The 115,343-nt window shown below is 66.2% G+C and carries 95 protein-coding genes, 3 tRNA genes, 1 pseudogene and 1 riboswitch (2 of these 100 running past the window's edge); of the genes and pseudogenes, 47 read left to right on the plus strand and 52 right to left on the minus strand.

What is annotated here, in order from left to right; genetic code table 11:
• From G8346_RS10445 to prsK, 5 genes are all read right to left on the minus strand, one after another.
• Window positions 1-275 carry the beginning of an XrtA system polysaccharide chain length determinant gene (locus G8346_RS10445; RefSeq protein WP_166050967.1) on the minus strand. Its footprint begins 1,276 nt before the window's first position, so the window shows 275 of its 1,551 coding nt (coding positions 1-275); its start codon is at window positions 273-275; its stop codon lies off the left edge, out of view.
• Window positions 275-793 (minus strand): XrtA/PEP-CTERM system exopolysaccharide export protein, encoded by a 519-nt coding sequence (locus G8346_RS10450; RefSeq protein WP_240901432.1) that lies wholly within the window; start codon window positions 791-793, stop codon window positions 275-277. Before G8346_RS10450 ends, G8346_RS10445 begins: the two co-directional genes overlap by 1 nt.
• 119 nt (window positions 794-912) lie before the next feature.
• Entirely contained in the window at window positions 913-3,711 is a 2,799-nt protein-coding gene (gene prsT, locus G8346_RS10455) for an XrtA/PEP-CTERM system TPR-repeat protein PrsT (protein WP_166050970.1), read from the minus strand.
• A gap of 120 nt (window positions 3,712-3,831) precedes the next feature.
• Window positions 3,832-5,184: a PEP-CTERM-box response regulator transcription factor gene (gene prsR / locus G8346_RS10460; RefSeq protein WP_166050972.1), complete on the minus strand. Its 1,353-nt coding sequence runs from the start codon at window positions 5,182-5,184 to the stop codon at window positions 3,832-3,834.
• On the minus strand, window positions 5,184-7,337 hold the full coding sequence (gene prsK, locus G8346_RS10465; RefSeq protein WP_166050975.1) for an XrtA/PEP-CTERM system histidine kinase PrsK: 2,154 nt from the start codon (window positions 7,335-7,337) through the stop codon (window positions 5,184-5,186). Before prsK ends, prsR begins: the two co-directional genes overlap by 1 nt.
• Before the next feature lie 238 nt (window positions 7,338-7,575).
• On the opposite strand from prsK, the gene G8346_RS10470 reads away from it, so the two are divergent.
• From G8346_RS10470 to G8346_RS10480, 3 genes are read left to right on the plus strand one after another with little or no spacing between them, the layout of a single operon-like run.
• Window positions 7,576-7,770 (plus strand): hypothetical protein, encoded by a 195-nt coding sequence (locus G8346_RS10470; protein WP_166050977.1) that lies wholly within the window; start codon window positions 7,576-7,578, stop codon window positions 7,768-7,770.
• Window positions 7,771-7,827: 57 nt separating this feature from the next.
• Complete coding sequence (locus tag G8346_RS10475; protein ID WP_166050979.1) at window positions 7,828-8,835, plus strand: DnaJ C-terminal domain-containing protein; 1,008 nt, start codon at window positions 7,828-7,830, stop codon at window positions 8,833-8,835.
• A 13-nt stretch (window positions 8,836-8,848) separates the two neighbouring features.
• Window positions 8,849-9,139, plus strand: a complete 291-nt coding sequence (locus G8346_RS10480; RefSeq protein WP_166050981.1) for a chaperone modulator CbpM — start codon at window positions 8,849-8,851, stop codon at window positions 9,137-9,139.
• Window positions 9,140-9,202: 63 nt separating this feature from the next.
• Here the strand turns inward: G8346_RS10480 and G8346_RS10485 are convergent, their stop codons facing one another.
• The 4 genes from G8346_RS10485 to G8346_RS10500 form a co-directional block, all read right to left on the minus strand.
• Complete coding sequence (locus G8346_RS10485) at window positions 9,203-10,027, minus strand: hypothetical protein (RefSeq protein ID WP_166050983.1); 825 nt, start codon at window positions 10,025-10,027, stop codon at window positions 9,203-9,205.
• A 192-nt stretch (window positions 10,028-10,219) separates the two neighbouring features.
• On the minus strand, window positions 10,220-10,972 hold the full coding sequence (locus tag G8346_RS10490; protein ID WP_166050984.1) for an RES family NAD+ phosphorylase: 753 nt from the start codon (window positions 10,970-10,972) through the stop codon (window positions 10,220-10,222).
• Window positions 10,969-11,328: an MbcA/ParS/Xre antitoxin family protein gene (locus tag G8346_RS10495; RefSeq protein ID WP_166050986.1), complete on the minus strand. Its 360-nt coding sequence runs from the start codon at window positions 11,326-11,328 to the stop codon at window positions 10,969-10,971. Before G8346_RS10495 ends, G8346_RS10490 begins: the two co-directional genes overlap by 4 nt.
• A gap of 136 nt (window positions 11,329-11,464) precedes the next feature.
• On the minus strand, window positions 11,465-12,820 hold the full coding sequence (locus G8346_RS10500) for an MATE family efflux transporter (protein ID WP_166050988.1): 1,356 nt from the start codon (window positions 12,818-12,820) through the stop codon (window positions 11,465-11,467).
• Between the two features lie 453 nt (window positions 12,821-13,273).
• Here G8346_RS10500 and G8346_RS10505 point away from each other — a divergent pair, with 453 nt between their 5' ends.
• The 12 genes from G8346_RS10505 (at window position 13,274) to G8346_RS10560 (ending at window position 28,309) form a co-directional block, all read left to right on the plus strand.
• Window positions 13,274-13,489 (plus strand): (2Fe-2S)-binding protein, encoded by a 216-nt coding sequence (locus tag G8346_RS10505; RefSeq protein ID WP_166050990.1) that lies wholly within the window; start codon window positions 13,274-13,276, stop codon window positions 13,487-13,489.
• Between the two features lie 117 nt (window positions 13,490-13,606).
• A complete protein-coding gene (bfr, locus tag G8346_RS10510; RefSeq protein ID WP_166050993.1) occupies window positions 13,607-14,074 on the plus strand; it encodes a bacterioferritin in 468 nt (155 codons plus the stop codon).
• A 131-nt stretch (window positions 14,075-14,205) separates the two neighbouring features.
• Entirely contained in the window at window positions 14,206-15,285 is a 1,080-nt protein-coding gene (locus tag G8346_RS10515) for an efflux RND transporter periplasmic adaptor subunit (RefSeq protein ID WP_166050995.1), read from the plus strand.
• Between the two features lie 26 nt (window positions 15,286-15,311).
• A complete protein-coding gene (locus G8346_RS10520) occupies window positions 15,312-18,428 on the plus strand; it encodes an efflux RND transporter permease subunit (protein WP_166050997.1) in 3,117 nt (1,038 codons plus the stop codon).
• A 444-nt stretch (window positions 18,429-18,872) separates the two neighbouring features.
• Window positions 18,873-19,436, plus strand: a complete 564-nt coding sequence (locus tag G8346_RS14660) for a PEP-CTERM sorting domain-containing protein (protein WP_206202696.1) — start codon at window positions 18,873-18,875, stop codon at window positions 19,434-19,436.
• A gap of 160 nt (window positions 19,437-19,596) precedes the next feature.
• A complete protein-coding gene (gene gltX, locus G8346_RS10530; protein ID WP_166050999.1) occupies window positions 19,597-21,030 on the plus strand; it encodes a glutamate--tRNA ligase in 1,434 nt (477 codons plus the stop codon).
• Between the two features lie 110 nt (window positions 21,031-21,140).
• Window positions 21,141-21,216 (plus strand) — tRNA-Ala (locus G8346_RS10535).
• 28 nt (window positions 21,217-21,244) lie between these two features.
• Window positions 21,245-21,320 (plus strand) — tRNA-Glu (locus tag G8346_RS10540).
• A 116-nt stretch (window positions 21,321-21,436) separates the two neighbouring features.
• A complete protein-coding gene (locus G8346_RS10545) occupies window positions 21,437-22,195 on the plus strand; it encodes a TVP38/TMEM64 family protein (protein WP_166051001.1) in 759 nt (252 codons plus the stop codon).
• Entirely contained in the window at window positions 22,192-24,543 is a 2,352-nt protein-coding gene (locus G8346_RS10550) for a hypothetical protein (RefSeq protein ID WP_206202697.1), read from the plus strand. The genes G8346_RS10545 and G8346_RS10550 overlap by 4 nt, the downstream gene beginning before the upstream one ends.
• Window positions 24,540-25,826, plus strand: coding sequence for a glycosyltransferase (locus G8346_RS10555; protein WP_166051003.1), 1,287 nt, complete (start codon window positions 24,540-24,542; stop codon window positions 25,824-25,826). Before G8346_RS10550 ends, G8346_RS10555 begins: the two co-directional genes overlap by 4 nt.
• Window positions 25,827-25,855: 29 nt before the next feature.
• Window positions 25,856-28,309, plus strand: coding sequence for an endonuclease/exonuclease/phosphatase family protein (locus G8346_RS10560; RefSeq protein ID WP_166051005.1), 2,454 nt, complete (start codon window positions 25,856-25,858; stop codon window positions 28,307-28,309).
• A gap of 4 nt (window positions 28,310-28,313) precedes the next feature.
• On the opposite strand, the gene G8346_RS10565 is transcribed toward G8346_RS10560, so the two are convergent.
• Window positions 28,314-29,015, minus strand: coding sequence for a VIT family protein (locus tag G8346_RS10565; protein WP_166051007.1), 702 nt, complete (start codon window positions 29,013-29,015; stop codon window positions 28,314-28,316).
• Window positions 29,016-29,324: 309 nt separating this feature from the next.
• Between G8346_RS10565 and G8346_RS10570 the strand changes: the two genes are divergently transcribed.
• Together G8346_RS10570 and G8346_RS10575 are read left to right on the plus strand one after the other, a co-directional pair.
• Window positions 29,325-31,415 carry a marine proteobacterial sortase target protein gene (locus G8346_RS10570; RefSeq protein ID WP_166051009.1) on the plus strand — a complete coding sequence of 697 codons (2,091 nt, stop codon included), beginning with the start codon at window positions 29,325-29,327 and terminating at the stop codon, window positions 31,413-31,415.
• Window positions 31,412-32,032 (plus strand): class GN sortase, encoded by a 621-nt coding sequence (locus tag G8346_RS10575; protein WP_166051011.1) that lies wholly within the window; start codon window positions 31,412-31,414, stop codon window positions 32,030-32,032. Before G8346_RS10570 ends, G8346_RS10575 begins: the two co-directional genes overlap by 4 nt.
• 51 nt (window positions 32,033-32,083) lie before the next feature.
• Here the strand turns inward: G8346_RS10575 and G8346_RS10580 are convergent, their stop codons facing one another.
• Window positions 32,084-35,353, minus strand: coding sequence for an EAL domain-containing protein (locus G8346_RS10580; protein ID WP_166051013.1), 3,270 nt, complete (start codon window positions 35,351-35,353; stop codon window positions 32,084-32,086).
• A gap of 120 nt (window positions 35,354-35,473) precedes the next feature.
• On the opposite strand from G8346_RS10580, the gene G8346_RS10585 reads away from it, so the two are divergent.
• A complete protein-coding gene (locus G8346_RS10585; protein ID WP_166051015.1) occupies window positions 35,474-37,369 on the plus strand; it encodes a YdgA family protein in 1,896 nt (631 codons plus the stop codon).
• A 147-nt stretch (window positions 37,370-37,516) separates the two neighbouring features.
• Window positions 37,517-37,591 (plus strand) — tRNA-Val (locus G8346_RS10590).
• A gap of 58 nt (window positions 37,592-37,649) precedes the next feature.
• Here the strand turns inward: G8346_RS10590 and G8346_RS10595 are convergent.
• Window positions 37,650-38,786: a cadherin-like domain-containing protein gene (locus G8346_RS10595; RefSeq protein ID WP_166051017.1), complete on the minus strand. Its 1,137-nt coding sequence runs from the start codon at window positions 38,784-38,786 to the stop codon at window positions 37,650-37,652.
• A 259-nt stretch (window positions 38,787-39,045) separates the two neighbouring features.
• Window positions 39,046-39,450, minus strand: a complete 405-nt coding sequence (locus tag G8346_RS10600) for a DUF4332 domain-containing protein (protein ID WP_166051019.1) — start codon at window positions 39,448-39,450, stop codon at window positions 39,046-39,048.
• 108 nt (window positions 39,451-39,558) lie between these two features.
• On the opposite strand from G8346_RS10600, the gene G8346_RS10605 reads away from it, so the two are divergent.
• The 11 genes from G8346_RS10605 (at window position 39,559) to G8346_RS10655 (ending at window position 49,516) form a co-directional block, all read left to right on the plus strand.
• Window positions 39,559-40,713, plus strand: a complete 1,155-nt coding sequence (locus G8346_RS10605; protein ID WP_166051021.1) for a mechanosensitive ion channel family protein — start codon at window positions 39,559-39,561, stop codon at window positions 40,711-40,713.
• A gap of 97 nt (window positions 40,714-40,810) precedes the next feature.
• On the plus strand, window positions 40,811-41,158 hold the full coding sequence (locus G8346_RS10610) for a hypothetical protein (protein WP_166051023.1): 348 nt from the start codon (window positions 40,811-40,813) through the stop codon (window positions 41,156-41,158).
• The gene (locus G8346_RS10615; protein WP_166051025.1) at window positions 41,151-41,975 is read left to right on the plus strand and encodes a hypothetical protein; all 825 of its coding nucleotides are present in this window, start codon (window positions 41,151-41,153) and stop codon (window positions 41,973-41,975) included. The genes G8346_RS10610 and G8346_RS10615 overlap by 8 nt, the downstream gene beginning before the upstream one ends.
• Window positions 41,966-43,813 (plus strand): V-type ATP synthase subunit I, encoded by a 1,848-nt coding sequence (locus G8346_RS10620; protein ID WP_166051027.1) that lies wholly within the window; start codon window positions 41,966-41,968, stop codon window positions 43,811-43,813. The genes G8346_RS10615 and G8346_RS10620 overlap by 10 nt, the downstream gene beginning before the upstream one ends.
• The gene (locus tag G8346_RS10625; protein WP_240901433.1) at window positions 43,810-44,178 is read left to right on the plus strand and encodes an ATP synthase subunit C; all 369 of its coding nucleotides are present in this window, start codon (window positions 43,810-43,812) and stop codon (window positions 44,176-44,178) included. The genes G8346_RS10620 and G8346_RS10625 overlap by 4 nt, the downstream gene beginning before the upstream one ends.
• A gap of 12 nt (window positions 44,179-44,190) precedes the next feature.
• A complete protein-coding gene (locus G8346_RS10630) occupies window positions 44,191-44,487 on the plus strand; it encodes a V-type ATP synthase subunit F (protein WP_166051029.1) in 297 nt (98 codons plus the stop codon).
• Window positions 44,484-45,140, plus strand: a complete 657-nt coding sequence (locus tag G8346_RS10635) for a hypothetical protein (protein ID WP_166051031.1) — start codon at window positions 44,484-44,486, stop codon at window positions 45,138-45,140. Before G8346_RS10630 ends, G8346_RS10635 begins: the two co-directional genes overlap by 4 nt.
• The gene (locus G8346_RS10640) at window positions 45,137-46,891 is read left to right on the plus strand and encodes a V-type ATP synthase subunit A (RefSeq protein WP_166051033.1); all 1,755 of its coding nucleotides are present in this window, start codon (window positions 45,137-45,139) and stop codon (window positions 46,889-46,891) included. Before G8346_RS10635 ends, G8346_RS10640 begins: the two co-directional genes overlap by 4 nt.
• The gene (locus G8346_RS10645; RefSeq protein ID WP_166051035.1) at window positions 46,881-48,344 is read left to right on the plus strand and encodes a V-type ATP synthase subunit B; all 1,464 of its coding nucleotides are present in this window, start codon (window positions 46,881-46,883) and stop codon (window positions 48,342-48,344) included. Before G8346_RS10640 ends, G8346_RS10645 begins: the two co-directional genes overlap by 11 nt.
• A 3-nt stretch (window positions 48,345-48,347) precedes the next feature.
• On the plus strand, window positions 48,348-48,965 hold the full coding sequence (locus G8346_RS10650) for a V-type ATP synthase subunit D (RefSeq protein WP_166051037.1): 618 nt from the start codon (window positions 48,348-48,350) through the stop codon (window positions 48,963-48,965).
• 86 nt (window positions 48,966-49,051) lie between these two features.
• Window positions 49,052-49,516, plus strand: a complete 465-nt coding sequence (locus G8346_RS10655) for a hypothetical protein (RefSeq protein WP_166051040.1) — start codon at window positions 49,052-49,054, stop codon at window positions 49,514-49,516.
• Here the strand turns inward: G8346_RS10655 and G8346_RS14985 are convergent.
• Window positions 49,485-50,336, minus strand: a complete 852-nt coding sequence (locus G8346_RS14985) for a lysophospholipid acyltransferase family protein (protein ID WP_166051042.1) — start codon at window positions 50,334-50,336, stop codon at window positions 49,485-49,487. The two genes, G8346_RS10655 and G8346_RS14985, sit on opposite strands and share 32 nt — an antisense overlap.
• 104 nt (window positions 50,337-50,440) lie before the next feature.
• Between G8346_RS14985 and G8346_RS10665 the strand changes: the two genes are divergently transcribed.
• The 3 genes from G8346_RS10665 to G8346_RS10675 all read left to right on the plus strand — a co-directional run bounded on the left by G8346_RS10665 (window position 50,441) and on the right by G8346_RS10675 (window position 53,918).
• The gene (locus G8346_RS10665) at window positions 50,441-51,949 is read left to right on the plus strand and encodes a sensor histidine kinase (protein ID WP_166051044.1); all 1,509 of its coding nucleotides are present in this window, start codon (window positions 50,441-50,443) and stop codon (window positions 51,947-51,949) included.
• A complete protein-coding gene (locus G8346_RS10670) occupies window positions 51,936-53,351 on the plus strand; it encodes a sigma-54 dependent transcriptional regulator (protein WP_166051046.1) in 1,416 nt (471 codons plus the stop codon). The genes G8346_RS10665 and G8346_RS10670 overlap by 14 nt, the downstream gene beginning before the upstream one ends.
• 174 nt (window positions 53,352-53,525) lie before the next feature.
• Window positions 53,526-53,918: a DUF4168 domain-containing protein gene (locus G8346_RS10675; protein ID WP_166051049.1), complete on the plus strand. Its 393-nt coding sequence runs from the start codon at window positions 53,526-53,528 to the stop codon at window positions 53,916-53,918.
• A gap of 105 nt (window positions 53,919-54,023) precedes the next feature.
• On the opposite strand, the gene G8346_RS10680 is transcribed toward G8346_RS10675, so the two are convergent.
• Window positions 54,024-54,275, minus strand: coding sequence for a hypothetical protein (locus tag G8346_RS10680; protein WP_166051051.1), 252 nt, complete (start codon window positions 54,273-54,275; stop codon window positions 54,024-54,026).
• A gap of 433 nt (window positions 54,276-54,708) precedes the next feature.
• Here G8346_RS10680 and G8346_RS10685 point away from each other — a divergent pair, with 433 nt between their 5' ends.
• The gene (locus G8346_RS10685) at window positions 54,709-61,863 is read left to right on the plus strand and encodes a PKD domain-containing protein (RefSeq protein WP_166051053.1); all 7,155 of its coding nucleotides are present in this window, start codon (window positions 54,709-54,711) and stop codon (window positions 61,861-61,863) included.
• Between the two features lie 189 nt (window positions 61,864-62,052).
• Here the strand turns inward: G8346_RS10685 and G8346_RS10690 are convergent, their stop codons facing one another.
• The 3 genes from G8346_RS10690 to G8346_RS10700 all read right to left on the minus strand — a co-directional run bounded on the left by G8346_RS10690 (window position 62,053) and on the right by G8346_RS10700 (window position 66,688).
• Entirely contained in the window at window positions 62,053-63,234 is a 1,182-nt protein-coding gene (locus tag G8346_RS10690) for a hypothetical protein (protein ID WP_166051055.1), read from the minus strand.
• A gap of 191 nt (window positions 63,235-63,425) precedes the next feature.
• Window positions 63,426-64,769 (minus strand): phosphomannomutase, encoded by a 1,344-nt coding sequence (locus tag G8346_RS10695; RefSeq protein WP_166051057.1) that lies wholly within the window; start codon window positions 64,767-64,769, stop codon window positions 63,426-63,428.
• Window positions 64,766-66,688: a winged helix-turn-helix domain-containing protein gene (locus G8346_RS10700; RefSeq protein ID WP_166051059.1), complete on the minus strand. Its 1,923-nt coding sequence runs from the start codon at window positions 66,686-66,688 to the stop codon at window positions 64,766-64,768. Before G8346_RS10700 ends, G8346_RS10695 begins: the two co-directional genes overlap by 4 nt.
• Before the next feature lie 132 nt (window positions 66,689-66,820).
• Here G8346_RS10700 and G8346_RS10705 point away from each other — a divergent pair, with 132 nt between their 5' ends.
• Genes G8346_RS10705 through G8346_RS10715 form a run of 3 tightly spaced genes read left to right on the plus strand, consistent with a single transcriptional unit; the run spans window position 66,821 to window position 67,689 of the window.
• A complete protein-coding gene (locus G8346_RS10705) occupies window positions 66,821-66,970 on the plus strand; it encodes a hypothetical protein (protein ID WP_166051061.1) in 150 nt (49 codons plus the stop codon).
• A 48-nt stretch (window positions 66,971-67,018) separates the two neighbouring features.
• A complete protein-coding gene (locus G8346_RS10710; protein WP_166051064.1) occupies window positions 67,019-67,267 on the plus strand; it encodes a type II toxin-antitoxin system Phd/YefM family antitoxin in 249 nt (82 codons plus the stop codon).
• Window positions 67,267-67,689, plus strand: a complete 423-nt coding sequence (locus tag G8346_RS10715) for a type II toxin-antitoxin system VapC family toxin (RefSeq protein WP_166051066.1) — start codon at window positions 67,267-67,269, stop codon at window positions 67,687-67,689. The genes G8346_RS10710 and G8346_RS10715 overlap by 1 nt, the downstream gene beginning before the upstream one ends.
• Window positions 67,690-67,719: 30 nt before the next feature.
• On the opposite strand, the gene G8346_RS10720 is transcribed toward G8346_RS10715, so the two are convergent.
• Window positions 67,720-69,186, minus strand: coding sequence for a mannose-1-phosphate guanylyltransferase/mannose-6-phosphate isomerase (locus G8346_RS10720; protein ID WP_166051069.1), 1,467 nt, complete (start codon window positions 69,184-69,186; stop codon window positions 67,720-67,722).
• Between the two features lie 302 nt (window positions 69,187-69,488).
• Window positions 69,489-69,575: riboswitch (cyclic di-GMP riboswitch) on the plus strand.
• A gap of 54 nt (window positions 69,576-69,629) precedes the next feature.
• Between G8346_RS10720 and G8346_RS10725 the strand changes: the two genes are divergently transcribed.
• Window positions 69,630-70,628: a putative Ig domain-containing protein gene (locus G8346_RS10725; RefSeq protein ID WP_166051071.1), complete on the plus strand. Its 999-nt coding sequence runs from the start codon at window positions 69,630-69,632 to the stop codon at window positions 70,626-70,628.
• Window positions 70,629-70,659: 31 nt separating this feature from the next.
• Here the strand turns inward: G8346_RS10725 and G8346_RS10730 are convergent, their stop codons facing one another.
• From G8346_RS10730 to G8346_RS10760, 7 genes and pseudogenes are all read right to left on the minus strand, one after another.
• Window positions 70,660-72,000, minus strand: a complete 1,341-nt coding sequence (locus tag G8346_RS10730; protein ID WP_166051073.1) for a UDP-glucose/GDP-mannose dehydrogenase family protein — start codon at window positions 71,998-72,000, stop codon at window positions 70,660-70,662.
• Between the two features lie 199 nt (window positions 72,001-72,199).
• Window positions 72,200-72,454 carry a type II toxin-antitoxin system RelE/ParE family toxin gene (locus G8346_RS10735; RefSeq protein WP_166051075.1) on the minus strand — a complete coding sequence of 85 codons (255 nt, stop codon included), beginning with the start codon at window positions 72,452-72,454 and terminating at the stop codon, window positions 72,200-72,202.
• On the minus strand, window positions 72,432-72,653 hold the full coding sequence (locus tag G8346_RS10740; protein WP_166051077.1) for a ribbon-helix-helix protein, CopG family: 222 nt from the start codon (window positions 72,651-72,653) through the stop codon (window positions 72,432-72,434). The genes G8346_RS10735 and G8346_RS10740 overlap by 23 nt, the downstream gene beginning before the upstream one ends.
• Before the next feature lie 236 nt (window positions 72,654-72,889).
• Window positions 72,890-73,405, minus strand: a complete 516-nt coding sequence (locus G8346_RS10745; protein WP_206202698.1) for an NUDIX domain-containing protein — start codon at window positions 73,403-73,405, stop codon at window positions 72,890-72,892.
• 44 nt (window positions 73,406-73,449) lie between these two features.
• Window positions 73,450-74,418 carry a GDP-L-fucose synthase gene (locus G8346_RS10750; RefSeq protein ID WP_166051081.1) on the minus strand — a complete coding sequence of 323 codons (969 nt, stop codon included), beginning with the start codon at window positions 74,416-74,418 and terminating at the stop codon, window positions 73,450-73,452.
• Between the two features lie 6 nt (window positions 74,419-74,424).
• Window positions 74,425-75,546 (minus strand): annotated as a pseudogene (gmd, locus tag G8346_RS10755) (GDP-mannose 4,6-dehydratase).
• Between the two features lie 146 nt (window positions 75,547-75,692).
• Window positions 75,693-76,631, minus strand: a complete 939-nt coding sequence (locus G8346_RS10760; RefSeq protein ID WP_166051084.1) for an undecaprenyl-phosphate alpha-N-acetylglucosaminyl 1-phosphate transferase — start codon at window positions 76,629-76,631, stop codon at window positions 75,693-75,695.
• A 328-nt stretch (window positions 76,632-76,959) separates the two neighbouring features.
• Between G8346_RS10760 and cysD the strand changes: the two genes are divergently transcribed.
• Window positions 76,960-77,871, plus strand: a complete 912-nt coding sequence (cysD, locus tag G8346_RS10765; RefSeq protein ID WP_166051892.1) for a sulfate adenylyltransferase subunit CysD — start codon at window positions 76,960-76,962, stop codon at window positions 77,869-77,871.
• The gene (cysN, locus tag G8346_RS10770; protein WP_166051086.1) at window positions 77,871-79,775 is read left to right on the plus strand and encodes a sulfate adenylyltransferase subunit CysN; all 1,905 of its coding nucleotides are present in this window, start codon (window positions 77,871-77,873) and stop codon (window positions 79,773-79,775) included. Before cysD ends, cysN begins: the two co-directional genes overlap by 1 nt.
• 56 nt (window positions 79,776-79,831) lie before the next feature.
• Here the strand turns inward: cysN and G8346_RS10775 are convergent, their stop codons facing one another.
• From G8346_RS10775 to G8346_RS10870, 20 genes are all read right to left on the minus strand, one after another.
• Window positions 79,832-80,959, minus strand: coding sequence for a glycosyltransferase family 4 protein (locus G8346_RS10775; RefSeq protein WP_166051894.1), 1,128 nt, complete (start codon window positions 80,957-80,959; stop codon window positions 79,832-79,834).
• Entirely contained in the window at window positions 80,959-82,887 is a 1,929-nt protein-coding gene (gene asnB / locus G8346_RS10780) for an asparagine synthase (glutamine-hydrolyzing) (protein WP_166051088.1), read from the minus strand. The genes G8346_RS10775 and asnB overlap by 1 nt, the downstream gene beginning before the upstream one ends.
• A gap of 103 nt (window positions 82,888-82,990) precedes the next feature.
• Window positions 82,991-83,941, minus strand: coding sequence for a glycosyltransferase family A protein (locus G8346_RS10785; protein WP_166051090.1), 951 nt, complete (start codon window positions 83,939-83,941; stop codon window positions 82,991-82,993).
• Window positions 83,938-85,206 (minus strand): O-antigen ligase, encoded by a 1,269-nt coding sequence (locus G8346_RS10790; RefSeq protein ID WP_240901465.1) that lies wholly within the window; start codon window positions 85,204-85,206, stop codon window positions 83,938-83,940. The genes G8346_RS10785 and G8346_RS10790 overlap by 4 nt, the downstream gene beginning before the upstream one ends.
• The gene (locus G8346_RS10795; protein WP_166051093.1) at window positions 85,196-86,443 is read right to left on the minus strand and encodes a glycosyltransferase; all 1,248 of its coding nucleotides are present in this window, start codon (window positions 86,441-86,443) and stop codon (window positions 85,196-85,198) included. Before G8346_RS10795 ends, G8346_RS10790 begins: the two co-directional genes overlap by 11 nt.
• Window positions 86,443-87,456, minus strand: a complete 1,014-nt coding sequence (locus tag G8346_RS10800; protein ID WP_166051095.1) for a polysaccharide biosynthesis protein — start codon at window positions 87,454-87,456, stop codon at window positions 86,443-86,445. The genes G8346_RS10795 and G8346_RS10800 overlap by 1 nt, the downstream gene beginning before the upstream one ends.
• A 27-nt stretch (window positions 87,457-87,483) precedes the next feature.
• The gene (locus G8346_RS10805) at window positions 87,484-88,851 is read right to left on the minus strand and encodes a lipopolysaccharide biosynthesis protein (RefSeq protein ID WP_166051097.1); all 1,368 of its coding nucleotides are present in this window, start codon (window positions 88,849-88,851) and stop codon (window positions 87,484-87,486) included.
• A gap of 59 nt (window positions 88,852-88,910) precedes the next feature.
• Window positions 88,911-90,035 carry an aminotransferase class V-fold PLP-dependent enzyme gene (locus G8346_RS10810; protein WP_166051100.1) on the minus strand — a complete coding sequence of 375 codons (1,125 nt, stop codon included), beginning with the start codon at window positions 90,033-90,035 and terminating at the stop codon, window positions 88,911-88,913.
• A 3-nt stretch (window positions 90,036-90,038) separates the two neighbouring features.
• Window positions 90,039-91,124 (minus strand): DegT/DnrJ/EryC1/StrS aminotransferase family protein, encoded by a 1,086-nt coding sequence (locus G8346_RS10815; protein WP_166051102.1) that lies wholly within the window; start codon window positions 91,122-91,124, stop codon window positions 90,039-90,041.
• Window positions 91,125-91,151: 27 nt separating this feature from the next.
• Entirely contained in the window at window positions 91,152-92,018 is an 867-nt protein-coding gene (locus G8346_RS10820) for a hypothetical protein (RefSeq protein ID WP_166051104.1), read from the minus strand.
• A 37-nt stretch (window positions 92,019-92,055) separates the two neighbouring features.
• Complete coding sequence (locus G8346_RS10825) at window positions 92,056-92,982, minus strand: Wzz/FepE/Etk N-terminal domain-containing protein (RefSeq protein ID WP_166051106.1); 927 nt, start codon at window positions 92,980-92,982, stop codon at window positions 92,056-92,058.
• Between the two features lie 4 nt (window positions 92,983-92,986).
• A complete protein-coding gene (locus G8346_RS10830) occupies window positions 92,987-95,629 on the minus strand; it encodes an SLBB domain-containing protein (RefSeq protein ID WP_166051108.1) in 2,643 nt (880 codons plus the stop codon).
• Window positions 95,630-95,645: 16 nt separating this feature from the next.
• The gene (locus G8346_RS10835) at window positions 95,646-97,247 is read right to left on the minus strand and encodes a capsule assembly Wzi family protein (protein WP_166051110.1); all 1,602 of its coding nucleotides are present in this window, start codon (window positions 97,245-97,247) and stop codon (window positions 95,646-95,648) included.
• 124 nt (window positions 97,248-97,371) lie between these two features.
• Window positions 97,372-98,424, minus strand: a complete 1,053-nt coding sequence (pseI, locus tag G8346_RS10840) for a pseudaminic acid synthase (protein ID WP_166051113.1) — start codon at window positions 98,422-98,424, stop codon at window positions 97,372-97,374.
• 12 nt (window positions 98,425-98,436) lie between these two features.
• Window positions 98,437-98,985 (minus strand): GNAT family N-acetyltransferase, encoded by a 549-nt coding sequence (locus G8346_RS10845; protein WP_166051114.1) that lies wholly within the window; start codon window positions 98,983-98,985, stop codon window positions 98,437-98,439.
• 2 nt (window positions 98,986-98,987) lie between these two features.
• Complete coding sequence (gene pseG, locus G8346_RS10850) at window positions 98,988-100,082, minus strand: UDP-2,4-diacetamido-2,4,6-trideoxy-beta-L-altropyranose hydrolase (protein ID WP_166051116.1); 1,095 nt, start codon at window positions 100,080-100,082, stop codon at window positions 98,988-98,990.
• Complete coding sequence (gene pseF, locus G8346_RS10855) at window positions 100,079-100,768, minus strand: pseudaminic acid cytidylyltransferase (RefSeq protein WP_166051118.1); 690 nt, start codon at window positions 100,766-100,768, stop codon at window positions 100,079-100,081. Before pseF ends, pseG begins: the two co-directional genes overlap by 4 nt.
• On the minus strand, window positions 100,765-101,925 hold the full coding sequence (gene pseC / locus G8346_RS10860) for a UDP-4-amino-4,6-dideoxy-N-acetyl-beta-L-altrosamine transaminase (protein ID WP_166051120.1): 1,161 nt from the start codon (window positions 101,923-101,925) through the stop codon (window positions 100,765-100,767). The genes pseF and pseC overlap by 4 nt, the downstream gene beginning before the upstream one ends.
• 4 nt (window positions 101,926-101,929) lie before the next feature.
• Complete coding sequence (pseB, locus tag G8346_RS10865) at window positions 101,930-102,940, minus strand: UDP-N-acetylglucosamine 4,6-dehydratase (inverting) (protein WP_166051122.1); 1,011 nt, start codon at window positions 102,938-102,940, stop codon at window positions 101,930-101,932.
• A gap of 60 nt (window positions 102,941-103,000) precedes the next feature.
• On the minus strand, window positions 103,001-104,293 hold the full coding sequence (locus G8346_RS10870) for an NAD(P)/FAD-dependent oxidoreductase (RefSeq protein ID WP_166051123.1): 1,293 nt from the start codon (window positions 104,291-104,293) through the stop codon (window positions 103,001-103,003).
• 215 nt (window positions 104,294-104,508) lie between these two features.
• Here G8346_RS10870 and G8346_RS10875 point away from each other — a divergent pair, with 215 nt between their 5' ends.
• On the plus strand, window positions 104,509-105,003 hold the full coding sequence (locus G8346_RS10875; protein ID WP_206202700.1) for a histone-like nucleoid-structuring protein, MvaT/MvaU family: 495 nt from the start codon (window positions 104,509-104,511) through the stop codon (window positions 105,001-105,003).
• Window positions 105,004-105,088: 85 nt separating this feature from the next.
• Here the strand turns inward: G8346_RS10875 and G8346_RS10880 are convergent, their stop codons facing one another.
• The 6 genes from G8346_RS10880 to tviB form a co-directional block, all read right to left on the minus strand.
• Window positions 105,089-106,861, minus strand: coding sequence for a DUF885 family protein (locus G8346_RS10880; protein WP_166051125.1), 1,773 nt, complete (start codon window positions 106,859-106,861; stop codon window positions 105,089-105,091).
• Window positions 106,862-107,037: 176 nt separating this feature from the next.
• Window positions 107,038-107,307 carry a BrnA antitoxin family protein gene (locus G8346_RS10885; RefSeq protein ID WP_166051127.1) on the minus strand — a complete coding sequence of 90 codons (270 nt, stop codon included), beginning with the start codon at window positions 107,305-107,307 and terminating at the stop codon, window positions 107,038-107,040.
• Complete coding sequence (locus G8346_RS10890) at window positions 107,222-107,596, minus strand: BrnT family toxin (protein ID WP_206202701.1); 375 nt, start codon at window positions 107,594-107,596, stop codon at window positions 107,222-107,224. The genes G8346_RS10885 and G8346_RS10890 overlap by 86 nt, the downstream gene beginning before the upstream one ends.
• Before the next feature lie 121 nt (window positions 107,597-107,717).
• Complete coding sequence (pgi, locus tag G8346_RS10895; protein WP_166051129.1) at window positions 107,718-109,316, minus strand: glucose-6-phosphate isomerase; 1,599 nt, start codon at window positions 109,314-109,316, stop codon at window positions 107,718-107,720.
• A gap of 46 nt (window positions 109,317-109,362) precedes the next feature.
• The gene (locus tag G8346_RS10900) at window positions 109,363-110,382 is read right to left on the minus strand and encodes an NAD-dependent epimerase (RefSeq protein ID WP_166051131.1); all 1,020 of its coding nucleotides are present in this window, start codon (window positions 110,380-110,382) and stop codon (window positions 109,363-109,365) included.
• Window positions 110,382-111,659, minus strand: a complete 1,278-nt coding sequence (gene tviB, locus G8346_RS10905) for a Vi polysaccharide biosynthesis UDP-N-acetylglucosamine C-6 dehydrogenase TviB (RefSeq protein ID WP_206202738.1) — start codon at window positions 111,657-111,659, stop codon at window positions 110,382-110,384. The genes G8346_RS10900 and tviB overlap by 1 nt, the downstream gene beginning before the upstream one ends.
• Before the next feature lie 204 nt (window positions 111,660-111,863).
• Between tviB and G8346_RS10910 the strand changes: the two genes are divergently transcribed.
• The 6 genes in view from G8346_RS10910 to G8346_RS10935 are tightly spaced (at most 41 nt apart) and all read left to right on the plus strand, a layout consistent with a single transcriptional unit that may run on beyond the window.
• Window positions 111,864-112,367 carry a Na+/H+ antiporter subunit E gene (locus G8346_RS10910; protein ID WP_166051135.1) on the plus strand — a complete coding sequence of 168 codons (504 nt, stop codon included), beginning with the start codon at window positions 111,864-111,866 and terminating at the stop codon, window positions 112,365-112,367.
• On the plus strand, window positions 112,364-112,624 hold the full coding sequence (locus G8346_RS10915) for a monovalent cation/H+ antiporter complex subunit F (protein ID WP_166051137.1): 261 nt from the start codon (window positions 112,364-112,366) through the stop codon (window positions 112,622-112,624). The genes G8346_RS10910 and G8346_RS10915 overlap by 4 nt, the downstream gene beginning before the upstream one ends.
• Window positions 112,617-112,997 (plus strand): monovalent cation/H(+) antiporter subunit G, encoded by a 381-nt coding sequence (mnhG, locus tag G8346_RS10920; RefSeq protein WP_206202702.1) that lies wholly within the window; start codon window positions 112,617-112,619, stop codon window positions 112,995-112,997. The genes G8346_RS10915 and mnhG overlap by 8 nt, the downstream gene beginning before the upstream one ends.
• On the plus strand, window positions 112,997-114,052 hold the full coding sequence (locus G8346_RS10925) for a DUF4040 domain-containing protein (protein ID WP_166051140.1): 1,056 nt from the start codon (window positions 112,997-112,999) through the stop codon (window positions 114,050-114,052). Before mnhG ends, G8346_RS10925 begins: the two co-directional genes overlap by 1 nt.
• A complete protein-coding gene (locus G8346_RS10930; protein WP_166051142.1) occupies window positions 114,049-114,402 on the plus strand; it encodes a cation:proton antiporter subunit C in 354 nt (117 codons plus the stop codon). Before G8346_RS10925 ends, G8346_RS10930 begins: the two co-directional genes overlap by 4 nt.
• 41 nt (window positions 114,403-114,443) lie before the next feature.
• Window positions 114,444-115,343: the 5' portion of a monovalent cation/H+ antiporter subunit D family protein gene (locus tag G8346_RS10935; protein ID WP_166051144.1), read on the plus strand. The gene runs 546 nt beyond the window's last position; only the first 900 of its 1,446 coding nucleotides appear in the window; its start codon is at window positions 114,444-114,446; its stop codon lies off the right edge, out of view.

Below are 115,343 nucleotides of genomic sequence, written 5' to 3' on the forward strand. Positions count from 1 at the left end.
CGCGCCACCTGTTCCAGGTTGGGCGTTGACAGGAGCTGCCGGCGGACGTAATTGACCTTGGTCTGGGCATCGTCAATCCCGGAGCCCTGGCGCATGTTGAGCAATGGATCCTCGGTGTCGACGAACACCTGGGCGCGCGCCTCATACAGGTCGGGCATGCTGAGCACCACGCCGATCCCGACCACGCCAACGCCCCAAGCAATGACCATGGCCACCCAGCGAAAGCGCCAGGCGCCGCGCAGCTCCGTCAATAATTGTCGCAGCAAGTCATCCACTAGAAACGGGCCTCCGGAATGATCACCACGTCGCCCGGCTGGATGCGCACGTTCTGCCGCATGTCGCCCAGGTTCAGGAGGTCGTCCAGGCGCACATTGATTTCAGTGGTGCCTTCGCCGGTGCGGCGCACCAGCTTGGCCCGATTCCCCGCCGCGAACTCACCGAGACCACCCACCTGGATCATGACGTCGAGCAAGGTCATGCCGTCCCGGTATGCAAGCGCCTGGGGGTTGGCCGCCTGGCCGACGACCCGGACCTGCTGCGCGAAGCTCGGCGCGGCGGTCTGCACGATCACGTTCACCGTCGGCTGGCGGATGAATCGCGACAACACCTCTTCCATGTCGCGCGCCAGCTGGGTGGGCGTCTTGCCCGCCGCCATCATGTCCTCGATCAACGGGGTCGAGACCTTGCCGTCGGGACGCACGGGGATGGTGGTGGACAGGTCCGGGTGCTGCCAGACAAAAATATTCAGCACGGCCCCCGGCGCAATGATGTAATCGGTCTCGGCCGCGGACATCGACGATTCGGGCAGGACCGGAGCGGGCCCGGAAGAAGCGCACCCGCCGGCGAGTGCGCCCATGGTCAATATCGCGGCGGCCGCAACCAGGCGTCGTATCCCTGCAATGCTCATGGTTTTCACCTCTCTCCCTCGAGACGGTCCAGGAGTTTCTGGGCCTGCTCGTGATGGTTCATGGCGCCCGGCTCCGCGAGCACGGCCCGCGCCGCCCGTATGGCGCCGGAGACATCTCCCGTCTCGGCCAGCAGGACGGCGAGATGGTACTGGATTTCACCCACCCGCGGCGCCGCCTCCGCGGCCTCGCGCACCAGTTCCAGCGCACGCGCGGTGTCACCCTTCTGGTACAGGATCCAGCCCAGGGTATCGGCGATCATGGGATTGTCGGGGGCCGCTGTGTAAGCGCGCTGTGCAAAGTCCTCTGCGCGCCCGTCCCCGACCTCGTTGTAGAGCCAGGCCAGGTTGTTCATGTACATGGCATTGTCCGGGGATTCGGCCAGCAGCTGCTCATACTGGGGGATGGCCTTGCGATATTCCGCGGCGTTGACGTAATGCGCTGCCAGCACCAGCCGGACCGCCGTATCCCCGGGGTTCTGCGCAAGCCATGTCAGCATGGGCGCCTCCGGTTCCGCAGCCCCCTGTCCGAGACGGGCGCGGAACTGCCCCACCACCGCCCGGTTGCCCCCGCCCTGCTCGCCGGCGGCTTCATACGCCGCCTGGGCGGCGGCATATTCGCCACGTGCCACCAGGATGTCACCGCGCAACAGGCTCACGCGCGCGTCACCTGGTTCGGCCGCCTGTTCCAAGCGGGCGAGACTCCGGGCCGCGTCGTCGAATCGGCCCAATTGGCGCTCGAGGTCCGTGATATGGAGCAGCGCCTGGTAGTTGCCGGGATCCAGCGCGAGCGCAGACACCAGGGTCTCCCTGGCCGCCTCAGGCTGATTGGTCGCCCGCTCCGCTCGCGCCCGGTTGACCAGGAAGAGCGGCGACGTCGGGGCCAGCTGGTGTGCCCGCGCGAATTCCCCTAGCGCTTCGCGTGCTTCGCCGGCGCGCAGCAGAACTACGCCGAGGGCATTGGCTGCCTCGGCTGAATCCGGGTCGGCTGCGACCGCCTCGCGCGCGACCTCGATCGCACCTGTCCAGTCCTGGTTGGAACCTAGATAGCTGGCCAAGAGCACCCTGACGTTCGCGTCCTCAGGATCCGCGGCGCGGGCCTGTTGCAGCCGCGCGACGGCTGCCTCGCGGTCGCCGGCAGCCCAGTCAAGCTGAGCCAGTGCACTGAGCGCCGCCGTGTTACCGGGGTTGTTCTCAACGATCGCTGTGAAATGATCTCGCGCAGCCGCAAGGTCCCCGCGCACAGCCGCGATCCTGCCAAGGTTGAAATGGGCGGCCACGTGGCCCGGGTCCAGCCGCAGTGCGTCTTCCATCCAGGCCACGGCTTCGTCGACACGATTGGCATAGAGGAACAACCCGCCGAGCGTGGCACGCAGCGACGCATCATCGGGATTTTCCTCTGCCAGTCGGCCTGCTATCTCGCGCGCCTCCGCCGTGCGCCCCTCCTGCAATTGCGCCGCGATGGTGATCAGGTCCACGCGCTGGCGCGCGGCCGCGTCCGTGCCCTTGATCATGCCCAGTTCGGCCAGCGCCTCGTCCACCCTGCCGACGGCGATCAGGCTCACCGCCAGCATCGAGCGCACTTCATCGTTGTCGGGCTCGGTTTCGAGCTGGCGGCGGAAAATCTCCACCGCAGCCTCCGGGTCGCCGGCACGCACGCTGGCCACGCCGGCGAGCGTGCCGACGCCTTGCTCGATCGCCTCGTCGGTCAACGGGCCCAGGGCTTCCAATGCCCGCTCCGGCGACTGCAGGCCGAGCCTCACCTGGGCCAGCAACCTGCGGGCATTCAGGTCGGCAGGATTGGCCACCACGGCCCGCTCCAGGTTGCTCTCCGCCTGGAGTTCCTGCCCCAGGGCCATGTGCGCCATGGCGGCCAGCAGCAGGCCCTGCGCCGACCCCGGCTGCGCCGCCAGCACGGCCTGCGCATGCGCCAGCGCCTGTTGCGGGTTGCCCGCCTGCAGCTCAACCCGCCCCATGAGGTAGTTTGTTGCGGGATGCTGGGGTGCCTGGGTGTGGATTTCTTGCGCCAGCGCCCGTGCCGTGTCGAGATCGCCGTTCGCCAGCAACGCTTCGACGCGTCCACTGCGGTAAAGAAGTTGCTGCCGACCCGAGGTGTCGACCACGGTTTCCTCCGCCCTGGCAAACGCCTTCACGGCGGTGTCGATGTCTCCGGTGCGCATGGAGCCGAACGCCAGCACGCCCCAGTATTCAGTCGACTCTTCTGCCTCCGGTGGCAATGCGGCCAGCATGGCCAGCGCCGTGTCTACGTCCCCGCGCGCCGCCACGATTCGTGCCCGGGCAATCTCCGCCAGCAAGCGCATTTCCGGGTCTTGTTCAGCCGTCTGCAGCGCCGCGTCCGCCCCATCGAGATCCCCGGTGCGCAGCAACGCCAGCGCATGCCAGTACGCCAGCTCCGGTGATCCCCCCGTCTCCTGCGGATCGGTGATCCGGATCGCTTCTTCCGCCGCACCCAGGCGCACGAGAGCCTCAGCGTAGCTTGCGCGAATAGGATCGAGCTCAGCGCCCAGGTCGAGCGCCCGGCGATATTCCTTGGCAGCCGCATCCATGTCACCCGTCTGCAGTGCCGCCTCGGCCAACAGCAGGCGCGCATCCACATTTGAGGGATCGTCCTGCAGTACATTGCGCATGTGAATGGCGGCCGCCGCCGCCTGGCCTTGCGCCAGTTCCGTGCGAGCCTGCTCGATGCGCTCCGCATCGGTCATCTGCGCCCCGCACCCCGTGAGCCAGCCGAGCCCGATCAGTAAGCCAGCAACGCTGATAATTCGCTTAGTCTGTTGCTTCAGCATGTTCCTCGATTCCTCGCCTGTTCACTGCGTCCATGTTGCCTCTGCCGGTAACCGTTTTTCTCTGCGGTTGCCGTCTCTGCCAAGACATTATCAGCTTTCTGCCTGAGAATTCGCCCCGGTTCATGCACTTACCCCGTGCCGGCTCATCAGGTCGTACACCGTCGGCCGCGACACCCCGAGCAGGCTCGCCGCCCGCGTCAGGTTGCCGTCCGCCGCCGCCAGCGCCTGCAGCAGCGCGCGCTTCTCGGCCTCGTCGCGCACCTCGCGCAGCGTCATGGTCGGCAGCGCGCCGCCGCCCGGCAGCCCAAGGTCGTCGGCGCTGATCATCGGCCCGTCTGAAATCGCCACCGCGCCCTTGATGCGGTTCTCCAGCTCGCGCACGTTGCCCGGCCACCCGTAGGCCTCGATCGCCGCCATCGCCTCTTCCGACAGCCCACGCAGCTTCTTGTTCATGCTGGCAGCGAACTGTTGCAAAAAATGCTGCGCCAGCACGATGCGGCAGCCCTCCCGTTCCCTGAGCGGCGGGATGCGGATCGTGACTTCGCTGATGCGGTAATACAGGTCCTCGCGGAAGCGGCCCTCGGCGATGAGGTGCTGCAGGTCCTGGTTGGTGGCGCACACCACGCGCACGTCCACCGGGATTTCCTTGCGCCCGCCGACACGCTCCACGGTGCGCTCCTGCAGGAAGCGCAGCAGCTTGGCCTGCAGCGGCGCGGGCATGTCGCCGATCTCGTCCAGGAGCAGCGTGCCCTTGTCGGCCAGCTCGACCTTGCCGATGGTCTGCTTGTGCGCGCCGGTGAAGGCGCCCTTCTCGTGACCGAACAGCTCGCTCTCGAGCAGGTTCTCGGGGATCGCGGCGCAGTTGATGGCGACGAAGCGGCCGGCCTTGCGCGGGCTCAGGCCGTGCAGCGCCTTGGCGAACACTTCCTTGCCGGTGCCCGACTCGCCCAGCAGCAGCGTGGTCACGTCCACCGGCGCGATCTTCTCGATCTTGCGGCACACGTCCTGCATGGGCGCGCTCACCGCGATCACGCCCTCCAGCGGCGAGGCCGAATGTTCGCTCGCGAGGCGACGGTTCTCGGCCTCGAGCTCGTAGAGCGTGAAGGCGCGGTTGACCAAGAGCTGCAGCACGTCGACGTCGACCGGCTTCTGGTAGAAATCGTAGGCGCCGAAGCCGACGGCCTTGAGGGCGTTGTCGCGGTTCTCGTTGCCGGTCACCACGATGACCTTGGTCTGCGGCGCGGTCTGCAGGATTTCCTGCAGGGTCTTGAAGCCCTCGCTCACGCCCTCGGCATCGGGCGGCAGGCCGAGGTCCTGCAGCACCACGGCGGGCTCATGCCGGCGCAGCTCGCCCAGCGCGCTCTCGCGATCCTCGGCGATCAGGACGTCGTAGCCGTCGAAGCACCACTTGAGCTGCTTCTGCAGCCCGCGGTCGTCCTCGACGACGAGCAGCTTGCGGGCTTCTTCAGCCACTAGACCTCTCCTCCTTGTTCATCTGTGCTTTTCTGCGTCCCGGCACGATTTGTCTTTTCCACGTCCGGCGCCCGGTACTCGCCCGTCGTCCCGGTGCCGAACTCCACCAGCCGCCCCGGGAAGCGCATCTCGAAGCGCGTGCCCTCGCCCGGCACGCTGCGTACCCGCACCTCGCCGCCGGCCGACTCCACGAACTGTCGCGCCTGGTAGGCGCCGATACCCATGCCTTTGCTGCCCTTGGTGGAGTCGAAGGGCTTGAAGAAACGCTCGCGCAGGAACTCTTCGTCCATGCCGCTGCCGTTGTCCTCCACCGCCAGCACCAGTGCGCCGTCCTGTAGCACGGCTTCCACAGTGATGCGCCCGTCTGCGGGCGTCGCATCCTGGGCGTTGGTGACCAGGTGTCCCAGCACGGCAGCAAGCCGCTCACGATCGACGCGCAGGCGCAGGTTGGCATCTTTGCAGTCTGCCACCGGCGCCGGCGCCCGGTCTGTGTGCCGGGACACAGACTCCAGCACCAGTCTGTGCACGTCCACGCGCTCCACCTGGGGCGCGCCCTGGCCGCGCTTGAGCTGCTCGAGCAGTCGCTGCATGCGCTCGACCGAGTTCGCCACGGTGTCCAGCGCGTCGTCGATGAAGGCCGGGTCGTCGCGGTACTTGGTGGCGTTGCGCACCACCAGGGACTGCTGGGCGATGACGTTCTTCAGGTCGTGCATGATGAAGGCGGCGAAGCGGTTGTAGGCGTCGAACTGGCGGCTCTCCGACAGCAGCCGGTCGGCCTCGGCCTGCGCCAGCACCGCCGCAATCTGCATGCCCGCGATGCGGAACAGGTCGATGTCCTCATAGCTGAGGCGTCCGACCAGTCGTGGCGAAGCGAGCAACGCCAGGCCCCACAACCGCTCCTGGTGCAGTAATGGCACCACGAGTCCGCTCGGCCCAAGCGCCTCCAGCCATTCGAGCATGAACAATCCCGGGTGCGACTCCGGGTCCCGCAACGCCTGGCCAAGATCCACGATCCAGCGCCGTTCCTCCAGGAAAGCAATAAGCGGGTCATCCTCGGCGATTCTTTGCGGAGCCTCCGCGAGGGCAATCTCGGCCACGCGAATAAAGCCGCTGTCCTGGCGCTCCTTGTCGCGCACCCAGAGCGCACCGCCCTCTGCGCCGGCCAGCTGGACCATGGCATCGAGGCCGCGCAGCTCGAGGCGCTCACCACGATGGCCCTCACTCAGTCTCTGGGTGAGGCGGATCCACTCGCGCCGATAGTCGTACTTGGTACGGTAGAAATGCTTGGCTATGAACACGCGCAACTTCGCACGCGCCGCCGCGGAGAACACGATCCAGCCGAGCAGCACCGCGGCGCCGAAAAAGAACGTGGCCTGGAGCACTGCGCCCCACTCGCCGCCGGCCATGCGCAATCCGTAGCCGGCCATCGCCATGATTACGAGGTAGACGCCGATGCCGACCAGGCTCGTGGTGTAGAAGGCGACGTGGCGGGAAATCCAGACGTCGACCGACAGCGCCCGGCTCCGTGCCGCGGCGAGCAGCAGCAGGGGCGCGGCGAGGAACACGATATAGCCCCGCGCGACCCACAAGTCGGTATGGAGGCCGCGGAAGAGCAGGCCGTGCGAGTAGAGAAAGAGGTCGTAAGCAAGCAGGCCGCCGAGACCGAGGATGAGCGGCAGCACGGTGCGGCGTGGCTCGAGGCGCAGGGCGCGGTAGAACTGCTCGAGCAGCACCAGGCCGGCGATGGCGGTGACCAGGCCGGTGGTGATCAGCGACCGCAGGACCTGCGAAGTCGGCTCCGCAGATGTCGGCGCGAAGATCGTGAACAACCCGTAGGCGAAGACGAAGCCCGCGGGGGCGAGGCTCATGAAGTGGCGCGTCAGGCCCGCGACGCCCTGCCCGGCCGGGGTGAGGCGGGCGAGGAAGGCGAGCCAGGCGGTGTTGCGCAGGACTTCGAGCGTGCCGAGGAGCTGCCAGTGGCCCGGTGAATCGCCCGGCAGCGCCGCGGCGGTGGCCCACGCGGCGCTCAGGCCGGCGGCGGCAACGAGTAGCCCGCCCTGCAAACGGCCGCGCCAGCTCGTGAGCATGAGCAGCGCCAGCACGGCAAAGGCGATGGCGGCCAGTCCGTAGCCCAGGGTTCCGATCAGCGTCATGCGTGCGGAGTCCTCACGGTGAGTCCGTCATTGTGGCCGAGTTTGCGCGGGTGACTGTGACTCGCGTCGCATTATCGCAAGAATTCCCGACGCTCGGTGTCGGCTTCGTTTACATAAGGGGGTCTGACCCCCGTAAGTATCTGAATCACAGAGAAACTGGGGCTGGGCATCGTCGCGCCCGCCCCCTACGGTATGCCCTCCAGATTCCCGCTCCGCGAGAGGCCCCGAGGTCCCCGCCATGCCCCGCACTCGCCGCCGCACCATCCACGGCCAGGTCTGGCACATCACCCAACGCTGCCACCAGCGCGCGTTCGGCGTGGAGGCGCAGCTGCTGTGGCGCAACCGGGAGATCGCGCAGGCTGGAGAGGTGTGGTGCCTGAGGGACGCGGTTGCGTCGTACCGCGCACCCCTTGAAATCCCGCAAAGGGACTAGAATTACTGTCAACAGCAGACCTAACAAGAGGTTACGGGGGTCAGACCCCGTTAGGACATGGATTTCAAGGACTATTACGCCATCCTCGGGGTGAAGCGCGACGCCAGCGCGGACGAGATCAAGCGCGCTTACCGCAAGCTGGCGCGCAAGTACCACCCCGACGTCAGCAAGGAGCCAGACGCCGAGGCGCGCTTCAAGGAGGTCGGCGAGGCTTACGAGGTGCTGAAGGATCCCGAGAAGCGCGCGGCCTACGACCAGCTCGGCGCCGACTGGAAGGCCGGCCAGGAATTCCGTCCGCCGCCTGGCGACGGCGGGTTCTACTATCGCCGGGGCGGACCGGCCGGCGGCGCCGGCATGGGGGGCGCGGGCGAAGAGTTCGGCGGCTTCTCGGACTTCTTCGAAACCCTGTTCGGCCGCGGCGGCATGGCCGGCCGGGGCGGCGAGTTTCGTAGCGGCCCCGCGGGCGCCGGCCCCGGCGCCCGCCCGGGCGCTCAGGAGTTCCATTTCCGCCAGGCCGGACCCATGCGTGGCGAAGACCAGCATGCCCGGGTGCAGATCTCGCTCGAAGACGCCTATCACGGCGCCAGCCGCACGCTCGAACTGCGCGCACCTTCCGGAGGCAAGCGCAGCATCCGCGTCGCCATCCCGAAGGGCGTCACCGCCGGCCAGCGCATCCGCCTCGCCGGCCAGGGCATGCCGGGCGCCAACGGCGGTGCGGCCGGCGACCTGTTCCTAGAAGTGGCGTTCACGCCGCACCGGCTGTTCGAGCCGGACGGGCGCAACATCCTGCTGACGCTGCCGGTCACGCCGTGGGAGGCAGCGCTGGGCGAGACGGTCAGCGTGCCGACCCTGGGCGGCAAAGTGGAGCTGAAGATTCCGGCGGGATCGCAGTCGGGTCGGCGGCTGCGACTGAAGGGCCGCGGGCTGCCGGGCACCCCGCCTGGCGACCAGATCGTGACCCTGCGCATCGACACGCCGCCGGCCGACTCATCGTTCGCACGCACGCTCTACGAGGAGATGGCCAGCAAGCTGCCGTTCAATCCGCGGCACGACCTGGAGAGCTGAGGGAGGCCGAGCCATGACACGCCAGGAACTCGAACTCATCATGGGCCAGCTGCTCGACGACACGCTCGAGCTCGAGCTCGAGGAATTGTGCCGCATGTGCCACGCCGACGAAGAGTTCGTGGTGGCGCTGGTGGCCGAGGGCGTGATCGAGCCGCACGGCGCGAGCCGCACCGAGTGGCGCTTCACCGGCCGCAGCGTGCGCCGCACCCAGGTGGCGCTGCGGCTGCATCGCGACCTCGACATCAACCTGCCCGGGGTGGCGCTGGCACTGGACCTGCTCGAGGAGATCCAGCGCCAGCGCTGACGGAACCGGCCCTGCGCAGGGACGATCAGGACGGCAGGCGGCGTGACCTTACCTGCCCGAGAATCACCTGGAAGCAAGCCAGCGCACACCTTCTTCGAGCGTGATCGCGAGCGCCTCGTTGCGGGTCACGGCTGCCATGAACTCCGTTTGTCGCAGGATGTCGTACCCATATGTCCTGTCCCTCATCTTCTCTTCAAGGAACAACAACAATTGAGGCAGGTCCTGCCGGTTGTGATGCAGCCATTGCCACAACGCCTCTGAGAGCACATGCAACCCGGCCAATCCGCCGTGCTGATATGGACTCAGCAACGGTTCAATGACCGCGATCTCTTCCGGGCATGCGGCCAGCTGGCGGCCAATCTCTTCACGACACGCTTCCCTCTCGGGCACGTTCTCGGCGAACTGCCCAAGAACAAGCTGTTCGGACCTGGCGCAGCAGGCAATGAAGCTCGTCATGGTCAATCCGGCATGAAACGACGCGTAATGACGGTATTCATCCTGCAGGCGCTCTTCGAGCGACGCCTCGAAGTCCTCCATCTCGGCACAAAATACACACTCGATTTTCCGTACCAGTCCGGCCGCACGAAGTGCCTGCGCAAACGACCGGCCCCCGGCCAGGCTGCCGTCGTCCCTGATCACGAACCTGATATGCTCGCGCTCCGCCAACGCGAGCTCAGAATCCGTCGGCTCCAGGCCGTCGACAGCTTCAAGGCGATCCAGGACATCCGGTTCACGTGCCCACGATGCCAGGGCCTGGGCGTCGCGCGTGAGAATCGTCTCCAGGCATTCGGGCGACGAGATGACCTCCTTCACGACAGCGATCGAGGCTGTCGCCTCATAGAGCGATCGGTCATACCAGCGTTCCATCATAGGATGGGGTTTGTTCATTAGTGTTTCCTCTGATAAGGCTCATGTGCGCCGGGCAACTGCGCCGCGGCAAGTCCACGGGCACACATGTTGAAGGTTGCCAAGGCCCCTGACAGGCCGATAAACGGCACTTTTTGCAGGATTACCGGGGTATTGCCGGCATCGGGGGCAACGGCGCCACCCCGGGGCGGGATCAAGGCGCCTGTCGGTCCGTCACACCGCCGGCGAAGGCAGTCGCCCGTGAACCAGGAAGGTCTCGCGCGGGAACTCGCGCGTGGTACCGGTAGCGACGTTGAAAAAGACGACGCGGTCGGCGCCTGTCCGGCAGGCCCACTCATCCCGGCCGAGGATCCTGTCGCGGGGGATTAGGGCCTCAGGTGAGAACAGCCCGATATTGAGGCCCTTGACCGGGTCCCTGGCGGACAGGTACTCGAATGCTGCGACGCCGGCTGTCCGCATGGCGCGCCCGAGTGCCTGGGTTTCGCGATAATCCGCGGGATCGCGCAGCACCTTCTCGTAGGCCGAGAACGGTGGGTGCTGCATGCGGAGGCCATGCGACGTGTCGTAACCCGCCTGGAAGATCGTGTGCTGGGTGACAAGCTCGCTGCGCGGCGGTTGCACCATCCCCGACCAGAACCAGAAACGATAGAAAGCCGCCTCGGCCAGGACGGTGCGCTCCTCGCGGGAGCCGTAGAAAATGGACGGCTGAAAACGCGTGCCGAAGCGCGAGCCGTGCCGCAGGGGCGGATATCGGAACGGGGTATGCAAGAGGTACGGCATGCCTTCCGTGCCCGGGCGCGGTGGCGGCTTAGATCGCTCGAGCAGTTCTTCCAGCACGGCCTGTTCGGCCGCAGAGTCGACAATGCTGTTGGTCGCCACCTGCTCCTGGCTCTCCACCAGGCGCCGCAAAGTGCCCTGGAGACGCGAGACCGGCGCCGGAAGGCAAGCCTCCCAGATTCGGCTCACGACTTGCCGCGTGCCGCGTCGAGGTACTCGGCGACCATCACCAGTCCCTGAACTTCCTTGACCTGTTCACGCGGTTTGCCGCCGGTGTGCAGGTTCGGCGTCGCCATCCAGTGCCGCATCGCCGCCGGCTCCCCGCCGGTCAAAACGAACAGGCTGCGGTAACAGCGGATAAGAAGAGCTGCGAGTTCGCCGGGCTTGGACCCTGGATCGATCGGGCGCACGAGCGATGAGCGCGCCCGCCCGATCACGGCGCCAAGCTCAGCCTGGCTCAGCCCGAGGGCTTCGCCGGCGTTGCGCACGGCCTTGGCCAGCACGACGCCGGCTGCCGGTTTGACGGCTTGTATGGTTGCGCCCATTCGAATGGTCTCCGGTAGATCCTTTCCTGACCACAAAATGTAGCATATGAGACTATTTTATTTAATATGCTCTATTTCGGCACAATGATCGGATATCCGTTTGCCGTTAACGGGGTCTGACCCCCGTAAGTGTTTGTTAAACCTTGATTCCGGCCCAGCCGCGCCGCATCCAGAACCAGGTGAACACCCCCGCCATGCCGGCGCGGTAGCCGACCTGCAGGCACCAGATCACGGCCAGTCCGAACCCGAGCACCGGGCCGACCAGGTAGGCGAGCGGCAGGAACAGCCCCCACTGCGCGAGCACCGCCACCTTCATCACGCGCTTGTTGTCGCCGGCGCCGAGCAGGTTGTGCATCATCACCATGCCCAGCCCCTCCACCGCCATACCGAGACCGACCAGGCGCATCGGGAACGTCGCCACGGCCATGGTCTCAGGATCGTGGATGAAGATGCCGAGCAGCAGCTCCGGCCAGATCGCGCCGGGCAGGCCCAGCAGCGCCAGGCCGATCATGCCGATGCGTGCGACCTCCCAGCCCCAGCGCGCCGCGTCCTCCGGATCGTTGCGACCGAGCGCCTGGCTCACCAGCGTGGACGCCGCGAGGCCGAGGCCGAGCCCCGGCAGCAAGGCCACGAGCGTGAGGTTCAGGATCACGGTCGCGGCCGCCATGTCGCGCGTGCCGACCTGGCCGATGATCCAGAACGTCAGCACGAAGCCGGTGGAGAAGAACAGCTGCTGGATGCCGGTCGGGAGTGAGAGGCGCAGCAGGGTGGCGACATGGGCGCGGCTCGGCGCGCGTTGCAGGAAGCTGGCTTCGCGCGCGTGGCGGAAGCCGAGGAAGATGTAGATGCTGAAGCCCACGACGGTGGACAGCGCCGAGGCGATGCCGGCGCCCTGCACGCCCAGCGCCGGCGCGCCGAGGTTGCCGAAAATCAGCACCCAGTTGAGGAAGATGTTGCTGGCGTGCATGACGATGAGCGTGCTCATGTACAGCCGCGGCAGGTCGATGCCGTTCCAGTAGCCGCGGAAAGCGAAATTCGCGCCCATGAAGAACATGGCGAGCACGCGGGCCTGGAGGTACGGCACGCCCTGAGCGATCACCTCGGGGTCGCTGTTGAGATACGGGTAGATCGCCGGGATGGCCCAGTAGAGGATCGCGGCGAGCGGCGGCGCGACGCACAACAGCACCAGCAAGCCGCCGTTGAGCGCGACCGCCGTCTGGTCGTACGCGCCCTCGCCCTTACGGCGCGCCGCGATGGTCTGCACGCCGGTGGACAGTCCGAGCAGCAGGGCCATGAACATGAAGTTGGCGAAACCGCCGAGGCCGACCGCGCCCAGGGCGGCATCGCCGAGCGTGCCGACCATGGCGGTGTCGACCAGGTTCATGATGTTCTGCGACACCATGCCGCCAATGATCGGCAGCGCCAGCAGCAGGATCCGCCTCCCCCGTGGCGTCCCCAGGGGGTCTGACCCCCGTAACCCTATGTTCTGCAATTATTTTCTCGTTTTGAGGACTGACGATCGGGCCCTGCGTGGCCCAGCGTCGTTAAAGATTTAGCCAGTAAGGCGAAGTGTGTCAGGAATCGTCGGCCCTGGCACCGCTGGAGCTTCCCCGCGGCAGTAACGGGGTCTGACCCCCGAAAGATATTGATTTTATTGGGGAGAGCAAATTAACCGCGCACCGCAGGAACTTTTTCAGCAGCGCTGAATCTATTTTCCGCGTACGGAGCGAATCCCCAAACGTTCCCCAAAATGCGTGTTCCCCCCACGCGACCCCTACGGCCCCGGCGTCCAGGATGGACGACCGGGGCCGAATTTTTCTGGGCCCACCATAGATCAGTACCTTACGGGGGTCAGACCCCGTTCGGGGCGCATAAGTATTGTCCGTATTGACAATCATTCGCATTAGCAGTCATAGTTCACCCCAGCTCGAGGAGGTGAACCAACATGTACGTCTGCATCTGCAAGCGCATCACCGACAGCCAGATCCATGAAGCCATCGGGCGCGGCGCGCGCAAGCTCGAGGACCTGAGCCGCGAACTCGGCGTCGCCACCGGCTGCGGCCAGTGCGCCTGCTTCGCCACCGAGCTGCTCGACGGCGCCCCGGCCGCTTCGGGCGCCAACAGGGCCTTCTGCGAGCCCGTCCACCCCGACGCCGCCTGACGCGTTGCAACAAACGGGGTCAGACCCCGATCGCTCCTCCCCCAAAATTTGGGGCCGGCCGCCGCCGGTGCGTATAATCCTGCGTCCTGCACGCACCCAACCCGAGGAGACTCCGGCATGAAGGGCGACCCCAAGGTCATCGAGCATCTCAACAAGGTCCTGAAGAACGAACTCACCGCGATCAACCAGTACTTCCTGCATTCCCGCATGCTGAAGGACTGGGGCCTCGAGAAACTCGCCGAGAAAGAGTTCGAGGAATCCGTCGACGAGATGAAGCATGCCGACGAGCTGACGCAGCGCATCCTGTTCCTCGAGGGCCTGCCCAACCTGCAGGACCTCGGCAAGCTGATGATCGGCGAGAACGTCAAGGAAATCCTGACGGCCGACCTCGGCATGGAAAACAAGGCCATCCCCGACCTGCGCGACGCCATCGCCTATTGCGAGTCGGTCGGCGACTACGTCAGCCGCCAGCTGTTCCGCGAAATCCTCTCCTCCGAGGAAGAGCACGTCGACTGGCTGGAGACCCAGCTCAGCCTGCTTGAGAAGATGGGCCTGGAGAATTACGTCCAGTCCGCCGCTTCCTGACGGCCTCGTCCAGGCGGGCCGAATCCAGATACGCAAGACCCCCGAACTTTCATACAATTAACTTGTCACTGAAATTGCCGGCCGGTGTGCAGCGCACGCCGGCCCGCTTCTTCTAATCCGGGGTCAAGGCCTTGCAAAAAACAATCACCACGCTCGTCGTGCTGGCCGCAGCGGCGCTGGCTGCATACATCTGGTTTGCCGGCGGTGACGACGGCGCGCCCGCCCGCCAGGGCATGAACCCGGAAGACCGCCCGCCCGTGGCGGTCGTCACCACCGTCGCCAAGTCCCGCGCGCTGGTGGACGAGGTCGAAGCGCTGGGCACGACCCGTGCCCGCGAGGCCGTGGAGATCACTTCGCGCATTTCCAGCGTCATTACCGCGATCAACTTCCGCGAAGGCGAGACGGTCGAGGCCGGCACCATCCTGGTCGAACTGGACAACGCCGAGGAGCGTGCCGCCCTGGCCGAGGCCGAGGCGCGCGTCATCGACAGCCGCGCCCAGTTTCGCCGCGCGCGCGAGCTGCTCGCCTCGAAGACCGTGTCCGAGTCCCAGGTCACCCAGCTCGAGGCGACCATGAACGCCGACGAGGCGCGCCTGCGCGCGGCCCAGGCCCGCCTCGAGCAGACGCTCATCCGCGCGCCCTTCGCCGGCCGCGTCGGCCTGCGCCAGGTGAGCCCCGGCAGCCTGGTGAACCCGACCATCGCGATCACCACCCTGGACGACGTCTCCAGCGTGCGCCTCGACTTCACCGTGCCCGAGACCTTCCTCGGCGTGCTCGCCACCGGCCAGCGCATCGCGGCGCGCAGCGTGGCCTTCGAGGACCGACTGTTCCAGGGCGAAGTGCGCACCATTAACACCCGCGTCGATCCCGTGACGCGCGCCGTCACCATCCGCGCCGACCTGCCCAACGACGACGGGCTGCTCAAGCCCGGCATGTTCCTCACCGTGCGCCTCGCGGGCCAGTCGCGCGAGCGCGTGGTGATTCCCGAAGCTGCGCTGGTGCCCGAGGGCGACCGCCAGAATGTCTACCTGGTGCGCGACGGGCGCGCCTGGCGCACCGAGGTGTCGGTGGGCAGGCGCCTGCCGGGCGAGGTGGAGATCCTCGACGGGGTGCGCGCCGGCGACGAGATCGTCGTCGAGGGCACGCAGAAAGTGGCCAACGGCGGCCGCGTCACCAGCGCCGAGCCGATCGCCGTGCTCGGTCGCTCCTGACGCCGCGCCGACCCGGGACCGCCACCATGAAAATCTCCGAGATCTCCGTCCGTCGCCCGGTGTTCGCGATGGTGCTGTCGATGATGCTGGTGCTCGTCGGCCTGGCTTCAGCGCTCAACCTCGCCGTGCGCGAATACCCCGACATCGACCCGCCGATCGTCTCTATCGACACCAGCTACCGCGGCGCCTCGGCCGACATCATCGAGACGCGCGTCACCCAGGTGATCGAGGACCAGGTCGCCGGCCTCGAGGGCATCGTCAAGCTCACCTCGCGCAGCCAGGACGAGCGCTCCTCGGTCGACCTCGAGTTCTCGCTCGACCGTAACGTGGACGAGGCCGCCAACGACGTGCGCGACCGCATCGGCCGCGTGCTGTCACAGCTGCCGCCGGAAGCCGACCCGCCGCGCATCGCCAAGTCCGACAGCGACACCCAGCCGGTGATGTGGCTGACCTTCACCAGCGACCGCCACACCACCCTCGAGCTCACCGACATCGCCGAGCGCATGGTGGTGGATCGCATGTCCGTGGTGGAAGGCGTGGCGCGCGTGCGCCTCGGCGGCGCGCGCCGCTTCGCCATGCGCGTCTGGCTGGACCGCGAGGCCATGGCGGCGCGCGGCGTCACCTCCGAAGACATCACTGCCGCCCTGCGCCGCGAGAACGTGGAGCTGCCCGCCGGACGCCTCGAGTCCACGCAACGGGAGTTCACGCTGCGCACTCGCACCGGGCTGGTGACGCCGGAAGATTTCGGCGCGCTGGTGATCCGCCGCGGCAACGACGGCAACTTCGTGCGCCTGTCGGACATCGCCGAGGTGCGCATCGGCGCCGAGGACGAGCGCAGCGTGGCCCGCGCCAACCAGGTGCCGGCCATCAGCCTGGGCATCGAGCAGCAGTCCAAGGCCAACACCGTCGAGGTCTCGCGCGGTATCCGCGCCGCCATCGACGAGATCACGCCCTCGCTGCCGGAAGGCGTCGAGATCGGCATCAACTTCGACCGCGCCACCTTCATCGAGGCCTCCATGATGGAGGTGGTGAAAGCGCTGGGCTTCGCACTCACGCTGGTGCTCTTGGTCATCTACCTGTTCCTCGGCAATGTGCGCGCGACGCTGGTGCCGGCCGTCACCATTCCTATCTGCGTCATCGCCACGTTCTCGGTCATGGCGCTGTTCGGCTACTCCATCAACGTGCTCATCCTGCTCGGCCTGGTGCTGGCCATCGGCCTGGTGGTGGACGACGCCATCGTGGTGCTGGAGAACATCTGGCGCCGCGTCGAGGAGGGCGAGCCGCCGCTCCTGGCCGCGGTCGAGGGCAGCAAGGAAATCGGCTTCGCCGTCATCGCCACCACGCTGGTGCTGGTCTCGGTGTTCCTTCCCATCTCTTTCATCCAGGGCAACGTCGGCCGCCTGTTCCGCGAGTTCGGCGTCGCGGTCGCGGCGGCGGTCGGCATCTCCAGCCTGGTGGCACTGACGCTGATTCCCATGCTCAGCTCGAAGCTGTTCAAGCACGGCGAACAGCGCAGTCGCATGACCAGCTTGATCGAGCGCGGCTTCAAGCGCTTCGGCGCGGTCTACAAGCGGCTGTTGTGGCGCATCGTGCCGCGGCCCTGGGCCGTACTGGCGGTGGCGCTGTTCGTCACCGTCGCCGCCGTCGGCCTGTTCCGCATGTTGCCGACCGAGTACGCCCCGCGCGAAGACCGCGGCATTTTCTTCACCCTCATCACCGCCCCGCCCGGCGCCAGCCTTGAGTACACCGAGTCCTACGCCACGCGCATGGAAGAGATCCTCATGCGCTACGTGGATAGCGGCGAAGCGCGGCGGGTATTGCTGCGCGTGCCGGGCGGCTGGGGCAGCGGCGGCGGCGTGGACAGCGCGCGCGCCATCGTGCTGCTGGAAGACTGGGCCAAGCGCGAGCGCTCGGTGGAAGAAATTGCGGCGCAGGTACGCGAGGAGCTGAGCGTGCTGCCCGGCGTGCAGGCGCGCGTGATCACGCCCGCCGGCCTCGGCGTGCGTGGCGCCGACCGCCCGGTGCAAATGGTGCTCGGCGGGGCCGAGTACGCCCAGCTCGCCGCCTGGCGCGACGAACTGATGGCGGCGGCCGAGGGCTATGCCGGCATCCGCGGGCTCGATTCCAACTACGAGGAACGCCAGCCGCAGATGCGCGTGGTCATCGACCGCAACCGCGCCGCCGAGCTCGGCGTGTCGCTGGAGAACATCGGCCGCACGCTCGAGACCATGCTCGGCTCGCGTGCGGTGACGACGTTCATCGATCGCGGCCGCGAGTACCGCGTCATCCTGCAGGGCCAGGCCGAGGGCCGCGCCACGCCGAATGACCTTTCCAACATTTACGTCCGTTCCGAGACCAGCGGCCAGCTGGTGCCGCTGGGCAACCTGGTGACGCTGGACGAGCGCGCCGGCCCGGCCGAGCTGCGGCGCTTCGACCGCCTGCGTTCCATCACCGTCTCCGGCGGGCTCGAGCCCGGCACCTCGCTGGGCGAGGCGCTGGACTCCTTCGAGGAGCTGGCGCGCGAGATCCTGCCGCCCGACATCCGCATCAGCTGGGACGGCGAGTCGCGCGAGTTCAAGGAGTCCGGCAACTCGCTCTACATCACCTTCATCATGGCGCTGGTGGTCGTGTTCCTGGTGCTGGCGGCGCAGTTCGAGAGCTTCCGCCACCCGCTGGTGATCATGTTCACCGTGCCGCTCGCCATCACCGGGGCGCTATTGGGCCTGTGGGCCTACGGCGGCTCGATCAACGTCTACAGCCAGATCGGGCTCATCATGCTGGTCGGGCTGGCGGCCAAGAACGGCGTGCTCATCGTCGAGTTCGCCAACCAGCTGCGCGACCGCGGCCGCGAGTTCAACGAGGCGATTATCGAGGCTTCGGCCATTCGGCTGAGGCCGGTGCTGATGACCAGCGCGTGTACCGCGATCGGGGCCCTGCCGCTGTTACTGGCGTCGGGTGCCGGCTCGGAGAGCCGCCAGGCGGTGGGCATCGTGGTGGTGTACGGCATGGCGCTGACCACCGTGCTGACCCTGTTCGTGGTGCCGGCGGCCTATGCGGTGATCGCCCGCAACACCAAGTCGCCCGGGCATGTGGGGAAGAAGCTGGAGAAGTTGAGGGCTGGGGAAATCGTAGAATCGACTTGAGCGACACTTGGTGCCGGAAATCGAATCGGCTCGCCATCCGGCGCCGTAGGCAGGACGTTTCCCGACCCATCGTCGCGCACTAGGGCGCGATATTGACGCGAACTACCGTGTGCCGGCCCGCCGGAGTCGTCGGTACAATTTACAGCCGCCGAACCCCTGCGCGATATGAGCAAATGTCCTGGCCCACTACCCTGATATCGTTAGACTTAGTTATACCCTGCTCGCGCGATTCTACGGCGAAGGTGCTTCGCACACTGATGGGATTTGACCGTGCTCTGGTGTCGAAAAGGCTTACAGGACGCATACTGATGAGCGAATGTCACTCAATCTTTTCAATGCCTTACAACTCTGGCACGCTTCCTGCATGAGTATTAAGTGAGCCCCTAATGGGCGATAGGCCTGTTTAAGACGGGTGCAAAAGATAGGTAGCGAGGAGTAGTTGTCATGTGCAAGTTATTGATTGGTATAGCAGGCTTAGCCCTTTTAGGAGGTGCGTCGACCGCTTCCGCAGCCTTGATCGCTGAGACTGGGCTGGCTGACACCCTCGTGGAGGGGACCAATATCAGCCCTGACGAAGCATCCGAGAAAACATATCTCGCCGAGCTCCTGGGCGTCGATGTGTCGGAACTTGAGTACTTTAAGTACGACGGCGGCACCTGGCAGGAAGTGACTGATGAGCTTGAGGGTAACCTGTGGGCATTTGACTTCGGTGATTTCCAGCCGGAGGCATTCATTCTGAAGGTTGGTGCGGGCGTCTGTCTTGTGTCGGAAGGTTGCAGCACCGTTTACAACACGTTCGGCTACTTGAATGATGCCGAGTCGTTCAACTGGGGCGTGATTGATCTGAGCCTTTTTGACAGAACGAATGGTGATGTTGAAATCGGCTTTGTGAGCCACATCTCACGAGGCGGTGGGGTAACGACGGTACCGGAGCCCGGCACCCTGGCCCTGCTCGGCCTCGGCCTGGTCGGCTTCGGTGTGGCGCGCCGCCGGATGGCGATCCGCTAAGACCAAGATAGAACAACAAGACCACTTGGAAGCCCCGCACTGCGGGGCTTCTTTTTTTCAGACACTTACGGGGGTCAGACCCCGTTGCGGAGGCTCCTGATCATCCGCACCGCCTCCCGCTGGTAGAATCCGCGGCCTGAGTCCACCGAGGTCCTGCATCGTGTCCGACACCTCCGCCCGCTCCGTCCGCACGCGCTTTGCGCCGAGCCCGACCGGCTTCCTGCACATCGGCGGCGTGCGCACCGCCCTGTTCTCCTGGCTCCAGGCGCGCCGCCACGGCGGCGAATTCATCCTGCGTATCGAGGACACCGACCGCGCGCGTTCCACGGAGGAAGCCATCCAGGTGATCCTCGACGGCATGGAATGGCTCGGCCTGCGCGCCGACGAGGGCCCGCTCTACCAGACCGACCGCTTCGACCGTTACAACGAGATCGCCGCGCAGCTGCTTTCTTCCGGCCACGCCTACCACTGCTATTGCAGCAAGGAAGAGCTCGACGAGATGCGCGCGGCGCAGATGGGCCGCGGCGAGAAGCCCCGCTACGACGGGCGCTGCCGCGAGCGCAAGGAACCCAGGCCCGGCGTGCCGCCGGTACTGCGTTTCCGCAACCCGGACGAAGGCCAGGTGGTGGTCGACGACAAGGTGCGCGGCCGCGTCGTGTTCGACAACAAGGAACTCGACGACCTGGTGCTGCTGCGCTCGGACGGCGTGCCGACCTACAACTTCTCCGTCGTGGTCGACGACATGGACATGGGCATCAGCCACGTGGTGCGCGGCGACGACCACCTCAACAACACGCCACGCCAGATCAACGTCTACCGCGCGCTCGGCGTCGAGCCGCCGGTGTTCGCGCACGTGCCCATGATCCTCGGCCCCGACGGCGCCAAGCTGTCCAAGCGCCACGGTGCGGTGAGCGTGCTGCAGTACCGCCAGGAGGGCTACCTCCCCGAGGCGCTGCTGAACTACCTGGTGCGCCTCGGCTGGTCCCATGGCGACCAGGAAATCTTTTCCATGGAGGAAATGGTCGAGCTGTTCGACATCGGCGACGTCAACAAGTCGGCCTCGAGCTTCAACCCCGAGAAGCTGCTGTGGCTGAACCAGCACTACATCAAGGAGGCGGCCCCGGCGCGCCTCGCCCAGGAGCTGCAGTGGCAGCTCGAGCGGCTCGGCGTGGACTGCTCCGGCGGGCCGGCACTGGACGCCGTCGCCGAGGCCTTCCGCGAGCGCGCGAAGACCATGCACGAAATGGCCCAGGCCGCGATCTTCTTCTACCAGGACTTCGACGCCTACCACGAGAAAGCCGCCCGACAGCACCTCGGCGAAAATTCCGTGGAACCGCTCAAGCGGCTGATGGCGGGCCTCGAGGCGCTGGAGAACTGGCAGGCGGGCCCGATCCACGAGGTCGTGCAGGCCGTGGCCGAGTCGCTGGGCCTCGGCATGGGCAAGGTCGCCCAGCCGTTGCGCGTGGCCGTCAGCGGCGGCCCGGTGTCGCCACCGATCGACATCACCGTGGCGCTGCTGGGGAAGGAGAAGACGCTGGCGCGGCTGCGGCATGCCATCGTATTCGCGGCTTCCGCGGGAGATCGCGCCGAGTAGGGCTTGAGGCGGGGCGGCCCCGGGCGCTGCAGCCGGGCAGATTGTCGCCGCGCCGCCCGCATCCATCTTGCCCCCGCCAGCGGGGTTGTTTATCATGCGCGACTTCGTGTGGGGCCATAGCTCAGCTGGGAGAGCGCTTGCATGGCATGCAAGAGGTCGGCGGTTCGATCCCGCCTGGCTCCACCAAGATCACCAGCGGCCCGTCCGCAACTGCGTCCCCTTCGTCTAGAGGCCTAGGACACCGCCCTTTCACGGCGGCGACAGGGGTTCGAATCCCCTAGGGGACGCCATCTTTTCCACCCCCTGGCCAGCGTTTTCCGCAGCGGCTGCTAACCTGAGGGGGTAGGAACAACCCAAGGGAATCCGCCCCGCCGGTCGTCACCACCGTGACCGGCAGCGGGCAAGAATGAGCCAACTACCCGACGAAACTCTTTTCCGCCGGCTGCGACGGTCCCCCGTCGTGGGCATCGTCGCCGCCGTCCTGTTCGTCGCCTTGCTGCTCGGGCTGCTGGTGCGTAGCGGCGGCCACGAGCACATTCTCGACCTGTTGCACTGGGTGGAGAGGCAGGGCCTGTGGGCGCCGCTGTTCTTCATCCTGATCATGGCGGCCACGGTGGTGCTGGTGCTGCCCGGCCTGCCGCTGACCGCAGGCGCGGGTTTCGTGTTCGGCGTGGTCGCCGGCTCGATCTACGTGGTGCTGGGCACCACCCTGGGCGCAGTGCTCTCCTTCGTCATCGCACGCTACTTTTTCGGTACCCGCGCCCGTCGCTACATGCTGTCGCACAAGCGGCTGCGCGCCGTGGGCGAGGAGATGACCCCGCACGGCGGGAAGATCGTGCTGCTCACGCGGCTGATCCCCTTTTTCCCCAGCAAGCTGGCCAACTACTTTTTCGGCCTGACGCCCGTGTACCTGCGCGACTACACGCTCGGCTCGCTGGTCGGCTTCATCCCCTTCTCGGTCCACAACGTCTACCTGGGCTCGATCGCCGCGGACCTCTCCACCATGACGGTGCGCGATCTCGGCCGCACGCCGCTGCAGTGGGCGCTCTACGGCGGCGGCTTCGTCGTCACCGTCATCACCGTGGTCTGGCTCAACCGCCTGGCGCAGCGCGCGCTCAGGCCCTACATGCACGAGGAGAACGGCAGCAAGGAGACGCAGCCATGAGCTGGATGAAATGGCTGCCCTGGCGCTTCATCATCCGGCGCGTCGCGCGCCGCCAGGGCTTCATCGACCCGATTGCGCTGCTGGCGCGCTTGCACAGCTTCGCCCAGCCCTCCGAGGTGGGCGAGCCCATCGAGCTGCTGCGCGCCGGCGTGGTGTTCCACGCCCGCGGGCTGATCAACAGTCGCGTAATCCAGCACAACCTGGACTGGGTGTGGCCGTACTGGATCGAGCGCCAGTTCAATCCACGCGACGTCTCTTTCATCCCGCGCGCTTTCTCCATCACCCACGTGAACCTGAGCCATCGCAACTGGACGGCCGTCGGCCTGCCCGATTGCGACGAGTTGCCCATCGTGGACCCGCGCGGGCTGCTCACGCCGTTCCTCGACGGCTGGTCGCTGGACGGCTGGCTGCTGGCCGAGGACGGACGCTGCCTGCTGCCCTCGCGCCAGACCGTCTGCACGCAACGCCAGTTGCTGGACGACGGCGTGCGCATCGACACCGAGACCACCTCCGAAGGCCTGTCGCTGGCAAGCAGCGCCTGGGTGGCGCTGGAGGACGGCCAGCCCGTCTGCAAGCTGCGCCTGCGCGGACGGGCCGACACCGCCGGGCACCTGGTGCTGGCGCTGCGGCCGCAGAACCCGGAAGGCGTGAGCTTCATCCATGCCTTGCAGCTCAACGAGCGGCGCGACGGCTGGCGCATCGACGACGAGCGCAGCGTGACTTTCGACCGGCCCGTCGCCCGCCACCACGTCTCCGACTACCGCCACGGCGACGTCTACATCCACCTGCAGGACCGCGAGGACCAGTCGGCCGGCCGCTGCGATGTCGGCATGGTCACGGCCGCTGCGATGTTCCCGCTCCAGGCCGGCGAGGATGGCGAGCTGACGGCCAGCATCCCGCTGGGGACGCTGCCTGCGCCGCGAGACGCGCGTGACACGCACGACTGGGCGGCGGTGCGGCGCGATCGCTGCCGGCTGGAATGCCCCGAGCCCCGCTACCGCGCCCTGTACGACGCGGCGCTCACCTCGCTGGTGCTGCACTCGCCCGAGGACGTCTACCCCGGGCCTTACACCTACAAGCGCTTCTGGTTCCGCGACGCCGCCTTCATCATCCACGCCCTCTTGTGCGCGGGCTACACCGAGCGCGCCGAGCGCGCGCTGGCGCAGTTCCATGGCCGGCAGACCGCGCTGGGCTATTTCCGCTCCCAGGAAGGCGAGTGGGACGCCAACGGCGAGGTGCTGTGGATCTTCAAGCGATTCAGCGACCTGGCCGGGCGCGCACCGGCGAAGGAATGGCACGAGCCGATCCGCCGCGGCGCGCGCTGGATCATGCGCAAGCGCCTGGACGATGCGCTGGACGCGCCGCATGCCGGGCTGCTGCCGGCCGGTTTCAGCGCCGAGCACCTGGGCCCGAACGACTACTACTACTGGGACGACTTCTGGGGCGTCGCCGGCCTGGAGGCCGCCGCAGCGATGCTGGCCGACAGCGACCCCGAGCCGAGTGCCGATTTCGCGGCGGCCGGCCAGGACTTCATGGCCGCCATCGAGCGCAGCCTGGCCCGCGACGCGCAACGGCTGCGCCGCCCGGCCATGCCCGCCTCGCCCTACCGGCGCATGGACGCGGGCGCGATCGGCTCGCTGGCGATCGGCTACCCGGCGCAGCTGTGCCCGCCCGACGACCCGCGGCTGCTGGACACCGTCGAGTTCCTGCTCGAGCGCTGCTTCGTCAACGGCGCCTTCTACCAGGACATGATTCATTCCGGGCTCAACGCCTACCTGACGCTGCACGTCGCCCAGGTGCTGCTGCGCGCCGGCGACCCGCGCTACCTGGCGCTGATGGACACGGTGGCGGCGCTGGCCTCGCCCACCGGCCAGTGGCCCGAGGCCATCCACCCGCAGACGGGCGGCGGCTGCATGGGCGACGGCCACCATGTCTGGGCCGCCGCGGAATGGGTGCTGATGCTGCGCAACTGCTTCTTGCGCGAGGAAGGCGAGCGGCTGGTGCTGTGCGCCGGCGTGCCGGCGCGCTGGCTGGATGACGGCGGGCCGATCCGCTTCGGCCCGGCGCCGACCACCTTCGGGACGGTCTCGGTCGAGGTCCTGCCGGAGGGCGGCGGGCGGGCGCGTGTGCGCTGGCAGGCCGACTGGCATGCCGACCACCAGGCCGAGGGCCAGGCTGAGGGCCAGGCCGGCTCCCCGCCCGGCGCCCAAGGCGTTCAGGGGACTGCGCCGCCGATCGACATCGAGCTGCCCGGCTTCAAGCCCGCGCGTGCGGCGCCAGGTGCGAATTTCGTCGTCCTCGAAGCAGAGGACACGGGCGGCGAAACGAGCGAGGACACCGGGCCATGAACATCCTGCTGGTGACCAACACCTACACCCCGCACGTGGGCGGCGTGGCGCGTTCGGTGGAAGCCTTTGCCGGCGAGTACCGCAGGCGCGGCCACCAGGTGCTGGTGGTGGCGCCCGAGTTTCCCGACATGCCCGCGGACGAGACCGGCGTGCTGCGCGTCCCCGCGATCCAGGAATTCAACGCCAGCGACTTCTCGGTGGTGCTGCCCACGCACCCGCCGCTGACCGCGGCCCTCGACGCCTTCGGCCCGGACATCGTGCACTCCCAGCACCCCTTCCTGCTCGGCTCGACCGCGGTGCGCATCGCGCGCTACCGCGGGTTGCCGCTGGTGTTCACGCACCACACGCTCTATGAGCAATACACCCACTACGTGCCCGGCGACTCGCCCGCGCTGAAGCGCTTCACCGTCGAGCTGGCGACGCGCTACGCCAACCTCTGCGACCAGGTGTTCGCGCCCAGCCAGAGCATCCGCGACCTGCTCCGCGAGCGCGGCGTCAGGACGCCGATCGAGGTGGTGCCCACCGGGGTGCACATCGAACGCTTCGCGCAAGGCGACGGCGCGACTGTCCGTGCGCAGGCCGGCATCCCGGCGGACGCGCTCGTGGTCGGCCACCTGGGCCGGCTGGCGCCGGAAAAGAACCTGGCCCTCCTCGCGGAGGCCGTGGCCCAGTTCATCGCTGCAGAGCCGAAGGCGCATTTCCTGGTGGTCGGCAGCGGGCCGTCGGCAGACGAGATGCGCGCGATTTTCGCAACGGCCGGCGTCGAGGCGCGGTTGCACTTCGCCGGCACGCTGCAGGGCCAGGCGCTGGCCGATGCGCTGCATGCCATGGACCTGTTCGCCTTTGCCTCGAAGAGCGAGACCCAGGGCATGGTGCTGACGGAAGCGATGGCCGCGGGCCTGCCGGTGATCGCGCTGGATGCCGCCGGTGTGCGCGAGGTGGTGAGCGACTGCGAGAACGGCCGGCTGCTGCGCGAGGAGACGCCTGAGGCTTTTACCGCTGCGCTGCGCTGGGCCGCCGCGCTCGACGACGACGCATCCGCGGCGCTCAGGCAATCCGCGCTGGAAACAGCCGCGGCCTACTCCATGGAACAATCCGCCACCACGGCGCTGGAATGCTACCGCGCCGTGCGCGTCCGCTCGGCGGACGAATTCGAGCCGGCGCAAAACCTCTGGGAGGAGATCCTGGGCGCGCTGCGCACCGAGTGGTCCTTGTTCATGAACCTGGCCGGCGCCAGCGACGCCGCGCTCGGCGGCGAACGCGACCCGGGCGAGCCGCGCTGATGCGGCTGGCAAAGCGGGCGGACTGAGCCATGGTCGGCAACATCGAAATCATGCTGCGGCGCTGGCGCCGTGCGATCAGCCGCAGCGCGTTGTTGTCTCGGCTGCTGCGCCTGCCGGTTTCGGAGGGGCCCGCCACCCGGCCGGGACTGGTGATGATCCAGGTCGACGGCCTGTCGCGGACCCAGTTCGAGCGTGCGCTCGACAGCGGGGAATTGCCCTTTCTTCGGCGGCTGATGCAGCGCGAGCACTACCGGCTGCACAGCCACTACTCGGGCCTGCCCTCCACCACCCCCGCCGTGCAGGGCGAACTGTTCTATGGCGTGAAGGCCGTGGTGCCGGCCTTCTCCTTTCGCGACCACCAGACCGGCCACGTGGTGCGCATGTACGACGCCGAGACGGCCGCGCGCGTGGAGGGGCGGCTGGCTTCTGCAGCCGAGCGTGCAGGGCTGGGCGAGCCGCTGCTCAAGGACGGCAGCGCCTATGCGGACAACTACCACGGCGGCGCCGACGAGACCCACTTCTGCGCCGCCTCCATCGGCTGGGGCCCCGCGCTGCGCGCCGCCAACCCCTTCGTGCTGCTCGCCTTCCTCATCGCCAACCTCTACAGCTTCTTCCGCGTGGGCGTGCTCGTGCTGCTCGAGCTGGGGCTGGCCGTGGCCGACTTCTTCCGCGGCCTGCGCGGCGGCCAGGACTTCATCAAGGAGTTGAAGTTCGTGCCCACGCGCGCGGGCATCTCCATCCTGCTGCGCGAGTTCTGCGTCATCGGCGGCAAGATCGACATCAGCCGCGGCCTGCCGGTGATCCACATGAACTTCCTCGGCTACGACGAGCAGTCCCACCGCCGCGGCCCGGGCTCGCTGTTCGCCCACTGGACGCTCAAGGGCATCGACGACGCAGTCGCGCGGCTGTGGCGCGCGGCCAGCCGTTCCGAGCTGCGCCACTACGAGGTGTGGATCTATTCCGATCACGGCCAGGTGGACACGCAGCCCTACGCGTCGCTGACGGGCTACCCGCTCGAGAACGCAGTGGAAGCGGCCTTCCAGAAGCTGGGCCGGGAGGGATTGAAAGTGGCGTCCGTCGACGGCAGCGGCATCCAGACGCAGCGCATCCGGCTCCTCGGCGGCCACAAGACCCAGAAACTCTTCGCCCGCCAGCAGGCGGCAATTGACCGGGCCGAGGAACAGGCTGCAGAGCACCCGGCAGTCGCCGCGCTGGGCCCTGTGGGGCACATCTATTTTCCGCGCCAGCTGTCGCGCGCGGACCGCGCCTTTGTGGCGCGCGAACTGGTGGCGCAGCACCAGGTGCCGGCGGCGCTCGCGGCGCGCGAGCCGGGCGTGGTGCGTGTCTTCACGGCCGAGGGTGAATACCAGCTGCCACAGGACCGCGAGAAATTGCTGGGTGCTTCGCATCCCTTCCTGGACGCGGCCGGCGAGGACCTGGTCGCGTTGTGCGAGCATGCCGACGCCGGCGACCTGGTGCTGCTGGGCTGGCGTGCCGGCGTGCGCCCCATCACCTTCGCCGAGGAGAACGGCGCGCACGCCGGTGCACACCCGGACGAGACCCGTGGCTTCGCGCTGCTGCCGGGCGATGCGCCGCTGGCGGATGAAGCAGGCCGGGCCGCAGGCCAGCCCGGGTTCCTGCGTCCCGGCGACCTGCGCACGGCGGCGCTGCGTGAACTGGGCCGGGCGGACCAGCGGGTGCGGAGCATACCGCGACGGGCGCCTGCTGCAGCCGGCACGCTGCGAGTCATGACCTACAACGTGCACAGTTGCGTGGGCATGGACGGCAAGCTGGACCCCGAGCGCATCGCGCGCGTGATCGCGCGGGCGCGGCCCGACGTGGTGGCGCTGCAGGAACTGGACGTGGGCCGACAACGCACCGGCAGCATGGACCAGGCCCAGCTCATCGCGCACCACCTGGAGATGGAGTTCCATTTCCACCCGGCGATGCACCTCGAGGAAGAGCGTTATGGCGACGCCGTGCTGACGCACCTGCCGATGCGATTGGTGAAGGCCGGCGCGCTACCCGGACTGGACGACAAGCCGCGGCTGGAACCGCGCGGCGCGCTGTGGGTGGCCGTCGAGGCGCACGGCCAGGAAGTGCAGGTCATCAACACCCACCTCGGCCTGCTGCGCCGCGAGCGGCTGGCGCAGGTCGAGACGCTGCTGGGAGACCAGTGGCTGGGTGACGCCCGTTGCCGCCCGCCGGTGGTCTTCTGCGGCGACCTGAACGCCGTGCCCACGTCGCGGGTCTGCCGACGGCTTGGCGAGCACTTCGAGGACGCCCAGGTCGTGGCGCGCGCGCACCGCCCGCGCAGCACTTATGCCAGCCGCGCGCCGGGCCTGCGCATCGACCATGTCTATGTCACACCGGGCACCGAGGTGCGCGCCGTCGAGGTGCCCGACTCGGAGCTGGCACGCGTGGCCTCCGACCACCTGCCGCTGGTGGTCGAGCTTGTGGTGACGCCGCCCGACGGCAGGTGAACGCTCAGACGAAGGCGCCGAAGGCCCGGCCCACGAGTGCGGTGGCGGCCATGGCGAGCGCACCCCACAGGGCAACGCGTCCAGCGCCTTTGAGCAGCCCGGCGCCGCCAGTGTAGGCTGCAACGGCGCCGAGCAGGGCGAGCGCCGCGAGTGACCCGGCCGCTACGCCCGGCACCAGGTATTTTTCCGGGGCGAACCAGGTCACGCCGAGCGGCAGGGCGGCGCCGACGGCAAACGCCGCGGCCGAAGCCAGCGCCGCCTGGATCGGACGGGCCCGATGGACTTCGGTGAGACCGAGCTCATCACGGGCATGCGCACCCACCGGGTCGCGCGCCATCAATTGTTCCGCGACCTGCTTCGCCAGCCCCGCATCGAGGCCGCGCTGCCGGTAGATCCCGGCCAGTTCCTCGTGCTCCTCGTCCGCGTGGGTCTCGTGCTCACACCGCTCGCGCTCGAGATCAGCGCGCTCGGTGTCGGCCTGCGAGCTGACGGAAACGTACTCGCCGGCCGCCATGGACATGGCCCCTGCAACCAATCCCGCGACGCCCGCGATCAGCACTTCGCCACGACCGACGCTTGCCGCGGCAACGCCGATGAGCAGGCTCGCTATCGAGACGATGCCGTCATTGGCGCCCAGCACGGTGGCGCGCATCCAGCCGATCTTCTGGGCGTAGTGGCGCGCCGGATAAGTGGGTTGATTGTTCATGTTGCGAGGCTCAAACCATAGTTCATGGCGCCCGACCTGGGAACGGGCTACGAAACGCACTGGACGATCCACCACGACGCTCCGCCCTGATTCGCCATAATTGCGCCCGCATTCGCCCCGGGCCGCGCCCGCCCCTGCCCTGTTGCCGACGCCTAATCAGCGCATGAACAACCCGCAGGAGCAGGTGCAATGCGATCTTTCCTCGACTCCACGCTTTCCGTTGACACTTTCCCTCCTCCGCCATCCCCTGGTAACCCGCGCGAATCCGTCGGCTGGCCCCAGCGGCTGCTGCGCCTATTCGCGTTGCTCGTGCTGTTGGCACCCGGCGTCGTCTGGTTCCCCGACGACGCAGCTGCCCAGGCAGATCCTGCGCCATGGGAATCCGGAGCCGGCGGGCTGTGGCTGAAGGCCTCGCTCGACGACGAACCGGTCGCGGCACTCAGCGTGGGCACGGAGATCCGTGCCCGGGTCACGGGCAACACCGGCCGCATCGAGGTCACGCAACGCTTCAGCAACCCGCGCGACGAATGGGTGGAGGGGCTGTACGTCTTTCCGCTGCCGGCGGACGCCGCCGTGGACCAGATGGAAATGCAGGTCAGCGATCGCGTCATTCGTGGCGAGATCCAGCCGCGCGAGGAAGCACGCCGCACTTACGAGGCGGCGCGGGACTCCGGGCGGCGCGCCAGCCTGGTCGAGCAGGCTCGGCCGAACATGTTCACCACCTCGGTCGCCAACATCCCGCCCGGCGGAGAGATCACGGTGCGTATCGCGTACCTGACAGTGGTTCCGTGGCGCGACGCGCGCTACGAGCTGAAGCTGCCGATGGCGATCACGCCGCGCTTTGCGCCTGCGGTGGAGGGCGATGCCGGGTGGTCACCCGGGCCCGAGGCCAGCGCCGGGCTGACCTTGCCCGAGCACATCACACCCGAACTGGTGGCACCAGGGCTGCAGACCGCGCGCATAGAAATCGAGCTCAACGCGGGGCTGCCGCTGGCGACGCTGCACAGCCCCAGCCACGCTATCAAAATTGGCACTGGCGACACCGTCGCGGCCGATGCCGGTACCTGGCGGGGCGGCAAGGCTAGCGCCACGACCGGCCGCCGTAGGATCGTCGCAGCGGCGGCACCGATGGACCGCGACTTCGAGCTGCGCTGGACGCCGGTGATCGCGCCCGAGACCCAGGCCGCGATCTACACGGAGGAATTCGGCGGCGAGACCTATGCGCTGCTGATGCTGGCGCCGCCTGACTGGGGACAGTCCGCGACCAGGGGGTACTCCCCGCCGCGGGAGGTGATATTCATCATCGACACGTCGGGCTCCATGGGCGGCCCGCCGATCCAGCAGGCGAAGTCAGCGCTGGCGCTCGCGGTGCAGCAGCTCGGGCCGCAGGATCGCTTCAACATCATCGAGTTCAACAACGAGGCGCGCGCGCTGTCTCGCGCGCCCATGGCGGTCGATAGCGGCACGCGCGCCACGGCGCAGCGCTTCATCGCCCGGCTCGAGGCGAACGGCGGCACCATGATGCACCCGGCGCTGGACATGGCCTTCGACATGCGCGTCACGCCGGGCCTGCTGCGCCAGGTGGTGTTCATCACCGACGGCAGCGTGGGCAACGAGACCGAGGTGCTGGGGCTGGTAGAAGAGCGGCTCGGCGAGGCGCGCCTGTTCACTGTCGGGATCGGCCCCGCGCCGAACGACTGGTTCATGCGCGAGGTCGCCGCGGCCGGCCGCGGCAGTTACACCTTTATCGCCGACGTGGCCGAGGTCGGCCCGCGCATGGGCGAACTGTTCCGCAAGCTCGAACAGCCGGCCTTGGTGGACCTCGAGCTGCACTGGCCCGGCGGCGTGACAGCCGATCTCGCCACACCCCTGCCCCGCGACCTGTATGCCGGCGACCCCGTAGCCCTGGCCGCGCGCTTAACGGGGTCTGACCCCGGAAAGTTATTGACATTGCTTGGGTTTTCCGGCGGTGCGACATGGTCCCGGCAGGCGCCGCTGCAGCAGCTCGAGGGCGAAGCGGGCATCGCGAAGCTCTGGGCGCGGGAGCGCATCGCCGAGCTGTCGCGGCGCAAGCGCCTGGCCGGCGGCGGGGCCACGACCGGCCGGCTGTCGCGCGAGGCACTGGATACCGAGATCGAGGCGCTGGCGATGGGTTACGGCCTCGTGAGCGAGCGCACCAGCCTGGTGGCAGTCGATGTCACCCCGGCCCGCCCCGAAGGTGCCGCCCTGGCTCGTGAGCAGGCGCCCACCACCGCTCCCAACGGCACCGCCTGGGCCCGCACCAGCGCCTTCGCACAGACCGCCACGCCGGCGGCGCTGTTCGGCTGGATCGGCACGGTGCTCCTCGCACTGGCGCTCTTGCTCGCCCGCCCGGCGCGCCCGCAGTGGTTGCATCCATGACGGCCGGCCATCGCAGCCTGCAACGCACTCGACAGCTCGCAGCGATCCTCCTCCTTATCGCTGCCTGCGCCAGTCTGGGCCAGGCGGGCTGGATCCATGCCAAGGCCTGGCTCGCCCAGGCGCTGATCGAAGACGCTTTTTTCCGCGCCGCAACAAACGGGGTCAGACCCCGTTACGAGGCCCCGTCCGGGGCCGGCCCATGGCCGTGGGCCGACACGCGGCCGGTGGCGCGCCTGCACCTGCCGGGAACGGAGCGGCCGCTGGTGGTGCTGGCCGGCCACAGCGGCCGCAACCTCGCCTTCGCGCCCACCCACGACCCGGCCAGCGTCCTGCCGGGCGACATGGGCAACAGCATCATCGCCGCGCACCGCGACACCCACTTCCGCGGCCTGGCCGGCCTCGCTGTGGGCGACCGTATCGCCGTCGAGCGTCTCGACGGCCGCAACATCGTCTTCGCAGTCACCTCGCTGGAAATCGTCGACAGCCGCCGCGCCCGCCTCCTGCTGGATGCGGATGGGCCGCGCCTCACGCTTGTGACCTGTTACCCATTCGACGCCGTGGACCCGAACGGTCCGTGGCGCTACGTGGTCACGGCCGTCCTGCAAGAGCCGTCCTGAGCGCGCAATAGCGCGGCGGCGGTCGCAGCCGATCCTGCCGGGGCGACAGCATCACCCCACGAGATGCAGTCCCCGCAAGGGGCCGCGCGCAGCCTTGCAACCCGCAGCCTGTCCCATCAGGCGCTCGAGTTCATACGCTTCCACCGCCGGGCTGAACAGGAATCCCTGGCCCAGCTCGCAGCCCTCTGCACGCAGCAAGCGCAGCTGGGCATGCGTCTCGATCCCTTCCGCGATCACCCGCATCCCCAGCGACTGCGCCAGGCGCACGGCGGACACGACTAGCTCGCGGCTGCGCGCATCGGTATCCATGCGCATGATGAAACTGCGATCGATCTTCAGCGCGCTGAAGGGATAGTCGCGCAGGTAGCTCAGCGAGGCATAGCCGGTGCCGAAGTCGTCCATGGCAATGCCGACGCCGGCGGCCTGAAGGGTTTCCAGGGTCTCATGCACGTTCTCGATGCCCGACAGCAACACGCTTTCGGTGATCTCGATATCCAGTGCCCGACCGGGCACACCTTCGGCATCGAGCATGGCGATCACCGACTCGGCAAACCCCGGCGCACGAAACTGGTACGGGGAAACATTGATCGCGACCCTGAAGCCCGGGTCCAAATACTCGCGCCAATGCCGCGCCATGGCGAGAGACTCGCGCAGCACGAACGCGCCCAGCGCATGGATCTGGCCGCTCAACTCCGCGACCCCGATGAACTCGTCCGGGCTGACGCGACCCAGCAGGGGATGCGACCAGCGCAACAAGGCCTCTGCGCCCACAATCCGGTCCTGAGCAAGATCCATGATCGGCTGGTAATGAAGCGCGATCTCGCCGCGCTCGAGCGCACCGCGCATCGCTTCCTCGACGGCGTGCTGGCGCTCGACCACCTGGTTCATTTCATGTGTGAAGAACTCGAACGCGTCGCCACCGTGTCGCTTGGCGTGATACATCGCCGTATCGGCACTGCGCATCAGAGACTCGACCGTGACACCGTCGCTCGGCGAGACGGCGATGCCGATGCTGGAGGTCATGTGGAACTGCCGTCCGGAGACCGCGAACGGCTCGCGAAGCACTGCCAGGACCTTCTCGGCGACCGCCAGCACCGCCTGCACGTCATCGAAGTCTTCCATGATGACGATGAACTCGTCGCCGCTTATCCGCGCCACCGTGTCGTCTTCGCGCAGCACGCGGCGCAGGCGCGTTGCGGCCTCCACCAGCACGCGATCCCCGGCGTCGTGGCCGAGCGTGTCGTTGACCCGCTTGAACTCGTCCAGGTCCATGAAAAATACCGCCAGCCGGCCATGATGGCGTTCTGAGCGCTGGAGCGCGTGTTGCAGCCGGTCCGCCGCCAGCAAGCGGTTCGGCAGGCCGGTAAGCGTATCGAAGTGCGCCAGTTCGTAAAGCTCCTGCTCCACCTCGTGACGTGCCGAGACGTCCTGCATGAACCCGCGCAACTTCACCACGCGCCCGTTGCGCCACACCGTCTCCGCGTGCGCCTTGACCCAGAGGATACGGCCGTCGTCCGGCCGCCGCAGGCGGTGTTCGACCGCGAACCGGGCGCCGCTCTCGCGCGCGTCACGGAAGGCGCGTACCAGCTGTTTCCAGTCCTGTTCCGGGAACAAGGCGCGCAGTTGCTCTATGCCGAGCGGACCGCGAGGGCAGCCGCTGACATGGCTCCACTGCTCTGAGACGACCAGCTGCCGTTCCTCGACCAGCCACTCCCAGCTCCCCATGCCGGCCAGCGCCTCGGCGGAGGCGCGCATGGCCTCGCTCTCGCGCAGGGCTTCGTCGGCCCGGGTGCGCGCCAGCGCTTCGCCGAGCAGGTCGCCCAGCATCTGCATCAGGGAGCGCTCCTCTTCCGACCAGTGCCGCTTTTCGCGCACCGCATCGCAACCCACGAGCCCGATGAGCTCTCCGTTGGAGAAAATGGGCACCGAGATCAGGGAAAGAATATCCTGCATGGCGCAGATCGACTTCTCCGCAGCCCAGGACTCGTCCAGCGCTTGCACGTCCGACAACACAACATGCCGCCGCTGCTTGAGTTCGGCGATGATGTTGGGCGCCGTGGTTGAGGACACCAAGCCGAGGCTGTCGATCTGGGGCTCGATCCCCGGCGCGACCCATTCATGCGTGTTTCGGTAGTGCGCGAGGTCCGGCGTGAACTGGATCACGTAGGCGCGATCGACACCGCACCAGCTGCCGATCTGCGCCAGCATGTCCTCCAGGGCCTCATCGATGTCGACGCGGCTGGAGCGGATGAACTTGCGCGACAGCTCGACCATCAGCTGTTGCAGGCCGCAGACGTACTTCAGGGCCTGGTCGTTCTGCTTCATCTCCGTGATGTCGAGCATCACGCCCACGATCTTGTACGGCTTGTCGTCCCGCATGAGGATGCTCACCATGTCGCGCAGCCAAACCGTCCGGCCATCGGCGGCGATCATGCGGTAATCGAATACATGGCCCTCGCCGCGCGCCGTGGATGCCGCGCAGTAGTCGGGCGCCCAGGCGCGGTCCTCGGGATGCATGTACCGGGTCCAGAACCCGGGGTCACCAATCCAGGCCTCGCGGGGGTAGCCCAGCAGGCTCTCGACTTCCGGGCTGACGTAGGTGAAAGACCAGTCGCCTGGCTCAGCCTCCCAGATGATGGCCCGCGTCGATTCCACCAGGGAGCGATAACGCTGCTCCTGGGCGCGAAAATAATCCGCCTGGGTACGCTGCGCGAGCCGGTCGGAGATCATGCGCGCGTGCTGCCGTGACAACTGCATGCTGGTCAGCAGCATGGCGATGCCGAAGACGGTCGCCATGAAAGCCGATTGCAAGGCGAACTCGGAATCCAGCGTCGCGAGTCGCAGGATGGTCGGCGTCAGGGTCGCCAGCACAAGGAGACAAGCCGGTTGCCAGCGCACAGCCAGGTTGACGACCCCGCCGGCCACCACGCCAGCGACGACCAGGAGCAGCACCAGTTGCTTCCCGGGCACATCGGCCGGGAATATCAGCCACGGCGCGCTGCCGAAAACCAGCCCCGCCCCGACCACCAGCAGGTCGAAAGCGGCTGCCCACCTGGTCGCGGCGGCATGGTTCTTGCCGCTTTCCTTAAAGCGCGCTTTCAGGGCCAGGCGCAGTCCCGTGATTAGCAGGAATGCCGCAATCCAGCCGGCGATCACCGCCGGTGGATTGAAAGGCGCGTACACCCACGCCAGTACCGCGACCGCCACGCCGCCGCTCAACACCACGCCTTTCAACCGCTGGCAAAGCATGCGGTTCTGCTCCAGGAGCATTTCTGTGCGCTGGTTGTACGGCGCGCGGATGGTGGCCGACAGGTCGTGCAATTGGGGGTCCCTCTCCGGGTGCGCGCGTCGCAATCCCATCGCTTGTCGGCAGGCAGGGAGCAAACTTGAGGGAGCTGCGGCGAGAACTTGCGTGTTCGTCGTATCATGCCCGCCATGAAAATGAACAAGCCGCTTCTCGTCTTCGCCCTGGTCCTGCTGGCCGGTTACTTCCTCGCCACGTTCCTGGTCGGCCAGCGCGCCGAGCGGGAGATCAACGCGCTCGGCGCAGCGCTCCAGGCCCAGGACGACATCCGCGTGACGCAGTTCGAGTACCAGCGCGGCTTCTTCGGCGGCACGCTGGCGTACGACCTGTCATGGGAACCGCAGGAGGCCGCGGCCGTGCTCGAGGCGCTGCGCGAGGCCGGCGCCCTCTCCGAGGACAGCCTCAGGGTCCGCGGCGACATGCATGTGCGCCACGGGCCGTGGATCGGCGGCGGCTTCGGCGTGGCGGCGGCAGACACGTCCGTCGCCCTGCCCGACGAGCTGCGCGCGGCGTTACCCCAGTACCCGGGCGAGTCACCCATGCTGCGCGTGGCGGGGCGCATCACGTTCGCCGGCATGCTGGCGGCCGACGTCCGCGCCGTGGATTACGACGGCCGCATCACCCCGGCCGAGCTCGGCGGCAGCGCGCGGCTCGAGCTGAAAGGCCTGCAGGCCAAGCTCCGCGTCACGCCCCAGCTCGATCGCGGCGCGGTGGAGCTCCGCATGGAGCGCGGCATGGTCGGGATCAGCGAGGGCGCCGAGTCCTTCGAGCTGAGCGTGGACGGCGTGTACCTCGACGCCGACGGCGAGGAGGCGCGCCCGCGCCTCTGGCTCGGCACGAGCGGCGGCGGATTCGGCCGGGTGGCGGTCACGATGGCGGAAGGCGCATTCGTCATGAACGAGGCGCGCGTCGCCGGCAACACTTGGATGGAGGACGAGCGCGTCCACTCGACCAGCACGCTGACCTTTGGCGAGGCGACGCTGGCCGGCCAGTCGCTGCGCGGCGGCGAATTCCTGGTGGCGGTGCGCAACCTGGACGCGGCGGCGCTGGAAGAGCTGGCGCGGCTGTCGGAAGAGTTTGCGCGGGCGGCGGAAACGCCGGACGAGCGGGAGGCCGAAGCGGCCATGGAACGCTTCGTGACACAGTTCGAGCGCCTGCTTGCCGGCGGGCCGAGCTTCGCCATCGAGCGCATGAGCCTGGCGCTGCAGGCGCCGGACGACGTCACGGGGCGCTTCGAGTTGCGCGTCGAGGGCGCCACGGAACTGTCGGCCGAATCCATGGATGCGCTGGCGCGCGCACTGCGCGGCGAAGTCGAGTTCCGGCTGCGGCTGGACGCCATGCGCTACGTGACGCGGCTGGTTGCGGCCGGCCAGCTCGGCGAGGACGCGGCGGCGGCGGAGATCGACCGGGCTGCTGCGGCGCTGTACGACCAGGCGCTGCAGAACCTGCGCGGGCTGCCTTTCGTGGTCATCGGGGAGGAAGACGTCTCGGTCGCGGCCGAACTGAGCGACGGGGTGCTCTCCGCGGGTGGGGCCGAGGTGATGAACGTCGAGTCCATTCTGGCCGGCATGCTGCGCGGCCTCGTGGAGGCCGGCGAGCCCGGGGCGATGATGGGCGCGGGCGAAATGAACGCCGAGGCTGAACCCCTGTACGGCCGAATCGCGCTGGAGTTCGATTTCGTGCCCGACCCCTATGCCATCGACGTGCTGGCGGGCGGCGCCGACGACCTGGAGACGCTGGTCGGCGAAGGGTGCGTCGGGCTGGTGAACGGGGCGCGGCCCGACCTGGTGCTCAGCTACGCGGCCGGGCCGAACCCGCTCTACATCTACGCCAGCTCGGAGTTCGACACCACGCTGGCGGTGCTGGACCCGAACGGGCAATGGCACTGCAACGACGACGCCCTCGACCGCGGGCTCGATCCCGGCATCGAGTTCGTCGACCCGGCGGCAGGCGACTATGCCATCTGGGTGGGCACCATGGAGGCCGCCATGGTCGAAGCCGTGCTCAGCATCTCCGAGTTCGGCATGCTCTAACGGGGTCTGACCCCCGTAAGGACTTGAATCAACTAGCTGGGCACGCAAACTGACGGAAATCAGTTTGGCCCCGCCGCCGAATGACCTGCGTCAAGCGCCTGAATTGACTGCACCCCGCCGGGCCCACTAGAATTCCGCGCCTTGTCCGGGCGATTAGCTCAGCGGGAGAGCGCTCCCTTCACACGGGAGAGGTCACTGGTTCAATCCCAGTATCGCCCACCAGCTCAAAGAAAAACGGCAGCCTCAGGGCTGCCGTTTTTCGTCGGGCCTGCGGGCCGGGTCAGCGCTTCGCTTCGTGGCGCCAGATGAGGTAATCCTCAGCCCTCTCCGCGCTCACGGCGAACTCGATCGTATCGTTGGCCGCATCCGTGTCCTTGAGATAAGCGAGCCCGGAAAAGGTCAGGCCGTTACGCGCCGCCAGGAGTCCCGTGCAGCTGTCCACGTCGAACGTGACGCGGTAGGTGTTGTAGCTCGCGTCGATCACCTCCACTGCGCCATTCGCCACGCAGCTCGTGGCAGACGACTGGTAGAACAGCTGGCCGGTCGCATCGATCGCGAGGCTGTCGTCGGCGGTCGTGTAGGCCCCTGCGATGGTGGCCAGGGACGAGGGACGCTCGTACAGGTCATCGTAGGCGAAACTGAAGGTGCCAGTGAACGTATCGCCCTGGTCGCCGACGGTCGTGAAATCACCCGCCAGGCTGACCCGCTCGCTCACCGTGCCATCGAGTTCCGTCAAGCCGAAGCGGCTGCCGGCCGGCGTGGTCGAACCCAACGGCAATGCCGAGATCGCGTCCGAGGAAGAGAAGCTCGTGCCCGACACCTGGAGGGTGCCAAAAATCTGCTGCCCCTGGTCGTTGTCCAGCCAGCGGAACTCGCCGGTCTCGGCGACGATACCGGAGAAACTGAGCGCGCCCCCAGCACTGGAGACGAACTGGCCCGTCCAGATGCCGCCCACGGACGCATCCGGGGGTGGTGGCGGCGGCGGCGGGGGCGGTGGGGGTGGCGGCGCCACCTCGTTGACGGTGATGGTGACAGTCGCGGTGTCCGCGGCCTCGCCGTCGCTGATCGCGTAGCGGAACGTATCGGTGCCGAAGAAGCCCGCTGCCGGGGTATAGGTCCAACTCGTGGCGGAGGACGGCTGGAGCACACCGTTGGCAGGCTGTGAGACGCCGGTCACCGAAAGGGTATCACCATCCGCATCGCTGTCGTTCGCGAGCAACGCGGCCACCGTGATGGTCAGGGACTGGTCCTCGTCTGTCTCGAAAGCGTCGTCGCTCGCGACCGGAGCCGTGTTGGCCGGCGGCGGCGGGGGCGGCGGGGTGACGGAACCACCGTCGTCGCCACCACCGCTGCTGCCGCCGCCGCAGCCCGCCAGCGTGAGATACAACGCCCCGAGCAGAAGCACGCGATTGTTCATGAGATCACCTTCCTGGCGCATGGCAGCCGGTACCGCCCAGCCGCTCCCGTACATGACTTAAGGGGAAAACCGTCCCTTATATGACTTAAAAAGAATACAAAGGTGCCGGGCAAAATAATGTGACCGAGATCACTCCGAACACGCCTTAAACGGGACACTCGTCGGGAACACAAACAAACAGGCAGCCCGGAGGCTGCCTGCGCGCTGTTCAGGGTTGCGGTGGCGCCCGAGACCCGGGCGCCCTCCCCTTGGAACGGGCTCAGTAATGCACCGCCCGCGGCAGCTCCTTGGCCTGGGCGACCCACTTGGCGACGGCGGCCTCGGTCGGCAGCGCCCGCACCAGCTTCTTCGCCTCGTTGATCTCGACCATCTTCTTGTAAAGGTTGTCGGCACGACGCTGCGCCAGCTCCTTCACGGTGTCGACCCCGGCGTGCTCCAGCAGGTCGGCGTATTCCTCGCCCACGCCCTTGATGCGGGCGAGGTCGGCACGGTTCACCCAGCCGAGGATCTGCTTGGTGCTGAGGCCGCACTTCTCGGCGAGGTCCTTGCGACCCTTGGGGGTGGCGCCGGCTTCCAGCAGCTTGGCCTGGTTCTTGACGCCTGCTTCTTCGAGCTTGGCGGCGCAGACCGGACCGATACCTTCGATTTCCCTGAGCTTGGCCATGTTTTCGACTCCGTTATTCGGGTTGCTGTGTCGGATTTTGGAAAACCAGTGCCAATAGTAGCCAAATCCAGTGCCCTTCGCCCGATTTGCTAGACTCTGCACGCGCTCATGCAGGAAACATCCAACATTCTCAGCACGTTCTGGGACAGCACCCGCCCCTGGGCCGAAGGCCTGGCGGTGCTCGCCGTCGGCGCGGTGGCCGGCCTGCTGGCGGTGTTCGTCGCGCGCCTCGCGTTGAAGCTCTTCCTCGCCCGCCAGCATCCGGTGTTCGCGGAGTCGGTGCGTCGGCGCTGGATGGGCGTGCTGGCGTGGTTCCTGCCGCTGCTCGGCGTCTATCTCGCCCTCCCCGCCGCCGACCGGGCCGCCGAGTCGCCCTGGCTGCACGCGGCACTGGTCAGCGTGCTGATTTTCGGCGTCGGCCTGCTGGTGGTCCGCCTGGCGCAGGTGCTGGAGGACGTGCTCGGGAAACGGCTGCAAATGGACGTGGCCGACAACCTGCGCGCACGCAAATTCCACACCCAGTTCCGCATCCTGCGCCAGGTCCTGACGCTCATCATCTGGCTGCTCACCGCCAGCGCCATCCTGCTGCAGTTCGACGGCTTCCGGCAGTTCGGCCAGGGCCTGCTGGCCTCTGCCGGCATCGCTAGCCTGGTGATCGGCTTTGCTGCCCAGAAAACACTGGGCAACCTCATCGCCGGCTTCCAGATCGCCATCACCCAGCCGATCCGGCTCGACGACGTGGTGGTGGTGGAGAACGAGTGGGGGCGCATCGAGGAAATCACCCTCACTTACGTGGTGGTGAAGATCTGGGACGAGCGGCGCCTGGTGCTGCCGATCAGCTATTTCCTCGAAAACCCCTTCACCAACTGGACCCGGCGCAGCGCCGAGATCCTCGGCACGGTGTTCCTGCACGTCGATTACACGGTGCCGATCGACGGGCTGCGCAAGGAGCTGGAGCGCCTGGTCAAGCACCACGACGACTGGGACGGCCGGGTGGTCGAGATCGTGGCCTTCGAGGCGCGGCCGACCACGCTGGAGCTGCGCGCCCTGGTCAGTTCACGTGACTCCGGCGCCGCCTGGCGCCTGCGCTGCCACGTGCGCGAAGGGCTGGTGACCTGGCTGCAGCGCGAGCATCCCGATGCCCTGCCCCGCTTCCGCATCACGGACACGCTCACCCCCGTCCCCGAGTCCGAGTCCGAGTCCGGGTCCGGGTCCGGGTCCGGGTCCGGGTCCGGGTCCGAGTCCGCCCCCAAAGCCGAGTAGCTTTCCCCCTGCGGTAGTTCCGTATTCAGTCCTGCTGCGCTGCGGTCATACTAGTCAGTGGCGTCTACCCACACCCACAAGGAAAGGGGGACCGGGCATGTCTGAGCGCACCCGCCCGACCAGTTCCGACGCCGCCGCCGCGATCGACGAGGTACTTCTCGCGGAGTCGGCAGCACGGCAAGCCATGGAGGCGTGCCGCCAGGAGGCCGAGAGTATTCTCGAGGCCGCCCGGGAGGATGCGCGCCGCATCACCCGTATCGCCAACCAGCGCGTCACGCGACTGCACAACCACTGCGACGGCCTGGTGCGCGAGCGCATTGACGCGATCCGGGCGTCGGCAGGCGAGGAAGCCGTCCGCACCGAGCTGAATGCCGCCGATCGGGAGATGCTCAGGCAGGCGGTGGGACGCCTCGCTGCACGACTCACCCGGCCGGCCGATGGCTGAGGACGCGCGCCTCGCTTACCTGCAGGCCCGCCTGCAGGCCCGTCACGGCGACCGCCCGTCGGCCGACGACTGGCGCGTGGCTGAAGCCAGCGCCGACCTGTCGCATTTCCTCGAGGCCGTGCGCCGCACCGCACTGAAGCGCTGGATCGGCGACGTCAACCCGGACATGGCACCGGACGCGATCGAGCGCTACTTCCGCGCCGCCTGGCGTGGGGCCGTGGACGAAGTCGCGGACTGGTCGCCCGAAGACTGGCGCGACGCCGTCGCCTGGCTGTGCTGGCTGCCGGACCTGCCCGCCGTCGAGCACCTGCTGCGCGGCCTCAAGATCCCGCCGTGGATGCGCGAGGATCCGGTACTGAAAGAGGTCGCCTTCGAGGATCCGCAGCGGCGCCTTGAAGCCTTCAGCGAACAACCGCTGGCACCCCTGCTGGAGGGCAATCCGGAGGGCGATCCGGAGGACGCCACCCTCGACACACCCCCCGACCCCGACGCACCACGCGTCGCGGCGCGCTGGGTCGCGGAGTGGCGCCGCCGCCTGCCGCGCGGCGCCCGGGCCCATCGCGATGAACTGGCCGCCCTGCTGGAGCAGGTGCAGGCGCATCTCGAGGCCATGCGCACCAGCGCGGAGCCCGACGGCCGCGCGCTGCGCAACACCCTGTCCGCCTCCCTCGCGCGCCGCTTCCGCAAGGGCGCCGGGACCGTCACGGCGTTGTTCTCGCACCTCCTGCTCGACGGGCTCGAGCTGGAGCGCGTGCGCGCCGGCGTCATGGCACGCCGGCTGCTGCCGGAGCGCCCGGAGGGTCGCACATGGGCATGAGGCCGCAGGCCGCGCGCTGGTTCGAGCTGCTCACCCCGCGCGAGGAGCTGACCAAGGCACTGGAATGCCTGGCCGAGACACGCGCGGTCGAGCTGCAGACCCACAGCCAGCCGGAACACGCGCTGGAGCTGCCCGGCCTGCCGCAGGCGCTGGACGAGTTCGGCGAGCTGAACCGCCGCTACGGCACCTGGTGGCCGGAGGGCGTGGTGCCGCCGATCGAGGATGCGCTGGAGCCGGTCAGCGCCATGCACGATGCGCTCGAGCGGCTGCGCGCCTGGGCGCACGATGCCGAGCCCCTGATCGCGGAAGGCGAGCGTCTCGAGATCGAGTCACGCCAGCTGGCCGAGCTGCTCGAGGCGCTGGCCGCACCCGGCGCCACCCTGCCCGACCTGCATCGCCTCGCCGAAGCCGGGCCGGTACTGGGCGCGCGTTTCTATCGCCTGCCGCCCAAGGCCATGCCGCGCGCGCTGCCGCCGTCAGTCATCACCGAATCCTTCCTCGGCGCCGATGAGGCGCCGCACCTGCTCGCGGTCGGCCCGCTGGCGCAGCTCGAGGCACTGGACCGCCAGATGCAGGCGCTCAAGGCGCGCCGCGTGCACCTGCCCGAATGGCTGCCCGGCGACCCGGTCGCCGCGCGCGAGGCCGTCGAGGCGCGTCGCGCCAAGGTGCTGGAACTGCGCGACGAAGTGCGCAAGGCGCTCGAGGCGCTGGACGAAAAGCACCAGCTCAGGAACGCCATCGGCACCATGGCGCTGATGGAGTGGTTCGCCGGGCATGCGCCGAGCCTGCCGGTCACCGATCACTTCGCCTGGGTCACGGGCTGGACCAGCGACCTCGACGGCCACGAGATCAACCAGGCGCTGGACCACGGCAAGGTGCAGCACCTGCTGCGCTACAAGGAACCGCCCGAGGGCATCGCCTGCCCGGTGGTGATGCACAACCCGCGCTGGGTGAAACCCTTCGAGCTGTTCCCCTCGCTGCTCGGCACGCCGAGCTCCACCGAGGCCGACCCGAGCCGCATCGTCGCGCTGGTCGCGCCGCTGATGTTCGGCTTCATGTTCGGCGATATCGGCCAGGGCGCGGTGCTGCTCGCGCTCGGCCTGTGGCTGCGCAAGCGCGTCCCGATCTTCAGCATCCTGGTGCCCTACGGCGCCTCGTCGATCGTGTTCGGGTTCCTGTTCGGCAGCATCTTCTCCAACGAGCACCTGCTGCCCGCGCTGTGGATGCATCCCATCGAGCACCCGCAGGAAATGATGGTGATCGCGCTGGTGTTCGGCGTGTGCATCCTCACCCTCGGCCTGCTGCTCGACGCGCTGGGCGCCTTCTGGCGCCGCCTGTTCGGCTACTGGCTGGCGACGCGCGCCGGCATCCTCATCGCCTACCTCGGCATCGTCACGTCCTTCCTCAACCCCGAACTGCTGCTGTTCACCTGGGTCGGCTTCACCTGGTTCGTGCTCGGCACCGCGCTGACCTCGCACCACAACAAGCTGCTGGAGATCCCCAAGGCGCTCGGCGAGCTGGTCGAGACGATGCTGCAGTTGCTGGTGAACACCGTCTCCTTCGTGCGCGTGGGCGCCTTCGCGCTGGCGCACGCCGGCCTGTCCGCCGCCATCATGGGCATGGCGGACGCCACCGGCGGCGGTATCGGCTGGCTCTTGGTGATGATCCTCGGCAATGCGCTGGTGATCGCGCTCGAGGGGCTGATCGTCGGCATCCAGACCACGCGCCTGCTGCTGTTCGAATTCTTCATCCGTTTCCTTACCGCCGAGGGCCGCCAGCTCAAGCCGCTGACCGGTCCAGGCACCGCCATCCGACCGACCGGAAGGAGTTCCTCATGAAACTCGGGATGTATCTCGTCATGGCCATGACGGCCATCGTTGTGGGCCTGGTGGCCACCGCCACCTACCTCTTCGTCACCTCCGGCATGGCCGGCGCGCAGGAAGCCGGCGCAGCGGGCATGGTCATCGATCCCGAGATCATGACCTGGGGCTTCATCTCCGCCGCCGCCTCGGCCGGCCTCTCCGCCGCCGCGGCCGGTTATGCCGTGGCGCAGGTGGGCAGCGCCGCCGTCGGCGCCCTGGCCGAGAAGCCCGAGCTGATGGGCCGCGTGCTGGTCATGGTCGGCCTCGCCGAGGGCGTCGCCATTTACGGCCTCATCGTCGCCATCCTCATCCTGGGCAAGATCCCGGGGCTGGCAGGCTGACGGCACGCTGAGATGGCGCAACCCATCCTCATCGGCGACCGGCTCACCGCCGCGGGCTTCCGGCTCGCCGGCGTGCGCGCGCTGGTGACGGAGCCCGCGGACGCCGGGCCGGTGCTGCGCGAGGTGCTGGAGATGGGCGGTCCGGTGATGATCACCGCGGCGCTGGCCGCGCACGTGCCGGCGGCGCAGCTGGAGAAAGCCCTCCTGGCGGCCGACCCGCCGGTGGCGGTGATCCCGGATATCGCACGCGCCGCGGAACCGGCCGACATGGGCGCTGCGGTGCGACGCGCGCTGGGAGTCGAGGCATGAAAGAGAGCGAAGGCGGCATCGTCCAGGCACAGGCCGAGGCGCTCAAGGCGCTGCTGGAGCAGTCGCGCGAGTCACAGTGCCGCGAGCTGCGCGAGCGGGCCGAGCTGCAGGCGCGCGAGCTCACGCGTCGCGCACGGCGCCAGGCGCGCGAGCGGGTCAGCAAGGCGGCGCACGAGGAGCGCGCGCGGCTGGAGCGCGAGGTGCGCATGGTCGAAGCGGAAATCGAGACCGAGCTGCGCCGGCGCGAGCGCGAGCGCGACCTGGCGCTGATCGAGGCCGGCCGCGGCGCCTTGCGCGAGGCGCTGGAAGCACGCTGGCAGGACCGCGACCAGCGCCTGCAGTGGGCAGTGACCACCATGCAGGAAGCGCGCTCCGTGCTGTTCGGCCGCGAGTGGACGCTGGAGCACCCGGCGGACTGGGCCGGCGAGGAACGCGACGCGACGATCGCCTATGCGCGCGAGAAGTGCGGCGCCGAGGTGAGCGCGACGGCGGCGCCGGACCTCGCGCACGGCCTGCGCATCCGCTGCAAGGGCGCACTGGTCGACATGAGCGTGGCCGGTCTCATGGCCCACACCCGCGCCATCGAGGGCGCGCTGCTGGCCGAGGTCGGCAAGGGCCAGGACGGCGGCAACGCCGAGGGAGAAACATCATGAGCAAGGCCGTCATCCAGTGGATCGGCGGGCCGGTGCTGAAGGCCCGCGCGAGCTCACCCTTCCACGTCCACGAGGCGCTGGCGGTGGGCGAGCAGCGCCTGCTCGGCGAGGTGATCCAGCTCTCGGGCGACACCATCACCGCGCAGGTGTACGAGGACACCACGGGCCTCAGGCCGGGCGACCCGGTCGAGGGCACGGGACTGCCGCTGTCGGTGGCGCTCGGTCCCGGCATCCTCGGGCACATCTTCGACGGCTTGCTGCGCCCGCTGGGCGACGTCACGCAACACTGGTTCAAGCCCGGCCTCGCCGCCAAGCGCCACGGCAGCTTCGAGTTCACGCCCGCGGTCAAGGAAGGCGACCAAGTGAAGGGTGGGCAGGTGTTCGGCGAAGTGGCCGGCGAAGGCCCGGGGCGCGCCTGCCTGGTGCCGCCGAACGTGTCCGGTCGCGTGGTCTCGGTGGTGGAGCCCGGCGAATACGCGGAGGACGCCACCGTGCTGGTGCTCGAAGATGCCGAGGGGCGTGAGCGCAAGCTGTCCATGCAGCACGACTGGCCGGTGCGCCACCCGCGCCCGAGCGCCGGGCGGCTGCCGGCGGACGCACCCATGGTCACCGGCCAGCGCATTCTCGACACCCTGTTCCCGGTAGCGCGCGGCGGGCGCGCCGCCCTGCCCGGCGGCTTCGGCACCGGCAAGACGGTGCTGCAGGAAAGCCTCGCCAAGTGGTGCGACGCCGACATCATCATCTACGTCGGCTGCGGCGAGCGCGGCAACGAGATGGCCGAGGTGCTGGACGAGTTTCCCGAGCTCGAGGACCCGCGCACCGGCCGGCCGCTCATGGAACGCACGGTCATCATCGCCAACACCTCCAACATGCCGGTGGCGGCGCGCGAGGCGTCGATCTACACCGCCATCACCGTGGCGGAGTACTTCCGCGACCAGGGCCTGGCCGTGGCGCTGATGGCCGACTCCACCAGCCGCTGGGCGGAGGCGCTGCGCGAGGTCTCCGGCCGGCTCGGCGAACTGCCGGGCGAGTCGGGCTATCCCGCCTACCTCGCTTCCAGGCTGGCGGACTTCTACGAGCGCGCGGCGCGGGTGAAGACACTGGCCGGCGGCGAAGGCTCGGTGACGGTGATCGGCGCGGTCTCCCCGCCGGCCGGCGATTTCTCCGAGCCCGTGACCAGCCACACCAAGCGCTACGTGCGCAGCTTCTGGGCGCTGGACCGCGGCCGCGCGCAGGCGCGCTTCTATCCCGCCATCCATCCGCTCACCAGCTATGCCGAGGACGTCGACACGCTGGCGCGCTGGTGGCAGATGCAGGGCAACTCCGAATGGAAGGCGCATCGCCGCCGGCTGCTGACCTTGCTCGAGCAGCAGGCCAAGCTGGAGCGCATGGCGCGCATCGTCGGCAAGGACGCGCTGCCCGACGAGCAGCAGATGACGCTGCTCGCCGCGGACCTGATGAACGAGGGCTTCCTCAGGCAAAGCTCGTTCTCGGACGTCGACCGCTACTGTTCGCCGAAGCGCCAGACCGCGATGCTCAACCTGATGATGCAGTTCATCGACCAGGCCGAAGAAGCCGTGAGCAACGGCATCTCGCCGGGGAAGATCGCGCAGATGCCCATCCTGAGGAAGCTGCAGCGCCTCGGCGAGGAGTTCAGCGAAGAGATGGTCGCAGACAAGGCAAAGGTGGCGACGGAGATCGGCAACGCCTTCGCCGAGCTGGAAAAGCAGGAGGCCGCCCATGCGAGCTGACGTGACACTGTCCGGCGCCGCCCACCGTCTCGAGGGGCCGCTGCTGTTCGCGCGCCGCGAGGCCGACGTGGCCCTGAACGACGCGGTGGAAGTCCTCGGCGACGACGGCTCGGCACGCGTCGGGCGCGTCTCTGCAGTGGACGACGACAACATGGTGATCGAAGTGCTGGAGTCCACCACCGGGCTCGGCCTCGACGCCACGCGCATCCGCATCCTGCACCGGCCGCTGGAAATGGCAGTGGGCCCGAACCTGCCCGGGCGCGTGTTCAACAGCGTGGGACTGCCGATCGACGGCGGGCCGCCGGTGCCGGCGACGCAGATGATGCGCATCGACGGGCTGGCGATCAATCCGGCGGCGCGCGATTTGCCACGCGACTTCATCGAGACCTCGATCTCGACCATCGACCTGATGAACAGCCTGGTGCGCGGCCAAAAGCTGCCACTGTTCTCCTGCGGCGGCCTGCCGCATGACCGCCTGGCGACGCAGATCGCGCAGCGTGCCCGCCTGCGCGACGCCGAGGCCGGCGAGTTCTGCGTGGTGTTCGTCGGTATCGGCGTGCCGTACGACGTCGCCGCGAGCTTCACCCGCGCCATGGAAGAGTCCGGCGCGCTGGCGCACACGGTGATGTTTTTGAACCACGCCGACGAGCCGTCGACGCAGCGCCTGCTGACACCGCGCTTTGCCCTGACCGCCGCCGAGTACCTGGCCTTCGTGGAAGGACGCCACGTGCTGGTCGTCATGACCGACATGACGAACTACTGCGAGGCGCTGCGCGAGGTTTCGGCGAGCCACGGCGAGATCCCGAGCCGCAAGGGCTATCCGGGCTACATGTACTCCGACCTGGCGACCATCTTCGAGCGCGCCGGGTGCATCCGCGGGTTGCAGGGCACGCTGACGCAGCTGCCGATCCTGACCATGCCCGGCGACGACATCGGGCATCCGATCCCGGATCTCACCGGCTACATCACGGAGGGCCAGATCGTGCTCGGGCGCGAACTGGACCGCAAGGGCGTGTTCCCGCCGGTCGAGGTGCTGCCGAGCCTGTCGCGGCTGATGGATGCCGGCACGGGCAAGGGCTACACGCACGAGGATCACCCCGCCCTCGCCCACCAGCTGTTCGCGTCCTATGCGCGCGCCAACCGGGTGCGGGTGCTGGCCTCAGTGATGGGGGTCGAGGGCCTGCCCGAGAACGACCGCAAGTTCCTCGAGTTCGGTGACGCTTTCGAGGAGCGGTTCGTGGCGCAGGACGCGCCGCGCACGCTGGAAGAGAGCATGGCGCTCGGATGGGAGCTGCTGCGGGGGCTGCCGGCGGGGGAGCTGACGCGGCTTTCGAGTGCGCAGTTGGAGAAGTACATCGAGTCGGAAGAGGTTCGCGCAGAGGATGCGGAAGGGGCGGAGGGCGCGGAGGAAGAGTTGGCGGTGGCGCCCGGCGAAGAGGGCTCGGGGTACTAGCGCATGCCCGAGGCCGGCCTCAGTCCCAGTCGCAGCGCCTTCCTGGAACTCAAGGAAGAACGCCAGCTGGTGCGCGAGGGCTTCGAGTTTCTCGACGAGAAGCGCGTCATCCTCGCCCAGGAAATGCTGCGCCGCCTGAAGGCCTGGAAGGCGGCGCGCGAACGCTATGACGCGCTGCATGAAGAAGCCGCGGCGGCGCTGGCGCGCGCGGTGGGGCGGCACGGCCTAGACGGGATCGGCATCTATCCCGCGCCACGCATGGACAACGCCGCCCTGGCGCGCAAGGAAACACGCTTTCTCGGCGTCAACCTGCTGGATGGAGAGTTCGATCCCGGCTGGGGAGAGAAAGACGCCCGGCCGCCGCACGCCGTGAACCCGAGCCCCGAGGCCGAGCGTTGCCGCGAGGCCTTTGCGGCGCTTCTGCCGCTGGGCTTCGAGCTGGCGGTGATGCGTGCCAGCCTGGAGCGGCTGGTGCGCGAATACGTGCGCACCGAGCGGCGCGCGCGGGCGCTGGAGAACGTCGTGCTCCCGGAAATCGAGCACTCGCTCAGGTTCATGGACGAGCAGCTCGAGGCCATGGACCAGGAAGAAGCCATCCGGGTGCGCAACGCGGGGCGGTGATTCGCGGGGACCACCCTGTCCCGCGGCATTGCCGCGCCCCGCCCGGGTTCATGTAAGCTAGGCCGCTCTGGAAAACGGAGCGCCCCATGAGCAAGCCAGCCCTCGCCCTCCTCGCATCCGCCGCGCTCGCCGGTTGCGGCACGGTGATCGATTTCGGCCCCGAGCCCGGCACCATCGGCGACGAGTCTTACCTGCAGTACCAGCCGGAGCTCCACGGCCCCAACGCGCCGCCGCGCGAGCCGCCGGTAGACCGAATCAGGATCGGCCAGAGCAGTGATTCCCCGGTCCCGGCAGAGCCCTCCGCCGCTGCAGCCGCGCCCGGGCCCGCGCCCGCGCCGGTCGAGGCGGCCCCGGTGCTGCCGCCGCCCCCGCCGGCCCCGGCCATTCCCGCCGCGCCGACCTCGGAAGCACTGTTCAACGACGCCATCCGCCGTGCCGTGGACTCCGGTGATATCGACCGGGCGTTGAAGCTGCTCGAGGAAGCGGAACGGCTCGGCTCGCAGAGTGCGCGCCCGACCTTTATCGAGGCGATCCAGTCCCGAGGTAACTGACGGAGCGCGCCTTGAGCTCGGCGTGCATGGCCTCGACGCGCTCCTGCAGCGCGCGGGCCAGGTGCTTGCGGTGGTCGGCCCCGACGGCGTCCCCCGCCTTGAGGCGCACCGTGAAGCCCTTCAGCAGCGCCATGCGCCAGACGTGTGGCGGCAGCGCCAGGTGGCCCCACCACGCCAGTGCCAGGCCGGGGTCCACGTCCGGGCGCCCGGTGTCGTACACCAGCACCGCCGGGTAGACCGGGTGACCGTCGCGCGCCGGCAACGAGAGGAGGCCCGAGCGGAACGGCAGGATGCCGTCGCCCGCGCTGGTGGTGCCTTCCGGGAAGAACACGACCAGGTCGCCGTCCTCGAAAGCACGCGCCATGCCGTTGAGCGTGACGCTGGCGGCCTCGGGCCCGTGACCGCGCTTCACGAACAGCGTCCCCGCGCGCTTGGCGAGCAGGCCGATGAGCGGCCAGTCCGCCACCTCGTGCTTGGAAACGAAACGGCAGCCGGTGAGCGACATGAGCACCGGGATGTCCATGTAGCTGACGTGGTTGGTGATGAGGAAAGCCGGGCCCGGCGGCAGGCCACCGTCGACCTCGACGCGCGCGCCGAGGATGCGGCAGATGGTGGCCGCCCAGTGGCGCGTGACCCACTGGCGGATCGCCGCGCGGCGCGCCCGGCGCCACGGCCACAGCGCCACCAGCCCCCACGCCAGCGCGATCACCAGGGTGACGAGCAGCAGTGACGGCAGCCGGACCAGCGCGCGCAGCAACCCCAGGGGGGTGACCGGCACGCGCGCATAGGCCGGCACCCGCGGGGCGGATTCGAGAGTCACGGCGCGCATCGTGACAGCGGCTCCGATACGGGGCAAGCCACCCGCGCGGCCACCCGCACGGCCACCCTCAAGGCACGGCAGCGCCATGTGTGCCAAAATGGCGCATGGCTCGCATAAGACAGGCCTGGCTGAAACCTCTCAACCTGCGTACCGCCGTGGTGGCATTCGTCGTCCTGCCGTGCCTGCTGGTCATGGGTCTCGCCAGCGGGTTCGGGCTGCGGGGCCTGGAAACGCAGATCAACGCCCGCATGCAGGAAGACCTCGAACTGATCGCGCGCACGCTGCGCCTGCCCCTGAGCGAAGCCATACGGCGCGACCGTCCCGAGCTGGTGCAGGCGGCCATCGACTCCACGGTCGGGTTCGACCAGGTCTACGCCGTGAACGTGTACGACGAGAGCGGGCGCCGCGTGGCGCGCAGCGGCCGGCGGCGCGCCTCGGTGCCGAGTCGCGAGGCGGCCGAGATGGCCGAACAGGGCGAGCGGCTGGAAGCTGCGGCGTCGATCGGCGAGGAACAGCTGGTCTCGGTGTTCCAGCCGCTGACCACGGACGACGGCCGCATCGCGGGCCTGCTGCAGGTGACCCGTCACAGCGGCGCCGTGCGCGGCTACCTGGAACGCACGCAGCGCCTCGCCTGGGTGGCGGTGGCCTCCGCCGGGGGCCTGCTGACGCTGCTCATCGTGTTCGGCCATCACTACGGCGTCGGCCGGCACGCGCGCGCCATCGAGGCCGGGCTGGAACGGGTGCGCGAGGGCGACGAACGCCACCGGCTCTCGCCGGCGGGCGTGGCGGAGTTCCGCAGCCTCGCCGTCAACATCAACCGCATGCTCGACGGCATCGCCGCGTCGCAACGGGCGCTGGAGCGCCAGCGTGCAACCGAAGCCGGGCTGCGGGACCGGCTGCACCAGAGCGAGAAGATGGCCGCGGTGGGCCGGCTGGCGGCCGGCGTGGCACACGAACTCGGCTCGCCGCTGGCGACGCTCTACGGCCGCGTCCAGCAGCTGCTGCGCTCGACCCCGCCCGATGCTGCCGAACGAGCCGGGCTGCAAGCCATCCACGACGCCGCGCTGCGGATGGAACAGACCATTCGCCAGCTGCTCGACTACGGCCGCGCCAATCCCCTGCAGCGTCGCCGCATCGAACTCGCCCCCCTGCTGCGGCGGCTGGCCGCCGAAGCGCTCGCCGGCCAGGACGACGCACATCCGGCAGCCTCCCGCATGCACCCTGTGCCACGCGTCCAGGTGCAATGCGACGATCCCGCCCTCACCGTGAGCGCCGACCCGTTGCGCCTCGAACAGGCGCTGCGCAACCTGCTCGACAACGCGGTCCATGCCGCCCGCACCCAGGTGGCGGTCGGCGCCGAGGCCGGCGACGACGGCAGCGTGCGGGTTTTTGTCGGCGACGACGGACCGGGCATCGCGCCAGCCGAGCGCGACCGCGTCTTCGAGCCTTTCTTCACCACCAAGCCGGTCGGCCAGGGCACCGGCCTCGGCCTCAGCGTCGCCGCCGCGGCCGCCGCGGACCACGGCGGCCGTCTCGTCGTCGCGGACGACCCGCTGGGAGGCGCCCGCTTCACCATTCACCTGCCGCCGGAGACCCCTGATGAGCATGCCTGACGCGACCGCTCGACCGCGCATCCTGGTGGTCGAGGACGACGACGGCCTGCGCGACATGTTGCGCAACGAGCTCGACGACGCCGGCTACGAGACCCTGTCGGCAGCGGACGCGGCCGCCGCTCGCGGCCTGGTCGAACAGCAAAGCCCGGACCTGGTGCTGAGCGACCTGCGGCTCCCCGGCGACAGCGGCCAGGCGCTGCTGGCCTTTTGCCGCCAGCTCGAGGCGCCGCCCGCCTTCATCATGATCACGGCGTTCGGCACCGTCGAACAGGCGGTCGAAGCGCTCAAGCAGGGCGCGGACGATTTCCTCACCAAACCGCTGCGACTGGATCATCTCAGGCTGGCGGTGGCGCGTGCGCTCGAGTCGCGCCGGCTGCGCTCGGAGCTGAGCCAGTACCGCAGGCTCCTGTCCGAGGGCGAGTTCCACGGCATGCTGGGCCGCAGCCCGCCGATGCGCGAGCTCTACGAGGTCGTCCGGCGCGTGGCGCCCCTGGCGTCCCCGGTGATCATCAGCGGCGAGAGCGGCACCGGCAAGGAACTCGTCGCCCGGGCGCTGCACGCCGAGAGCCCGCGCAGCGCGCATGCTTTCGTGCCGCTCAATTGTGCGGCAGTGCCCGCAGAGCTCATGGAAAGCGAGCTGTTCGGGCACGCACGCGGCGCCTTCACCGGCGCCACCCGGCAACGCGACGGGCTCTTCGCAGAAGCCGACGGCGGCACGCTGCTGCTGGACGAGATCGGCGAGATGCCGGCGGGGATCCAGGCCAAGCTGTTGCGCGTGCTCGAGGACGGCTGCATCCGCCCGCTCGGCACGGACAGCGAGCGGCAGGTGGACGTGCGCCTGCTGGCAGCGACAAATCGCGATCTCGAGGCGGAAGTCGCGGCAGGACGTTTTCGCGCCGACCTGTTTTATCGACTGGAAACGTTCCAGGTCCGGGTGCCGGCCTTGCGCGAGCGCGGCGATGACCTCGACCTGCTGGCGGCGCATTTCGTGGCACGTTGCGCGGCAGCCCGCGGCCAGCGCCCGCCGGCGCTGTCGGACCAGGCCCTGGCTTGTCTCCGCGCATACGAGTTCCCGGGCAACGTGCGCGAACTGGCGAATGCCCTGGAGCGCGCCACGGTTTTTTGTGGCGACCGGGAGATCCGGCCTGCGCACCTGCCCGAGCGCATGCGGCGACGCCGGCCGATGCAGCCTTCGGCGGCGGCGCCCGGGGCGGGCATTCCGGGGGGACAGGATCCGCTGGAGGTGCTGGGCGACGATCCGGATACCTGGCCGTCGCTGGACGCCCTGGAGCGGCGCTACATCCGCCAGGTGCTCGACCGGGTCGACGGCAACAAGCGCCGCGCTGCAGAAATCCTCGGGATCGCCCGCCGCACGCTCTATCGCCGCCTCGACGACATGTAACGCACTGGCACATGCGCCCGGTTCATGTGCCGGGCTGGCACAGCCATGTCGCGACCGGGCCCGGGTCGCGGCCAACCGAACGCCTCTAAGTAATTGTTTTTAATAGTGCCCGCCTCGGTGGCACGCGCCTTGCAACGTTCTTGGCAGGCCAACATTGCAACACGAGGAGCCAACATGAGACATCGCAGACACACCGCCTTTGCCATCGCCGCCGCCGCCAGCCTGGCTGCCGGCCTTGCCGCCGCCCCCGCCGTCGCGGAGGAAGGCTATGGCACCGGGCAGGAACAGGCCGCGCCGCGCGCCGAAGTGAGCAGCGCCAAGCTGGACCAGTTCGTGGTCGCGCTGGAGCGCGTGCATTCCATCGGCAACCAGGCGTCTGCAGAAATGGAGCAGAGCCGCGACATGGAGGAAGCGCAGCAGATCCAGCAGAACGCCCAGGGCCAGATGATCGAGGCCGTCGAGGAAGCGGGCCTGACCGTGGACGAGTACAACCGGATCGCCCAGCTGATGAACTCCGACCCCGAGGTGCAGGAGCGCATCAACTCCCGCCTTGAAGAACGCAGCTGAATCCCGCCCGGGCGGGGCGCGATCGCCCCGCCCTTTCCTCCCCAAGGGATCCTTGACCGCGCCTCAGGCGCGGTTTTTTTTGTGTCGTTTGCCGGTCGGGCGCCGTCAGTCCTGGTTGTTCGGCAACTCGATGGTGTAAGTCGCCTTGGCCCCGTCCTCGACGCGCTTCTCAGGCGGGTTCACCCAGATAATCTTCACCGGCATGCCGCGCGCCGAGCGTTCGACCGCAGCCACGTACTCGCTGTCGATCTCGTGCCGCGCAGCAGTTTCATCCGCCGGCTTCATCCCTGCACACCCTGAAACCAGCATCCCTGCGGCGACAACAGGCAACATCAGTATCAGTCTGGACGTTTTCATGGCGGACCTCCTCCTGGTCGTTGGCCCTGGATCGCCCTCGGGGCGGGGACGGTCCCGCGACCCGGGTGGCGATTTTTTAATCATATGCCTCAAAATCGGAGTTGCAAGCGGGTTCGCGCCAAGGCTCATGCCCGGCGCGAGGGCCTGACCCTGCGGGCTGTCGAGGAAGACGCCCGCATCGCAGCTGTTGCCTGCGCCATGGCGTGAGCGAGCTGTGGACCGCCGACCGTGACTTCTCGCGCTACCCCGCGCTGCGCCTCCGAAATCACCTGGTGGCGGTCAACGAGCGGCGGCCACGATACCGGGCACGGCGCAGCGGCTGACCCCGTCCGGCGGGCCCGTGTCGGGTTTTCGTCTCCTTTGTCGCGTTTCTCCTTAAGAGCGCCCAGTACGGCGCCGGCACCCATGGGAAACGCAAAGAGGAAGAGCGCCGTTGAACACCAAGCCGCACTGGGCCAAGAGCCGCTTCGGACTGCCGGGACTGCTCGTCCTGGCACTGGTTGTCGCCTCCTGCGGCGGGGACTCCCGCCGGGACCCGGAGGCCGAGAACCGCGCCCCGACCGCCAACGCGGGTGCCGACCAGACTGCCCAGCTGGGCGCGCCGGTTCGCCTCGACGGCTCAGGGTCCACCGACCCTGACGGCGATCCCCTCACCTACAGCTGGCGCCTGCTCGAGCGACCCACGGGCAGCCAGGCAACGCTCTCCGACCCCGCAACCGTCCGCCCGACCTTCGTCATCGACCTGGCCGGCGCCTACGTGGCCGAGCTGGTGGTCAACGACGGCGAGCTCGACTCCACGCCCGACACGGTGCGCATCGACACCCTCAACTCCGCCCCGGTCGCGGACGCCGGGCCGGACCAGACCGTCACCCTCGGCTCGCTGGTGCAGCTCGACGGCTCGGCCTCGAGCGACCCCGACAACGACCCGCTGCAGTATGCCTGGGCGATCATCGAGCGCCCGGCAGGCTCCGCCGCCACGCTCGACAACACCGCCATCATCGACCCGGTGTTCACCGCCGACCAGCCCGGCGCCTACCGAGTCCGGCTGGTGGTCAGCGACGGCGAGCTCGAAAGCACCGCCGACCACGTCATCGTCTCGACCGCCAACTCGGCGCCCGTGGCCGACGCCGGCGAAGACCAGTCCGCCTTCGTCGGCGAAACCGTGAACCTCGACGGCAGCGGCTCGTTCGACGCCGACGGCGACGCGCTGGCATATGCCTGGTCCCTGCTCAGCCGGCCTGACGGCAGCCAGGCGGCGCTCACCGGCGCCGACTCGCCCAACGCCAGCTTCCCGGCCGACGTCGAAGGCCTGTTCGTGGCGCAGCTGATCGTCAATGACGGCCAGCTCGACTCGGCCCCCGACACCACGACAGTCGAGGTATCGGTCCAGCCGCCGGCCAACCAGGCGCCCACGATCACCTCCACCGCCGTGACAACCGCGACGGTCGGACAGCCCTACAGCTACACCGTCACCGCCACCGACCCCGACAGCGACGCCCTCACCTTCAACCTCAGCGTGCGGCCCGACGGCATGACCATCGGCGCCACCAGCGGCGTCATCGGCTGGACGCCGGACGCAGCCGGCAACGTGGCCGTCACCGTCGGCGTCAGCGACGGCCGCGGCGGCAGCGACAGCCAGACGTTCACCATCACCGTCGGCGAAGGCAGCGGCGGGGGTGGCGGCGGCGACCCGGGTGGCTCGCTGCCGCCCAACCCGGCCGACGTGGCGCCGCCGAACGACCTCACGGTCACCACCACGCTGTACGACTCGGTGCGCTTCCTGTTCACCGGCGCCAACCCCATCCAGCGGGGCGTCGCAGCCGACGTCATCGACCCGCGGCGCATCGCCGTGTTGCGCGGCCGCGTGCTGGACGCCAACGGCGATCCGCTGTCGGGCGTGCGGGTGAGCGTGAAAGACCATGCCGAGTTCGGCTGGACGCTGTCGCGCGAGGACGGCATGTTCGATCTCGCCGTCAACGGCGGCGGACCGCTGGTGCTCGACTACACCCGCGCCGATTACCTGCCGGTGCAGCGCCGGCTGCCGACCGAGTGGCGGCAATGGGGCATCGCGCCGGACGTGGTGATGATCACCCTCGATCCGAACGTCACGGCGGTCGATCTCGCGGCCATCACCGAGCCCGTCGTGGCCAGTGGCAGCATCGAGACCGACGTGGACGGCTCGCGCCAGGCGCGAATGCTGTTCAAGCCCGGCACCACCGCTGAGCTGGTGCTGCCTGGCGGCGGCACGCAGGCCATCAGCTCAATCAGTGTGCGCGCCACCGAGTACACCGTGGGCGAGCGTGGGCCCGAGCGGATGCCGGGCGAGCTGCCGCTGATGTCCGGCTACACCTACGCGGTGGAGTTGTCGGTGGACGAGGCGATCGCGGCCGGCGCTTCGAGCATCCGCTTCAGCCAGCCGGTGCCGGTCTACGTGGACAACTTCCTGGGCTTTCCCGCCGGTGAGCGCGTCCCGCTGGGCTATTACGACCGCGACGCCGCACGCTGGATCGGCGCCGATGACGGGCGCGTGATCAGCGTGCTCTCGACCGATGGGGGCATCGCATCGCTGGACATTGACGGCGACGGCGTGGCCGACGCCGCCGATGCGCTTGCCGCGCTCGGGATCGACGAGGCCGAGTTGCGGCGACTGGCGGAACTGTATAGCGCGGGCGCGTCCATATGGCGGGTCCAGATGGACCACTTCACTCCGATCGATTGCAACTGGCCCTATGCACCGCCGGCCGACTCGTCTGCGCCGGACAATCCGGCACCCGAAGTGGTCACTAAGAACCCCACAGATGATCCCTGCGAAGCGACGGGATCGATTATCGATTGCCAGAACCAGGTACTGCGCGAGCGGGTGGGTCTCGCCGGGACCTCGATGTCGCTCAATTACGCGAGCGACCAGGTGCCGGGGCGCGGTGCCATCATGCGCATTCCCGTGACTCCGGCTGTGGTGCCGGAGTCCATGCGCGCCGCGGCAGTAAGGATCAATATCGCCGGTCGGACCATTCTCTACACATTCCCGGCCGAGCCCAACATCACCCTGGAATGGGAATGGGACGGCAAGGATGCATACGGAAGGGACATCCAGGGCAGCATCCCAGCCTTTGTGACCGTGCTGCACCGCTACCCGCTGGTGTACATGAGCAACGGCGACGATCGGGCGCGCAGCTGGGCCCGCTCAGGGAGCAGCTTCCGACAGATAACGCGGGAATCGACTTTTATCGACCTGCGCCAGTCGCATATGGTCACGCTTGAGTACCGGGACGCCCGCCGCGGTATCGGGCTCGGCGGCTGGTCCCTGAGCGACCACCATCGCTACGACCCCGGTTCGAGAACTCTCCTGCTCGGGGACGGCAGCCGCCGCACAGGCGACGGGATCGGTCGGGTGATCGAGCGCTTCGCCGGCGGCTATGACCCCGTTAACGAGCAGAATTGGGACGTGTTCGGCATCCCCGCGAAGGATGCTTTCGTCTGGGGCGGCCTGGGAATGGAATTCGGACCGGACGGCTCTCTTTACTTCATCGAGGGCGGCACCTACGCCGAAATTCACCGAATCGACCCGGACGGGATCATCCGCCATGTGGCTGGCGACTATGAACGCGACGGCTGCGACTGGGAAACCGAGACACCGGAGGCCTGCGGCGTGGGTGGGCCGGCGAGCGAGGCACGTTTCAGCAATATAGTTGACCTGGCTGTCGCTCCAGACGGCACCCTATATTTCATTTCCGACTGGACGGTAGTGCTTAGCATTGGCGCAGACGGAATCCTGCGTCATGTCGCCGGTAGCGGTGACGACAGCTGCTGGGATCTCCCAGGCGATGACGCCGTCAACTGCGCGCTCGAAGGCGTGGCCACCGAGACCTACATGTATCCTTTTGGTATCGACGTCGGACCCGACGGTGACGTCTACGTCGTTGATCTCGCCATTGTGCTGACCCTGGGTCGTATCGGCGCGGACGGCATCATCTCAACGGTCGTCGGAGCGCCAAGCTACGACTTTTGGGACGAGGACGACCTGTGCGCACAAGACGGAACGCCTGCCAACCGGATCTGCATGGCGCCCCTGGACGTTGCGATCGGACCGGACGGGACGATCTACGTGCTGGAGGAACTCCTCTATCTTAATGGCCGGGGCCGCTTCCGGGTCCTCGCCTTTGGTGCTGACGGGCGGCAAAGGACGGTTGCCGATGAGATCGACTTGTTCCCCGACGGGCAAGCGAGAGTTTTTCGTCTTCATGCAGGGCAGGACGGGCTTCTCTACTTGCCAACGTATGGGATCTTCAACAGCGGCACTGACGGCCACCAACACCTCCTCCAGATCAACCCGGCCAACGGCGAGGTGGTCATTATCGCCGGCACCGGTCCTCGTGGGGTGCGCGGGCAGAACGGAGACGACGTATTCGCTCTCAGCACCGAACTCTGGCGCCCCGAAGTAGTCGCGCAGAGACCGGATGGCGAAATCTTCCTGTTCGACGACAAGCGCATTCGACGCATCGGCTCGCCGGCACCGGGTTTCGACCTGTTTGGCTACAGCATCCCAAGTGAGGACGGCGGCCAGCTTTATGACTTCGACTATGCCGGCCGTCACTTGCGCACGCGGGACACCTTAAGCGGCATCACGCTGCTGGAGTTCGAGTACGACGCTGCGGGGCTGCTGTCCGCCTTCACGGACGCGGACGGGCTTCGCACCAGCATCCAGCGCAACGGCGAGGTGCCGACCGCGATCGTCGGGCCTTACGGGCATGCCACACGCTTGCGAACGAATGAGGATGGCTGGCTCAGCGAACTCGAGGACCCGACCAATCGGCCGATCATCTTCAACTACGACACAGGTGGCTTGCTGACGCAGGTCACCCGGGCTTCAGGGGAGACCAGCACTTACAGTTACGACACCAGCGCGCGCCTGGTCCGGGCCACTGGCGCCAATGGCGGTGAGTCCAGCCTAACCAGGGCCGTCACGCCAGATGAAACAGCGGTGTCCCTCACGACACCGGAGGGTCGTACCACGACTTTCGGTGTCGAGCGCCTGGCCGACGGCTCCACACGCCGCCACACCATTGATCCATCTGGCGGTGTGACAGAGCAGTTGACGCTGCCTGATGGCAGCTCCCGGATCACCCGTCCGGATGGAACCATACTCGAGACACGCCTTGGTACAGATTTGCGCTTCGGCATGCAGTCGCCTTTGCTGGAAAGCTTGGTAATCCGCACGCCGAGCGGACTGGAGAACGTTCTTACTGAATTCGATACCGCCGTATTTGGAGAGCGAAACAATCCCCTGTCGCTACAGGAACTGACCCGCGTCTCCAGCGTGAATGGCGCGAGCTACGTAACGCGAATCGACACTGTGGCGCGGGAGTTCAGCCTCACGACGCCAGCCGGCAGGACCCAGCTGGAGCGACTGGACGAGCGTTTCCGTGTCATCGAGAGCCTCGAAGCGCCCGGGGCCGAGCCATGGCGCTACAGCTACGACGCCCTCGGGCGGCTTGAGTCGATTCAGCACGGTGCCTACGCCAGGCAGTTCTCCTATGACGAGCTCGGACGAGTTGCCACCACGCAGGACACGCTGGGCCGGGTGACTGGCTACTCCTATGATGCGTCCGATCGCGTCACGCAGCTGCGCTTGCCAAGCGGTCGCACAATCAGCTACGGGTACGATGCGGTAGGCCGGCTCAACGCAGTGGTGATGCCGAGCGGCGCCACGCATCAGCTCGGCTACGCCCCTGGCGGACCACCAAGCTCTTACACGAATCCTGCCGGGGCCGGCGTGGTCAAGTCTTTCAACCTGGACGAACAGATCGAGGCTGCGGTGCTGACCTCGGGCCGCAGCGAGCAGTGGGGCTACGACGTTGCTGGCAGGCCGGTTTCCCTGAGCTCGCCGGAGGCAGAGATCAGCTTCTCCTATATCGACGCGACCGACCGTATCGCGACGATGCAGAGGACAGCGGCTTCCGGAACGGGGAGTCAGTCCATCGACTTCGCTTACGACGGTCATCTTCAGACCATGGCGCGCTTCACCGGCGATGCGGTGGGTGAGTTCTCCTATCGCTTCGACAACAGCCTGTTCCTCGCAGGCGTCACGCTCGACGGTGGCGCGGAAGTCACCCTGGCACATGACGCAGACGGGCTTGTCACGGGAATCGGGAGCTTCGCCATATCCCGACCGGGCGCATCCGGCCGGCCGGGCGTGATCGCTGATGGCGTGGCGTCGGTCGACTACCAGTTCGACTCCCGCGGGTATCTTGCGACACGGCGCCATGACCATGGGGCCGGCAACTTCTATGCATTAGAGGTCGCTCGTGGGGTCGACGGCCGCATCGTGGGGAAGACGGAGACGGTCAACGGCATGGCCAGGGTCTATGGCTATACCTACGATGTCGACGGGCAACTGCTCAGCGTGAGTCGGGACGGAGTCGAGGTTGAACGCTATGCGTATGACCTGAACGGTAACCGGACACTCGTCCAGTCGGAGGGGCTGGTGGCCAGCGCCAGCTACGACGACAGCGATCGCATACTGTCCCAGGGGGCACTCGACTTCGAAGTCAACGCGGACGGCCGGGTCGTCCGTCGCGGCGATGCGACCCTCGTCTACGACACCGGCGGCGCGCTGCTGGCATTCCAGCCCGACGGTGGCGACGAGATCGTGTATGGCATCGACCCGCTCGGACGCCGGATCTCGCGCACTGACTCCGCCGGTAAGACACAGTATCTCTACGGTAACCCGGGGGACGCTTTCCAGGTCACCGCGACAAGGGCCCCCGATGGCACGTTGACTTGGTACTACTACGATGACGCCGGGCTGCTCTTCGCCATGGACCGGGCAGGCGCTCGCTACTACGTGGCGACCGACCAGGCAGGCACGCCTCGCGTGGTCGTCGACGCGTCCGGCAACGTCGTCAAGGTATTGCGGCACGACACCTGGGGCCGCCTGCTGGAGGACAGCAACCCCGCCTTCGAACTGGCCATCGGCTTTGCCGGCGGCATCGCCGACCACGCCAGCGGGCTCCTGCGCTTCGGCTTTCGGGATTACGATCCCGTTACCGGCCGCTGGCTCGCTCGCGATCCGCTGCTCTATGGTGGTCGCCAGGCCAACCTGTACGCCTATGTCAACAACGACCCGGTCAACCTGCGCGATCCGACGGGGCTCGTTTGCGTCGGCGGGTCGGTCTACACGGGGATCGGTGCCGGCGCAACGCTGTGCTTCACCTTCAGCGGTATATCGGCGTGTGCGGAGGCCGGTTTCGGTGTCGGCGGCGGTGTCGATGTACAGCTGTTCGAAGGCTTGGCGAAGCAGGCCGACGCGGATTACGTGAGTCTGTCGGTAAAGGCAAAGTGCGGTCCGATAGCAGCGGGATTCGAAGTCAAACTCAATGATTGCGGCGACCTCTCCAGCGGCTGCCAGGCCGGCATCGGGAACGTGGACCTCTGCAAGAAGGAGTTCACCGCAAAAGACTTCAACAAGGTCGAAGAGTTCGTAGACAGGAACATCAAGTCGCTCGATGTGAAGACTCCACGGGTGAACCTGTCTTGCAACATCGGTGGGAAAATCGCAGCGGGCGGATGCTGGTCAAGCAACTGGTAGCAGGCAACCCGGTCCCCGCTCTTTCGGGCGCGGGGACCGGGGGTCTCCGTCAAGCGTCGTCCAGCAGCGCCAGCAACGCCGCCGACTTTGCCTCCATAAGCCCCGCATCACCGCGGGCCTCGACACTGAGCCGCACCAGCGGCTAGGTCTTCGAGGCCCGCAGGTCGATTCCCCCGGAACGTCTCGTGTTCACCACGCCACGGCCATGTTCAGCTTGATGGCGTTGTCTCCGGTGACGGCGTCGGCGCGGGAACGCGCCTCGTGCCAGTTCCATTGCATGGACAGCTGCGGGTTTACCTCCGGCGCGACGGCCGCCAGCAGGCGCGACAGGTCGAGGCGCACGTCCAGGCGGTGCTTCTGCTCGCCGATGTCGGGCATGAACCACATCGGGTCGGCGCTGTGCGACCAGTTGGCGCTCAGCGAGACCGCCGGAAGATGCCGTGTCAGGGACATTTTCGCCATCCAGTAAGCGTCGGTATCGCTGGCGTAAGCGCCGGCCTCACGCAGGCGCGCGAGGTCCCAGGACGGCGCATAACGCATCGCCACCAGGCCTTCCGTGCTCCAGTCGCCGTGCGCCCTGCGATGGCTCAGGCCAAACTGGTAGCTGGCCTCGATCTCCTGGCGCAGCGTCGCCTCGCCGACGCCGGGGTCAATGACGGAGAACAGCAACTCGGTCTCGTATTCCGTACTGCGCCAGGCGAGCGCCACGCCCCAGGTTGCCGCCGCCAGTTCACTGTAGCGGGGATCGGATGTCCGCACGAGGCAATCCCGGCCGGTGACGCGCATTGCCGGTCCGGCCGCTGCGCTGCCGTTGGGCAGCGACATCTGCAAGGTGCCACGCAAGGCGCAGTCGAGCGCCAGTTGCGAATCCGCCATGGCACCGCCGGTACCCCATTGCAGATCAAGCCTGGCGAGACCGGGAGACCATTCCAGCTTCGCCAGCTGGCGCTGCTGCTCGACGATACCGCGATCGGTCTGCCATACGTCGCGCGTCTCCGCCCGGAACTTCAGCGCCAGCGGGGAACCGGCCACCGCCGGCAGCCGCATTCGTAGCTCCTGGCCGAAGCGCTGGCCGCCAAAGCGCTTGGGTGCTGCCGTCTGGCCCGCGAATACGTCGCCCGGCTCGAGCATGTAGGTCGCGTGATAGCGCAACGCAGCAGATTCGTCGCCGATCCCGACGCGGCCGGCCAACAGCGGATCGCTGCGCGTGTCGACCAGTGGCAATGCACCGTCGATATCGATCTCAACGCCGCTCGTGAGCGCGGCAGGACCCAGGCGGGACGGGCCGGCGGACTGGGTCGATGCACAAGCCGACAGCAGCGCTGCGGCCATCAAGGCCGTTACCCGCAATCGCACTGTGAGCTCAAGCACGTCCTCTCCCGTCGCACGCGAGGTTGCCAGGTCGCAGCGGCTGGAGACCGCCACGGCCATTTAACCTGTTCTCGCGCATCCCGTCCGTGACTCATGTCTTGTTAGCAGACCACAGCGACGGAACGACAACCTCAGTCCTTCGCGCGATCTTCGACACCGTGGACGATGAAACGCCAGGGCACGCCCGGGGCTTAATTGGCGTCGAGCAGCCCCAGCAACTCCGCCGTCTTCGCCTCCATCAGCTCCGCATCACCACGGGCCTCGACATTGAGCCGCACCAGCGGCTCGGTGTTCGAGGCGCGCAGGTTGAAGCGCCAGCGGTCGAACTCCATGGACAGGCCGTCGGTGCGGTCGACGGCCAGGGCCTGGGCCGCGTAACGCGCCTCCACCGCCGCCAGCACCGCCGGCGGGTCATCGATGGAGCGGTTGATCTCGCCTGAGGCCGGGAAGGCGGCCATGCGTTCCTCGACCAGCGCCGACAGCGGTCGGCCGGTGCGGGAGACCAGCTCGGCCACCAGCAGCCAGGGGATCATCCCGGAGTCGCAGTAGGCGAAGTCGCGGAAGTAGTGGTGCGCGCTCATCTCGCCGCCGTAGACGGCGTCCTCGAGGCGCATGCGCTCCTTGATGAAGGCGTGGCCGGTCTTGGACATGACAGGCACGCCGCCGCCCTGCTCCACCATGTCGATGGTGTTCCAGGTCAGGCGCGGGTCGTGCACGATCTTCGCGCCGGGGTTTTTCAAGAGAAACGCCTCGGCCAGCAGCCCGACAATGTAGTAGCCCTCGATGAAACGGCCGGCCTCGTCGAACAGGAAGCAGCGGTCGTAGTCGCCGTCCCAGGCGATGCCGAAATCTGCGCCTGAGGACGTCACGGCATCCGCTGTCGCGGCGCGATGCTCGGGCAACAGCGGGTTGGGCACGCCGTGTGGGAAGGTGCCGTCGGGTTCGTGCTGGATTTTCACGAACTCGAAAGGCAGGCGCGACTCGAGCCGGTCGATCACCAGCCCGGCGCCGCCGTTGCCGGCGTTGACCACCAGCTTCAGCGGCTTCAGCGCGTCGCGATCGACATAGGTCAGGAGGTGATCGATATACTCGCCGTAAATATCGACCTCGGTGCGCCGCCCGCGCCGCGGCGCGGCCTCGAAGCGGTTCTTCTCGGCCCGCTCCTCGATGTCCTTCAGCCCCGAGTCGCCGCTGATCGGCTTGGACTGCTCGCGCACGAACTTCATGCCGTTCCAGTCCGGCGGGTTGTGGCTGGCGGTGACCATGATGCCGCCGTGCACGTCGAGATGGCTGGCGGCGAAGTACACCATCTCGGTGCCGCACAGGCCGATGTCGACCACGTTCACGCCCGCGTCCATGAGTCCCTCGGCCACTGCATCAGACAGCTCGGGCGAGGACAGCCGCACGTCGTGGCCGATGGCGACGCGGCGCGGACCGATCACGGCGGCGTAAGCGCGGCCGATGCGGCGGGCGATGTCGGGATTGAGGTCGTCGGGAAGACGTCCGCGGACGTCGTAAGCCTTGAAGCATTTCATGGCGCGATTGTAGCAATCTCCGCGAAGCGGGGATCGGTGCGCAGCGGCGAGATATACGGCGAAAGGGTCAGCAGCAACTTCCAGCTCGGGATGGACGGCACAGGTTCGAGCAGGGCAAGCCGCTCGCGCGCCTGCTCGAGCCATTCCAGCCCGGCGTCCACCTCCCCGCGCCAGGCCTCGAACTCCGCCACGGCGAACGCGGCTTCGTGGGACGCCTTGCCACGCAGCGGCTCGATCCATTCGAGCGCCTCGGCTTCGCGCCCGAGCGCGTGCAACGCCATGGCGCCGCCTGCGATCCAGGCCGCATCGTCGGCAGGCTGGCGGAAGATTTCCCACGCCTCGGTGTAGCGGCCTTCCAGCAGCAGCACGTGCGCTTCCTGCGCGGCGCGCTCGCCGCCGAGCTCGACTAAGGTGTTGAACTCCAGGCGCGCCTGCTCGATGCGTCCCGCCGCGAGCAGGAACGACACCAGGTTGCCACGCGTGACCAGGTACAGCGGATCCTGCCGCAGCGCGCGGTACTGGTAGTCGAGTGCCTCCTCGAGATCGCCCGCCCGCACGGCGCGCCCGGCGAGCATACCCAGCAGGAGCGGGTTGTCGGGGTCGAGTTCCATGGCGATGCGCATGTGCCGCTCGCGCATGGCAGCGGAACCAATGATGCCGTAGCTGGCCGCGGCGCGCAGGTGCGCCTCCGGCATGCCGGGACTCAACTCGACGCCCCTGAGGGCGGCCTCGCGAAAGGCCTCCAGTTCTTCGGGCTCCATGCGGTCGTCTTCGAGCATCAGCACCCAGCGCGCGCCCGCGAGCCCGACCCACGCCGCGCCATAGTTCGGCTCCAGCGCCAGCGCCGCCTCGAAATGCTGCAGCGCCGTCTCGAGGTCGCCTTCCCGGCGGCGCGAAAACAGGTAGGCGCCGCGCAGCTTGTGCTCATAGGCCTGTGGGTCGATGCTGCGCCCGGCGTCGATCTCGCGGGCCAAGTTGGCACGCAGCTGGGCGGCGACGCTGGCTGCGATCTCGTCCTGCAGCGCCAGCACTTCTCCCAGCGGGCGGTCGTAAGTCTCCGACCACAGGTGCGCGCCCTCCTCTGCGTCGATGAGCTGGGCGGTGACACGCACGCGCTCGCCGTCGGGCCGCACGCTGCCCTCGAGGATGTGGCTGGCGCCGAGCCGGCGGCCGATGACGCGCACGTCGAGCCGGGCGTCACGCAGCGAGAAGGACGAGGTGCGCGCGATCACGCGCAGGCCGTCCGCTTCCGCGAGCAGGTTCAGGATCTCTTCCGCCATGCCGTCGCCCAGGTAGGCGTGGTCGCCGGCCGGGCTCATGTCGGCGAAGGGTAGCACGGCGATGGTGGTGCCGCGGGCGGCGATCTCTTCTGCGGTGAAGGGAGGCAGCGTCGTGTCTGCCGGCACCGGGATCGAGGCGGGATCCTCATCGGCCTCCGGCGCATCCACCGCACGCCAGCCCATGAACACCATCAGCGCCACCAGCAGCAGTGCTGCCACGACCGACTCGAAACCGAGGCGGGACGCACGGGGGACACCACCGATGAAGCTGCCGCCGCCGACCGCCGCCGCTCCGGAGCCGACACGCCGCACCTCGGCGTTCAACAGGTAACCGCGGCGCGGCACGGTGCGGATGATGCTGCGGTCATGGTCGCCCAGCGCGCGACGGATCTCGACCAGGCACTGGGTGAGCGAGTCCTCTGTGACCACGGTCTGGCCCCACACCGCCGCGAGCAGCTCGTCCTTGGTGCACACGCGGCCGGCGTGCGCCAGCAGGTAGGAGAGCACGGCGAAAGACTTCGGACGCAGCGTGATCTCGCCGTCCGGACCCGCGAGCACCTCGCGCGCCGGATCGAGCACGAAATCGAGGAAAGCGTGACGCGTCCCTGCGTCGAGGCCCTGGTCGGTCCTGTCCCCCACCGCCGTCAATCCCTCCAAAAGCGAAGAATTCACCACTTTATAGCCGAAATTTCGTCTTGATTTCATGACGCGGGGCCGCAGCCGGCTCTAGCTTGGGCACGATCGGTGGCAAGGCCGGTGGGAGGGATTCCGATGACCAGGCTGAGCAAATCCATCAAAGCCCGCGCCGGGCGCAGTGCCCTGGCCTGCTTCTCGACGCTCGGCGCGGTGGCCGTCACGCTGGGTTGTGCGCTTGTGCTCGTGCTCGGCTGGGTCTGGGCGTCTGGTGCCGTGGGTCACTGACAGTGCTACTATCTGACCAACCAGATGGTCAGTTTATTGGAGCAGTCGATGACCACAGGCACCGTGAGCCTGGCAGACGCCAAGGCGCGACTGAGCGAACTCGTGGAGCATGCGCAATCGGGTGAAACCGTTGTGATCACGCGACGCGGCCGGGCTGTGGCCCGGCTCACGACGGCCAATCCCGCACGCAAGCCCGTAGAACTGGAAACCCTGAAGGCGCTGACCCGCCAGATGCCGCGGCAAGAACAGTCAGCGGGCAAGTTCATGCGCGCAGTGCGCGAGGATGCGCGTTACTGATGCTTTACGTCGACACCGGCGTGCTGGTGGCGGCGCTCAGCAACGAGGCGAAGACCGCCGCGACGCAGCGCTGGCTCGCGGCGCAGGGCGCGGGGACGCTCGCAGTCGGCAGTTGGGTGATCACGGAGTTTTCGGCGGCGTTGTCGGTAAAGCTGAGGCAGGGCGCCATTGAGCTGGCACATCGCGCCGAGGTCCTGCGCGTGTTCAATGCGCTGGTGGAAGAATCCCTGCACGTGCTGGACGCGGGTGCAACGGAGTTCCGCGTGGCCGCGCGTTTTGCCGATCAATACAAGACCGGGCTACGGGCCGGTGACGCGCTGCATCTCGCCATTGCATCCGGTCACGGCGCCGAGCTGGTGACCCTCGACCGCAAGCTGGCCGCAGCCGCCCGATCCCTCGGCGTAAGCTGCCGCCTCCTTTAAAATCAACCACTTTCGGGGGTCAGACCCCCGTCAGCCGCGGCCGTAGGTGTCTTCGTAGCGGACGATGTCGTCCTCGCCGAGGTAGGAGCCGGACTGCACCTCGACCAGGTGCAGCGGCACCTTGCCGGGGTTCTCGAGGCGGTGCGTGGTGCCCATCGGGATGTAGGTCGACTGGTTCTCGCCCAGCAGGAACACCTCGTCGCCGCGGGTGACGCGCGCCGTGCCCTGCACCACGATCCAGTGCTCGGCGCGATGGTGATGCATCTGCAATGACAGCTGCGCGCCCGGGTTCACCACGATGCGCTTCACCTGGAAGCGATCGCCGTTGTCGATGCTGTCGTAGCTGCCCCAGGGGCGGAATACCTGGCGATGCAGCGCGGTCTCGTAGCGGCCGTCGGCCTTGAGCCGCTCGACCAGCTTCTTCACGTCCTGCACCCGATCGCGCGGCGCCACCAGCACGGCGTCCTTGGTCTCGACCACGACGCAGTCGGCCAGGCCGACCGTGGCGACCAGGCGGCTCTCGGCGTAGAGATAACAGTTGGTCGCGTCCTCGCACAGCACGTCGCCGACCATGACGTTGCCGGCGGCATCGGACTCGGAAGCGTCATGCAGGCTGGCCCAGCTGCCGACGTCGCTCCAGCCCGCGTCGAGCGGCACCACCCATCCGTGCGCCGTGTTCTCCATCACCGCGTAGTCGATGGAGTCCGAGGGGCATTCCTCGAAGGCGTGCTTGTCGACGCGAATGAAGTCGAGATCCGTCTTCGCGCCGGCGATGGCGGCGACGCATTGCGACACGATCTCCGGGCGATGCGTGCGCAGCTCCTCGATGTAGCGGCCGGCGCGGAACATGAACATGCCGGAGTTCCAGTAGTACTCGCCGGAGCTGACGTACTCGGCGGCGAGCCGGGCGTCGGGTTTCTCCACGAATTGCTGCACGGGGGCGGGCTGCGCTGCGCCGGATGCGGCGCCGCCGGCAGTGGCGCTGGCCTCGCCTGCGCCGTCCTGGTCCGCGGCTGCACGGATGTAGCCATAGCCGGTCTCCGGCTGGTCCGGCACCACGCCGAAGGTCACCAGCTTGCCCTCCTCCGCCAGCTGCGCGCCCGCCGTGACAGCGGCGCGGAAAGCCTCGCGATCGCGGATGACGTGATCGGCGGGAAGCACCAGCAGCACCGGGTCGGCGCCCTGCTCGCGCTCCTGCAAGGCGGTGGCCGCGGCCAGGGCGACGGCCGGGGCGGTGTTACGCCCGGCGGGCTCGAGCAGGATGGCGGCGGGCTTCACGCCGATCTGCCTGAGCTGCTCCGCGACCAGGAAGCGATGCGCCTCGTTGCAGACGATGATGGGATCGGCGAGCCCGTTGATGCCATCGAGACGCTTGAGCGTCGCCTGCAGCATGGTCTCGTCGCCGATCAACGGCAGCAATTGCTTCGGGTAGAGCTCGCGCGACAGCGGCCAGAGGCGCGTGCCGGAGCCGCCGGAGAGGATGACGGGAACGATCATGCGGGCATTCCTTGCGTCAGGCGATGTGGCGGATTGTAAGGCATGGACACGGTCGGGGTGGGAACAGGATCACAACACGCCCGGCTGGAACGGTGTCCGCGCCTGATCAAGATTTCGCCCGCCTGGCAGCGGAAGGGCGTTCGGCAGGCCCGCCGCGATGCCCGTGGAAGTGTGACGCACGTCGCGAATCCGCGGATTTTTTCGCGGCCCGACCATCAAGCCCGCGCGGTCATGCGCCGATACCTACCCCGAACACGACACGGAGACTGACACGGGAGCTCATCGCAAGATCGAGTCCGTCTGACTGAAAAAGGCAAAACCGCCGAAAGGTGGTGACGCAAAGCCACGGGCCTAAAGGATCTCGATCCCAGGGCAGCCGGGCCGCCAGGCAGAAGTTCAGCAGACACACCCATGTCGACTCCCTCATCCGCGAGGAGTTGACCATGCACGCACTGCTTCCCAAGGGATCGACCTTCCTGGTCGCCATCCTGTTCGCCATGCTGAGCGCCCCGGGCTTCGCCGCCCCGCCCTCGCATGCCAACAACAAGGACAAGTCGGACCCCGGCGACGTCTCGGACCCGGTGGAGGACCCCGTCGCGCCGGCCTCGCAACTGCGCATCACCTCGCACGGCAGCGGCTTCGTGACGGAAACCGGCTCGATCACCGTGAACCTCCTGTTCGAGGGCGTGAACGGCGGCGCGACCGTCGCCTGGACGAACGCGCAGGGCGGCAGCGGCAGCGCGACGTTTCTCGGCAAGAACGCTTACGAGGCCGGCCCGATCGCATTGGCCGTGGGCACGAACCTGCTGAGCTTCACGGGCTACGACAAGTCGGGCGCGGCGCACGTCAGCACGCTCGCCGTGACGCGCGAAAATACGGCGCCTGTGCCGGACCCGAACCAGCCGCCTGAGATCTCCGGCACGCCCGACACGCATGTCACGGCCGGATCGAGCTACAGCTTCCAGCCCGAGGCTTCAGACCCGGACGGTGACGGGGTCGGCTTTTCCATCACCGGCAAGCCTGCCTGGGCGAGCTTCGACACGGTCTCCGGGCGCCTGTCCGGGACACCGGGGGAAGCGCACGTCGGCCTGCACGCGAACATCGAGATCGCCGTGTCGGACGGGCTCGAGGTGGTGGCGCTGCCACTGTTCAACGTCACGGTGGAGGCGCCGCCGCCCGTCACCGGCTCCGCCACGCTCTCCTGGGTCCCGCCGCTGGAACGGGAAGACGGCTCGGCGCTGACCAACCTCGCCGGCTACGAAATCCACTTCGGCAGCGCCGCCGGGGCGCTCGACCAGGTGATCGTGCTGGAGAACGCCGGGCTGACCAGCTACGTGATCGAGAACCTGGGCGCTGGCACCTGGTACTTCGGCATGAAGGCCGTGGATGCGCAGGGCCTGGAGAGCAAGCTCTCGACCGTGGTGAGCAAGACGATTTCCTGAAAATCAACCACTTTCGGGGGTCAGACCCCCTTTAAGTGGTGCTCGGGCGCTCGCCACGGCCGATGGCGTAGTAGGTGAAGCCGAGGCGCTGCATGTGCTCGGGGTCGAACACGTTGCGGCCGTCGAAGATCACCGGCTCGGCCAGCGCTTCCTTCACGGCGTCGAAGTCCGGGCTGCGGAACTCCATCCACTCGGTGACCAGCGCCAGGCAGTCGGCACCTTCCAACGCCTCGGCGGCGTTCTTGCACAGCACCAGGTCAGGCCGATCGCCGTAAATCCGCCGCGTCTCGTGTCGCGCCTGCGGGTCATACGCGCGCACCGTTGCGCCCGCCTCCCACAGCGCCTCCATCAAGACCCGGCTCGAGGCCTCGCGCATGTCGTCGGTGTTGGGCTTGAACGCCAGGCCCCACAGCGCCACGGTCTTGCCCGCCAGCTCGCCGCCGTAGTGCGCGCTGATCTTGTCGAACAGCACCCGCTTCTGGCGCTCGTTCACGGCCTCGACGGCCTCGAGCAGCGTGGCCGGGAAACCGGCCTTCTGCGCCGAGTGCGCCAGCGCCTTCACGTCCTTGGGGAAGCACGAGCCGCCGTAGCCGGCGCCCGGGTAGATGAAGTGGTAACCGATGCGCGGGTCCGAGCCGATGCCGAGGCGCACGTGCTCGATGTCGGCGCCAAAGCGCTCCGCCAGGTTCGCGAGCTCGTTCATGAAGCTGATCTTGGTCGCCAGCATGGCGTTGGCGGCGTACTTGGTCAGCTCCGCCGAGCGAATGTCCATGGCGATGAGGCGGTCATGCTGGCGGTTGAAGGGTTCATACAGAAGCCGGAGCAGTTCGGTGGTGCGCGGGTTGTCGGTGCCGACCACGATGCGGTCCGGGCGCATGAAGTCCTCGACCGCAGCGCCCTCCTTGAGGAATTCCGGGTTGGAGACCACGTCGAAGTCGATCGCCGCGCCGCGCCCGGCGAGCGTGCGGTCGATCTCGGCCTTCACCTTGTCGGCCGTGCCCACCGGCACCGTCGACTTGTCCACGACGATGCGGTACTCCTCCATGTGCTCGCCGATGCTGTGCGCGACGGCGAGGACATGCTGCAGGTCGGCCGAGCCGTCCTCGTCCGGCGGCGTGCCGACGGCGATGAACTGGAACAGGCCGTGCGCCACGCCCTGCGGGATGTCGGTGGTGAACTTGAGGCGTCCGGCCTCGCGGTTGCGGGCCACGACGCCTTCCAGCCCCGGCTCGAAGATCGGGATCTCGCCGGCGTTGAGCCGGTCGATCTTGTCCTGGTCGATGTCGACACAGAGCACCTGGTTGCCTACGTCCGCGAGGCATGCGCCCGTGACGAGGCCGACGTAGCCGGAACCGAAAATCGTTACTTTCACGCCAGAAGTCCTTTCCTGTCAGAACTTTACGGGGGTCTGACCCCCGTAAGTGTTTGAAGCGGGATGGATTATGGCAGAAAAGGCTGGGGGATTGAGGGCCTGGATCACAGAAAAAGACGGGGATTCGGGCATGTACGCGCACACGTCTCCACACACTGGCCCGGGTTCCGCATCATCCAGCAGTCGGCTGTGGCCACATTCACCGGTAGATGTCCCTGCGATGCCCAATGCGCACCACGAGTACCGTCAGGATCTCGTCCCGTAACTCGTACACAACCCTGTAAACACCCACCCGAATACGCCGGAGCCCGCCGAGCTCCCCTTTTAGCACACCGCCGGCCGATGGGTTCGTGCTGAGCTTATCGATGGCTTCGATGACGCGGAGGCGATCCTCGCGGGGAATACGCTCCAGCGCCTTGAGCGCGCTGCGTTTAATCGAGACGGAGTAGGTCATCCCTGACCTCGTTCCATTCCAGCACCGGGTCGGCCGGATCGCGCAGCACCTCGATCGCGCGGCGCATGTCCTCGAAGTCGTCGAGGTAGTACTCGATGGCCTGGCGCACGACGTCGGCGCGGCTGCGGCGCAACTCGGCCGCCGCCGCATCCAGGGCTGCGACCACCTCATCCGGCAGCCGCGCAGTGATCTGGCTCATGTGGTCACCAATGTCAGTGAATGTCAAAGACATCACGCTACGCTTGAGCGTTCCCGCCGTCAACCTACAGAAACCCGCAAAAACATCCCAAAATTCCCGGCTTGGCCTCCTGCCATAACCCGCCCGAATTATGGCCATTCTGTCCACAACTTGAGGCTAGCCAAGATGTGCTGGCAGGTACAACAAGCGAAGAACCGCTTCAGCTTCCTGGGAAAGGTCCAGCCGCCCGGAGACATTCACGTACGCTCCAAGAGCTTCGCCACCACGACCCGCACATTCTCGTGCACCGCCGAATCCTCGGCAGCCTGGCCCAACGACCACCAGTGCCAATCCGAATGCTGACTCGCTTCCTCCCGGGGCAAAGCCAGCGCCTCGGCATCCGCGGTCGACAACTCCACGAGATAGGCAAGATTCACATAGTGGCTCGACACGGCCGCATCAAACGCACTGTCGGGATAGAAATGGTCCCATGCGCCGAGCAGTTCGGCGCCGGCCAACACAGCCGCTCCGAGCCCAACCTCCTCCCGCGCAACCCGCGCCATCGCCTCGGCCAGCGGCTCATTCTTGCGGATGCGTCCGCCGGGCGTGAACCACCACCCCTGGGCGGGACGATTCCTGCGCCGCCCGAGCAAGAGCTCTGGCCCGTGCTCGCCGGTCCGGGTAATGAAAAGATCGATGGAGACCAGAGGCAAGGCCGCGCAGGCGCTAGAAAAAACCTCGGCACTCGGCCAGCCCGACTCGTCCTTATCCACGCTACGGCTCCATGCCGCCGCTACACGCCCATGTCCGAGGCCTCTCAGCCGCGCGCCTGGTCGATGTGCTCGAGGTACCAGCGGTAGGCATCGCGCAGCCCATCCTCGAGGCCGATTTGCGCCGTCCATCCGAGCGCCGTCAGGCGGCTGACGTCCATGAGCTTGCGCGGCGTGCCGTCCGGCTTGGAAGCATCGAACACGAGATCGCCCGTGAACCCGGTGACGCGAGCGATGGTCTCGGCCAGCTCCCGGATGGTGCAATCCACGCCCGTACCCACGTTGATGTGGCTCAGCATGGGCTGCGTATGCTCGGCGTAGACCGCCGAAGGCAACTCCATCACGTGCACCGACGCCGCCGCCATGTCGTCGACGTGCAGGAACTCGCGCATCGGCTTGCCAGACCCCCAGATGACGACCTCTTCGTCACCCCCCTGCACCGCCTCGTGAAACCGCCGCAATAGCGCCGGGATCACGTGGCTGTTCTCAGGATGGAAGTTATCGCCGGGTCCGTAGAGATTGGTCGGCATCACCGAGCGGTAATCCCGTCCGTATTGGCGGTTGTAGCTCTCGCAGAGCTTGATGCCGGCGATCTTGGCTATGGCGTAAGGCTCGTTGGTCGGCTCCAGCGTGCCGGTGAGCAGCGCGTCCTCGCGCATGGGCTGCTCGGCAAACTTCGGATAAATACAGGACGAACCGAGGAATAGCAGCTTCTGGACACCCGAGGCGTGGGCCGCGTGGATGACGTTCGCTTCGATCATCAGGTTCTGGTAGATGAACTCGGCAGGATAGGTGTTGTTGGCATGAATGCCGCCAACCCGGGCGGCCGCGAGGTACACCTGGCCAATCTCCCGCGAGGAGAAAAACGAGCGGACAGCGGCCTGGTCCAGCAGGTCCAGTTCTTCCCTGCCGGCCGTAAGGATCGAACGATCCCCGCGTTGCTCCAACTGCCGCACGATGGCTGAGCCCACCATACCGCGATGGCCGGCGACGAAAACCGGCTGCTCAGCGGCCATCACCGCTCAGCTTTCCAGCGAGAGGGGCACGTCGTGCCCATGGGCCTTGAGAAAGGCATGGCGCTGCGCGACCTTCAGGTCCTCCGCCACCATCTCGGCGCACATCTCCTGGGCCGTGATCTCGGGCACCCAGTCCAGCTTCTCCTTCGCCTTGGCCGGGTTCCCGAGCAGGGTCTCCACCTCGGCCGGGCGGAAATAACGGGGGTCGACCCGGACCACCACGTCGCCCGGCTGCAGCGCCGGCGCCATATCGCCCTCGATCTTGTCGACGACCGCATGCTCATCCACGCCCTGCCCCTCGAAACGCAGGGTCAGGCCCAACTCGGCCGCGGTCCAGCGGATGAAATCGCGCACCGAATACTGCACGCCGGTGGCGATGACGAAATCATCCGGCTCGTCCTGCTGCAACATCATCCACTGCATGCGTACGTAGTCCTTCGCGTGCCCCCAGTCGCGCAGCGCATCGAGATTGCCCATGAACAGGCAAGGCTCGAGGCCCTGAGCGATATTCGCCATGCCGCGGGTGATCTTGCGAGTCACGAAAGTCTCTCCGCGCCGCGGGCTCTCGTGGTTGAACAGGATCCCGTTGCAGGCGTACATGCCGTAGGCCTCGCGGTAGTTGACCGTGATCCAGTAGGCGTAGAGCTTCGCCACGGCATAGGGACTGCGCGGATAGAACGGCGTCGTCTCCTTCTGCGGAATTTCCTGCACCAGGCCGTACAGTTCAGACGTCGAGGCCTGGTAGTAACGCGTCTTCTTCTCCAGCCCCAGCAGCCGGATCGCCTCGAGCAGCCGCAGCGCGTCCATGGCGTCGACGTCGGCGGTGTATTCCGGCGCCTCGAAGCTGACGGCGACATGGTTCTGCGCGCCGAGGTTATACACCTCGTCCGGCTGCACTTCCTGGAGGATGCGGGTGAGATTGGACGAGTCGGTCAGGTCGCCGTAGTGGAGGATAAAGCGCTGGTTCCGCTCGTGCGGGTCCTGGTAGATATGGTCCACGCGCTGGGTGTTGAACAGCGACGCGCGCCGCTTGATGCCGTGGACTTAATAGCCTTCCTGGAGCAGGAATTCGGCCAGGGAGAAACCGTCCTGGCCGCTGATGCCAGTGATGAGCGCTTTCTTCACTATTCACTCCAAACTCAACAGGTCACGATGGCACGAAACCGGGGCGCGCGCCAATAAGTTAGCCAGTGTATCCGCGGGATCGCAGGCTGGCGAGGCCATGCCGGCCTCAGCCAATAAGCCGGAATTGCTGATCAGCGACGGGGCCGACCCTACGCTTCCGCCTCACTTTCCACGTGCCGATGCCGGCGCAGCCAGCTGGCCAGCTTCCAGGCCCGTCGCACCGACCAGACCTGCACGAATCCGACCCCGATGAGTCCGAAAAACAGCACGCCGTCCGGCACCCCGGCTCTATGCGCCAGCACGCCGGTCATGGCCACGATGAAGGCGATCATCGTCATGATGAGAGCGACCTGCCGGACCGTGAACCCGCCCCGGAACAGGATGTGGTGCAAATGCTCGCTGTCCGGGTGCAGCGGGTTCTGACCTTTCGCGATGCGGCGGCCGAAGCTGATGAACAGGTCGAATATCGGCAGGGCCGCAATCCACAGCGCGGTCACCGGCGAGATTGTCGGGACCGGGCCGTAGGCAAGCTTGAGGCACAGCCACGCCACGGCGAACCCGAGCAGCGTGCTCCCCGCATCGCCCATGAAGGTCCGGACCTTGCGGTTGTACACGGTGGGAAAATTGAACAGCAGGAAACTGAGAACCACCGCGATCCCGATGAACCCGAGAGAGGCCCCGACCCCGTCCCCAAAAATCAAGGCGGCCAGGGTCCCAGCAGCCAGGGATGCAAGGCCGACGCCTCCTGCGAGCCCGTCCAGCCCGTCCATCATGTTGAACGCGTTGATGACGGAGATGATCACCAGCACGGTGAACGGCAAGGCCAAAGCCCCAAGCGGGATGTCCCCGAAGAACAATATGTCGCCAAGATTGGTCGCGACCAGCCCCGCGCCGAGGCAGACAATCAACGCCGCCGTAGCCTGGGTGACAAGCCGAACACTGGGCGGGATGTCGAAGCGGTCGTCAAGAGCGCCGATCATAACCAGCAGCCCCGAGGCGACCAGGAATGCCCCCTGCCCGCCCATGGGCTGGTCCAGCAGCGGCATGGTCGCCAGAAGCCCGAGGTACATGCCGATGCCCCCGATCACCGGGACAATCCCCTGGTGGCCCTTGCGACCCCCGGGCCGGTCGACGAAGCCGATGACGAAAGCCACCGGACGCAGTGCGAGAATGAATACGGCTGTTACGAGAAACGCGACAAGCGCTGCGTCAATCCGTGACATACAGCAAAGATCCCCAATAAAATGATGCGTATTTATACCTAGCCACGCGCAGGCTCTCAAGCGAAAAAGGCCGAATGTGGGCGGAAAATGCCACAGTCTATGCGGCCGCGGCAGCCGTAGATGCCGCATAGCCTAGGACGCCTCCGCTACAATAACCACCCACCGCGTCACATTGGTGAAAGGACCCCCGGTGATCGACACCCGCACCCTCACCCACCTCGAGCGGCTCGAGGCGGAAGCCATCCACATCATGCGGGAGGTGGTGGCCGAGGCCGAGAACCCGGTGATGCTGTACTCCATCGGCAAGGACAGCGCGGTGATGCTGCACCTGGCGCGTAAGGCCTTCTACCCGGCCCGGCCGCCCTTCCCGCTGATGCACATCGACACCACCTGGAAGTTCCGCGCGATGTACGCCTTCCGCGCTGAGATGGCCGAGGAGTCCGGCATGGAGCTCATCGTGCACACCAACGCGGAAGGCGTGGCGCAGGGCGTGAATCCGTTCACCCATGGCTCCGCGCTGCACACCGAGATCATGAAGACCGTGGCGCTGAAACAGGCGCTCGACAAGCACGGCTTCGACGCGGCCTTCGGCGGCGCCCGGCGCGACGAGGAGAAGTCGCGCGCCAAGGAACGGGTCTTCTCCTTCCGCACCGCGCAGCATCGCTGGGACCCGAAGAACCAGCGTCCCGAGCTGTGGAAGCTTTACAACGCGCGCAAGAAGAAAGGCGAGTCGATCCGCGTGTTCCCCATGTCGAACTGGACCGAGCTCGACATCTGGCAGTACATCTGGCTGCACAACGTGCCGATCGTGCCGCTGTATTTCGCGGCTGAGCGGCCGGTGGTGGAGCGCGACCGCACGCTCATCATGGTGGACGACGAGCGCATGCCCATGAAACCGGGCGAGCAGCCGGTGATGAAGCGCGTGCGCTTCCGAACCCTCGGCTGCTACCCCCTCACCGGCGCGGTGGAGTCGAATGCCACCACCCTGCCCGAGATCATCCAGGAGATGCTGCTGGCGAAGTCCTCCGAGCGCCAGGGCCGCGTCATCGACTATGACGAGGGCGGGGCCTCGATGGAGAAGAAGAAGCAGGAGGGATACTTCTGATGGACCAGCTCAGCGAAGACCTCCTCGCCTCGAACATCGAGGAATACCTGCACCAGCACGAGCACAAGACGCTGCTGCGCTTCATCACTTGCGGCAGCGTGGACGACGGCAAGAGCACGCTCATCGGCCGCATGCTGTACGACTCGAAGCTGCTGTTCGAGGACCAGCTCAGCACCATCGAGAAGGACTCGAAGAAGTGGGGCACCCAGGGCGAGGAGATGGACTTCGCCCTGCTGGTGGACGGCCTCGCCGCCGAGCGCGAGCAGGGCATCACCATCGACGTGGCCTACCGCTTCTTCGCCACCGAGCAGCGCAAGTTCATCGTCGCCGACACACCCGGTCATGAACAGTACACGCGCAACATGGTGACCGGCGCGTCCACGGCGGACGCGGCAGTCATTCTCGTAGACGCCCGCAACGGCGTCCTCACCCAGACGCGGCGGCACAGCTACCTGGTCTCACTGCTGGGAATCCGGCACGTGGTGCTGGCCGTGAACAAGATGGATGCTGTGGGCTACTCAGAGACACGCTTCGACGAGATCGTGGCGGACTATACCGCCTTCGCGAAGAAGATCGGGATCGAGGAGTTCACCGCCATCCCCGTCTCGGCGCTGAAGGGCGACAACATCGTCAGCCCCAGCCCGAACACAAGCTGGTACCACGGCCCGACGCTGATCGGCTACCTCGAGACGGTCGAGGTGGACGACACGCGCATGCAGCAGGCGCCGTTCCGTATGCCGGTGCAATGGGTCAACCGTCCCGACTCGAGCTTCCGCGGCTTCGCCGGCATGGTGGTCTCGGGCACGGTGCAGCCGGGCGACCGCATCCGCGTGCAGCCCTCCGGGCGCGAGAGCACGGTGGCGCGGATCGTCACCTTCGACGGCGACCTCGACCAGGCCGTGGCCGGCCAGTCCGTCACGCTCACCCTGAACGACGAGATCGACATCTCGCGCGGCGCAGTGATTTCGACCGCGGAAGCCCCGGCGCAGATCGCAGACCAGTTCGAGGCCAAGATCGTGTGGATGGCCGACGAGCCACTGATGCCCGGCCGCAGTTATCTCGTAAAGATCGGCACCAACCTGGTTGGCGCGCAGGTCACCGAGATCAAGTACCAGGTCAACGTGAACACGCTGGAGCACATCGCGGCCAAGAAGCTGGAGCTGAACGGCATCGCCTTCTGCAATATCAGTTTCGACCGGCCGGTGCCTTTCGATCCCTACGTCGAGAACCGCGACACCGGCAGCTTCATCCTCATCGACCGGATGAACAACAACACGGTCGGCGCGGGCCTGCTCGACTTCGCGCTCCGTCGCGCCCATAACATCCACCTGCAGCACCACGACATCGACAAAGCCGCTCGAGCGGCGCTGAAAGCCCAGAAGCCGTGCGTGTTGTGGTTCACCGGCTTGTCGGGATCGGGCAAGTCCACCGTGGCCAACTTGGTGGAGAAGAAGCTCCATGCCATGGGGCATCACACCTACCTGTTGGACGGCGACAACGTCCGCCACGGCCTTAATCGCGACCTCGGGTTCACCGAGGAGGACCGGGTCGAGAACATCCGTCGCGTGGCAGAGGTCGCCAAGCTGATGGTGGACGCGGGGCTGATCGTGTTGACGGCGTTCATCTCCCCCTACCGCTCAGAGCGGCAGATGGCCCGGGCTCTGTTCGACGATGGCGAGTTCATCGAGGTGTTCATGGACACGCCGCTGGAAGTCGCGGAGTCGCGGGATCCGAAGGGGTTGTACAAGAAGGCGCGGCGCGGGGAATTGAAGAATTTCACGGGGGTGGATGCGCCTTATGAGGCGCCGAAGGCGCCGGAATTCTCAATGAACACGGCCGCAGTAAAACCGGATGATGCTGGCGACGCACTGATCGAGGCCATGAAGCTTCGGGGGCTCGTCTAGGGCCTAGTTCGTTTTGGCGCTGCGCCCTGCGCATGGGACTCACCGCAGACACCGAATCACCTCTTCGCCGAGAGCAAAACGCGGTACACAGCCAGATGCGCATCCACCACGTGCTCAATGGCAAACGCCCGCTCAGCTAACGCGCGGCCGGCCTCACCCATCCGCTGCCGCAAATCTGGGTCCTCTATCAACTTTTGGATCGCATTCGCCAAAGCCAGCGGATCGCGCACTGGTACCAGCAGGCCGGTTTGATCCGGCTCGATGGCATCACGACATCCAGGAGCATGGGTTGTGACCACCGGTCGTCCGCAGGCGGCTGCCTCGATCAGCACCTTGGGTAGCCCTTCCCGATACGAAGGCAACACCACAATGCTTGACTGGGCGAAGAGCGCAGGAATGTCCGCACGGTGTCCAAGCACCTCGACCATCCCTTCATCCCGCCAACCGGCCAAGTCTTGATCTGTCACGGAAGAGGGATTGCCGGGATCCGCTGCCCCAATCAGCCAGAACCGCACATTTAGACCACGCGCAATCAAGAGACGTGCTGCATCAACGAACTCCAGCACGCCTTTATCCCTCAGCAAGCGCGCGGCAAACGACACCACCACCGTTCCTTGTGGCTCTGGATACACTGGATAGCCTGACATGGCCACGCCGGAGCCTCTGATGAGGACGGTTTGTTGTTCTCCTACTGCCCCCAACTCAACCAACACCCCGCGGTCATCGGGGTTCTGAAAAATCACCCGGATATTGCCATGCCCCAGTGCGAGGCGATAGAGCGCTTTTACCGCTTTACGTACCAGGCGCACCTTGCGACCGGAATCGACAAACACCCAGCCCAGGCCCGATATCGCCGCCACCACTGCGGGCACACGCACCAGGCGCGCAATCAGTCCCCCATACAGGACGGGCTTTATCGTCACCAAATGCACCAAGTCCGGCTTGAGTCGCCTCATCAACCAGAAAAGCGCCCATAAACTATGGAGTTCGGCCAGCGGATTCTTTCCACTTCGAGAGAGTGGGATCTTGTGATGAGCAAACCCCAAGTTCGTGATCTCCCCAGCCTCTCCGGGCCCGGTAGCTACCTGCACATCGAAGCCCGCTTGACGTGCGGCCAAAGCCAACGGCAGACGATGAGAGAAAAAAAACTCCGGGGCGTTAACCACGAACAAAATCCGCGCCATCAACGCCACCGCTCCCTCCACGCCTGAAACATCAACACGTCCCAAAGGTGGTAATGCCAGCGCCGGCGACCGCCGAGGTGCTCAGCCCAGTGCTTCCGAATCGTAGTCGGGTCGAAGAAGCCTTCTTCCCGCAGCCGTTTCTCGTCCAGAAGACTTTCCGCCCACTCGCGCAAGGGACCGCACAGCCAGTGCTCGATTGGCACACCGAACCCCTGCTTGGGCCGCTCCATCAGCTCGCGCGGCACATATCGGTAAAGCACTTGTCGCAACAGCCATTTACCCTGCCCGTCGCGCACCTTGAAGGCGAGCGGCACTCGCCACGCAAACTCCACCAAGCGGTGATCGAGGATGGGCACCCGCGCTTCCAAGCTCACGGCCATGCTGGCCCGATCAACCTTGGTAAGAATGTCATCCGGCAGATATGTGAGCATATCGAGCAACATCATCTGGTTCCGCAAGTCGGCAACCAATGGCAATCGGTCGGGCGCGCTCAGGACAGTGGCTGGCTCACAGGTGTCAACGACGACCCGATCCGGCTCGTTCCAATGCGACACGAGCTCGCGATAGAAGCCGCGACCGTCTCGATGACCTAACACGCCCGCCAGTTTTGGCAGCCGATCCGGCAAATAAGAAACCTGCAAGTGCTTCGGTAGCAAACCCTGAAGGCTCTCCAGAGTCTGCGCAGGCGCGTGAGCCAAAGCCCAGCTCATGGCACGTCGCAGCGGCACTGGCAACGCCCGCAACTTGCTCCAGACCCGATAGCCCAACAAATACCGGTTATAGCCGCAAAACAGCTCATCCCCGCCATCGCCGGAGAGGCTCACGGTCACATGTTGGCGTGCAAGCTGGCTGACCAAGTAAGTTGGAATTTGCGAGGAGTCGGCAAATGGCTCGTCGAATATGTCGGGCAACTTCGGGATGACTGCCATCGCGTCAGACGACGTCACCATCAGCTCCGTATGCTCCGTGCGGAGATGCGCCGCAACCGCCCGCGCGTGCTGGGCCTCGTCGTGACCGGCCTCAAAAAACCCGATGGAAAACGTCTTGATCGGCCGCGTACTCTGGGCCTGCATCAGCGCGACCACTGTCGTTGAATCATAGCCGCCGGAGAGAAACGCCCCCAGCGGGACATCCGCCACCATGCGGCGATTGATCGCATCCCTGAGCAGGGCATCGAGCTCCTCAATCAGGGCCTGTGGCTCACCGCCCGAGGTGCGCACACCGTCTCCAGCAATCTGCGCGAGATCCCAGTAACACACCGGTTCGCCAATTTCGCGCCCGCCATCTCTAACGGCCACAAAATGCGCCGATGGCAGCTTGCGGATGCCCTCGTAGATGCTCCAAGGTGCTGGAACGCAGTTGTGGCGCATATACAGTGCCAATGCATTCCGATCCACTGTGGGTTGGAAATCCGGATGTGCCGCCAGCGCCTTTAGTTCCGAGCCGAATAGAAAGGTGCGGCCGGTGCGACCGAAATACAGGGGTTTTTCCCCCATGCGGTCGCGTGCCAGATAAAGTACGCGCTCGCGCGCATCCCACAGCGCAAATGCAAACATGCCATTGAGGCGCTTGAGCGTACCCTCCACGCCCCAGTGACGCAGCGCCGCGAGCAGGGTTTCGGTATCAGAACGGCCGCGCCAGTGGAACGCGCCGCCTTCGATCTCCAACGTCCCCCGTAACTCCGCGTGGTTGTATATCTCACCGTTGTATGAAAGTACGAAGCGCGCGCAAGGCGACACCATCGGCTGATGCCCCGCGGGGGAAAGATCCAGAATGGAAAGGCGCCGATGCGCGATGGCGAGCCCTGCCGCCTCGTCCACCCACAGCCCGACATCGTCTGGACCGCGATGAGCAATCTGCTGGCCCATGCGCTCAGCCACCGTAACGTCAATTCGGTTCGTGCCCATGAAACCAGCGATGCCGCACATCCGTAAGCTCCCCCGTCAAGGCGACCGTTCTAACGTAGAGTTTCCGGTGGACCTTAGAGACAGGTCTCTATGAGCATCAGTTGGTCCAGCAGACGTTTCGGCCCTACCAACCCCCTCTTATATCCTTTACCTTCTTGAAAAAGGTCCACGCCGGGCCAGGAACCAGTCTACATAAGCGAACGAACAGAGAAATTACCAGACTATGGCCTCTGGCTGCTGCAGCCATTTCTCTCAACGCGGCGTAATCTTTTTGTCTCGCGGCGCCCACCGCCTGAAACATCGTGTTTCTCAATATGGCACTGATAGCCGTTGCCCTGTTCTCTTCTCTTAGTTCGGCCGCGTCGGCACCTAGGAAGGAACTGATGTGAAACGGCACCCCATCCAATGGTCTTTCGTTCGATCTATTTTCGGCGTTCCGGAACACCGTCACACTGGGCCTACTTGAAAACGTGAACCCTCCTCTGTCCACCAGGCGCATCCAAGTGTAAATATCTTCTCCCCTGGTAGCCTGCTCTGGAAAGCCCCCTATCTCAAGAAGAAGTTGTTTCCTCGCGCATGCAGTGGACGAATTCACTAGTTCGAACCGGGGATAAACACTGAAGAACTCTCTGGCTGACAAGCAGGCATCTGACGTGAACGGAATCCGCCTTATCAGATCTGAGCCGTCCGACTCAACAATCCGGTGCGCGACCGAATAGAGCCCAAAGTCAGGATAAGATTCGATCAACCGCATAACCTCAGTAAGATGCCATGGATCCCAAGCATCATCGGCGTCCAGAAAACACAAATAATCCGCAGTCGCCAGTTTGATTCCACGATTCCGCGCTCGTGAGACCCCCGCATTTGTTTGTCGATATACATTCAACCTTGGATCCTGAAACTTTGAAGCAACTGCGAAACTGTCATCTTCCGACCCGTCGTCGACCACCCAGAGTTCGAGCTCCTTAAACTCTTGCGAAAGAACAGAGGATATTGCTCGTCCTACTGAACTTTCCTTGTTGAACAGGGGTATCACAACTGAGAAGAAAGACGGTACCTGTTGCATAACAATCATAGCACTTCGTTCGATGCACTAGAGCCTGGCTTACGTCGCACAATTGACTGTTTATAGAACACATAAATCGGCGCCGTGTTGGGTCTGCTTGCGGAGGCAAAAATAATTGTGACAACTATCGCAAGGCGTATGTTTTCGATGAACGTACCGTTCCAAAGCCATGCCGCGAGAACAAGCCACATCAGTAAACCGCTTTTTAGCTCCTTTGCCCCCGCAAGAGGCCGCAGGTGTGCGATAACGCCGACCGCAGCCACGGCGAGTATAATCAGAGATCCGAGGATACCGAAGCGCAATAATAGCGAGACGTACTGGTTGTCAACGATATCTAGATCGCTGTATTTGATAGCACCCCATCCAAAGACCGGACGCTCCAGGATGAGTCGCACGGCAGTATCGCGCAGGGCCTGACGTTCGGAGTAACTTTGATCGGCGCCAAGGTCCAAAGTAATCACCATCTTAATCAAGTCTCCCACTCGCTGGAAAGACTCGGCGATCGAAGGCAAGAAGTAGACTGCCGCAACGGGGATAACAAGCGCTATTGCAAGCTTGGGCGCCGACAGGCTTCGGCGGTTGGTAACCATAGCTGCTACAACGTTTGCCACAAACGTGACGAGCACTACGGAGGACGTGAGCCACGCGGTGCGGGACCCGCTCAGACCTATCGCGCACACAGATATAAGCGCGAGCTTCAGATCCGGGCGCACCCTGAAATTGAGAGCGATCACAAGCGAAAGGACTGCGAACAGTCCTAGGAAGTTGGGGTTTTCGAACGGAATGGACAAGCGAACATAATAGGTTGAGAACGCCGTCTTCGTGTCGCCATATACGATTTCCACCACCGAGGCGAGCACTGGCACTTCGAACATCAAAACCAAGCCGCAGGACACCCCAAAAATGAGCACGGCGAAACATGCGCGTCGAAGATCTTCCAGCCGCGGCGGCCCGACCACGAGAGCCAGCGTGCCGGAAAAAAATACCATTGATGGTTTCAGCAATTCGACGAAATCACGGACGCCCGTCGAGTAACTGGAAAGCGAGAGCGTGAGAATGTAGCCAATCAAGGAGATTCCCGTCACAGCGAGTATTGCTGGTAGTGCGATTCGCGCAGTTTGAGGGTATCGTCGGGCAAACCGATCGAAGTAGAAGATGCCCCACACTGTCGTCACAGATACGAAAGCCCACTCTACCGCCCAGTTAAAGAGATGACCCGGGATCAGCGCCGCGACCAGGAAAAACCAAGGCCGATTGCGCTTGTTAATCGGCATCAGCACTCGCCCTACTCCAAGGCCATACGTGCTGTGCCTTAGACAGGGCCGCGATGTGAGCGGTCAACGCCGCAGTCGCCTCTTGGCAATCGCGAACGCCGGCAAACGTGCTGGCTGTAGCGGTAGCAGATGGATGTCGAATCCGCCGGATTACGCGCATCGCTTGACCGGCCAGTTCCAACGTTGCTTCCTTGGAAATGGAGAACGCAGTAGCGAACCATCCACGATACCGCGCATAAACCGCCACCGCATCCAAGGTTTCGCGATAGTAGCTCGGATGCGCAAAAAAGCACTTGGCGTACAGTCGCGGAAAATTCGCAGTTCGGTCGTCGCCAAGTTTCTCCGCTGCCTTTATCAACGAATAAGACCAGACGGTGGGCACGCTGTAAAACTCCGGTATGCGTGGATCCCAAGCCAGATCATGAAATGGTCCGATGTGCGCGTTATCACGCAACTTCCCCTTGTGGCGACCCTCGGCGCTCTGCCCCGAGGTACTGGCTCCGGAGCTACCGGGAACTATGAACGGGAAGTCGATCTCGACGGCGCTGAGCGCCTCGGCCGAAATCAATGCTGCGCTGTATGCGTCTGGGCTGACGCCCCCGAAGAGCGAGCCATGCCGGACCTCAATGCGCTCGACGAGCGCGCGGGAAACCATCCCGAGGTAGGCGCGCGGCATTCGTAGCACGCCGGCTCCGAGCAAGTCCAAGGCCTCACGGTAAGCTTCTGCCGCATCGAATGGTCGAACTGTGGACGTGAAAGGTAAGACGGCGAGCTTGGCCGCATAGCCATCCCCGAAGTATCGGGACGAGAAGTCAGGCCAGTAATAGCTCGCCGGAAACGTGCACCGGACCGAGTCTACGCCCTGTTCGCGGGCCCAAGCGGCAATTTCCTCCGCGCTCGAGTGGACGAAGTCGTCATCACCAATGAAAATGAGATAATCGCCTGTAGCATGGCGCGCTGCTTCACGAAAGTTATCGACCACCGTTAACTGGCGGTCCGAGACCGGTCGAATCAACCGCACACGACCCCTTGCGACCCAGTCCGCGAGCTCGCGGGACAATAGATCCTCTGCGGATGTATCGCACACGATGATCTCGCTGCGCGGCAGGTTATTCGCCAGTGCGGCAACGGCGCATGCCGCATATCTCTGACGGTCATGAGTGGGAATCAGTATGGAAAGAACTGGCGGCGGGCCACTCCCGAAAGGCGAGTTCGCCACGACGGTCCCCTCTCTCATCACACGCTCTCGAGCTCGCGCCGTACATAGTCCAGACTCAGGAGAACTTCTACGATTTCGGACACGCTAAGCCGCTGGGTAGTGTGTGAGGTGTAGTCCTCTACGTAGTTTACTTCGGGTTGACCCTCTAGAATGTATTTATCGTAGTTCAGGTCACGGTTGTCAGCGGGAATACGGTAGTAGCGGCCCAGATCCTGCGCCTTGGCCATTTCCTCCCGTGAGACCAGGGACTCATAGAGCTTCTCGCCATGGCGTGTACCAATAATGTGGATCGGCACTTCGCGACTGAAGATATGCGTGAGGGCCTTGGCGAGATCTCCGATCGTGCTCGCGGGCGCCTTCTGCACGAAGATATCACCCTGCTCGCCATATTCGAACGCGTGCAGAACCAGGTCTACCGAGTCCTCGAGCGACATCAGGAATCGCGTCATGTTCGGATCGGTAACCGTGATCGGGTGTCCCGCCTTGATCTTCTCGATGAAGAGCGGAATTACCGAGCCCCGCGATGCCATCACGTTGCCGTAACGTGTGGCGCACATAACTGGCGCACCCTCTACTACGCTGCGCGCCTTCGCTATTAGCACTTTCTCAGCCATGGCCTTCGAGATGCCCATCGCATTGATGGGATAGACTGCCTTGTCGGTGCTCAGCAAAACTACCCTTTTGACGTCATTGGCGATTGCTGCGTTTAGCACGTTCTCGGCGCCAATAATATTGGTGCGTACCGCTTCCATGGGGAAGAACTCGCAGGATGGTACCTGTTTGAGCGCAGCGGCATGAAAGACATAATCGACGCCACGCATCGCATAACATATGGAATTGTAGTCGCGGGTGTCGCCGATAAAAAACTTGACCTTTGGGTTGCGTAACGAAACGCGCATGTCCTCCTGCTTCTTCTCGTCGCGGCTGAAAATGACGATCTGTCCGATGTCAGTATCCAGGAAGCGGCTCAGTACGGTATTACCGAAGGAGCCGGTTCCACCAGTGATCATTAGAGTCTTGTTTGTTAGCATTGTTAGCTCACAGAGTCGTTATCAGATTCATATCCAAAGGGCGAGAGCCGCGGTGACCAGCGCGAAGCCAGAAAAGATGAACGCTGAGCGTGCAGCTGCGGCTCGTACGAAACGGAGTTCACCCCCATCGAACAGGCGAAAGCAACGCATCCAGGACACCAGTGTCGACACGGTGTGGTACACCGCGTAGACAACACACAGCGCGATGACGCTACCAGCCCCGACCACCGCCGCTGCAGCAATGAGCGTAACAATGGTCAGGGCAGCCGACATTGAGGCTTGGAAAGTGTAGTCTTTACGAGCCACTAAAATACAATATGGGACATAGCCAAGCGCACCGCAGGCTAAACCCGGCAGCAGCACACCGACATACGTGGCGACAGGCGCGGCCACGCCCGTATCACCTAACCATGCGCTCGTAATAGGCTCACGAAACAGCCAGAGCGCGGCTGTTGGGAACAGGGTCACAACGGAGATCACGTTGACAAATTGCCGTAGGGTAACCGCTGCATCGGAGGGGTTTGCCGTTGCTATGCTTCTCACGATCCGTGGCTGGAAGAACTGAACCACCGGGCCAGCAAAAGCCGTGACGGGTGCCATACACAAGGACATAGCGAGAAAGTATGGCGTAACAGCAGCAGGCGAGGCGAGTCCCGCCAAGATGACCTTATCGAGGTTCATCACTGCTGCCCCTGCAAGACCGAACAGCATTAGCGAGCGGCCCTGCCGAAGAAAATGAGCCACAGTCACCTTGGACCTGGCGGCGCTAGCGTTCGGCAGCACATCCACCCCGATCAAGCGGAAGCTGCGCACGTAGGTGACGAACCAATGGACGATGGCGCAACCCGCCTGGGTCCACAGAAAAACTGACAAGCTCGGCGTGATGAGGTGTAAGGCCGCAAGCGTAATGACGGCCCTGAGAATGGCGCCAAAGAACTGCAATGCCGAAGCCGTACCAAAGTGGCGGCGGGCCAAAAGTGCGGACTGACCAACGTTCTGCGCGGTGAGCGCCGCGAACATCAGCATCGACGCCACCACGTCGGTAATGCTCAACCACGCGCCGGAAACCATGCCAACCGCCAGAGCTATCGGGAGAAGCGCCGCGTACAGCGCGACGATGATTCGGGTGCCGGTCTGCAAGATGCGGATCGCGGTTGCATCGCCATCCGGCGCCGCGGCTATATCGCGGCCAACGATGATCGACACACCCAAATCCAGCATAAGCATCAGAGCCTGGACCGAGAGCACTACCGCAACAATCCCAAATGTGTCGGGCCCGAGAATGCGGCTGAATGCGGGTAGGACCAAGAGGCCAACCAGCAACGCGCCGAACTTGCTACCGTAAAGCAGGGACAAATCGCGGCCCGCACATCTCTTCCGGATCGCCGGGTCCAAGTACGATACTGGCCGCCGTCTGGGTGGCATTTTGTATGGACGTACCGACGTGCCCATACCTAGTGTCCGAACACGGCTTGCAAAGTGTTCGTCATTTGTATCGATTGAGACTCGTCTATCCACCACCCGCACGGGACCGCCAGCACCTGTGACATGAATGAATCGGTGCCTGGCAGTGCACGTCGCAACGCATCGAACCCGCTGTAAACGTCATTTCGCTGGTGGAGACGCGTGGCCTGTAAGCCTCGAGATTGGAGTTCCAGTATGGCTTGATCCCGGCGATCAGCGAGGAAAAGAAAGGTCCAATAAGCTGGCACTGTGCCCCGCCGTGCCACGACGGGTTTCGCGCCTTGCATGTTACTGCACTCGCGAAGGATATGATGGGCGACATCGCGTGTTCGTTCCTGCCTTGCGCCCAGTGACGATAACTGCTCCAGGGCCACCGCGGCGCTAAGCTGATTGAGCGCGCTGGACCAGCCGATCTCTTCCACGTCACACTGGGGATCAATCTCTCCCAGGCTATCCCGAAAGCTAGACGCATCGATGCCGAATCGGCGCAGCCGTGTTGCGCGTGCGGCGGTCTCGGCGTTGGGGCACACCAGTATGCCGCCCTCTATGGCATTGATCTGGCGGTTGGGATAAAGCGAGTAGACGGCGTAGTCTCCCAACCTGCCCACTGGCTCGCCCGCGCTGGTGGCGCCGAGCGCGGCGTTACAGTCCTCGATTACGGCAATGCCTCGTTCGCGACAGACCGTTACGATCTCTTCCATAGGCGCAGGGTAACCCGCTATGTGGTAAACCATCACTGCTCGAGTCCTCGGTGTGATGGCTCTCTTGAGATCGTCCGGCGAAATGGCGGCATTCGTCGCATCGATGTCGACCCAGACGGCGCGCGCACCCAAGCGCGCGATTGGCGCCGTAGATGCCAGACAAGAAAAGGCCTGGGTCAGCACGTCGTCACCCGGACCAACGCCCGCTAAGTGAAGCGCCAATATCATTGCGCTGGTCATGTCGCTTGTAGACACGACGTGCGGCCGATTCACAAGCCGGGAGAATTCCAGCTCGAACTGCGCCACCTTAGGACCTGCTGCGATCTGCCCTGAACGCAGAACCTGGAGTGCGGCTAACTCCATTTCGGCCGAGTGTACAGGACTGAACAGACGGATCATCGAATCGAGCGACACGAATCACCCCTTGGAAAGGGCGTCAATTATGCGTTCGCGATCGGCGTCGGTCACCCACCAACCACACGGAAGGTGTGTGAGCCGCCGGTAAAAAGTGTCCAGACCAGGTAACGGGCGTCGCATAGCAGCGAACACCGAGTGCAAATGATTAGGTCGATGTAACTTGGATGCTGCCACATCTACGGCAGCAAGGCGTCGCTCCACACCTTCTGAATCGTCACTAAGAACCGAGTAGAGCCAATATGAAGGCGCAGCGGTTGGCTCAAAGCGAGTGATGGACAAGCCGGCGATCTTCGGGATGCACTCGTCGAAAAACCGGCCATTTGCTATGTGTCGATCGATGAGTGACCTGATCCATTTGAGCTGCGCAAGCCCGATGACAGCCGCGACGTTGTGCATATTGTACTTGAAGCCATATCGGGTGATATCCACCTCCGTGCGCGGCACACCCTTGGCCAACCCGAACCAGCGCAGCCGTCGCGCGAGCTCAACCTTCCCGAGGTCCCGCATCGTTAGCATTCCACCATCGATGGTGGTCATGTGTTTGATGGCCTGAAACGAGAAAATCGCGAAATCACCCACGGTACCGATACCTTGGCCGCCATAGGTTGCACCGAGGCTATGTGCTGCGTCTTCTATCAGTACGATATCATGCCTATCCGCCAACGTTCGCAGCGCTGCCAGTGGGGCCGGGAATCCTGCGTAGTGGACGACTACGATTGCACGGGTGCGCGGTCCGATTAATGACTCGACCGATGCCGGGTCCAGATTGCCGGTGTCAGGCTCCACATCGGCAAACACAGGCACGGCGCCACATTGAAGAATGACCACGTTCGTCGGCTCAGCGGTCATAGAAGTGGTGATGACCTCGTCACCTGGCTTCACGTCAGCCAGCAATATCGCGAGATGGAGCGCCGCAGTGCCGCTGCTCACCCCGAGCGCAATAGGAAGGCCGAAGGTCTCGGCGAAGCACTTCTCAAAATGATAGACATGCTCGCCTTCGCCAATGAAGCCGCTGTAAAGCACCTCCTCCAGTGCCGACAGGAGACTCTCCCGGGGTGGCATCGCGACTTTTACTAATGGAATCATGAGAGTGGTTGAATCGTCAGACGGGCATCATGGGGCCGCGCGAAAGCGGGCCTTGTTTCCAGCAAGAAACTTCAGGATTCGCTGCTCCGATTCGTTGACGCGCTTGTTGTATGTCTTATCCTCAACACAGCATACCGTGACATCCGACATGCTTTCCCGCATTGCGTATGCCGTCTCACGATCGCGCACGAAAGCTACGCGGTCCGCACATGATGGCAGGCTGAAGATCAGGAGACCGGGGGTAGTGTCGTCGAGCGATGCCCCACCAATTTCAGCGACGGCATCGTGAAGCCACTGTGTGAGCATGCACCACTTCTCATCCAACGTAACATCGCGATAAAACGAGAGCCCCGACTTGGGAGCGGCCGGAGATCCGGCAATGACCATTGAACCCGGCCACGACTTGGTGATGTTTGAACTGATTAGTGCCACGAGCCTGCGGCCAAGCGTCACGCCGGAAGCGACAATACAGGACCCCACCAACCAGACATCGTCTTCGATCAGAACAGGACGCTCACCAATTAGAGTGCAGCCCTCCATCTGTTCGCCTGCAGCAACATGAGTCCACAACTGGGAGTACATGCCTACGCGCACGCCATTTCCGATGGCAATTCCGCCTGTGCCATCAATTACACAGTGCTGGCCGAACCAGCAGTGCTCGCCTATCGTGACGGACCTGCCGCTGAGAACTAAGCATCGGTCATGTAGTGTTGTCCAGTCACCAATCAAAACGTCGCCACCCGAACAAACTATCCTGACGCCGGGCCCGAGCTGGCAGTAGTCGCCGATGGTCACTGTGCCTGGTTTCGCGAACACGACCTCGGCTGAGGAATGAATCTGCGTGCGGCGACCGACGTCTACGACTCCAGTGCCGGCAGTCTGGAACTGAGTCATGTTCTACCCCTTCTGGATTGTTGCTCGGAAAGGCACGTCATTTCTGCTCAGACCGAATAAGGTGGACGATCAACACAGAAAAAACGCCGAGTGCGCCGCCCAGAAAAGTTCCAACAAGAACGATTAGAGTCCGCTTTGGCCTAACACTTTGCTTTGGCGGCGATGCCGCATCCACAACACGGAACGCAAAGTCGTCGTTTCCGCGTGCCAACATTAGCTTTTGAAGCTCGCTTTCCAGCAACCTCCCGATCGACTGTTGCAGCGTAACTACGTTTGCTCGGGCGAACTCCGACTGGAGATAGGCGACGTTGGCCTCCGCCTCCCGCAACGCACGCTCGCGCAACCTGCTGTTAAGACGCTGAACCAGCGCGTTGGCCCACTCCGCAGCCAGTTCTGGCTGGGTCCATTCGACTCCGAGCGTCACCATTCGCGTTTGACCATCCTCGCTGACTTCAAGAACATTCTCGTGAAAATACCTCACCGCATCCCGTACATCAGGCCACTCCTCTGGTGCATCTCCCCGCCAGCGCTCTTGCTGCGAATCCCATTTTTCAGCAAAGAAGACCGGCAGCAAGTCGAAGTCCTCGATGAACTCCCGCGCGAACTCGCGGGACTTGAGGCCCGCTATCGCCTCAGCACTGCCACGACCACCTACGCTAACCCCTGCCAGCGCTGCCAGTCCACCGAGCTGCCCGCCCAGGGATGCCGAGGTCTCTTCTTCCGCCGGAGCCAGCACTACCTCGGCGCGATACCATTGGCTAGCCGTCAGTGCATAAGTGACAGCGGAAACAGTAAAAACCGAGGTCACCGCGATGATCAGCCACTTTCCACGCCACGTTGCATTCCAGAGCTCACGCAAGCCCATATGGTCATCGTGCAGCCCGCCAAGTGCCTGCTCCGGCATGACGTACACCAAGCGCTGTCCCGCAGGCGATCCTTGATGCAGCTTCTCTTCGGTCGTCATGGCGCTAGAAGGAATTCACCGCCGCCACCGCGACAGCCAAATTAAAGATAATCGATGTCACCGCACTCCACAGCGGCAGCGGTCGCATCCGCTCGATATCCATCGGAACCACGATCGTGTCACCCGGTTGGACTGTCATATCCGCCTCGCTGAACCACCTGCGGGAGCCATTCGCGTGGACCTGCCCATTGGCCCGCACAACGTAGATTCGGTCCGTGTCCGCGCGGCGCGTCATGCCGCCGCTCAGATTGATGTAATCGTCGCGGCTCAGCCCCTTCGCGAACAGGATCGAGGTGGGGCTCTGGACCTCACCGAGCACAGTCACGGACTGCATGGGACCGGGCACCATTAGCACGTCGCCGTCCTCGAGTATGACGTCCCCAGCCGAGCCGAGTTCGGCCTGCAACACTCTGTTCAAGTCCATCGCCAGCCGCCCGACCGGCGTCGCCGACTGAAGGTCGCCGAGCAAGCTCCGCCCGGTCGCAATGGTTTCCATGGCCTGGGCGTCACCGGCGGCCTGCCCAGCCTGGGCGCCCTCCAACGCGAGCGCTGAAAGGTCGGCTTCCATGCGCCGAGATAACTGTCTAAGCTGTTCGGCCTCGCGCTCACGCAGCTGTTCGCGCGTAAATACGGCACCCTCCGGGAAGGCGCGGTCGGTCAGGCCGCCAGCTCTTTGGAGCACGGACAACAAGGTCTCGCCCTTGCGGATCGGATACGTACCGGGGAACCGGACCTCTCCGAGCAACGTCACCGACTCCTGCTCACGCCAGTTGGTTACTTCCTTGACGTGGAGGAAGTCATAGGGCTGGAGCATGAAGTCCGCGTGGGGATCGCCGGCTGCGATGCCGGCCAAGTCCACCTCGACCAGCTCTGCCTCCCGATACTCGCCGCCCATGACCTGGTATCGAGTCACCTCAGCGGACGCGATATAGGCACTCTCGCTCAGGCTGCCGCCCGCCCGCAACAGGTCGCTGACGGTCATCCCCGGCTCGAGCGGGTAGGTGCCCGGGTCGCGGACTCGGCCATCGACGCGCACCAGCTGCGCCGGCGCCTCCAGGCTAGCCTGTAATTCCAGTTCCTCGAGCAGTGCGTCTACCACGGCGCGGCGGTCAGCCGCCAACCGGCGCTCAAGTTCCTCCTCTGACAGTTCCGTACCGGCAGCTGCCCCGTTGTCAGGCTGCCCATTGGGCATGCGCTGCTGTCCGGCTTGTTGCAGCGGCGTCAACTCTGGTGGCATCAGCTCTTCCGGCAACGCCTCCCGCGTGAATACGTTCACGCGATCGCCCGGCCGCAACTCCACATCCGCCGCCGAGCCTGGGGCGTCGAGCGCCTGCTCCAGGTCGGCCGACAGCGCCACGATCCGGCGACTCGGTCGCAGCTCGCGCCGGATCAGGAGGTAATTGGCGTCGGCCAGTGGCTTGAGGTATTCGAGCGAGGGCAGCAGGTCGCTGATCCTCATGCCAGGCCGATACTGCACCGCTCGCGGCCGGAACACGTGGCCGGCGAGCTCGATCCGGTTGTCCATGCGGTCGATCACAGCCGGCACGTCGACGAGGTCGCCGGCCTTGACCCCGGCCGCGCGCCCGGTGGCCGTGACGAGATCGAGATCCAGGATCACCCGGTCCTGCGAGTCGTTGACGCGTGACAAAGTGGCGCCCTGTGGATGCGCGGTCGCGGTGAGGCCGCCGGCGAGGCGCACGAGCTCCTCGGCCGTGGTGGCGCTTTGCAGCTCGTATATGGCCGGTCGGTTGACCTCGCCCTGGATGCCGACGCGGGTGCCGACCGGAGGGATGAAGATCACGTCCCCCGGCTGCAGCCTGGCGTCTGCGCGCGTGTCGCCCCGGAGCAGCAGGTCGTACAGGTCGAGCGTGCCGACCACCTGGCCGTTGCGCTTGTGCCGGATGTTGCGCAGCGAACCGATCGGCTTTACGCCGCCGCTGGAGAACAGCGCATTGGTGATGGTCGAGAGGCTGCTGACCATGTAGGAGCCGGGACGCGTCGCCTCGCCAAGTACGAAGACGCGGATGGACCGCAGCTCACCCATTGAAACGCTGGCGCTGACGCCGATCATCTGTTGGCTGACGCGGTCCTGCAGCAGCTGCCGCATCTGGTCGAAGCCCAACCCCGCCACCTGGATCGGACCGAGCTCAGGGAAGTTGATGGCGCCGTCGCGGTTCACCACAAGGCTGAAGTTACCCGGCGTCTTGCCGAACAGCTGCACCTGCACAGTGTCACCCACGCCCACCTCGAAGTCCGTCGGCACCGGGATATCCGTGACGGGCGCGAACGTGGAAGGCACGCCGGCGAACAGGTCGTAGCCGAACAGCGGCAGGCCGGTCGCCTCGTCGAGCACCTGCTCACGCACGGCGGGACCCTCGTCCGTGGCGCCGTTGAGCCCGTTGCGCCCGTTCATGCCCTGCGCATCGCCACGCGGATCGCCCTGCGACGGCTGCTGCAGTCGCTGGTCCTGGATCGTGTTGCCGCTGCGCTGCTGGTACTGCTCCATCAGCTGGCGCTGCTGCTCGGGCGGCAGCTGGCGAAACATCTCGAGCTGCTGCGGCGTCGGCGTCTGCGCCTGGACGCCCGCGGCGAGCAGCATCCCGGCCAGCATCATCCCCGCCAGCAGGCGGCCTAAGAATCGCGTCATGTGCCTCATAATCCGTTCATAACCCGGAGTAGTCCCATGTCCATTGCAGGAACACCTGCGCGTCGGTCTCCGACTCGCCGGTGACCTCGTTGTCGGCGGATTGTAGCCCGAAGCCGGCGCTGACCGTGCCGAGCTTCAGGCCGTTGTACTGCAGCTCGCGGCTGTGGCTGAGCTGGGCGCTGAAGATTTTCGTTTCTGCAGGCGCGACGGAATGGATCGCATCCCGGCCGGCACCGCCCCCGAGCTCGTTCAGTGTGCCGGCGCGAATGAGCGCATGCCAGGTGCGCTCGTTACGGTCGACCAGAGTCACGCCCGCGCTCAGCACCTCGCTGTCACCGTCCAGGCTCGCACCGATCGTGCGGCCGTAATAGCGGTAGCCGCTGGTGTAGATCGAATGCTCGTAGGCCGTGTCGTAGCGCGGGTTGCTCTTGTAGAACGACGCCAGCGTGTTGCTGTACTCGAAATGCGCGCGCCAGCGGCCGGACAGCCAGCCGGCATCGATTTGGCCCCACGCCTCGATCCCAAGCTGGCCGAACCACAGCGAAGGCGTGCCGCCGGCCTCGTCTTCGGCCGTCGCCTGGCCGTAGATCGCCCAGGGCTGGCGCATGAACGGCGAGCGCCAGCGGAAGTCCACCGCGGCGAGCTGGTTGCCGGGCTCGGTGTCGATGGTGAGATCGTCGTCGCCGCGGTTGTCCCGGCCGAGGACCAGGTCGGTGAAGGTGCTGAAGCCGCAGGGACGGCCCTGGCCGCACCACTGCGCCGCGCGCGACAGGCCGATCTCGAGGTTGTCGGTGGGGCGGAAGTTGAAGCGGAACGCCGTCAGCCGCGCATTCGGGACGTCGCGGCCGCTCTCGAGGAAGCCCCACACCAGCGAGTAGTTCCACGCGCCGAGCCACGACAGCCATTTCGTCTCGAAAGGTTTCGCGACATGGCGCTCGATGCCGAGCGCGCTGACCGGGCGCGCGTTGGAGGACAGGATCAGGCTGTCGCTGTGGCCCGGGCCCCACCAGCGATCCAGCGCGCCGGCATGGATGACCTGGTTGGCGAAGATACCGGCGATGTACGAACCGTCGCCGCGCCATTCGCGATCACCGGGCCGCGGCTCGTCGGCGTAGGCGACCTGGGCCCGGGCGGCGAAACGGTCGCCCATCCACGACACGCCGACCCGCGCTTCCAGGTCATCCCGCGGCGTGTCTTCGAAGGTCCGTAGCCAGATACCCTCGTCGGTGCGTACTGCGACGCGAGCGTTGGGCTGCAGGCCGCGCAGGCCGCGAACGGTCGCGAGACGCGACTGCAGCCTGGCCAGGGCGGCCGCCACGTCCGGATCGCCCAGCCGGGCGCAGGCCGCGCGGTCCCGCTCAGCCCCACCGTTCCAGCCGATGTCCGATGTGCCGCAATCGTCGATGGCCGCGAGGTCGGCTGTCAGCGTGCCCCAGGGAATAGGCCAGGTCGTGACAGGCGACTTGATGACGCCCGCGTCGGCCAGCAGCTGGACGTCGTGGCGGAGTGCGAGGTCGCCGGGCCTGGCCCACGGGTCGGCCAAAGCGGGAGACGCCGGCAGGGCCAGGAGGATGGCCGCTGTACCGATCAAAAGTCTCTTGGTTTTAGGCATGTGCATCGCGCCTGGATCCTTCCGTAAGCGCTTCTGCCCCCCTTGGTCGTGCAGTGCCAAATGGGTCGGGCCGAGCCGCGACCCACGCATGATAGGGGGCGGGGGCGGTGGGGACAAGAAGCCGGCCCGATCAGTCCCCGAGAACTTCCCGCTTCACCGCCGTGTTCTTCTTGACGTCCGTCACCACGCGCCTGCCGATCACCTCCGGCAGGTACTTCGGCGCCAGCCCGTAACCCGGCCGCACGCTTCTTACCGCGTCTTCTGTGATCATGTCTCCGGCCTGCAAATCCTTGACGAAATACAGCGAGCGGCGGAACTGCGCGTTGCCCTGCTCGCTCGACTTGCGGCCGTAATCCACCCGGCCGAGCGCTTCCCACGCCGTGCGCGTGCCGCTGACCAGTGCGGCCAGCTCGGCGGGCTCGAGGGAGAAACTGTCGTCCGGCCCGCCGCCGCTGCGGTCGAGCGTGAAGTGCTTTTCGATGACGGAGGCGCCGAGGGCGACGCTGGCGATGGCCGTGGCGTTGGCCAGCGTGTGGTCCGACAGGCCGGTGACCACGCCGAAGCGCTCGATCATGTCGGGAATGGTGCGCAGGTTGTAGTCGGCGGCGGGGGCCGGGTAGCCGCTGACGCAGTGGAGCAAAGCCAGTTCCCTGCAGCCGCCCTCGCGCGCCGCGGCGACGGCCTCGGCGATCTCCTGGGCGTCGGCCATGCCGGTGGAAATGATCATGGGCTTGCCGGTCGCGGCGACGTAGCGGATCAGCGGCAGGTCCACGGCCTCGAAGGAGGCGATCTTGTAGGCGGGTGCGTCCAGGTCTTCGAGCAGGTCGACGGCGGTGGTGTCGAAGGGCGAGCTGAAGATGGTGATGCCGGCCTTGCGGGCGCGCGCGAACAAGGGCGCATGCCAGTCCCAGGGCGTGTGCGCTTCTTCATAGAGCTCGTACAGCGTGCGGCCGTCCCACAACCCGCCGTGGATGCGGAATTCCTCGGCATCGGAATCGAGCGTGATGGTGTCGGGGCGGTAGGTCTGCAGCTTCACCGCGGCGGCGCCGGCTTCCCTGGCCGCGTCGATGAGCGCCATGGCGGTGTCCATCCTGCCGTTGTGGTTGGCAGAGATCTCCGCGATCACGTAGGGCGGATGGTCGGGGCCGATCGGCCGGCCGGCGATGATGATTTCATTCGTCAAGATCGAATTCCCTCACTCTGCGGGGAAATACCTGGGATTGAAACAGGCCACGCACACGCGGTCCACCGGCTCGCCGTCGCGCAGGTAGAAGCCGCTGAAGGTCGCCTCCACCACCCAGCCGGCACGGGTGTAGGCCTTGATGGCCGGAATGTTGGTGGCGAAGATGCCGCTCTGCAGGCGACGGATGTCGTACTTCTCGAAGGCCAGCCGGTTGCCAAGCGCGATCGCTTTCGTCGCCAGGCCCTGGCCGAGGAACTTGCGGTTACCCACCAGCGCGACCAGGTCCGCTGTCTTGTTGCGGGTGTCGATGGGGCCGATCTTCAGCGTGCCGACGCGCTCGCGCTCGCGCTCGCGCTCGCCCTCGCCCTCGCCCGTTTCAATGAGGTAGTAGAACCAGCGCCCGCTCTCGAGGCCGGCCGCGAAGTCCTGTACCAGCGTGTCGCGATCGAAGGTGCGGCCGCTGCCCGTGAAATAGTCGAGGTGGCCGTCGTCGTTGCGGTACCAGCCGACGTACTCGTCGTCGATGTCCTCGCGCGTGACAGGACGCAGGCGTATGTCCATGTTCAGGCTCCCCGGTTCGCTTCGCTGCGGTCACCATCCGCGAGCAGCGCAGCGGCCACGCGCTGGGCGCCGAGCCCGTCGCAGATGGCGGCCGCGGCGGCAGACATCTTCTGCAGGGTCGCCGGCTCATGGGTGATCGTAGCGATGATCGGCGGCAATGTCCGCGCTATGTCCCCCGGCGCACCCAGTTCAAAGGCGGCGCCCGCGGCAACGAGTTCGCGACACACCTTGGCCTGGTTGTCCGCCAGCACCACCAGCGCGCTCGGCAGGCCCATGCAGCAGCGCTCCCACGAGGTGCTGCCGGCGGCACCGATGGCGAAGTCGCTCGCCGCCATGCGCTCGGCCATGTCGTTCACGTCGACGGCGATCTCGACGGGGAACGGCAGTCGCGTCGCCTGTACCCGGACCTGCGACAACGAGGGCGCGCGGCTGCCCATGACCACCGTGACCGCAACGTTGGGCGGCAAGCCGCCGGCGTCGAGCGCCTCGAGCACAAGGCCGGTGGCGTTGTCCTTGTCGATGCCGCCCATGGTGACGAGGATGCGCGCCAGCCCGCCGCCGGCGCGGCGCGCGAGGCTGCGCGGCCGCAGCTCGGCGAATTCGGGCCGCAGCAAGGCGAACTCTGGCCCGCACAATAGCTCGCAACCATCGGGCACCAGGCGGTCGTAATCGCCCGGCGCCCGCCCGAGGGTCTGGTCCAGCATCAGCTCGCAGTCGTGCGGCCGGTCGGCCAGGTCGTCGATGACCATGATGCTGCGTGCGGCCGGGCGCTGTTGCCGCTCCCAGCGCGCATCGAGGCCGTAGTGGTCGACGACCAGCCAGTCGGCGGGGGCACCGTCGCCGGCTTGGCCCTCGGACTGACCTCCAAGCTGGAACGTGTCGCCCACATGGACGGGGAAGCCGCGACGCTGGATTTCCTCGATGCGATGACCCGGCAGCTCCCGGCAGGCGAACTCGCACGCCGCGCCGCGCTCGCGCAGTGCTTCGGCCAGCGCCAGGCAACGCATGACGTGGCCGGTGCCAATCTCCAGCGAGGCGTCCGCACGGAACACGATGCGTGGCGGGCCGGACGGCTGCGGCGTCGCGCCGTGACTCATGACCCTGCCAGCGCGCGGAACTTGAGCTCCGCCTCGTACCAGTCGTCCAGCGTGTCGATGTCCTGCACGCGGCCGGACGGCAGCACGACGGTACGCGCCGCCGGCGAGAAGATCGGCCGACCCTCGAGCCAGGCCTCGCGCGTGCCCCAGTACCACTGGCCGGCGTCGTGGTAGGCGGGCTCGAGGTCCTGCGAACGAGCAGCGAAGTGCCCGGGCTGGAACATCTCGGCGCGCCCGTCCGACGTGATGCGCAGGGCGCGCTGGATCGGGAAGCCGTAGGCGACGACCGGGAACACGTAGTCGAGCGCGTCGGCCGCCAGCAGGCTCGCGCCCTGGCGCAGGTCCTCGGCGCGGCAGAACGGCGCCGTGGCGTAGATGCAGCAGGCCGCCTGCACCGCGCCCCCCTGCGCTTCCTGCCAGCGGATCGCGTGGGCGATCACGGGGATCGTCGGCGTGTAGTCGTCGGACAGCTCCGCCGGGCGGATGAAGGGTGTCTCGGCGCCATGATCCCGGGCGACCGCGGCGATCTCGGCATCGTCGGTAGAGACCAGCACGCGGTCGAAGCAGCCGGCCTCGAGCGCCGCCTCGATCGACCAGGCGATGATCGGCTTGCCGCAGAATTCGCGGATGTTCTTGCGCGGGATGCGCTTGCTACTGCCGCGCGCCGGGAGAACGGCCAGCCTCACACCCGCATAGCCTCTCGCAGTACTTCGATAACTTCATCCTGCTCGGCATCGGTCAGCACAGGATGCAATGGAATACTGATTGTCTCCCGGTAGTATTGTTCGGCTTCAGGGAAATCACCAACTTGGAACCCCATTGCCTCGTAATAGGGCTGAGTATGCACTGGAATGTAGTGCAGGTTGACCATGATGTCTCTTTCACGCAGCGCCTCGAAAACCTGCCGGTGCGTGGGGCGGATTTCGTCGAGGTGCAGGCGAATCACATAGAGATGGTATGCAGAAAAGCCATCCGGGTGCTGCCAAGGAATCGTCAGCGGCCAACCTTGAAAGGCATCATCATAGCGAGAAGCGAGTTCATGACGACGCTGTACATAGTCATGCAAACGAGTCATCTGGCTCGCGCCAAGCGCCGCTTGCATGTCCGTCATGCGATAGTTGAAGCCCAGAGCAACCTGTTGGTAATACCACGGCCCATCCATCGGTCGGGTCATCAGGTGAGGTTCACGGGTAATACCATGGCTTCGCAATAGGCCCAACTTTTCGGCCAGGACACTGTCGTTGGTAACAGCCACGCCGCCTTCTGCGGTCGTGACAATCTTGACTGGGTGAAAACTGAAAATGGATATATCGCTGTAGCGACAGTTGCCAATAGGCTGACCCAGGTAGCGGCCACCAATGGCATGCGACGCATCCTCGATGATCCTGAACCCATAGCGCTGCGCGAGAGCATGGATAGCCCGCATGTCGCAGGGCTGGCCGCTGAAGTGCACGGGTACCACGATTTTTGGCAAAGTGCCTTCGCGCTCGGCGACTACGAGCTTCTGCTCCAATGCCTTGGGGCATAAGTTGTAAGTGCGCGGATCGATATCGACGAAATCAATGGAGGCCCCGCAGTAGAGGCCGCAGTTGGCTGAAGCCACGAAAGTATTCGGACTGGTCCAAAGGTAATCCCCTGGGCCGAGCCCGAGCGCGAGGCAGGAAATGTGAAGCGCAGAAGTAGCACTGTTCACTGCGACGGCAAACTGCGCGTCACACGCGTACTTAACAGACTCCTCGAACCGAGGTATCGCAGGGCCCTGAGTCAGGTTGATCGAGTGCATCACCTCGATCACAGCCTCGATATCTTCCGCCGTGATGTGCTGTTGCCCGTAACGGATCATGTGTCTACCCCGATAAGCTGGGATCGATGTTTCGGCGGATGAGCTCCCTGAGTTGCTGCACACTCAGGAAATCCGGGTTGGTGCCACTGTTGTAGGCGAAGTCACGCTCGACAGGGGTCGCCCCTGAGCGCTCGCAATAAGCCTCGACTCCACGCCTGCCGGTTGGCGAGAGGATGGCGTAGTAGTGACCGAGGTCCACCGTGTAGGGGCTGTCGCTGGAGGTGATCATCTCCTCGTGGATCTTCTCGCCCGGGCGGATGCCGGTGACATCTTGCCGGCAGCCGGGGGCGATGGCTTCGGCCACGTCGAGAATCCGGTAGCTGGGGATCTTCGGCACGAAGATCTCGCCGCCCTGGGCGTTCTCCAGCGCCCACAGCACCATGTCCACGCCTTCCTGCAGGGTGATGTTGAAGCGCGTCATGGCGGTGTCGGTGATCGGCAGCACGCCGGTCTTGCGCCTCGCGAGGAAGAATGGGATCACCGAGCCGCGGCTGCCCATGACGTTGCCGTAGCGCACCACCGAGAAGCGCAGGTCGCGCTTGCCCTTGATGTTGTTGGCGGCGGTGAACAGCTTGTCGGAGCAGAGCTTGGTGGCGCCGTAGAGGTTCACCGGCGCGGCGGCCTTGTCGGTGGACAGTGCGACGACGCGCCTGACGTCGTTCTCGAGGCAGGCATCGATCAGGTTCTGTGCGCCGAGGATATTCGTCTTGATGAACTCGAAGGGGTTGTACTCGGCGGCCGGCACCTGCTTCAGGGCCGCGGCATGGATCACCGTATCGATGCCCTCGAGGGCGCGGCGCAGGCGCGCCTCGTCGCGCATGTCGCCGAGGAAGTAGCGCAGTCCCGGGTACTTGTCCGGGCTGAACTCCTGCGCCATCTCGAACTGCTTGAGCTCGTCGCGGGAGAAGATGACCAGCCGCTTGATGTCGGGGTGCCGCTCGAGCACGGTGCGGACGAAGGCCTTGCCGAAAGAGCCGGTGCCGCCGGTGACGAAGATGGACTGCGCGCTGTTCATGCCTGCTCCGGGGTCTGACCCCCTAAAGTGCTTGATTGCGCGACGATTATGGCAGAAAACTCAGTGCAGCTTCAGGTGCGGCCGGATCACGCGGTGCAGGCTCTTCAGCAGGATCATCAGCATGCCGCGCCCGGGCCCGTACAGCTCCATCAGGTGGCGGTGGTAAAGCGAGAGGTAGGTGAAGCGCGCAATGCGTCCTTCCACCATCACGCCGCCGCCGAGGAAAGAGAACAGGTTGCCCACGGTGTGGAACTTGGACAAATTCACCAGCGAGCCCAAATCCTTGTAAATATAAGTCCTTACGGGGGTCAGACCCCGTAACATGCGCATAATATTGTCGGCGACGAGGTGGCCGAGCTGGCGCGCCGCCTGGCCGCGCGGCGGCACCCACGAGCCGTCGGCCTGCGGGCAGGCGCAGCAGTCGCCAATGGCGAAGATGGTGTCGTCGCGCGTGGTCTGGCCGGTCGGCCGCACCACCAGCTGGTTCAAGTGGTTGGTCTCGAGCCCGCCGATGTTCTTGAGGAAGTCAGCGCCGCGGATGCCGGCGGACCAGATGACGATGTCGGCGGCAATGAAATAGCCGCCCTGGAAGGTAATCCCCTTGTCGGTGACCTCGACCACGCGGGTGTTGGTCAGCACCTGCACGCCGATCTTCTCCAGCTCGCGCGCCACGGCCTGCGAGATCGCCTCCTGGCTGACTTTGGGCAGGATGCGCTTGTCAGCCTCGATCAGCGTGACGTCGAACAGCGAGGTATCGATCTTGTAGCCGTAGCCGCGCAGCTGGTCGACCGCATGGTGCATCTCGGCCGCCATTTCCGTGCCCGTGGCACCGGCGCCGACGATGGCGACCTTGATCTTTTCCTCCAGCTGCTCGTGGCTGGCGTAGCGCAGGAAGCGATTGAGCAGGAGCTTGCGGATGACCATGGCCTGCTCGGTGTTGTCGAGAAACAGGCAACGACGCTTCACGCCCGGGATGCCGAAATCATTGGATATGCTGCCGACGGCGACGACGAGGTAGTCGAAGTCGAGGCGCCGTGCCGGCAAAAGCTCCGTGCCCTTGTCGTCCAGGATCGGCGCCAGCACCACCTGGCGCTGCTCGCGATCGATGTCCACCAGGCTGCCCTGCTGGAAATGGTAGCCGTTGGCCGCCGCGTGCCCGCGATAACTCAGCGCGTCGATGCCCACGTCGAGCGCGCCAGTGGCGACCTCGTGCAGCAGCGGCTTCCACACGTGGCTCTCGACGCAGTCGATCAGCGTCACGTGGGCCTTGCCCTTGCGCCCGAGCTTGCGCCCGAGCCGGGTCGCGGTGCCGATGCCGCCTGCCCCGCCGCCGACGATGACGATCTTTTTCATTGCATGGCCTGAGGGGACGGCCCCCACCTGGGGACAGCCCACAGTTTACCGCGATGCAACATTAAGCATAGTGCGGAAAATTGCGGGTTGCCGGGAGGTGCAAGGGGTGGCAGGGCGCGGCGCTGAGCTTAGCCGCCGAGCATCAATTATTCTCGCGGCCCGAATAATTTATTACCTGCAGCCGTTAATATTCTTGTTGCCAGCAAATAAACCCGGTGTTATTTTTTATCGGCAGCGTTCAAGACAAAATTAAATCGTTTCCATATAATTCATTCAGCAAATATTACCGGGTGATTATTTTGAAAATGTCGCAGAAATTAAAAGAACTACGGGCAAAAGAAGCCAAGCTGGCCAAGCTCACGGAAGAACTGAAGGCCCTGGAAAGCGACAAGGAATTGAAGACCGATCTCAAGTTGCGCGATGAAATCGAGGCGCTGCTTAAAAAGCACAACCGCTCCCCCGCGATCCTGGCGGAGTTATTCGACCTGAAGGGCGGCCGCGGTCCTGGCAAGGGCGCGGGCGGCGGGCGCGGCAGGGCTGCCGGGGCCGGCCCGGTGCGCAAGCGTCGCCGCCGCAAGCTGAAGGTGTACACCAATCCCGTCACCGGCGAGGTCGTCAAGACCCGCGGCGCCAACCACAAGGTATTAAAAACGTGGAAGGCCGAGCATGGCGCCGAGACGGTGGAAAGCTGGGCCAAAACGGAAGAATAACCAGACGCAGAAACGCAGCGGGGCAGAAAGTACAGGGACTAATTAAATATTCCCTGCGCTCTCTGCCCTGCTGCGGACCGGCGGCTTAATTATTGTTCTTATTTTCCTGCTGCTGCGCCTCGATCCACGCCCGCATCCTGGCCTCCAGCGCCGACAGCGGCATGCCGCCCTCCCCCAGCAGATGGTCGTGGAAGGCACGGATATCGAACTCCGGCCCCAGCGCCGCCTCGGCATCGGACCGCAAGCGCCGGATGAGCAGCTCGCCGGTCTTGTACGCCAGGGCCTGGCCCGGCCAGGACACGTAGCGCGCCACCTCGGTACGCACGTTGTGCGGCGCCAGCGCCGAGTTCTCCAGCAGGCAGGCCTCGGCCTGTTCCACGCTCCAGCCGTACCAGTGGATGCCGGTATCGACCACCAGCCGGCAGGCCCGCCACATCTCGAAGGTGAGGCGCCCAAAGTGGTCGTAGGGCGTGTCGTACAGCCCCATGTCGATGGCGAGGAACTCGGTGTACAGGCCCCAGCCCTCGCCGTAGGCCGTGATGTAGCTGTTGCGACGGAACTCCGGCACGCCCTCGAGCTCCTGTGCCACGGCGAACTGGTGGTGGTGGCCCGGCACGCCCTCGTGCACCGTCAAGGCCGGCAGCTCGTACAGCGGCCGCTGGTCCAGCGCGTAGGTGTTCACCATGTAGCCGCCGGCGACGCCGCCCTCGAGGTTGCCCGGCCAGTAGCGGCCCGTGGTGTAGTTCGGCGCCATGGACGCCGGCACCGGCCGCACGCCATAGGGCAGGCGGGGCAGGTTCTTGAAGAAACGCGGCATCTGGTCGTCGGCCCGCTTGGCCAGCCACGCGGCGTGCTTCAGCAGCGCTTCCTCGCTCTGCGCGTAGAACTGCGGATCGGTGCGCAGGAAGTCGAGGAACTCGGCAAAGGACCCCTCGAAGCCGCTTTGGGCGATGACCTTTTCCATCTCGGCGCGAATGCGCCCGACCTCGGCGCGCCCGACCTCGTGCACCTGCTCGGGCGTCATGTCGCGCGTGGTGTGGTAGCGCACCAGCGCACGGTAGTAATCGCGCCCACCCGGGACGTCGTAAATGCCCACGGTCGCGCGCGGCGCGGCCAGGTACTGGTCGCGGAAGAACGCGAGCAGATCGCGATAGGCCGGGAGAGCATACTGCTCGATCGCGGCCAGCGCCTCGGCCTGCAGGCGCGTGCGCTCGGCCTCGGGCAGCTGCGCCGGCAGGTCCTGCAGCGGCGCGAACAGCAGGCTATCCTCGGCCGGCGTGCTCGCCAGCGTCTCGACCTGGCCAACCACGCCCGGAACGATGTAATGCGGCTGCACCACGCCGGTGTCGAGGCCGCGCTGCAGCCACGCCGTGTTCTGCTCGAACCACGCCGGCAGGCCCTCTATGCGCCGGATCCAGGCCTCGGCCTCGGCCACCGAGCGCGGCCGGGTGGACAACGCCAGGGAGCCGGGGTAGGAGAAGAAGCCGCTGTCGTTGGTGAAGGCAATGCGCTCGGGTTCGAACGGCGCCAGCGTGACCGCCGAGCGCAGCAGGTAATCGAGCACGGCATGGCTGACCTGCTGGCTCTCGTCCAGCGCGGCAACGTCGATCGCCTCGAGCCGGGCCAGGAACTCGGCGTTGGCTTCGTTGCGCGCCGCCACCGCAGCGAACGAGTCATCGGGCCAGCGCGCCGCCGCCTCGAGATCGCCCTGCCGGCCTGCAGCGATGGGGTTGTTGGCCAGGCGGAAGGCCTCGTAGTCCGCCACCAGGGCGTCGAACTCGGCGCCGGGGTCGGGGCGGAGCGAGGCGCAGCCGGCGAGCAGCGCAAGGGAAAACAGCAAGGCCAGTGTTCGGGTCATGGTGAGTTCCTGCGCATGCATCGCGTGGTCGACGGAGGTTAAGCGCTCAGGCCGCGGCGTGGCAACGCGTCTCCGCGGAGACGCGGGGCGGAAATCCAGGCGTTAGAGCCGTTTTAGCGATTTGCCCGACGCTGACAAACGGCCCTTGCGACGCTCGCGATCCAGATCGGCCGCGCTCACTCCCGGTCCAGCCGGTCCGCCAGCCAGCTCTTGATCAGGGACTGGTACGGCACGTCGCGACGGTTGGCTTCCATCTTGATGCGGTCGAGCATGGTCACGGGAAGGCGCAGCGAGATGGTCCGGGTGGTGGGCTTGAGATTGGGCAAGCTCACCGCCTCGGCCTTGCTCCAGTCAAGATACTCACTTGAGTCGTGCCGCTCCCACCACGCGCGCTCCTCGGCCTCGGTCGTGAACTGCGGGGGGCGTTTTTTCTCGGGCTTGCTCATAAAACTCCCTCTCTCTCCGGTGCATGTCGCGCGCTGATATGACCCTGATGAGCGTCCCCCCGGCACGGAAGGTGAAAGTCACGTGCAGGTGGCGACCCGAATCGGTCAGGCCCAGGGCGTGGAAGCGTGCCTCCAGCGAGCTGTGATCGGGATCGGCCAACACCAGGCAAGCGCCGCCGAGGAACACCTGCTCTGCCTCGGACTGCGTCACGCCATGCTTTGCGGCGCTCTTGCGCGCGTTGCCCTCGTCCCACTCGAAGCCCGCGATGCGAGACCAGTCGATCACCATGCGTATATTGCTCCCATATACAGGTGTTGTCACCTGCGGCCAGGCCTCTCGCATGATGAGCACGGCGGCGGCCGCGGTGAAGCCCCCGTAAACGGGCCAATAACCAGCTTTAAGGGTGTTGTCAGCGCCAGCGCACGATGGCGTCGAGCAGGCCGCGGGTCGACGCATCGCCGCCCTGGAAGCCGTCCGGCTGCGCCACCGCGTCGGTCATCTCGCGCGCCAGGCGCTTGCCCAGCTCCACGCCCGGCTGGTCGAAGGCGTTGATGCCCCAGATGACGCTCTCGACGAACACCTTGTGCTCGTACAGCGCCACCAGCTTGCCCAGCGTCTCCGGGTCGAGCTTCTGGAACAGGAGCGTGGTGCTGGGGCGATTGCCGGGGTAGCCGCCGGACCCGTCATCGTCGCCCTCCGCCAGCGCCCTGGCCTGCGCCAGCATGTTCGCCAGCGCCAGGTCGTGCTGGCCCTGCGACGGGCCGGAGCCCTGCACCGGGGCGAGGAAATCGATGGCCACCTGGCGCGTGCCCTGGTGCAGCAGCTGGAAGAAGCTGTGCTGGGCGTTGGAGCCGGGCTCGCCCCACAGCACCGGCGCGGTTGCGACGCTCACCCTGGTGCCGTCGCGCCGTCGGCCCTTGCCGTTGGACTCCATGTGCAGCTGCTGCAGGTAGGCGGGGAAGCGTGCCAGGCGGCTGTCGTAAGGCAGCACGGCCAGGCTTTCGGCGCCGAGGAAGTTGGTGTTCCACACCGACAGCAGGCCCATCAGCACCGGCAGGTTCTGGTCCAGCGGCGCGTCGCGGAAATGCCGGTCGATGACGCGGCCGCCGGCGAGCAGGGCGCGGAAGTTGTCCATGCCGATGCCCAGCGCGATGGCCAGCCCCACGGCGGACCACATGGAGAAGCGGCCGCCGACGAAGTCCCAGAAGCCGAAGCGATTGGCCGGCGAGATGCCGAACTCGTCCATGGCCTCGTGATTGGTGGACACGCCGACGAAATGCGTGCGCACCGCCTCGGCGCCGAAACGTTCCACGAACCACGCGCGCGCGGCGTGGGCGTTGGTGAGCGTCTCGAGCGTGGTGAACGTCTTGGAGCAGACCACGAACAGTGTCGTGGCGGGGTCGATCCGCGCCAGGGTGTCCGCGAGGCCGACGCCGTCGATGTTGGAGACGCAATGCACGCGCAACCCCGGCACCGCGTAGTTGGCCAGCGCGCCGACCGCCATCTCGATACCGAGATCGGAACCGCCGATGCCGATGTTGACCACGTCGGTGAAGTGGCGGCCGGTGCCGTGCCCGGCGTACTGGCCGGAGTGCACGGCGCGCACGAAGGCGTCCATGCGATCCAGCACCTCGTGCACGGCCGCGGTGGCGTCGAGCTCGCCGTCGAAATAGGGATCGTCGCGATCCGCGCGCAGTGCCGCGTGCAACACGGCGCGGTCCTCGCTCTCGTTGATGTGCTCGCCGGCGAACATGCCTTCCCGCAGGGCCTCGACGTTGGTCTCGAGTGCCAGGCGGTTGAGCAGCTTCATGGTCTTGCGCGTGACGCGATGGCGCGAGTAGTCGAGCAGCAGGCCCTCGGCCTCGATGGAGAAGCGCGTGAAACGCTCCGGGTCGCGGCGGAACATGTCGCCCAGGTGCCGCTTGCGGATGTCCTCGCGGCAATGGTCTTTCAACGCCCCCCAGGACTTCAGCCCACGGGGCCAGTTCACCGCTTTCTTGCCGCCCATGCCTTGACCTCCACCCTCTCGAAACCCACAGCCGGCCGACCCGGGATCATCCCCGGTGCTCGTTACGGTAATAAGACAGGTACCACTCGACGAAGCGCGCCACGCCCTCTTCCACCGGCGTCGCGGGCTTGTAGCCGACGTCCTTCGTCAGCGCCTCCACGTCGGCCCAGGTGTCGGGCACGTCGCCGGGCTGCAAGGGCAGCAGGTTCTTTTCGGCCTTCTTGCCGAGCTGCTCCTCGACGATCTCGATGTAGCGCATCAGCTCGATCGGGCCCTGGTTGCCGATGTTGTAGAGGCGATAGGGCGCGAAGCTGGTGCCCGGATCGGGGTCGTTGCTGTCCCAGTCGGGATTCGGCGTCGCGACCTTGTCCAGGCAGCGCACCACGCCCTCGACGATGTCTTCCACGTAGGTGAAATCGCGCTTGTGGTGGCCGTAGTTGAAGACGTCGATGGGCTGGCCCTCGAGGATGGCCTTGGTGAACTTGAACAGCGCCATGTCGGGCCGGCCCCAGGGGCCGTACACGGTGAAGAACCGCAGGCCCGTGGTCGGCAGCTGGTACAGCGCCGAGTAAGTGTGGCACATGAGCTCGTTGGCCTTCTTCGTCGCGGCGTAAAAGGACAGCGGGTGGTCCACGTTCTGGTGCACCGAGAACGGCATTTTCGTGTTGGCGCCGTACACCGAGCTGGTCGAGGCGTAGACCAGGTGCTCGACGCTGTTGTGGCGACAGCCCTCCAGCAGGTTGGTATGCCCGACCAGGTTGCTCTCGACATAGGCCATCGGGTTCTCGATGGAATAGCGCACCCCGGCCTGTGCCGCGAGGTGCACCACGCGGTCGAACTTCTCGGTCTTGAACAGCTCCTGCATGCCGCTGCGATCGCACAGGTCGAGCTTCCTGAAGCGCCAGTTCTTCTGGCCCTGCAGCTGGCTCAGGCGCGCGCGCTTGAGCGTCGGGTCGTAGTACTCGTTGAGGTTGTCCAGGCCCACCACCTCGTCGCCGCGCTCCAGCAGGCGGCGGGCGGTATGAAAGCCGATGAAGCCGGCGGCGCCGGTGACCAGCACTTTCATCACAGCCTCCCGTCCACGGCGTCGGCCGGCAGCAGGTGCTTGATGTCGTACAGCACGCCGCCCTCGTTGAGGAAGCCGCGCACGCCGGCGGCGCCGAGGGCCTTGAACTCCTTGTGGGCCACGGCCAGCACCACGGCGTCGTAGGACCCGGACTCGGGCGCGGCCACGGGCTCGATGCCGTATTCATGGCGTGCCTCCGCCGCATCCACCCACGGGTCGTGCACGTCCACGCGCGCGCCGAGGTCGGCGAGTTCGCGCACCAGGTCCACCACCTTGGTGTTGCGGATGTCGGGGCAGTTCTCCTTGAAGGTGAGGCCCAGCACCAGCACACGGCTGCCCTTCACGGCGAGGCCCTTCTGGATCATCAGGCGCACCACGCGGTTGGCGACGTAAAGCGCCATGTTGTCGTTGATGCGACGGCCGGCCAGGATCATGGCCGGGTGGTAACCGACCGCCTGGCTCTTGTGCGTGAGGTAGTAAGGGTCGACGCCGATGCAGTGGCCGCCGACCAGCCCGGGGCGGAAGGGCAGGAAGTTCCACTTCGTGCCCGCGGCCTCCAGCACCTCCAGGGTGTCGATACCGAGGCGGTTGAAGATCATGGCCAGCTCGTTGATGAGCGCGATATTGACGTCGCGCTGGGTGTTCTCGATGACTTTCGCCGCCTCGGCCACGCGGATGGAGGAGGCGCGGTAGGTGCCGGCGGTGATGATGCTGGCGTAGAGCGCGTCGACGAAGTCGGCCACCTCGGGCGTCGAGCCGGACGTGACCTTGAGAATGTTCTCGACGCGGTGTTCCTTGTCGCCCGGGTTGATGCGCTCCGGGCTGTAGCCGGCGTAGAAGTCGATGTTGTAGGTGAGCCCGGAAATCTCCTCGATGATGGGCACGCACACCTCTTCGGTGGCCCCGGGGTAGACCGTGGACTCGAAGATGACGGTGTCGCCGCGCTTGACCAGTTCGCCCAGGGTGCGGCTGGCGCGCTCCAACGGGGCCAGGTCGGGGATGCGGGCGTCGTCGATGGGCGTCGGCACGGTGACGATGTAGACGTTGCAGGCAGTGAGACCGGCCGGGTCACTGGTGAAGCCGAGCTGGGTCGCGGAGGCGAGTTCCTCCGGGCTGGTCTCGAGCGTCGAATCCTCGCCCGCCTCGAGCTCGGCGATGCGTTCGCGCTTCAGGTCGAATCCCACGGTCGGGTAGCGGCGGCCGAAAGCCACCGCCAGCGGCAGGCCGACGTAGCCCAGGCCGATGATCCCGATTTTCACCTCGTCCATGGCAGGCAAGCTCATCAGTCACTCCAGTCGAGACGGCGCCCCGCGGGAACGCGGGGAGCGCAGGAAAAATCTTGCAAAACAGCAGGGATTATAGGGTATGAACAAGTCCCCGGCGCCAAGTCCTTGACCCGCATGCCCCCGGTTGTTCTTGGCGGGGCCACCCCGTCCGTCTATTATTGCCGACTTGCATGACGCCTCGGACCCGCCCCACCCGTGAACAGCAAACCGGTCAATCTGGCCCTGATGGGACTGGCACTGCTCGCCGTCTGGCTGCTGTTGTCCGGCCTGTTCAAGCCCCTGCTGATCAGCCTTGCCGTGCTTTCGGTGCTCCTCACCCTGTGGCTCTCGAGCCGCATGGGACTCGTTGATTCAGAGCACCACCCGGTGTGGGCGGCGCTGCGCTACGGTCCTTACTGGCCCTGGCTGTCGGTCGAGATCGTCAAGTCGAGCTTCGACGTGGCGCGCCGCGTGCTTTCGCCCTCCATGCCCATCAGTCCCACCGTGTTCGAGGTGGACGCCAGCCAGCATACGATGGTCGGGCGGGTCGTCTATGCGAACTCCATCACGCTCACGCCAGGGACCGTGACGCTGGACGTGCAGGGCAACCGGCTCAGGGTGCATGCGCTGTCGCGTGAGAGCATCGACTACCTTGTCAGCGGCGAGATGGATCGCCGCGTCACCCGGGCCGAGGGCGAGGCGGAGCGCCGGGCACGATGATCATCGCCGCGATCCTCGCCATCATGGTCACGATGGCGCTCGCGGTGACGCGCGCGCTGCTCGGCGAGACCGTTTACGACCGCATCCTGGCGGTGAACGTGTTCGGCACCAAGACCGTGCTGCTCATCGCCGCGCTCGCCTTCCTCACCGGGCGTCCGGACGTGCTCGACATCGCCCTCGCCTACGCGCTGATCAACTTCATCGGCGTGATCGCGGTGCTGCGTTACTTCGAGTACGGGGGGCCGGAAAATGACTGAAGTCATGACGCTCGCGCTCGACCTCCTCAGCTGGTTCCTCATCCTCGTCGGCGGCGCCTTCGGCATCATCGGCGGCATCGGCCTGCTGCGCCTGCCGGACTTCTTCAGCCGTATCCACGCCGCCAGTGTCACCGAGTCCATGTGTGCGCCCTGCATCATCGCCGGCCTGATGCTGCAGTCGGGCCTCACGCTGGTGACCGTGAAGCTGGCTTTCCTCATCGTGTTCCTGTTCCTCACCAGCCCGACGGCCTCGCACGCGCTGGCGAAAGCAGCGCTGCACGGCGGCCTGCATCCCGGCGAAGAGCATCCGAGCGCCCGCCGCGGGCAGTCCCGGCCCGAGGGTGATGCGGCCAGCGAGGGAGCGCACGGCTGATGGACACGGTGATCGACGTCCTGCTGCTGGCTTTCCTGGCCATCTGCGCGGTGAGCATCCTGCGGCTGCGCGACCTGTTCGCCATGGCGATGATGTTCGGCCTGTTCAGCCTGATCTCCGCCGGACTGTTCACCACCATGGACGCGCCCGACGTCGCCTTCACCGAGGCCGCCGTGGGTGCGGGCATCTCGACCATCCTCATCCTGGCGACGCTGGCGCAGACGGCGCGGCGCGAACAACCTGTGCCGAGTCGCAGCAAGTGGTTGCCGCTGGCGATCGTCTGGGTCACGGGCGCGGTCCTGATCTACGGCACCATGGACCTGCCCGCCTTCGGCGACGGCGCCGCGCCGGCGCACAACCACGTCGCGCCCTACTACCTGCAGGAATCCTATAAAGACATCGGTATCCCCAACGTGGTGGCCTCGATCCTGGCCAGCTACCGCGGCTACGACACCCTCGGCGAGGTGGTGGTGGTGTTCTCGGCGGTGATCGGCGTGCTGGCGCTGCTCGGCCTGCGCGCCCGCCCGCCGGGGATCGTCACCGGGCCCCCGCGCCCGCTCGACCACCGCGTCGTGCTGAAGGTCATCGCCAAGCTGGTGGTGCCGGTGATCCTCTTGTTCGCGCTCTACGTCCAGTTCCACGGCGAGTACAGCCCCGGCGGCGGCTTCCAGGCCGGCGTCATCTTCGCCGCCGCCATCATCCTTTACGCCCTGGTGTTCGGGCTCGACGAGGCCCGCCACGTGATCGCGCCCCGCCTGCTGCAGCGGCTGCCGGCGATCGGCGTGCTGATTTTCGGCGGCGTCGGGCTGCTCACCATGCTGCTCGGCGGCAACTACCTCGCCTACAACGCCCTGGGCGAAAACCCGCAAAAGGCGCAGCAGACCGGGATCATCCTGGTCGAGATCGGCGTCGGCGTCACCGTGGCCTCGGTGATGCTGCTGATCTATTTCACCTTCGCCGAGCGCGGCCGCGGCAAGAAGGCGGACGACGGCGATAGCGCCGGCACCGGCGCGGGCAGCAGCGGCGGCAGCGGCGGCAGCGGGAGCAGCCCATGAGCTTCATCGCCCATTACAACTATCACGTCGCCATCATCCTCGCGATGATCGGCCTCTACACCATGATCTCGCGCACCAACCTGGTGAAGAAGGTGGCGGGCCTGAACATCTTCCAGGTGTCGGTGTTCATCCTCTTCATCAGTCTCGGGGTCATGGACGACGGCACTGTGCCCATCCTGGAGGAAGGCTATACGTCCTACTCCAACCCGCTGCCGCACGTGCTCATCCTCACCGCCATCGTGGTCGGCGTCGCCACCACCGCGTTGGCGCTGGCCTTGATCATTCGCATCAACGAGGCCTACGGCACGGTCGAGGAAGACCAGGTCCAGGCCAAGGACGAAGAGCCCTGAGCGCGGCGTCTCACATCCTGCCGCTGATCGTCGTCGCGCCGATGCTGGGCGCGGCGGTGGCCGCGCTGTTGCCGGCCGGCCGCCTGCCCTGGCTGTGGGCCACGGCGGTGAGCTGGTTCATGCTCTATGCCGCCGCCACGCTGGCGGCCCAGGCCATGGACCTGGGCGTGCTGAGCTACTGGATGGGCGGCTGGACGCCGCCCATCGGCATCGAGTACCGGCTCGACCCGGCCAACGCGCTGCTGGCGCTCTTGATCGCGCTGCTGGCCGCCGTGGTGCTGCCTTTCGCGGGACCGAGCCTTGCCGCGGAGGTCCCGGAGCGCAAATCGCCCTGGCTCTACGCCGCCCTGCTGCTGTTCCTCGCCGGCCAGATGGGCATCGCGGTCACGGGCGACGCCTTCAACGTGTTCGTGTTCCTCGAGATCTCCTCGCTGGCGACCTACACCCTCATCGGCCTGGGCCGCAACCGGCGCGCGCTCACCGCCTCTTTTTCCTACCTGATCATGGGCACGGTCGGCGCCACCTTCTTCCTCATCGGGGTCGGCCTGCTGTACGCCATGACCGGGACGTTGAACATGGCCGACCTGGCGGTGCGCATCCCGGAAGTCGCGGCGACGCGCACGGTGCACACCGCCTACGCCTTTATCGTGGTCGGCGTCTGCCTCAAGCTGGCCCTGTTCCCGCTGCACCTGTGGCTGCCCAACGCCTACACCTACGCGCCCAGCGCCGTCACCGCGCTGATGGCCGCCACCGCCACCAAGGTGGCGATCTACGTCCTGATCCGTTTCATCTACACCGTCTTCGGCCCGGCCTTTTCCTTCGGCGACATGCCGACCGTGCAGTTGCTGGTGCCGCTGGCGATCGTCGGCCTGCTGAGCACCTCGGTGGTGGCCATCGGCCAGGCCAACATCAAGCGCATGCTGGCCTACTCCTCGGTGGCG

This window comes from Thioalkalivibrio sp. XN279 (assembly GCF_011089885.1).
In the GTDB taxonomy this organism is placed as follows: domain Bacteria; phylum Pseudomonadota; class Gammaproteobacteria; order Steroidobacterales; family XN24; genus XN24.

What these genes read in the sequence shown, in the direction of transcription:
- G8346_RS10450 (WP_240901432.1), bottom strand. Translation starts at nt 793, where the DNA reads ATGTCCGCGGCCGAGACCGATTACATCATTGCGCCGGGGGCCGTGCTG.
- prsT (WP_166050970.1), bottom strand. Translation starts at nt 3,711, where the DNA reads ATGCTGAAGCAACAGACTAAGCGAATTATCAGCGTTGCTGGCTTACTG.
- prsK (WP_166050975.1), bottom strand. Translation starts at nt 7,337, where the DNA reads ATGACGCTGATCGGAACCCTGGGCTACGGACTGGCCGCCATCGCCTTT.
- G8346_RS10470 (WP_166050977.1), top strand. Translation starts at nt 7,576, where the DNA reads ATGCCCCGCACTCGCCGCCGCACCATCCACGGCCAGGTCTGGCACATC.
- G8346_RS10475 (WP_166050979.1), top strand. Translation starts at nt 7,828, where the DNA reads ATGGATTTCAAGGACTATTACGCCATCCTCGGGGTGAAGCGCGACGCC.
- G8346_RS10480 (WP_166050981.1), top strand. Translation starts at nt 8,849, where the DNA reads ATGACACGCCAGGAACTCGAACTCATCATGGGCCAGCTGCTCGACGAC.
- G8346_RS10485 (WP_166050983.1), bottom strand. Translation starts at nt 10,027, where the DNA reads ATGAACAAACCCCATCCTATGATGGAACGCTGGTATGACCGATCGCTC.
- G8346_RS10495 (WP_166050986.1), bottom strand. Translation starts at nt 11,328, where the DNA reads ATGGGCGCAACCATACAAGCCGTCAAACCGGCAGCCGGCGTCGTGCTG.
- G8346_RS10505 (WP_166050990.1), top strand. Translation starts at nt 13,274, where the DNA reads ATGTACGTCTGCATCTGCAAGCGCATCACCGACAGCCAGATCCATGAA.
- bfr (WP_166050993.1), top strand. Translation starts at nt 13,607, where the DNA reads ATGAAGGGCGACCCCAAGGTCATCGAGCATCTCAACAAGGTCCTGAAG.
- G8346_RS10520 (WP_166050997.1), top strand. Translation starts at nt 15,312, where the DNA reads ATGAAAATCTCCGAGATCTCCGTCCGTCGCCCGGTGTTCGCGATGGTG.
- G8346_RS14660 (WP_206202696.1), top strand. Translation starts at nt 18,873, where the DNA reads ATGTGCAAGTTATTGATTGGTATAGCAGGCTTAGCCCTTTTAGGAGGT.
- G8346_RS10545 (WP_166051001.1), top strand. Translation starts at nt 21,437, where the DNA reads ATGAGCCAACTACCCGACGAAACTCTTTTCCGCCGGCTGCGACGGTCC.
- G8346_RS10550 (WP_206202697.1), top strand. Translation starts at nt 22,192, where the DNA reads ATGAGCTGGATGAAATGGCTGCCCTGGCGCTTCATCATCCGGCGCGTC.
- G8346_RS10555 (WP_166051003.1), top strand. Translation starts at nt 24,540, where the DNA reads ATGAACATCCTGCTGGTGACCAACACCTACACCCCGCACGTGGGCGGC.
- G8346_RS10560 (WP_166051005.1), top strand. Translation starts at nt 25,856, where the DNA reads ATGGTCGGCAACATCGAAATCATGCTGCGGCGCTGGCGCCGTGCGATC.
- G8346_RS10565 (WP_166051007.1), bottom strand. Translation starts at nt 29,015, where the DNA reads ATGAACAATCAACCCACTTATCCGGCGCGCCACTACGCCCAGAAGATC.
- G8346_RS10575 (WP_166051011.1), top strand. Translation starts at nt 31,412, where the DNA reads ATGACGGCCGGCCATCGCAGCCTGCAACGCACTCGACAGCTCGCAGCG.
- G8346_RS10585 (WP_166051015.1), top strand. Translation starts at nt 35,474, where the DNA reads ATGAACAAGCCGCTTCTCGTCTTCGCCCTGGTCCTGCTGGCCGGTTAC.
- G8346_RS10595 (WP_166051017.1), bottom strand. Translation starts at nt 38,786, where the DNA reads ATGAACAATCGCGTGCTTCTGCTCGGGGCGTTGTATCTCACGCTGGCG.
- G8346_RS10600 (WP_166051019.1), bottom strand. Translation starts at nt 39,450, where the DNA reads ATGGCCAAGCTCAGGGAAATCGAAGGTATCGGTCCGGTCTGCGCCGCC.
- G8346_RS10605 (WP_166051021.1), top strand. Translation starts at nt 39,559, where the DNA reads ATGCAGGAAACATCCAACATTCTCAGCACGTTCTGGGACAGCACCCGC.
- G8346_RS10610 (WP_166051023.1), top strand. Translation starts at nt 40,811, where the DNA reads ATGTCTGAGCGCACCCGCCCGACCAGTTCCGACGCCGCCGCCGCGATC.
- G8346_RS10615 (WP_166051025.1), top strand. Translation starts at nt 41,151, where the DNA reads ATGGCTGAGGACGCGCGCCTCGCTTACCTGCAGGCCCGCCTGCAGGCC.
- G8346_RS10620 (WP_166051027.1), top strand. Translation starts at nt 41,966, where the DNA reads ATGGGCATGAGGCCGCAGGCCGCGCGCTGGTTCGAGCTGCTCACCCCG.
- G8346_RS10625 (WP_240901433.1), top strand. Translation starts at nt 43,810, where the DNA reads ATGAAACTCGGGATGTATCTCGTCATGGCCATGACGGCCATCGTTGTG.
- G8346_RS10630 (WP_166051029.1), top strand. Translation starts at nt 44,191, where the DNA reads ATGGCGCAACCCATCCTCATCGGCGACCGGCTCACCGCCGCGGGCTTC.
- G8346_RS10635 (WP_166051031.1), top strand. Translation starts at nt 44,484, where the DNA reads ATGAAAGAGAGCGAAGGCGGCATCGTCCAGGCACAGGCCGAGGCGCTC.
- G8346_RS10640 (WP_166051033.1), top strand. Translation starts at nt 45,137, where the DNA reads ATGAGCAAGGCCGTCATCCAGTGGATCGGCGGGCCGGTGCTGAAGGCC.
- G8346_RS10645 (WP_166051035.1), top strand. Translation starts at nt 46,881, where the DNA reads ATGCGAGCTGACGTGACACTGTCCGGCGCCGCCCACCGTCTCGAGGGG.
- G8346_RS10650 (WP_166051037.1), top strand. Translation starts at nt 48,348, where the DNA reads ATGCCCGAGGCCGGCCTCAGTCCCAGTCGCAGCGCCTTCCTGGAACTC.
- G8346_RS10655 (WP_166051040.1), top strand. Translation starts at nt 49,052, where the DNA reads ATGAGCAAGCCAGCCCTCGCCCTCCTCGCATCCGCCGCGCTCGCCGGT.
- G8346_RS10665 (WP_166051044.1), top strand. Translation starts at nt 50,441, where the DNA reads ATGGCTCGCATAAGACAGGCCTGGCTGAAACCTCTCAACCTGCGTACC.
- G8346_RS10670 (WP_166051046.1), top strand. Translation starts at nt 51,936, where the DNA reads ATGAGCATGCCTGACGCGACCGCTCGACCGCGCATCCTGGTGGTCGAG.
- G8346_RS10675 (WP_166051049.1), top strand. Translation starts at nt 53,526, where the DNA reads ATGAGACATCGCAGACACACCGCCTTTGCCATCGCCGCCGCCGCCAGC.
- G8346_RS10680 (WP_166051051.1), bottom strand. Translation starts at nt 54,275, where the DNA reads ATGAAAACGTCCAGACTGATACTGATGTTGCCTGTTGTCGCCGCAGGG.
- G8346_RS10695 (WP_166051057.1), bottom strand. Translation starts at nt 64,769, where the DNA reads ATGAAATGCTTCAAGGCTTACGACGTCCGCGGACGTCTTCCCGACGAC.
- G8346_RS10705 (WP_166051061.1), top strand. Translation starts at nt 66,821, where the DNA reads ATGACCAGGCTGAGCAAATCCATCAAAGCCCGCGCCGGGCGCAGTGCC.
- G8346_RS10710 (WP_166051064.1), top strand. Translation starts at nt 67,019, where the DNA reads ATGACCACAGGCACCGTGAGCCTGGCAGACGCCAAGGCGCGACTGAGC.
- G8346_RS10715 (WP_166051066.1), top strand. Translation starts at nt 67,267, where the DNA reads ATGCTTTACGTCGACACCGGCGTGCTGGTGGCGGCGCTCAGCAACGAG.
- G8346_RS10720 (WP_166051069.1), bottom strand. Translation starts at nt 69,186, where the DNA reads ATGATCGTTCCCGTCATCCTCTCCGGCGGCTCCGGCACGCGCCTCTGG.
- G8346_RS10725 (WP_166051071.1), top strand. Translation starts at nt 69,630, where the DNA reads ATGCACGCACTGCTTCCCAAGGGATCGACCTTCCTGGTCGCCATCCTG.
- G8346_RS10735 (WP_166051075.1), bottom strand. Translation starts at nt 72,454, where the DNA reads ATGACCTACTCCGTCTCGATTAAACGCAGCGCGCTCAAGGCGCTGGAG.
- G8346_RS10740 (WP_166051077.1), bottom strand. Translation starts at nt 72,653, where the DNA reads ATGAGCCAGATCACTGCGCGGCTGCCGGATGAGGTGGTCGCAGCCCTG.
- G8346_RS10750 (WP_166051081.1), bottom strand. Translation starts at nt 74,418, where the DNA reads ATGGCCGCTGAGCAGCCGGTTTTCGTCGCCGGCCATCGCGGTATGGTG.
- cysN (WP_166051086.1), top strand. Translation starts at nt 77,871, where the DNA reads ATGGACCAGCTCAGCGAAGACCTCCTCGCCTCGAACATCGAGGAATAC.
- G8346_RS10775 (WP_166051894.1), bottom strand. Translation starts at nt 80,959, where the DNA reads ATGGCGCGGATTTTGTTCGTGGTTAACGCCCCGGAGTTTTTTTTCTCT.
- asnB (WP_166051088.1), bottom strand. Translation starts at nt 82,887, where the DNA reads ATGTGCGGCATCGCTGGTTTCATGGGCACGAACCGAATTGACGTTACG.
- G8346_RS10785 (WP_166051090.1), bottom strand. Translation starts at nt 83,941, where the DNA reads ATGATTGTTATGCAACAGGTACCGTCTTTCTTCTCAGTTGTGATACCC.
- G8346_RS10790 (WP_240901465.1), bottom strand. Translation starts at nt 85,206, where the DNA reads ATGCCGATTAACAAGCGCAATCGGCCTTGGTTTTTCCTGGTCGCGGCG.
- G8346_RS10795 (WP_166051093.1), bottom strand. Translation starts at nt 86,443, where the DNA reads ATGAGAGAGGGGACCGTCGTGGCGAACTCGCCTTTCGGGAGTGGCCCG.
- G8346_RS10800 (WP_166051095.1), bottom strand. Translation starts at nt 87,456, where the DNA reads ATGCTAACAAACAAGACTCTAATGATCACTGGTGGAACCGGCTCCTTC.
- G8346_RS10815 (WP_166051102.1), bottom strand. Translation starts at nt 91,124, where the DNA reads ATGATTCCATTAGTAAAAGTCGCGATGCCACCCCGGGAGAGTCTCCTG.
- G8346_RS10820 (WP_166051104.1), bottom strand. Translation starts at nt 92,018, where the DNA reads ATGACTCAGTTCCAGACTGCCGGCACTGGAGTCGTAGACGTCGGTCGC.
- G8346_RS10825 (WP_166051106.1), bottom strand. Translation starts at nt 92,982, where the DNA reads ATGACGACCGAAGAGAAGCTGCATCAAGGATCGCCTGCGGGACAGCGC.
- G8346_RS10830 (WP_166051108.1), bottom strand. Translation starts at nt 95,629, where the DNA reads ATGACGCGATTCTTAGGCCGCCTGCTGGCGGGGATGATGCTGGCCGGG.
- G8346_RS10835 (WP_166051110.1), bottom strand. Translation starts at nt 97,247, where the DNA reads ATGCACATGCCTAAAACCAAGAGACTTTTGATCGGTACAGCGGCCATC.
- G8346_RS10845 (WP_166051114.1), bottom strand. Translation starts at nt 98,985, where the DNA reads ATGGACATACGCCTGCGTCCTGTCACGCGCGAGGACATCGACGACGAG.
- pseG (WP_166051116.1), bottom strand. Translation starts at nt 100,082, where the DNA reads ATGAGTCACGGCGCGACGCCGCAGCCGTCCGGCCCGCCACGCATCGTG.
- pseC (WP_166051120.1), bottom strand. Translation starts at nt 101,925, where the DNA reads ATGATCCGTTACGGGCAACAGCACATCACGGCGGAAGATATCGAGGCT.
- pseB (WP_166051122.1), bottom strand. Translation starts at nt 102,940, where the DNA reads ATGAACAGCGCGCAGTCCATCTTCGTCACCGGCGGCACCGGCTCTTTC.
- G8346_RS10870 (WP_166051123.1), bottom strand. Translation starts at nt 104,293, where the DNA reads ATGAAAAAGATCGTCATCGTCGGCGGCGGGGCAGGCGGCATCGGCACC.
- G8346_RS10880 (WP_166051125.1), bottom strand. Translation starts at nt 106,861, where the DNA reads ATGACCCGAACACTGGCCTTGCTGTTTTCCCTTGCGCTGCTCGCCGGC.
- G8346_RS10885 (WP_166051127.1), bottom strand. Translation starts at nt 107,307, where the DNA reads ATGAGCAAGCCCGAGAAAAAACGCCCCCCGCAGTTCACGACCGAGGCC.
- G8346_RS10890 (WP_206202701.1), bottom strand. Translation starts at nt 107,596, where the DNA reads ATGGTGATCGACTGGTCTCGCATCGCGGGCTTCGAGTGGGACGAGGGC.
- pgi (WP_166051129.1), bottom strand. Translation starts at nt 109,316, where the DNA reads ATGGGCGGCAAGAAAGCGGTGAACTGGCCCCGTGGGCTGAAGTCCTGG.
- G8346_RS10900 (WP_166051131.1), bottom strand. Translation starts at nt 110,382, where the DNA reads ATGAAAGTGCTGGTCACCGGCGCCGCCGGCTTCATCGGCTTTCATACC.
- G8346_RS10915 (WP_166051137.1), top strand. Translation starts at nt 112,364, where the DNA reads ATGATCATCGCCGCGATCCTCGCCATCATGGTCACGATGGCGCTCGCG.
- mnhG (WP_206202702.1), top strand. Translation starts at nt 112,617, where the DNA reads ATGACTGAAGTCATGACGCTCGCGCTCGACCTCCTCAGCTGGTTCCTC.
- G8346_RS10925 (WP_166051140.1), top strand. Translation starts at nt 112,997, where the DNA reads ATGGACACGGTGATCGACGTCCTGCTGCTGGCTTTCCTGGCCATCTGC.
- G8346_RS10930 (WP_166051142.1), top strand. Translation starts at nt 114,049, where the DNA reads ATGAGCTTCATCGCCCATTACAACTATCACGTCGCCATCATCCTCGCG.